The organism is Streptomyces sp. NPDC001714 (genome assembly GCF_042892755.1).
In the GTDB taxonomy this organism is placed as follows: Bacteria; Actinomycetota; Actinomycetes; order Streptomycetales; family Streptomycetaceae; genus Streptomyces.
Genome location: NZ_JBIAUL010000023.1, coordinates 57,672 through 156,229, shown reverse-complemented (window position 1 = coordinate 156,229; position 98,558 = coordinate 57,672). Strand labels below are relative to the sequence as shown.

General features: G+C 70.2%; 93 protein-coding genes, 1 tRNA gene and 1 pseudogene. 55 read left to right on the top strand and 40 right to left on the bottom strand.

The features are described 5' to 3' along the window. Positions 1-132: 132 nt before the first annotated feature. Positions 133-1,731, bottom strand: a complete 1,599-nt coding sequence (locus ACFY0P_RS43140; protein WP_388926739.1) for an MDR family MFS transporter — start codon at positions 1,729-1,731, stop codon at positions 133-135. Positions 1,732-1,855: 124 nt separating this feature from the next. Between ACFY0P_RS43140 and ACFY0P_RS43135 the strand changes: the two genes are divergently transcribed. Continuing rightward, positions 1,856-2,452 carry a TetR/AcrR family transcriptional regulator gene (locus ACFY0P_RS43135; protein WP_388926737.1) on the top strand — a complete coding sequence of 199 codons (597 nt, stop codon included), beginning with the start codon at positions 1,856-1,858 and terminating at the stop codon, positions 2,450-2,452. Between the two features lie 24 nt (positions 2,453-2,476). Here ACFY0P_RS43135 and ACFY0P_RS43130 read toward each other — a convergent pair whose 3' ends face one another. Further along, positions 2,477-3,028 carry a M23 family metallopeptidase gene (locus ACFY0P_RS43130; RefSeq protein ID WP_388926734.1) on the bottom strand — a complete coding sequence of 184 codons (552 nt, stop codon included), beginning with the start codon at positions 3,026-3,028 and terminating at the stop codon, positions 2,477-2,479. Between the two features lie 464 nt (positions 3,029-3,492). Between ACFY0P_RS43130 and ACFY0P_RS43125 the strand changes: the two genes are divergently transcribed. Together ACFY0P_RS43125 and ACFY0P_RS43120 are read left to right on the top strand one after the other, a co-directional pair. Continuing rightward, positions 3,493-4,095, top strand: a complete 603-nt coding sequence (locus tag ACFY0P_RS43125; protein WP_388926731.1) for an HAD family acid phosphatase — start codon at positions 3,493-3,495, stop codon at positions 4,093-4,095. 46 nt (positions 4,096-4,141) lie between these two features. Further along, a complete protein-coding gene (locus ACFY0P_RS43120) occupies positions 4,142-7,171 on the top strand; it encodes an NACHT domain-containing protein (protein WP_388926728.1) in 3,030 nt (1,009 codons plus the stop codon). A gap of 60 nt (positions 7,172-7,231) precedes the next feature. Here ACFY0P_RS43120 and ACFY0P_RS43115 read toward each other — a convergent pair whose 3' ends face one another. Continuing rightward, positions 7,232-9,757 (bottom strand): ATP-dependent Clp protease ATP-binding subunit, encoded by a 2,526-nt coding sequence (locus tag ACFY0P_RS43115; protein ID WP_351496923.1) that lies wholly within the window; start codon positions 9,755-9,757, stop codon positions 7,232-7,234. Between the two features lie 431 nt (positions 9,758-10,188). Between ACFY0P_RS43115 and ACFY0P_RS43110 the strand changes: the two genes are divergently transcribed. Continuing rightward, a complete protein-coding gene (locus ACFY0P_RS43110; RefSeq protein WP_388926725.1) occupies positions 10,189-10,920 on the top strand; it encodes an SCO3374 family protein in 732 nt (243 codons plus the stop codon). On the opposite strand, the gene ACFY0P_RS43105 is transcribed toward ACFY0P_RS43110, so the two are convergent. From ACFY0P_RS43105 to ACFY0P_RS43060, 10 genes are all read right to left on the bottom strand, one after another. Further along, positions 10,899-11,234, bottom strand: coding sequence for an Lsr2 family protein (locus tag ACFY0P_RS43105; protein ID WP_046730878.1), 336 nt, complete (start codon positions 11,232-11,234; stop codon positions 10,899-10,901). The genes ACFY0P_RS43110 and ACFY0P_RS43105 overlap by 22 nt on opposite strands. 289 nt (positions 11,235-11,523) lie before the next feature. Continuing rightward, positions 11,524-12,057 (bottom strand): amino-acid N-acetyltransferase, encoded by a 534-nt coding sequence (locus tag ACFY0P_RS43100; protein ID WP_388926721.1) that lies wholly within the window; start codon positions 12,055-12,057, stop codon positions 11,524-11,526. A gap of 9 nt (positions 12,058-12,066) precedes the next feature. Beyond that, entirely contained in the window at positions 12,067-12,465 is a 399-nt protein-coding gene (locus ACFY0P_RS43095; protein WP_388926758.1) for a BlaI/MecI/CopY family transcriptional regulator, read from the bottom strand. Between the two features lie 191 nt (positions 12,466-12,656). Continuing rightward, on the bottom strand, positions 12,657-12,836 hold the full coding sequence (locus tag ACFY0P_RS43090; protein WP_388926718.1) for a hypothetical protein: 180 nt from the start codon (positions 12,834-12,836) through the stop codon (positions 12,657-12,659). 83 nt (positions 12,837-12,919) lie between these two features. Continuing rightward, positions 12,920-13,537, bottom strand: coding sequence for a hypothetical protein (locus ACFY0P_RS43085; protein WP_388926755.1), 618 nt, complete (start codon positions 13,535-13,537; stop codon positions 12,920-12,922). Between the two features lie 345 nt (positions 13,538-13,882). Further along, complete coding sequence (locus tag ACFY0P_RS43080; RefSeq protein WP_089099902.1) at positions 13,883-14,680, bottom strand: type III pantothenate kinase; 798 nt, start codon at positions 14,678-14,680, stop codon at positions 13,883-13,885. A gap of 4 nt (positions 14,681-14,684) precedes the next feature. Further along, the gene (gene nadC / locus ACFY0P_RS43075; protein ID WP_388926715.1) at positions 14,685-15,662 is read right to left on the bottom strand and encodes a carboxylating nicotinate-nucleotide diphosphorylase; all 978 of its coding nucleotides are present in this window, start codon (positions 15,660-15,662) and stop codon (positions 14,685-14,687) included. A 5-nt stretch (positions 15,663-15,667) separates the two neighbouring features. Further along, the gene (locus tag ACFY0P_RS43070; protein ID WP_388926712.1) at positions 15,668-17,416 is read right to left on the bottom strand and encodes an L-aspartate oxidase; all 1,749 of its coding nucleotides are present in this window, start codon (positions 17,414-17,416) and stop codon (positions 15,668-15,670) included. Further along, on the bottom strand, positions 17,413-18,414 hold the full coding sequence (gene panC / locus ACFY0P_RS43065) for a pantoate--beta-alanine ligase (protein ID WP_388926709.1): 1,002 nt from the start codon (positions 18,412-18,414) through the stop codon (positions 17,413-17,415). Before panC ends, ACFY0P_RS43070 begins: the two co-directional genes overlap by 4 nt. Beyond that, positions 18,411-19,370, bottom strand: coding sequence for a Rossmann-like and DUF2520 domain-containing protein (locus ACFY0P_RS43060; protein WP_388926707.1), 960 nt, complete (start codon positions 19,368-19,370; stop codon positions 18,411-18,413). The genes panC and ACFY0P_RS43060 overlap by 4 nt, the downstream gene beginning before the upstream one ends. A gap of 175 nt (positions 19,371-19,545) precedes the next feature. Here ACFY0P_RS43060 and ACFY0P_RS43055 point away from each other — a divergent pair, with 175 nt between their 5' ends. Then, a complete protein-coding gene (locus tag ACFY0P_RS43055) occupies positions 19,546-20,751 on the top strand; it encodes a threonine aldolase family protein (protein WP_388926704.1) in 1,206 nt (401 codons plus the stop codon). A 125-nt stretch (positions 20,752-20,876) separates the two neighbouring features. Next, on the top strand, positions 20,877-21,977 hold the full coding sequence (locus tag ACFY0P_RS43050; RefSeq protein ID WP_388926701.1) for a DUF5937 family protein: 1,101 nt from the start codon (positions 20,877-20,879) through the stop codon (positions 21,975-21,977). Between the two features lie 12 nt (positions 21,978-21,989). On the opposite strand, the gene ACFY0P_RS43045 is transcribed toward ACFY0P_RS43050, so the two are convergent. After that, a complete protein-coding gene (locus ACFY0P_RS43045) occupies positions 21,990-22,664 on the bottom strand; it encodes a response regulator (RefSeq protein WP_388926698.1) in 675 nt (224 codons plus the stop codon). A 76-nt stretch (positions 22,665-22,740) separates the two neighbouring features. Continuing rightward, complete coding sequence (locus ACFY0P_RS43040; protein WP_388926695.1) at positions 22,741-23,946, bottom strand: sensor histidine kinase; 1,206 nt, start codon at positions 23,944-23,946, stop codon at positions 22,741-22,743. A 118-nt stretch (positions 23,947-24,064) separates the two neighbouring features. Between ACFY0P_RS43040 and ACFY0P_RS43035 the strand changes: the two genes are divergently transcribed. After that, entirely contained in the window at positions 24,065-25,087 is a 1,023-nt protein-coding gene (locus ACFY0P_RS43035) for an SAM-dependent methyltransferase (RefSeq protein ID WP_388926692.1), read from the top strand. Positions 25,088-25,131: 44 nt separating this feature from the next. On the opposite strand, the gene ACFY0P_RS43030 is transcribed toward ACFY0P_RS43035, so the two are convergent. Continuing rightward, a complete protein-coding gene (locus ACFY0P_RS43030; protein WP_388926689.1) occupies positions 25,132-26,283 on the bottom strand; it encodes an NADH-quinone oxidoreductase subunit D in 1,152 nt (383 codons plus the stop codon). 31 nt (positions 26,284-26,314) lie between these two features. Here ACFY0P_RS43030 and ACFY0P_RS43025 point away from each other — a divergent pair, with 31 nt between their 5' ends. After that, complete coding sequence (locus ACFY0P_RS43025; RefSeq protein ID WP_388926686.1) at positions 26,315-26,818, top strand: PH domain-containing protein; 504 nt, start codon at positions 26,315-26,317, stop codon at positions 26,816-26,818. Next, positions 26,815-28,143 (top strand): PH domain-containing protein, encoded by a 1,329-nt coding sequence (locus tag ACFY0P_RS43020; protein WP_388926683.1) that lies wholly within the window; start codon positions 26,815-26,817, stop codon positions 28,141-28,143. The genes ACFY0P_RS43025 and ACFY0P_RS43020 overlap by 4 nt, the downstream gene beginning before the upstream one ends. Before the next feature lie 206 nt (positions 28,144-28,349). On the opposite strand, the gene ACFY0P_RS43015 is transcribed toward ACFY0P_RS43020, so the two are convergent. Continuing rightward, a complete protein-coding gene (locus ACFY0P_RS43015) occupies positions 28,350-29,540 on the bottom strand; it encodes a hypothetical protein (protein WP_388926680.1) in 1,191 nt (396 codons plus the stop codon). A 97-nt stretch (positions 29,541-29,637) separates the two neighbouring features. Then, a complete protein-coding gene (locus ACFY0P_RS43010) occupies positions 29,638-30,750 on the bottom strand; it encodes an alpha/beta hydrolase (protein WP_388926677.1) in 1,113 nt (370 codons plus the stop codon). Positions 30,751-30,974: 224 nt separating this feature from the next. Between ACFY0P_RS43010 and ACFY0P_RS43005 the strand changes: the two genes are divergently transcribed. The 6 genes from ACFY0P_RS43005 (at position 30,975) to ACFY0P_RS42980 (ending at position 36,108) form a co-directional block, all read left to right on the top strand. Beyond that, positions 30,975-32,786, top strand: a complete 1,812-nt coding sequence (locus tag ACFY0P_RS43005) for a phosphatidylglycerol lysyltransferase domain-containing protein (protein ID WP_388926674.1) — start codon at positions 30,975-30,977, stop codon at positions 32,784-32,786. A 100-nt stretch (positions 32,787-32,886) separates the two neighbouring features. Then, positions 32,887-33,822: a dihydropteroate synthase gene (folP, locus tag ACFY0P_RS43000; protein WP_388926671.1), complete on the top strand. Its 936-nt coding sequence runs from the start codon at positions 32,887-32,889 to the stop codon at positions 33,820-33,822. After that, positions 33,819-34,322 carry a nuclear transport factor 2 family protein gene (locus ACFY0P_RS42995; protein WP_089099919.1) on the top strand — a complete coding sequence of 168 codons (504 nt, stop codon included), beginning with the start codon at positions 33,819-33,821 and terminating at the stop codon, positions 34,320-34,322. The genes folP and ACFY0P_RS42995 overlap by 4 nt, the downstream gene beginning before the upstream one ends. A 279-nt stretch (positions 34,323-34,601) precedes the next feature. Beyond that, positions 34,602-34,961 (top strand): dihydroneopterin aldolase, encoded by a 360-nt coding sequence (gene folB / locus ACFY0P_RS42990; RefSeq protein ID WP_388926668.1) that lies wholly within the window; start codon positions 34,602-34,604, stop codon positions 34,959-34,961. Further along, entirely contained in the window at positions 34,958-35,569 is a 612-nt protein-coding gene (gene folK / locus ACFY0P_RS42985; RefSeq protein WP_388926665.1) for a 2-amino-4-hydroxy-6-hydroxymethyldihydropteridine diphosphokinase, read from the top strand. Before folB ends, folK begins: the two co-directional genes overlap by 4 nt. 50 nt (positions 35,570-35,619) lie before the next feature. After that, positions 35,620-36,108: a DUF3180 domain-containing protein gene (locus tag ACFY0P_RS42980; RefSeq protein WP_388926662.1), complete on the top strand. Its 489-nt coding sequence runs from the start codon at positions 35,620-35,622 to the stop codon at positions 36,106-36,108. Between the two features lie 21 nt (positions 36,109-36,129). Here ACFY0P_RS42980 and folE read toward each other — a convergent pair whose 3' ends face one another. The 6 genes from folE to dacB all read right to left on the bottom strand — a co-directional run bounded on the left by folE (position 36,130) and on the right by dacB (position 43,985). Beyond that, entirely contained in the window at positions 36,130-36,735 is a 606-nt protein-coding gene (gene folE, locus ACFY0P_RS42975; RefSeq protein ID WP_384048903.1) for a GTP cyclohydrolase I FolE, read from the bottom strand. Positions 36,736-36,872: 137 nt separating this feature from the next. Beyond that, positions 36,873-38,912, bottom strand: a complete 2,040-nt coding sequence (ftsH, locus tag ACFY0P_RS42970; RefSeq protein ID WP_388926658.1) for an ATP-dependent zinc metalloprotease FtsH — start codon at positions 38,910-38,912, stop codon at positions 36,873-36,875. A gap of 209 nt (positions 38,913-39,121) precedes the next feature. After that, positions 39,122-39,682, bottom strand: a complete 561-nt coding sequence (hpt, locus tag ACFY0P_RS42965) for a hypoxanthine phosphoribosyltransferase (protein WP_388926752.1) — start codon at positions 39,680-39,682, stop codon at positions 39,122-39,124. A 66-nt stretch (positions 39,683-39,748) separates the two neighbouring features. After that, positions 39,749-40,861: a tRNA lysidine(34) synthetase TilS gene (gene tilS / locus ACFY0P_RS42960; protein ID WP_388926655.1), complete on the bottom strand. Its 1,113-nt coding sequence runs from the start codon at positions 40,859-40,861 to the stop codon at positions 39,749-39,751. Positions 40,862-41,052: 191 nt separating this feature from the next. Continuing rightward, positions 41,053-42,186 (bottom strand): zinc-dependent metalloprotease, encoded by a 1,134-nt coding sequence (locus tag ACFY0P_RS42955; protein ID WP_388926652.1) that lies wholly within the window; start codon positions 42,184-42,186, stop codon positions 41,053-41,055. A gap of 182 nt (positions 42,187-42,368) precedes the next feature. Further along, a complete protein-coding gene (dacB, locus tag ACFY0P_RS42950) occupies positions 42,369-43,985 on the bottom strand; it encodes a D-alanyl-D-alanine carboxypeptidase/D-alanyl-D-alanine-endopeptidase (RefSeq protein WP_388926649.1) in 1,617 nt (538 codons plus the stop codon). A gap of 124 nt (positions 43,986-44,109) precedes the next feature. On the opposite strand from dacB, the gene ACFY0P_RS42945 reads away from it, so the two are divergent. Both ACFY0P_RS42945 and ACFY0P_RS42940 read left to right on the top strand, forming a co-directional pair. Then, complete coding sequence (locus ACFY0P_RS42945) at positions 44,110-44,601, top strand: inorganic diphosphatase (protein ID WP_018547987.1); 492 nt, start codon at positions 44,110-44,112, stop codon at positions 44,599-44,601. A gap of 254 nt (positions 44,602-44,855) precedes the next feature. Then, positions 44,856-46,514: a threonine/serine exporter ThrE family protein gene (locus ACFY0P_RS42940; RefSeq protein WP_388926646.1), complete on the top strand. Its 1,659-nt coding sequence runs from the start codon at positions 44,856-44,858 to the stop codon at positions 46,512-46,514. Positions 46,515-46,619: 105 nt separating this feature from the next. Here ACFY0P_RS42940 and ACFY0P_RS42935 read toward each other — a convergent pair whose 3' ends face one another. After that, a complete protein-coding gene (locus ACFY0P_RS42935) occupies positions 46,620-47,534 on the bottom strand; it encodes a DedA family protein (RefSeq protein WP_388926643.1) in 915 nt (304 codons plus the stop codon). A gap of 138 nt (positions 47,535-47,672) precedes the next feature. Here ACFY0P_RS42935 and ACFY0P_RS42930 point away from each other — a divergent pair, with 138 nt between their 5' ends. Continuing rightward, positions 47,673-48,038, top strand: a complete 366-nt coding sequence (locus tag ACFY0P_RS42930) for a YbjQ family protein (protein ID WP_388926640.1) — start codon at positions 47,673-47,675, stop codon at positions 48,036-48,038. A 12-nt stretch (positions 48,039-48,050) separates the two neighbouring features. On the opposite strand, the gene ACFY0P_RS42925 is transcribed toward ACFY0P_RS42930, so the two are convergent. Then, positions 48,051-48,812, bottom strand: a complete 762-nt coding sequence (locus ACFY0P_RS42925; RefSeq protein WP_388926637.1) for a MerR family transcriptional regulator — start codon at positions 48,810-48,812, stop codon at positions 48,051-48,053. 134 nt (positions 48,813-48,946) lie between these two features. Between ACFY0P_RS42925 and ACFY0P_RS42920 the strand changes: the two genes are divergently transcribed. Both ACFY0P_RS42920 and ACFY0P_RS42915 read left to right on the top strand, forming a co-directional pair. Continuing rightward, positions 48,947-50,233 carry an ion channel protein gene (locus ACFY0P_RS42920; RefSeq protein WP_388926634.1) on the top strand — a complete coding sequence of 429 codons (1,287 nt, stop codon included), beginning with the start codon at positions 48,947-48,949 and terminating at the stop codon, positions 50,231-50,233. Between the two features lie 58 nt (positions 50,234-50,291). After that, complete coding sequence (locus ACFY0P_RS42915) at positions 50,292-51,701, top strand: glutamate decarboxylase (protein WP_388926631.1); 1,410 nt, start codon at positions 50,292-50,294, stop codon at positions 51,699-51,701. Positions 51,702-51,708: 7 nt separating this feature from the next. Here the strand turns inward: ACFY0P_RS42915 and ACFY0P_RS42910 are convergent, their stop codons facing one another. From ACFY0P_RS42910 to ACFY0P_RS42900, 3 genes are all read right to left on the bottom strand, one after another. Continuing rightward, positions 51,709-52,248: a DinB family protein gene (locus tag ACFY0P_RS42910; RefSeq protein ID WP_388926628.1), complete on the bottom strand. Its 540-nt coding sequence runs from the start codon at positions 52,246-52,248 to the stop codon at positions 51,709-51,711. Between the two features lie 108 nt (positions 52,249-52,356). Continuing rightward, a complete protein-coding gene (locus ACFY0P_RS42905; protein WP_388926624.1) occupies positions 52,357-53,817 on the bottom strand; it encodes an aldehyde dehydrogenase family protein in 1,461 nt (486 codons plus the stop codon). A 154-nt stretch (positions 53,818-53,971) separates the two neighbouring features. Continuing rightward, positions 53,972-54,796: a helix-turn-helix transcriptional regulator gene (locus ACFY0P_RS42900; protein ID WP_351960964.1), complete on the bottom strand. Its 825-nt coding sequence runs from the start codon at positions 54,794-54,796 to the stop codon at positions 53,972-53,974. 333 nt (positions 54,797-55,129) lie between these two features. On the opposite strand from ACFY0P_RS42900, the gene ACFY0P_RS42895 reads away from it, so the two are divergent. Then, positions 55,130-55,630, top strand: coding sequence for an ATP-binding protein (locus ACFY0P_RS42895; protein WP_388926621.1), 501 nt, complete (start codon positions 55,130-55,132; stop codon positions 55,628-55,630). A 91-nt stretch (positions 55,631-55,721) separates the two neighbouring features. Here the strand turns inward: ACFY0P_RS42895 and ACFY0P_RS42890 are convergent, their stop codons facing one another. Next, on the bottom strand, positions 55,722-55,991 hold the full coding sequence (locus tag ACFY0P_RS42890; RefSeq protein ID WP_388926618.1) for a DUF397 domain-containing protein: 270 nt from the start codon (positions 55,989-55,991) through the stop codon (positions 55,722-55,724). 534 nt (positions 55,992-56,525) lie between these two features. Between ACFY0P_RS42890 and ACFY0P_RS42885 the strand changes: the two are divergent. The 3 genes and pseudogenes from ACFY0P_RS42885 to ACFY0P_RS42875 all read left to right on the top strand — a co-directional run. Further along, positions 56,526-56,660: pseudogene (locus ACFY0P_RS42885) on the top strand (30S ribosomal protein S14); the annotation flags it as partial. A gap of 168 nt (positions 56,661-56,828) precedes the next feature. Further along, positions 56,829-57,302, top strand: a complete 474-nt coding sequence (locus ACFY0P_RS42880; protein WP_388926749.1) for a hypothetical protein — start codon at positions 56,829-56,831, stop codon at positions 57,300-57,302. A gap of 155 nt (positions 57,303-57,457) precedes the next feature. Next, on the top strand, positions 57,458-57,973 hold the full coding sequence (locus ACFY0P_RS42875) for a DUF4232 domain-containing protein (RefSeq protein ID WP_388926615.1): 516 nt from the start codon (positions 57,458-57,460) through the stop codon (positions 57,971-57,973). Between the two features lie 216 nt (positions 57,974-58,189). On the opposite strand, the gene ACFY0P_RS42870 is transcribed toward ACFY0P_RS42875, so the two are convergent. Continuing rightward, positions 58,190-59,323 carry a DUF2786 domain-containing protein gene (locus tag ACFY0P_RS42870; protein WP_388926612.1) on the bottom strand — a complete coding sequence of 378 codons (1,134 nt, stop codon included), beginning with the start codon at positions 59,321-59,323 and terminating at the stop codon, positions 58,190-58,192. Between the two features lie 147 nt (positions 59,324-59,470). On the opposite strand from ACFY0P_RS42870, the gene ACFY0P_RS42865 reads away from it, so the two are divergent. Together ACFY0P_RS42865 and ACFY0P_RS42860 are read left to right on the top strand one after the other, a co-directional pair. Beyond that, a complete protein-coding gene (locus tag ACFY0P_RS42865) occupies positions 59,471-60,259 on the top strand; it encodes a Clp protease N-terminal domain-containing protein (RefSeq protein ID WP_388926609.1) in 789 nt (262 codons plus the stop codon). 66 nt (positions 60,260-60,325) lie between these two features. Beyond that, complete coding sequence (locus ACFY0P_RS42860; protein WP_388926606.1) at positions 60,326-62,014, top strand: bifunctional 3'-5' exonuclease/DNA polymerase; 1,689 nt, start codon at positions 60,326-60,328, stop codon at positions 62,012-62,014. Here ACFY0P_RS42860 and ACFY0P_RS42855 read toward each other — a convergent pair whose 3' ends face one another. The 3 genes from ACFY0P_RS42855 to ACFY0P_RS42845 form a co-directional block, all read right to left on the bottom strand. Continuing rightward, positions 62,015-65,311, bottom strand: coding sequence for a BTAD domain-containing putative transcriptional regulator (locus ACFY0P_RS42855; RefSeq protein WP_388926603.1), 3,297 nt, complete (start codon positions 65,309-65,311; stop codon positions 62,015-62,017). Between the two features lie 424 nt (positions 65,312-65,735). Continuing rightward, positions 65,736-66,629 (bottom strand): glycosyltransferase family 2 protein, encoded by an 894-nt coding sequence (locus ACFY0P_RS42850; protein ID WP_388926600.1) that lies wholly within the window; start codon positions 66,627-66,629, stop codon positions 65,736-65,738. Between the two features lie 329 nt (positions 66,630-66,958). After that, a tRNA-Thr gene (locus tag ACFY0P_RS42845) sits at positions 66,959-67,059 on the bottom strand. 378 nt (positions 67,060-67,437) lie between these two features. Here ACFY0P_RS42845 and ACFY0P_RS42840 point away from each other — a divergent pair. The 3 genes from ACFY0P_RS42840 to ACFY0P_RS42830 are packed head-to-tail and all read left to right on the top strand — an operon-like array spanning position 67,438 to position 68,866. Beyond that, positions 67,438-67,746, top strand: a complete 309-nt coding sequence (locus ACFY0P_RS42840) for a helix-turn-helix transcriptional regulator (protein ID WP_388926597.1) — start codon at positions 67,438-67,440, stop codon at positions 67,744-67,746. Continuing rightward, on the top strand, positions 67,743-68,636 hold the full coding sequence (locus tag ACFY0P_RS42835) for a hypothetical protein (RefSeq protein WP_388926594.1): 894 nt from the start codon (positions 67,743-67,745) through the stop codon (positions 68,634-68,636). The genes ACFY0P_RS42840 and ACFY0P_RS42835 overlap by 4 nt, the downstream gene beginning before the upstream one ends. After that, positions 68,633-68,866 carry a hypothetical protein gene (locus ACFY0P_RS42830; RefSeq protein WP_388926591.1) on the top strand — a complete coding sequence of 78 codons (234 nt, stop codon included), beginning with the start codon at positions 68,633-68,635 and terminating at the stop codon, positions 68,864-68,866. The genes ACFY0P_RS42835 and ACFY0P_RS42830 overlap by 4 nt, the downstream gene beginning before the upstream one ends. Before the next feature lie 612 nt (positions 68,867-69,478). Here the strand turns inward: ACFY0P_RS42830 and ACFY0P_RS42825 are convergent. Both ACFY0P_RS42825 and ACFY0P_RS42820 read right to left on the bottom strand, forming a co-directional pair. Beyond that, positions 69,479-69,982, bottom strand: coding sequence for a hypothetical protein (locus ACFY0P_RS42825; protein ID WP_388926588.1), 504 nt, complete (start codon positions 69,980-69,982; stop codon positions 69,479-69,481). A gap of 985 nt (positions 69,983-70,967) precedes the next feature. Further along, positions 70,968-71,381, bottom strand: coding sequence for a DUF6233 domain-containing protein (locus tag ACFY0P_RS42820; protein ID WP_388926585.1), 414 nt, complete (start codon positions 71,379-71,381; stop codon positions 70,968-70,970). Positions 71,382-71,705: 324 nt separating this feature from the next. Here ACFY0P_RS42820 and ACFY0P_RS42815 point away from each other — a divergent pair, with 324 nt between their 5' ends. The 4 genes from ACFY0P_RS42815 (at position 71,706) to ACFY0P_RS42800 (ending at position 78,024) form a co-directional block, all read left to right on the top strand. Further along, complete coding sequence (locus ACFY0P_RS42815) at positions 71,706-74,918, top strand: tetratricopeptide repeat protein (protein ID WP_388926582.1); 3,213 nt, start codon at positions 71,706-71,708, stop codon at positions 74,916-74,918. Between the two features lie 404 nt (positions 74,919-75,322). Further along, positions 75,323-75,544 (top strand): hypothetical protein, encoded by a 222-nt coding sequence (locus ACFY0P_RS42810; protein WP_388926580.1) that lies wholly within the window; start codon positions 75,323-75,325, stop codon positions 75,542-75,544. A gap of 1,450 nt (positions 75,545-76,994) precedes the next feature. Beyond that, on the top strand, positions 76,995-77,456 hold the full coding sequence (locus tag ACFY0P_RS42805) for a GntR family transcriptional regulator (RefSeq protein ID WP_388926577.1): 462 nt from the start codon (positions 76,995-76,997) through the stop codon (positions 77,454-77,456). Between the two features lies 1 nt (position 77,457). After that, positions 77,458-78,024: an HD domain-containing protein gene (locus ACFY0P_RS42800; protein WP_388926574.1), complete on the top strand. Its 567-nt coding sequence runs from the start codon at positions 77,458-77,460 to the stop codon at positions 78,022-78,024. Here the strand turns inward: ACFY0P_RS42800 and ACFY0P_RS42795 are convergent. Together ACFY0P_RS42795 and ACFY0P_RS42790 are read right to left on the bottom strand one after the other, a co-directional pair. Next, entirely contained in the window at positions 78,012-78,485 is a 474-nt protein-coding gene (locus ACFY0P_RS42795; protein WP_388926571.1) for an NUDIX domain-containing protein, read from the bottom strand. The two genes, ACFY0P_RS42800 and ACFY0P_RS42795, sit on opposite strands and share 13 nt — an antisense overlap. A 2-nt stretch (positions 78,486-78,487) precedes the next feature. Beyond that, on the bottom strand, positions 78,488-79,204 hold the full coding sequence (locus tag ACFY0P_RS42790; RefSeq protein ID WP_388926746.1) for an XRE family transcriptional regulator: 717 nt from the start codon (positions 79,202-79,204) through the stop codon (positions 78,488-78,490). Positions 79,205-80,106: 902 nt separating this feature from the next. Here ACFY0P_RS42790 and ACFY0P_RS42785 point away from each other — a divergent pair. From ACFY0P_RS42785 to ACFY0P_RS42730, 12 genes are all read left to right on the top strand, one after another. Further along, positions 80,107-80,301, top strand: a complete 195-nt coding sequence (locus tag ACFY0P_RS42785; protein ID WP_388926568.1) for a hypothetical protein — start codon at positions 80,107-80,109, stop codon at positions 80,299-80,301. A gap of 109 nt (positions 80,302-80,410) precedes the next feature. Then, a complete protein-coding gene (locus tag ACFY0P_RS42780; protein WP_388926565.1) occupies positions 80,411-80,602 on the top strand; it encodes a hypothetical protein in 192 nt (63 codons plus the stop codon). 150 nt (positions 80,603-80,752) lie between these two features. After that, positions 80,753-81,046, top strand: coding sequence for a hypothetical protein (locus tag ACFY0P_RS42775; RefSeq protein WP_388926562.1), 294 nt, complete (start codon positions 80,753-80,755; stop codon positions 81,044-81,046). Continuing rightward, positions 81,043-81,369, top strand: a complete 327-nt coding sequence (locus ACFY0P_RS42770; protein WP_388926559.1) for a hypothetical protein — start codon at positions 81,043-81,045, stop codon at positions 81,367-81,369. Before ACFY0P_RS42775 ends, ACFY0P_RS42770 begins: the two co-directional genes overlap by 4 nt. Further along, positions 81,369-81,737, top strand: a complete 369-nt coding sequence (locus tag ACFY0P_RS42765) for an RRQRL motif-containing zinc-binding protein (RefSeq protein WP_388926556.1) — start codon at positions 81,369-81,371, stop codon at positions 81,735-81,737. The genes ACFY0P_RS42770 and ACFY0P_RS42765 overlap by 1 nt, the downstream gene beginning before the upstream one ends. A gap of 16 nt (positions 81,738-81,753) precedes the next feature. Next, the gene (locus tag ACFY0P_RS42760; RefSeq protein WP_388926553.1) at positions 81,754-82,764 is read left to right on the top strand and encodes a hypothetical protein; all 1,011 of its coding nucleotides are present in this window, start codon (positions 81,754-81,756) and stop codon (positions 82,762-82,764) included. A 195-nt stretch (positions 82,765-82,959) separates the two neighbouring features. Continuing rightward, positions 82,960-83,460 carry a hypothetical protein gene (locus tag ACFY0P_RS42755; RefSeq protein ID WP_388926550.1) on the top strand — a complete coding sequence of 167 codons (501 nt, stop codon included), beginning with the start codon at positions 82,960-82,962 and terminating at the stop codon, positions 83,458-83,460. Positions 83,461-83,462: 2 nt separating this feature from the next. Next, positions 83,463-83,657 (top strand): hypothetical protein, encoded by a 195-nt coding sequence (locus ACFY0P_RS42750; protein ID WP_388926547.1) that lies wholly within the window; start codon positions 83,463-83,465, stop codon positions 83,655-83,657. A 1,580-nt stretch (positions 83,658-85,237) separates the two neighbouring features. Next, positions 85,238-85,642, top strand: a complete 405-nt coding sequence (locus ACFY0P_RS42745) for a hypothetical protein (RefSeq protein WP_388926545.1) — start codon at positions 85,238-85,240, stop codon at positions 85,640-85,642. Between the two features lie 5 nt (positions 85,643-85,647). Further along, on the top strand, positions 85,648-86,076 hold the full coding sequence (locus ACFY0P_RS42740) for a hypothetical protein (protein ID WP_388926542.1): 429 nt from the start codon (positions 85,648-85,650) through the stop codon (positions 86,074-86,076). 79 nt (positions 86,077-86,155) lie between these two features. Next, entirely contained in the window at positions 86,156-86,944 is a 789-nt protein-coding gene (locus ACFY0P_RS42735; RefSeq protein ID WP_388926539.1) for a hypothetical protein, read from the top strand. Then, positions 86,944-88,338 (top strand): transfer protein, encoded by a 1,395-nt coding sequence (locus tag ACFY0P_RS42730; RefSeq protein ID WP_388926536.1) that lies wholly within the window; start codon positions 86,944-86,946, stop codon positions 88,336-88,338. The genes ACFY0P_RS42735 and ACFY0P_RS42730 overlap by 1 nt, the downstream gene beginning before the upstream one ends. Here ACFY0P_RS42730 and ACFY0P_RS42725 read toward each other — a convergent pair. After that, positions 88,335-88,478 carry a hypothetical protein gene (locus tag ACFY0P_RS42725; protein ID WP_388926533.1) on the bottom strand — a complete coding sequence of 48 codons (144 nt, stop codon included), beginning with the start codon at positions 88,476-88,478 and terminating at the stop codon, positions 88,335-88,337. The two genes, ACFY0P_RS42730 and ACFY0P_RS42725, sit on opposite strands and share 4 nt — an antisense overlap. Before the next feature lie 93 nt (positions 88,479-88,571). On the opposite strand from ACFY0P_RS42725, the gene ACFY0P_RS42720 reads away from it, so the two are divergent. The 8 genes from ACFY0P_RS42720 to ACFY0P_RS42685 all read left to right on the top strand — a co-directional run bounded on the left by ACFY0P_RS42720 (position 88,572) and on the right by ACFY0P_RS42685 (position 95,205). Further along, positions 88,572-88,880, top strand: a complete 309-nt coding sequence (locus tag ACFY0P_RS42720) for a hypothetical protein (protein WP_388926531.1) — start codon at positions 88,572-88,574, stop codon at positions 88,878-88,880. A 23-nt stretch (positions 88,881-88,903) separates the two neighbouring features. Further along, entirely contained in the window at positions 88,904-89,356 is a 453-nt protein-coding gene (gene ssb, locus ACFY0P_RS42715; protein WP_388926528.1) for a single-stranded DNA-binding protein, read from the top strand. A gap of 88 nt (positions 89,357-89,444) precedes the next feature. Beyond that, positions 89,445-90,722, top strand: a complete 1,278-nt coding sequence (locus ACFY0P_RS42710) for a DNA cytosine methyltransferase (protein ID WP_388926525.1) — start codon at positions 89,445-89,447, stop codon at positions 90,720-90,722. 142 nt (positions 90,723-90,864) lie between these two features. Beyond that, positions 90,865-91,776: a bifunctional DNA primase/polymerase gene (locus ACFY0P_RS42705; RefSeq protein WP_388926743.1), complete on the top strand. Its 912-nt coding sequence runs from the start codon at positions 90,865-90,867 to the stop codon at positions 91,774-91,776. A 68-nt stretch (positions 91,777-91,844) separates the two neighbouring features. After that, a complete protein-coding gene (locus ACFY0P_RS42700; RefSeq protein ID WP_388926522.1) occupies positions 91,845-92,189 on the top strand; it encodes a hypothetical protein in 345 nt (114 codons plus the stop codon). After that, a complete protein-coding gene (locus ACFY0P_RS42695) occupies positions 92,186-93,427 on the top strand; it encodes a DUF3631 domain-containing protein (RefSeq protein ID WP_388926520.1) in 1,242 nt (413 codons plus the stop codon). Before ACFY0P_RS42700 ends, ACFY0P_RS42695 begins: the two co-directional genes overlap by 4 nt. Before the next feature lie 137 nt (positions 93,428-93,564). Then, positions 93,565-93,768: a helix-turn-helix domain-containing protein gene (locus tag ACFY0P_RS42690; protein WP_388926517.1), complete on the top strand. Its 204-nt coding sequence runs from the start codon at positions 93,565-93,567 to the stop codon at positions 93,766-93,768. 63 nt (positions 93,769-93,831) lie between these two features. Further along, positions 93,832-95,205: a tyrosine-type recombinase/integrase gene (locus tag ACFY0P_RS42685; protein WP_388926514.1), complete on the top strand. Its 1,374-nt coding sequence runs from the start codon at positions 93,832-93,834 to the stop codon at positions 95,203-95,205. Between the two features lie 81 nt (positions 95,206-95,286). Here the strand turns inward: ACFY0P_RS42685 and ACFY0P_RS42680 are convergent, their stop codons facing one another. Further along, positions 95,287-96,144: an inositol monophosphatase family protein gene (locus ACFY0P_RS42680; RefSeq protein ID WP_388926511.1), complete on the bottom strand. Its 858-nt coding sequence runs from the start codon at positions 96,142-96,144 to the stop codon at positions 95,287-95,289. Positions 96,145-96,221: 77 nt separating this feature from the next. Between ACFY0P_RS42680 and ACFY0P_RS42675 the strand changes: the two genes are divergently transcribed. Continuing rightward, positions 96,222-96,989 (top strand): transposase, encoded by a 768-nt coding sequence (locus ACFY0P_RS42675; RefSeq protein WP_388926508.1) that lies wholly within the window; start codon positions 96,222-96,224, stop codon positions 96,987-96,989. A gap of 272 nt (positions 96,990-97,261) precedes the next feature. Beyond that, positions 97,262-98,536, top strand: a complete 1,275-nt coding sequence (locus ACFY0P_RS42670) for a hypothetical protein (RefSeq protein ID WP_388926505.1) — start codon at positions 97,262-97,264, stop codon at positions 98,534-98,536. Positions 98,537-98,558 lie beyond the last annotated feature (22 nt).

The following is a 98,558-nucleotide window of genomic DNA, read 5'->3' as shown; positions in this document are numbered from 1 at the left end:
CGGGGGGGGGGCGCGCGCGGGGCGGGGCGGGGGGGGGGGGGGGGGGGGGGGGGGGGGGCTGGGGGGGGCGGGGGGGGGCGGGGGGGGGGGGGGGGGGGGGGGCCCCCCCCCCCCCCGCCCCCGCACCCAGTCTCAGATGGCCTCGACGGCCGGCATCGGCGCCGCCTCGTCCGCCTTCTGCGGCCCGCCCCGCAGCGGGACCTCCTTCACGAAGACCGCCGCCACCAGCACCAGCACGGCGATCACGGCACCGAGCAGGAACGCCGAGTGGGTACCGGCCGACACGGCGTGCTGGTACGCCTCGCGCGCCGCGGCCGGCAGCTTCGCCAGGCTCTTCGCGTCCAGCTGCGCCGACTGCTCGGTGATCTTGGAGCCCAGCGAGCCGGCCCGCTGGGCCATGACGTTCTTGACCCGGTCGTTGAAGAGCGCGCCCATGATGGCGACGCCGAAGGACGAGCCGAGCGTACGGAAAAGCGTGGTGGACGAGGACGCGACGCCCATGTCCTTCATCTCCACGCTGTTCTGCGCGACCAGCATGGTGATCTGCATCAGGCAGCCCATGCCGAGGCCGACGACGGCCATGTACACCCCGGAGGTGAAGCGGGTGGTGTCCGTGTCCATGGTGGACAGCAGGTACAGGCCGACGGTCAGCAGCACACCGCCCGCGAGGGGGAAGATCTTGTAGCGGCCGGTGTTGGTGGTGACCCGCCCGGCGACCATGGAGGTCACCAGCATCGCGCCGAGCATCGGGAGCAGCAGCAGACCGGAGTTGGTCGCGGACGCGCCCTGCACGGACTGCTGGTACAGCGGCAGGAACAGCGTGGCGCCGAACATCACGAAGCCCACGATGAAGCCGATGATCGACATCAGGGTGAAGTTGCGGCTGCGGAAGATGTGCAGCGGCAGGACCGGCTCGGCGGCCTTGGTCTGCCAGAAGACGAAGCCGACCAACGCGACGACGCCGATGGCGATCAGTTCCATGATCCGCGCGGACGTCCAGGCGTACTGCGAGCCGCCCCAGGTGGTGACCAGCACGATCGAGGTGATGCCGAGGGTCAGCAGAGCGGCGCCGAGGTAGTCGATGCGCGTCTTGTTCCGCTTCTTCGGCAGGTGCAGTACGGCGCTGATCGCGGCCAGCGCGACCACGCCGAGCGGCAGGTTGATGTAGAAGGCCCAGCGCCAGCCCCAGTTGTCGGTGATGGTGCCGCCGACCAGCGGACCGCCGATCATGGCGAGCGCCATGACGCCGGCCATCATGCCCTGGTACTTGCCGCGCTCGCGGGGCGGCACGAGGTCGCCGATGATCGCCATGACGCCGACCATCAGACCACCGGCGCCGAGGCCCTGGACGGCCCGGAACCCGATCAGCTGGCCCATGTCCTGGGCCATGCCGCTGAGCGCGGAGCCGACCAGGAAGATGACTATGGAGGTCATGAAGGCGCCCTTGCGCCCGTACATGTCACCGAGCTTGCCCCAGAGCGGGGTGGCCGCCGCGGTCGCGAGGGTGTAGGCGGTCACGACCCACGACAGGTGCTCCAGACCGCCGAGCTCGCCCACGATCGTCGGCATCGCGGTGCCCACGATCATGTTGTCGAGCATCGCGAGCATCATCGCGACCATGAGCGCGAGCATCACGACCCGTACGCTCCTGGGCTCCTTCTCCGGCACCTCGGCCGCTGCCGGTGCCCCCGGTGTTTGCTGGACGGTCTCGGCCGCCTGGGTGTCCGCCATCTCTCCCACTCCCCCTGGCGACAGCTACTTACTTGCCGCCCGGCTAGTTCAGTACACTCGGAAGTTAGACCCGTTGCTAGCCGGGCGTCAAGTAAGTTTTCGCGGGAGTGCGAGGAGTAAGAGGATGAGCGTCACCATGGACGGCACCAAGCAGCAGCGCCGCGGAAACACCCGCCAGCGCATCCAGGACGTGGCGCTCGAGCTCTTCGCCGAGCAGGGCTACGAGAAGACCTCCCTGCGGGAGATCGCCGAGCACCTCGACGTGACCAAGGCGGCCCTGTACTACCACTTCAAGACCAAGGAAGAGATCCTGGTCAGCGTCTTCGAGGACCTGACACAGCCGATCGAGGACCTCATCGAGTGGGGCAGGGGCCAGCCGCACACCCTGGAGACCAAGCAGGAGATCGTCCGGCGCTACCACCAGGCGCTCTCCGACGCCGAACCGCTGTTCCGGTTCATGCAGGAGAACCAGGCGACGGTCCGGGAACTGCGGATCGGCGACACCTTCAAGGACCGGATGCGCGGCCTGCGGAACATCATCATCGACCCGGACGCGGCCCTGACCGACCAGATCCGCTGCATCAGCGCGCTCTTCACCCTGCACGCCGGCATGTTCGTGATGCAGGACATCGAAGGCGACCCCCGGGAGAAGCGCGAGGCCGTCCTGGAGGTCGCCGTGGACCTGGTGACCCAGGCCCACCGGGGTTCACACCCGTCCTGAGGAGTCCGGCGGGTGTGCAGCGGGTCAGACGATCAGGCCCTTGGCGCGCAGGAAGGCGACGGGGTCGATCGCGGAGCCGTAGTTCGGGGTCGTACGGATCTCGAAGTGCAGGTGCGGGCCGGAGGAGTTGCCGGTGTTGCCGGAGCGGGCGATGTGCTGACCCGTCTTGACGATCTGGCCGACCCTGACGTCGATGCGGGACAGGTGGGCGTACTGCGAGTACTGGCCGTTGCCGTGCTTGACGACGATGGCGTTGCCGTACGCGGGACCGTCACCGGCGCCGTTGCCGCCGGCCTTGACGACCGTGCCGCCGTGCGCCGCGACGACCTCGGTGCCGCTCGGCACCGCGAAGTCCTGACCGCTGTGCCGGGCGGCCCACATGCCGCCGGCCTGGTTGAAGGTCGCGGAGAGTGTGTACTTCTTCACCGGGTCGACCCAGACGGCGGCACCGGAGGTGGCGGCCGACGCGACCCCCGACCCCACCACGGCCGTGACCCCGACACCGGCGGCCAGAACGGCGGCCCGCTTGCGGAGCGAGGACGTACGGGGGGAACGGAGAGCGGCGCGCAGGGACATCGGAACCTCGTGGAGTAGACGACAGGGACCCCTCCGGGGCGCCGGCCCACAGGGGGCGGCCACCGAACGGGGCATCCCTTGGTAACCCGAAGCCCGAAAACCGCTCAAACCGCTCTTCTACGACGCTTCCTAGTAACCTGGCCCGAAATTGGCCTTTTCTTGACACGCGCCATACCGGCCGGGCAAACCCGCCCCGACGCGGGTGCCCCCGCCCGGAGCGCAGGAAAGAAGGCCTCTTTCGCCCCGGGTGAGCGAATCCACTATCTCCGCTAGTAACGGACATTTCACCCGTGCGGTATGTCACCCACGGCCGCTCGAACGGCATGTACCGATGTGACGCACACCTCTAGCGCCCTACCGGCCAGTAACCCTACGGTTCCCCACACGCCACCTGCCCCACTCATCATGCCCCTGACACCACTGGCCATGACGTGAGCCATGACGTGAGAGGACACCCCGCCCCGATGACCACAGGCACCTGGATCCGCCGCATATCCGTCACCGCCGTCTCCGTGGCCGCGCTCGCCGGGATGGCCGCGCCGGCCCAGGCCGCGACGGAGAGCAGCTCCGCCACGGTCGACTACGCCACCTGGCAGCAGGACTGCCAGTCCGTCATGGACCAGGCCCTGCCCTACCTGAAGCAGCGCATCGCCGCCGCCCGGCCGGGCGAGAAGCAGGCGATCGTCTTCGACATCGACAACACCACGCTGGAGACCGACTTCGGCTTCAGCTACCCCCAGCCGGCAAACAAGCCGGTCCTGAACGTCGCCAAGTACGCCCAGGAGCACGGCGTCTCGCTGTTCTTCGTCACGGCCCGCCCCGGCATCATCTACCTGCCGACCGAGTACAACCTCCAACACGACGGCTACCAGGTCTCCGGCCTCTACGTCCGCGGCTTCCTCGACCTCTTCAAGGACGTCGCCGCCTACAAGACCGCCCAGCGCGTCGACATCGAGAACAAGGGCTACGACATCATCGCGAACATCGGCAACAGCGCCACCGACCTCTCGGGCGGCCACGCCGACAACACGTTCAAGCTGCCCGACTACAACGGCCAGTTGTCGTAGGTCGCCGATAGGCTCCATCCGCTGACGGGACTCACGGGGGTGGCGGGTGGAGCCGACGGTACTGGGCGGGAAGCTGGCGTCGAGCCTGATGGGCCCGCTGCTGAAGAAGCTCTTCGTGGCGGACGGCCCGGGCGCGGGGCTGGTGGACAGGCCGGTGCGGCTGAAGAGTCTGGTGTCCTTCCGCGGCGAGAAGCGCGCCCTGGTCGAGAAGGACGTGCACAAGCTCGCCGAGCACCTGGTCCGGCAGGCGGTCGACTCACCCGGCGAGCCGCCCTTCCCGGCCAGGGAACAGATCGCGGTCGCCGACGCGCTGGCCCGCAGACTGCTCGCCCTCGGCGATCTCGACATGGACGACGTCCAGGCGGTGAAACTGGGCCACCGCGAACTGGCCGCGCAGCTGAAGCACGCGGCGCCCGCGCCCGACGGCCTCTCCTCCGACGCCTGCTACTTCCTCGACTCCGCGACGGAGTGGGCCGGTCTGCAGATCCTGGAGTTCTTCACCCGCCGCTCCACCTTTGTCACCCGCACCCTCGTGGAACAGGCCCGGGTTCATGCCGAACTCATCGCGAAGATCGACGAGTTGCTTGCCCGCACCCCACGCCCCGGCACCCGCGACACCGCCTTCGAGCGCCACTACCGCTCCTACGTCGCCGAACGCCACAACCACATCACCATCTACGGCGTCGATCTGCGGGAATCCCCCGACCGCTGGCCGCTCGAAGTGGCCTATCTGAGTCTGGAGGCGACCGACGAACAGACCCTGCCCGACGACCGCTCGGGCCCCGCCTCCGTCACCCGCCAGCTCCCCGCCGAGGAAGCCCTGCTCACCCACGACCGCGTCCTGCTGCGCGGCGACGCGGGCTCCGGCAAGACGACGCTCGTCCAGTGGCTGGCGGTGACGGCGGCCAGGGACGGCACCCGGGTCCCGTACGTCCTGCCCCTGCGCACCCTGATCCGCACCGGCCCCCTGCCCGCCCCCGCCGCCTTCCTCACGGCGGTGAGCTGCCCGCTCGCCGCACCCGAGGGCTGGACGGAACGCGTCCTGTCCGCGGGTCGCGCCCTGATCCTCGTCGACGGCCTGGACGAGATCCCCGCCGCAGACCGCCACCGCACCCGCGACTGGCTGCTCTCGCTCATCCAGGCCTTCCCCGCCAACCGCTGGCTGCTGACCTCCCGCCCCACCGCCGTGAGCCCCGACTGGCTGACGCCGGCCGGCTTCCGTGAGCTGACCCTGGCCCCCATGCGCCGCACGGACGTGGCGACCTTCGTCCATCGCTGGCACACGGCGGCCCGGGCCCCGGAGTACGAGAGCCGGCTCCTGGACTCCCTGCGCACCAAACGCGACCTCGCCCGCCTCGCCACCAACCCCCTCATGTGCGGCCTCATCTGCGCCCTGCACCGCGAGCGCCGCGGCTATCTCCCGACCAGCCGTAAGGAGTTGTACGACGCGGCCCTCACCATGCTCCTCACGCGCCGCGACCGGGAGCGGGGCATGGGGGCGGTGGACGAGGTGGAGCTGGGCCACGAAGCCCGGCTGGAGCTGCTGCAACGCCTCGCCTACAACCTGGTGCTGAGCGGCCGCACCGAAATGGACCTGGAGAGGGCCGAGGGAATCGTGGCAGGGTGCCTGCCGTCGATCGGCCTCTCGGACACCGCCCCGACCGTACTGCGGTCCCTTCTGCTGCGCAGCGGACTGCTCCGGCAACCCGCCGACGGCGTCCTGGACTTCGTCCACCGCACGTTCCAGGACTATCTCGGCGCCCGGTACGCCGTGGCGGAGGGCCATCTGGACGTCCTCGCGAGCCGCGCACGCGACACTCAGTGGGAGGACGTGATCCGTATGGCGGCGGCGCACGCCCGGCCCGGGGAACGGGCCTGGCTGCTGCGACAGTTGCTGGCCGGTGACGAGCCCCGGCTGACCGTGCTGGCGCTGGCGTGCCTGGAACAGGCGACCGCGTTGGCCCCCGAGGTACGGCTGGAGGTCGACTCGCAGGCAGCGGAGCTGATCCCTCCGTTGTCGGCCGAGGAAGCGCAGACGCTGGCGGGAGCGGGCCCGTTGGCCCTGGAGCTGCTGCCGGGGCCCGCCGGGCTCACGGACCAGGAGGCCAAGGGAGTCACGGTCACCGCGTCTCTGCTCGGCGCGGAGGAACCCGATGGGGCGATCGCGGTGCTGCGGCGGTTCCGGAACCATCCGAGCCTGGACGTCCGGCGCCAGCTGGTGGGCACCTGGCACCGGTTCGACACCGGAGAGTACGCGGCCGAGATCCTCGACCACCTGGAGCGAGCCGACCTCTTCCTCACCTGCCGGTCAGCGGAGGAGCTCTCCGCCCTCGCCACCATGAGGCCGTGGCCTGCCCTGTCCTTCCACGGCCCGCACCGGCCGGAGGAGATCCTCACCGCGGTGCCGGCCGTGGAAGCCGTCACCGCGCTCGAGCTGCAGGACAACCCGCAGGTGGCGGATACGGACGCCCTGTTGTCCTTCGGATCCCTCCGTGAGCTGTGGCTGGCGGACTGCCCGGTGACAGGGCTGGACCGGCTCCGCGGGCTTCCGCTCGTCCGTCTCGGCTGCACCCGGACGGCTGACCTCACCGGCCTGCGCGTGCTGCGGTCCCTTCGGCGGCTCTCCCTCAGCCAGGAGCTGCCGGGCACGGATCTCACCGAGGTCCTGCCGGTCGACGCACCGCTGGAAACTCTCTACCTGGGCAGTCACAGCACGGACACCACGGGCCTGCGCGGGCTTCAGCACTGGGCCGGGCTCCGCTCGCTCAGCCTCGGGCATCTGACCGCCGAGCTGACGGACACCGACTGGCAGGCGGTCGCCGCGCTGCCCGAGCTGACGGAACTCCATCTCCACGCGGGAACCGTCCGGGAGTTCCCCCACTCCTTCGCCGTCATGCCCGAGCTCCCCGGCATCGAGGTGCTGCGCATCACCTCGGTCTACGGCGACGAGGACCTGTCCAAGCTGGCACTCCGGCTTCCGGGCCTGCGGTCGGTGAGCCTGCTCCCCGCCGCCCCGCACCTCGCCCGGTACGCCCGTCTCTTCCCGGGCGTCGAGATCAATTCGGACCGCCGCTGAGCAGCACCAAGGGGCCGGTGCTCCGAAGAGCACCGGCCCCTTCAGGGCACAGCGTGAGGCTTACGCCTCCTTGCTCAGGTTCGGCCCGGCACCGCCGGCCGCCTGCTCGATCGGCGGGACGTCGGGCAGGGCCGACTTCTCCTCGCCGCGGAAGGTGAAGGTCTTGGTCTCGCCCTCGCCCTCCGTGTCGACGACCACGATGTGACCGGGGCGCAGCTCGCCGAAGAGGATCTTCTCCGAGAGCGTGTCCTCGATCTCGCGCTGGATCGTGCGGCGCAGCGGACGCGCGCCCAGCACCGGGTCGTAGCCCTTCTTGGACAGCAGCTCCTTGGCGGACTGGGAGAGCTCGATGCCCATGTCCCGGTCCTTGAGGCGCTCGTCCACCTTGCTGATCATCAGGTCGACGATCCGCAGGATGTCCTCCTGCGTCAGCTGCGGGAAGACGACCACGTCGTCGACGCGGTTGAGGAACTCGGGCCGGAAGTGCTGCTTGAGCTCGTCCTGGACCTTGTTCTTCATGCGCTCGTAGTTGGACTTCGTGTCACCCGTGGCCGCGAAGCCCAGGTTGAAGCCCTTGGAGATGTCCCTGGTGCCGAGGTTGGTCGTCATGATGATGACCGTGTTCTTGAAGTCCACGACCCGGCCCTGGGAGTCGGTCAGGCGACCGTCCTCCAGGATCTGCAGCAGGCTGTTGAAGATGTCCGGGTGGGCCTTCTCCACCTCGTCGAAGAGGACGACGGAGAACGGCTTGCGGCGGACCTTCTCGGTCAGCTGGCCGCCCTCTTCGTAGCCCACGTAGCCGGGGGGCGAACCGAAGAGACGCGACACCGTGTGCTTCTCGCTGAACTCCGACATGTCGAGGGAGATCAGCGCGTCCTCGTCACCGAAGAGGAACTCGGCGAGGGCCTTGGAGAGCTCGGTCTTACCGACACCGGACGGGCCGGCGAAGATGAACGAGCCACCGGGGCGCTTCGGGTCCTTCAGACCGGCACGCGTACGGCGGATCGCCTTCGACAGCGCCTTGACGGCGTCGACCTGGCCGATGACCCGCTTGTGGAGCTCGTCCTCCATGCGCAGGAGCCGGCTGGACTCCTCCTCGGTCAGCTTGAAGACCGGGATGCCGGTGGCCGTGGCGAGGACCTCGGCGATCAGCTCGCCGTCGACCTCGGCGACGACGTCCATGTCGCCGGCCTTCCACTCCTTCTCCCGCTTGGCCTTGGCAGCCAGGAGCTGCTTCTCCTTGTCGCGCAGGGAGGCGGCCTTCTCGAAGTCCTGCGAGTCGATCGCGGATTCCTTGTCCCGGCGGACGGCGGCGATCTTCTCGTCGAACTCGCGCAGGTCCGGCGGAGCGGTCATCCGGCGGATGCGCATCCGGGAACCGGCCTCGTCGATCAGGTCGATCGCCTTGTCCGGCAGGAAGCGGTCGGAGATGTAGCGGTCGGCCAGGGTGGCCGCCTGGACCAGCGCCTCGTCCGTGATGGAGACCCGGTGGTGGGCCTCGTACCGGTCACGCAGACCCTTGAGGATCTCGATCGTGTGCGGCAGGGACGGCTCGGCGACCTGGATGGGCTGGAAGCGGCGCTCCAGGGCCGCGTCCTTCTCCAGGTGCTTGCGGTACTCGTCCAGGGTGGTGGCACCGATGGTCTGCAGCTCACCACGGGCCAGCATCGGCTTCAGGATGGAAGCCGCGTCGATGGCGCCCTCGGCGGCACCCGCACCGACCAGCGTGTGCAGCTCGTCGATGAACAGGATGATGTCGCCGCGGGTGCGGATCTCCTTGAGCACCTTCTTCAGGCGCTCCTCGAAGTCACCGCGGTAGCGGGAGCCGGCGACCAGGGCGCCGAGGTCCAGGGTGTAGAGGTGCTTGTCCTTGAGGGTCTCGGGCACCTCGCCCTTGACGATGGCCTGGGCCAGGCCCTCGACGACGGCGGTCTTGCCGACGCCGGGCTCACCGATCAGGACCGGGTTGTTCTTGGTACGGCGGGACAGCACCTGCATGACCCGCTCGATCTCCTTCTCGCGCCCGATGACCGGGTCGAGCTTGGACTCACGAGCGGCCTGGGTGAGGTTCCGGCCGAACTGGTCGAGGACCAGGGACGTCGAGGGGGTGCCCTCGGCAGGCCCGCCGGCGGTGGCGGTCTCCTTGCCCTGGTAACCGGAGAGCAGCTGGATCACCTGCTGCCGCACCCGGTTGAGATCAGCGCCCAGCTTGACCAGGACCTGGGCGGCGACACCCTCACCCTCACGGATCAGGCCGAGCAGGATGTGCTCCGTGCCGATGTAGTTGTGGCCCAGCTGAAGGGCCTCGCGGAGCGACAGCTCCAGGACCTTCTTGGCACGGGGGGTGAAGGGGATGTGCCCGGACGGGGCCTGCTGGCCCTGGCCGATGATCTCCTCCACCTGCTGGCGGACCGCCTCGAGCGAAATCCCGAGGCTCTCAAGGGCCTTGGCGGCGACACCCTCACCCTCGTGGATCAGGCCCAGGAGGATGTGCTCGGTGCCGATGTAGTTGTGGTTGAGCATCCGGGCTTCTTCCTGAGCCAGGACGACAACCCGCCGCGCGCGGTCGGTGAACCTCTCGAACATCGTTAATCGCTCCTCAGAGCGGTCAGGCAGTGGGGGGAACTTCCCCTCTCTGTCCTTCCGCAGCTTAGTCCCGCAAGCGGGGACCGCTCATTCCAACTGCCGACACCGTCGATGGCCTCCTGACCCCGAACGCCGACATCTGCTCCAACCCGATGGTGCGAGACGATGTTCCCGCAGGCCAGGCAGTTACCCTTTCCTTCAGTACGCCGATGGCGAACGTGAGACGGCCTCGCCTGCGTGTCGCCCCCCTCCCACTAGGGATGTCTTACCCGCAGCGACGGACAGTCCATGCCGTGGGCCCCCGGTCCCTCAGCTACGGGCGAACAACCTTGCGTCTCTCCGGACCCCCGCACAGCCCCCGTTCCGGGACTCCACGCAGTCACGCGCACACCCAGCGTAACTCGGGTGGCTTCGCGACGGTTGCACTCGGCATGGCTGGCACAGCGCCTCTGGCCGCTTCCACGTTCCCTCACCCCCGCCCTCCGTTCGATTCCGCCTCCGGTTCCGAGTGTGACCCCGGTTCCGGTTGCGTTCCAGGCGGCGGCGGGGTCGCCGGGCCGGACGCCCGGCAGCCGGGCCGGCTCCGGCACTGGTACGAGAACGAACTGGGATGGGCAACGGTGCCCGCGGCGCCCGGAGAGCCGCTACGGCTGGTCACGGGCGTGCGTTTCGACGTGCTGGAGGTGCCGGCGCGGGCGGGCGTGCGGGCGCTCAGGCACCTGGCGCCGGGCTCTCCGGTGGCCCTTCAGGGCGGCCGGATGCGGCTGCTGGTGGCCGCGGGCAGCGCGGAGGAGCTGCCGGGGCTGCTGGCCTGGCTGGAGTGGGGCGCACCGGCCCTCGACCTCGACCTGCGGGCGCTGGGCGCCGGGGGTGCGATGGACGCTCCGGCACGGCCCGAGCAGGCGGTCACCGGGATCCGGCCGTCTGCCGGCTCCGCCGAGGGCCCGGCCGGGCCCGTGCAGGGGGCCGCGGTCTGGTTGCGGCCCCCCGAGTCGGGGTGCGAGGTCGAGGCCTCGCTGCCGATGCTGTCGGCCATGGGGGGCGTCGAGGGCGCCCCCGATCTCGTACGACTGGTGGACACGGTGGCCACGGAGTGCCATCGCATCCGACTGCGGCGCGCGGGCCACGGGCCGGAGGCCAGTCAGGCGTTGGCGTCCTCGTAGGCCTGGCGAATCGTCGCCGGAACACGGCCGCGGTCATTGACCTCGTAGCCGTTCTCCTTGGCCCAGGCGCGAATCTGCGCGGTGTCCTGGCTGCCGCCGGAAGCCGCACGGGCCTTTCCACGTCCACCCGAGGCACGGCCACCGGTACGCCGGCCGCCCTTGACATAGGGGTCGAGAAGGCCGCGCAGCTTGTCCGCATTGGCGGTCGTGAGGTCGATCTCGTACGTCTTGCCGTCCAACGCGAACGTCACGGTCTCGTCCGCCTCGCCGCCGTCGAGGTCGTCGACAAGAAGGACCTGAACCTTCTGTGCCACCGGATTTCCTTTCATCGATAACTTCAGGGCCGGGGGTCTGCGGCGTCCGCCGTTTCGCCGCCCCCTGTTATATGCAGTACTGCAGTACGTCGGAAAGCAAACCGCTTTTGCGGGAAAAACACAAACCCCTGGGAGAGACCGAGGGGCCCGCTCCCACCCGGAAACATGCGCGTTTCGGACATAGGGCACCGAGGGAAGGCGGGTTGCCCGGAATAGCGGGCCGATCTACCGCCCATCTCTGCCCCGATGACCCTTGTCGAACCTTGTCCGCCGCGATCCCTCTCGGCGATCACAGATGCAGAAGCATCCGGCTGTTGCCCAAGGTGTTCGGTTTCACTCGTTCGAGTCCGAGGAACTCCGCGACACCCTCGTCATAGGAACGCAGCAGCTCCGTGTAGACATCGGTGTCCACAGGTGTCTCGCCGATCTCCACGAAGCCGTGCTTCCCGAAGAACTCGACTTCGAAGGTCAGACAGAAAACGCGGCGAACACCGAGCCAACGCGCGGTCTCCAGCAACTTCTCCAGCAACTGATGACCGACACCGGCGCCCTTGAGGCTCCGGTTCACCGCGAGAGTGCGCACTTCCGCGAGGTCTTCCCACATCACGTGCAGCGCGCCGCAGCCGACCACCTCGGCGTTGTCGTCGCGTTCCGCGACCCAGAACTCCTGGATGTCCTCGTAAAGCGTCACGGTGGCTTTGTCGAGCAGGATGCGGTCGCGAACGTACACGTCGAGGAGGCGGCGCACGGCCGGGACATCGCTGGTCCGGGCCCGCCGGACGGTGATGGCTTTTGCGGTGACTTCGGGGCGCGTCGCTGACATGAGCGGACGCTATCGCCCGCCGGCGTCCGCCACGGAGCCGGGGTTCTCCTCTTGCGGACCTTCCCGGTCTTCCCTCTGGCTATCCGGTCCCTGCACGATGCGTACGGCGTCCCGCAGTGCCTGCCGCTGTTCGTCGCTCATCATCCCGAAGAAGGCGACGAGTGCGGCGGCCGGGTTGTCACTCTGCGACCAGGCCTCGTTCATCAGGGCGGCGGCGTAGGCGGCCCGGGTGGAGACGGCCTCATATCGATAGGCGCGCCCTTCGGCCTCCCGCCGGACCCAGCCCTTCTGATGGAGATTGTCCAAAACGGTCATCACCGTGGTGTACGCGATGGACCGTTCCTGCTGAAGGTCTTCCAGGACTTCTCGAACGGTCACCGGGCGGTTCCACTTCCACACCCGCGTCATGACCGCGTCTTCGAGTTCTCCCAATGGGCGAGGCACAGCTCAGACAATAGTGGGAGATCCCGCCCATGGCCTGCCAGACGTGCACTTTCAACAACAAAAGCGAACAAAAAGGGCGTATGACTCGGAAAGTGCGGTACGGGGCGGGGGCACCCGGCGCAGGTCGTACGCCGTGGTGGGGGCGGGCCGGGCTCTCAGACGCCGTCGGTCTTCGAGACGGCGGCCCTACGGGCGCTCTCCGCGAAGGCGGCGTCGACGGCCGCGTCCTCCTTGGCCTTGGCGGCCCCGCCCTGGGTCTTCACGATCACCCGGACCAGACCGATGAAGAAGATGGCCATGACGACCGGGGGCACAAGCGCGGAGACGTAGTCCATGGATCCAGGGTAGCCACGGAGTATCGGGCGAAAGGGGCGGGGTGGGCGAACCGCTCCGCAACCCCCCGCCAGCTGGCGTTTCCTCAGCCGGCGGCGAGTTGCTGCGGGGGTCCGGCCGGCGGGGCCGCGGGCCGGCGTCGGGGAAAGACCTCGCCCGGCGTGGGAATGGGCCGCTTCGGCACGGGGGGTTCGGGAGCCGCGGGCTGCGGGGCGGGCCGCTCGGCGGGCTTCTCCTTGGGCTTCTTCTCCGGCTCCTTGGCCACCCCGCCCGGCAGCGCCGTCAGCCGGACCCTGGAAGCCGGAACGGCGGGTGCCGGTACCTTCCTGCCCCCCTGGGCGAGCCGGGCCCTCACATCGCGCTCGGCGAGGTCCTGGCAGCGGCCGAGCAGAGCGGCGGCGCCGGCGTTCCCCCGCAGCGCCCGCAGCGCGGCGAGGTCGTCCGGGGTGGGCCGGTGCCCGGCCCCCAGCGCCTCCTCCAGGAGGGCGAGATAACCGGCGACGGTCCCCGGCAGGGCGGCACGGTACCGGGCCAGATCGGCCACCAGGAAGGCACGCAGCCTGGCCCCCTCGCACATCGCCTCGTCGAGCGACTCGGCGAGCCGATGACAGTCCTTGACGTCCTCGGCGGAGACGGGACCGGGGTGAAGGGCGAGGGCGAGAGCACGGCGGAGCACACGCAGCTCCTCCGCACCGAACGCCATGCCGCCGCGGGATCCGTATGGCGTGGGCATGGACCGAAGATACGCGTAAATCAGACAAACTCGACATAGCGCCCGGGTGTGGCGCGACAGGGCCACCCACCTGGCCGCCGCCAACCGATGCCACCCGTCCGGCGTCCGAGGCCGAAGGCCGAACCGCACCACCCCCAGCCCGTCCGGCGTTTGAGGGCGAGGCCGTTCGGGCCGAAGCGGGGGTCCGGGGGCGGCAGCCCCCGAAACGCGCGGACGGGCGTGACCGGGGGGTCGAAGGGGGCCCACCCCCTGGAGGACGGGACGGGTAGGGGCGGCGGGGGCGAGAACCCGCCCACGCCCGCCCCCGCCGGCCGCTCACATCCGCGACACGTTCCGCTCGTACACCAGCCGCAGCCCCACCAGCGTCAGCCACGGCTCATGCTCGTCGATCACCGACGACTCCCCCAGCACCATCGGCGCCAACCCACCCGTCGCGATCACCGTCACATCGTCCGGATCGTCCGCCAGCTCCCGCGCCATCCGCCCGACCACCCCGTCGACCTGCCCGGCGAACCCGTACACGATGCCCGCCTGCATGGCCTCCACCGTGTTCTTCCCGATCACACTCCGCGGCCGCGCCACCTCGATCTTCCGCAGCTGCGCGCCCTTGACGCCCAGCGCCTCCACGGAGATCTCGATACCGGGCGCGATCACACCCCCGACGTACTCCCCACGCGCGGACACCGCGTCGAAGGTCGTGGCCGTACCGAAGTCGACGACGATCGCCGGCCCCCCGAACAGCTCGACGGCGGCGACCGCGTTGATGATGCGGTCGGCGCCGACCTCCTTGGGGTTGTCGGTGAGGATCGGCACCCCGGTCTTCACCCCGGGCTCCACCAGCACCGCCGGCACATCGCCGTAGTACCGCCGCGTGACCTCGCGCAACTCGTGCAGCACGCTCGGCACGGTCGCGCAGATCGCGATCCCGTCGATGCCGTCGCCGAGCTCGTCGCCGAGCAGCGGGTGCATGCCCATCAGGCCCTGGAGGAGCACCGCCAGCTCGTCCGCGGTACGGCGCGCGTCCGTGGAGATGCGCCAGTGCTCGACGATGTCCTCGCCGTCGAAGAGCCCGAGGACGGTGTGCGTGTTGCCGACGTCGATCGTGAGGAGCATGAGGTCACTCCGCCTCGCGCAGGTCCAGGCCGATGTCCAGGACCGGCGAGGAGTGGGTGAGGGCGCCGACGGCCAGGAAGTCCACGCCCGTCTCGGCGTACGCCCGCGCGTTGTCCAGCGTGAGCCGCCCGGACGCCTCCAGGAGCGCGCGCCCGTCGACGATCGCGACGGCCTCCTCGCACTCCATCGGCGTGAAGTTGTCCAGCAGGATCAGGTCGGCGCCCGCGTCGACGACCTCGCGCAGCTGGTGCAGGGTGTCGACCTCGACCTCGATCGGCAGCTCCGGGAACGCCTCCCGCACCGCCTTGAAGGCCTGGCCGACGCCGCCTGCGGCGACCACGTGGTTGTCCTTGACCAGGGCCGCGTCGGAGAGCGACATCCGATGGTTGACGCCGCCGCCGCTGCGCACCGCGAACTTCTCCAGGGAACGCAGCCCCGGAGTGGTCTTCCGGGTGTCACGCACGCGTGCCTGCGTGCCGTCCAGGGCGTCCGCCCACGCGCGCGTGGCGGTCGCGATGCCGGACAGCCGGCACAGGATGTTCAGCGCGCTGCGCTCGGCGGTGAGCAGGTCGCGGGTGCGGGTGGTGATCGACAGCAGCGGCTGCCCGGCCTCGACCCGGTCGCCGTCCTCGACGTGCCGCTCGACCTCGAACTCGTCGGTGCAGACCACGGAGACCACGGCCTCGGCGACCCTGAGGCCCGCGACGACACCGGCCTCGCGGGCGACGAAGTCGCCGGTCGCCACCGCCTCCTCGGGGATGGTCGCGACGGTCGTCACGTCCAGGCCGCCCGCCAGGTCCTCCTGGATGGCCACGTTCGCGACGTCCTCGACCTCGATGGGGTCGAGCCCGGCGGCGGCCAGCAGTTCGGCGAGCGCGGGGTCGAGCCCGCACTCCAGGTACTCCTCGTCGCCCTCGGCGCCACAGGCACAGCCGTCGCCGCAGCCGCCGCCGTCGGCGAGGGGAAGGTCGTTGGTGCTCACGTCTGTCACTGCTCCTGGTGTGGCTGGTGCGGCCGGGTAGGGGGGAAGTCTGCGGTGTCGGTGGTGTCCACGGCCAGCGTCCGGTCGGGATTCAGCCGTACGACGATGTGCCGCCCCCAGCGGGCGTCGTCGCGGTCGGCGTGGTCCTCGCGCCAGTGGCAGCCGCGGGTCTCCTCGCGGCGGCGGGCCGCCTCGACGAGCACGCGCGCGACGCACAGGAGGTTGGTGGCCTCCCAGGTGTCGACGCCGGGCTCGGCGGTCTTGCCGTTCTCGTCCAGGGCGTCGCGGGCGTCCGTGTGCAGCCGCTGGAGCTGTGCGGCGGCCCTGGCCAGGGACTCCTCGGAGCGCAGCACGCCGGCGCCCTCGGTCATGATCCGCTGGATGGCGAAGCGGGTCTCGGGGGCGAGCAGCGGGTGCGCGGGCTTCTCGGGGTGCGCGACCGGTGCGGGCACGCGCGCGTGCAGGCCGTTCTCCGCGCGGGCCGCCGTGATGTCGGCGGCGATGCGCTCGGCGTAGACGAGGCCTTCGAGGAGGGAGTTGGAGGCGAGCCGGTTCGCGCCGTGCACGCCGGTGCACGCGACCTCGCCGCACGCGTAGAGCCCGGGGACGGTCGTGCGCCCGCGCGCGTCGGTGCGCACGCCCCCGGAGGCGTAGTGGGCGGCCGGCGCTATCGGGATGGGCTCGGTGACCGGGTCGATGCCGTGGGCCCGGCAGGCGGCCAGGATGGTCGGGAAGCGGTGCTCCCACATGTCGGCGCCGAAGTGCCGGGCGTCGAGGTACATGTGCTCGGCGCCCTGGGCCAGCATCCGGCGCAGGATGCCCTTGGCGACGATGTCCCTGGGCGCCAGCTCGGCGAGTTCGTGCTGCCCCACCATGAAGCGCACGCCGTCGGCGTCGACCAGGTGGGCGCCCTCGCCGCGCACCGCCTCGGAGACCAGCGGCTGCTGGCCCTCGGCGTCGGGGCCCAGGAAGAGCACGGTCGGGTGGAACTGGACGAATTCGAGGTCGCTGACCTCCGCGCCGGCGCGCAGGGCCAGCGCCACGCCGTCGCCGGTCGACACCGACGGGTTGGTGGTCGCGGAGAACACCTGGCCCATGCCACCGGTGGCGAGGACGACCGCGGGGGCGTGCACGGCGCCCACGCCGTCGTGCTGGCCCTCGCCCATGACATGCAGGGTGACACCGGCCGTACGGCCCTCGGCGTCGGTCAGCAGGTCCAGGACGAGCGCGTTCTCGAAGGTGCGCAGCCCACGCGCGCGTACCGCTTCCACGAGGGCCCGGGAGACCTCCGCGCCGGTGGCGTCGCCGCCCGCGTGCGCGATCCGGCGCCGGTGGTGGCCGCCCTCGCGGGTGAGGTCGAGGCCGCCCTCGGAGGACTCGTCGAAGATGGCGCCGGTGTCGATGAGCCGGCGTACCGCGCCGGGGCCCTCGGTGACGAGGATCCGTACGGCGTCCTCGTCGCAGAGACCGGCGCCGGCCACCAGGGTGTCCGCGAGGTGCTGTTCGGGGGTGTCGCCCTCACCGAGGGCCGCGGCGATGCCGCCCTGCGCCCAGCGGGTGGAGCCGTCGTCCAGGCTGGCCTTGGTGACGACCACCGTGGTGAGCCCGGCGGCCTGGCAGCGCAGGGCCGCGGTCAGGCCGGCCACCCCGGACCCGACGACGACCACGTCCGCCGAGATGCTCCACCCGGGGGCGGGCGCGTGCAGCCGTATGCCGGTGCTGGTGCCTGTGCTGCTGGTGCCTGTGCGGGTCACGAGGCGGCTCCGAGGGTTCCGAAGGTGAGAGGAAGGTTGTCGATCAGCCGGGTCGTCCCGACCCGGGCGGCGACGGCGAGGACGGCCTCTCCGGTGAAGTCGTCGTCGATCTCGGTGAAGTCGGACGGGTCGACCAGGGCGAGGTAGTCCAGTTCGAGCGGCGGGTCGTAGTGCACCGCCTCGTCCAGGACCTGGCGGGCGGCCGCGCGGACCGCCGCGGCGGCGTTCGGCACGGCCTTGGCGACGGCGTGCGCGTCGGCTGCCGCGCGGGACTCCCCTATGGCGCTGAGCGCCTCGGCACGCGCCCGCGTGGACGGCACCTCGAGCGCCCGCGCGCGCAGCGCCTCCTGTGCCGCGTGCCGGTCGCGGCCGGCGAACAGCGCGCGGGACAGCGTGAGCGCCGTGCGCCGCTCGTCGGCGGACAGGTAGCGGTTGCGGCTGGACAGCGCGAGCCCGTCGGACTCGCGCACGGTCGGTACGCCGACGATCTCGATGCCGAAGTTCAGGTCGCGCACCATGCGCCGGATCACGGCCAGCTGCTGGGCGTCCTTCTGCCCGAACAGGGCCGCGTCGGGCCGGGTGAGGTGGAGCAGCTTGGCGACGACGGTGAGGACGCCGTCGAAGTGGCCGGGGCGGGAGGCGCCCTCCAGGCGCGTCCCCATGGGGCCGGCGGTGACCCGCACCTGGGGCTCCCCGCCCGGGTAGACCTCGTCGACGGAGGGGGCGAACACCACGTCCGCCCCGGCCTGTTCGGCGATCTTCAGGTCGGCGTCCAGGGTGCGCGGGTAGCGGTCGAGGTCCTCGCCGGCACCGAACTGGAGCGGGTTGACGAAGACCGTGACGACGACCTCGCCGTCCCTGCCCGCGATCTCGCGCGCGGCACGGATCAGGGTGGCGTGGCCCTCGTGCAGGGCGCCCATGGTCATCACGACGGCACGGCGGCCGTGCCGCACGCGCGCGTGCAGTTCCTCGGCGGTGCGCAGCAGGGCGGTGCTCATCGGGGGTTCCCCTCGGTGCCGTCGGTACCGGTCGTGCCGTTGCCGCCGCCGTCGGCGCCGTTCGCGAGGACGCCGAGCAGGTCCTCGGCGAGTTCCGGCTTCAGCAGGCCGTGCGCGAGCGCCCGGTCGGCCGTCGCGCGGGCCATCGCAAGGTAGCCGTCGACGGCCTGCGGGGCGTGCCTGCGCAACTCCGTGACGTGCGCGGCGACGGTGCCCGCGTCCCCGCGCGCGACCGGCCCGGTCAGCGCCGCGTCGCCGGAGCGCAGGGCGTTGTCCAGGGCGGCGCCGAGCAGCGGGCCGAGCATCCGGTCGGGGGCCTCCACGCCGGCGGTGCGCAGCAGCTCCATGGCCTGGGCGACCAGGGTGACCAGGTGGTTGGCGCCGAGGGCGAGGGCCGCGTGGTAGAGCGGGCGGTTCTCCTCGAAGATCCACTCCGGCTCGCCGCCCATCTCGATGACCAGGGCCTCGGCGGCCAGCCGCAGCTCCTCGGGTGCGGTCACCCCGAACGAGCAGCCGGCCAGCCGCTGCACGTCCACCGGCGTCCCGGTGAAGGTCATCGCCGGGTGCAGGGCCAGCGGCAGCGCGCCCGCGCGCAGGGCCGGGTCGAGGACCTTCGCGCCGTACCGCCCGGAGGTGTGCACGAGCAGCTGGCCGGGCCGTACGGCGCCGGTCTCGGCGAGGCCGGTGACCAGGCCGGGCAGGGCGTCGTCGGGGACGGTCAGCAGGACCAGGTCGGCGCGCTGGAGGACCTCGGCGGGGGGTACCAGCGGGACGTCGGGCAGCATCGCCTCGGCGCGCCGCCGGGAGGCGTCGGAGACCCCGGAGACGGCCACCGGACGGTGCCCGGCGAGTTGCAGGGACGCGGCCAGCGCGGGGCCCACCCGGCCGGCGCCGACAACGCCGACGGTGAGCCGCGCGGGGCGGTCACTGGGGTCTGGCTGTTGGACTGTACTCACGCGAGGGTGGCCTTCCCGTTCCAGTCCGCTCTGGGTACCGGACGATTTCTCGTCATGTTAACGCTATCCGGTCCGGGGCCGATCGGTCGTCCACAGGCTGTGGGTGACGGGTCACACCCGGGGGGGACGGAAAATGACAGGCCCCCGGTCGACGTGCCACGGCATCATCCACGGCATGAGTGATACGGCCACGGCCCCTGACGAGCAGCCGAAGGAATCCCTGTCGGCGGAGGACCGGATGCGGGAGCGGCGCTCCGCCGCCTTCCGGGGGGCCACCCGCGTCCTCGCGCGCACGGGCATGCGGTCCTCGCTCCGCGAACGGCTCGCGCGGCTCCAGGAGGCCGCCCCCGAGGTGTACGACCTGGACGAACCGTCGGACGTCTACGGCAACGGCGTCGTCGAGGCCCTGGAGCGGCGGGTCGCGGCCCTGCTGGGCACCGAGGCGGCCGCGTTCTTCCCGACCGGCACGATGGCCCAGCAGGTCGCCCTGCGCTGCTGGGCGGCCCGCACCGGCAACCCCACGGTCGCCCTGCACGCCCTCGCCCACCCCGAGGTGCACGAGCGCAACGCCTTCCGCGAGGTGGCCGGCCTGCGCACCGTGCGCGTCACCGGCGAGCCCCGGCTCCCCACCGCCCAGGAGATACGTGACTTCGCGGAGCCCTTCGGGGCGCTGATGCTGGAGCTGCCCCTGCGGGACGCCGGTTTCGTGCTGCCCTCCTGGGAGGAGCTCACGGAACTGGTGGAGGCGGCGCGGGAGCGCGACGCGGTGGTGCACTTCGACGGCGCGCGCCTGTGGGAGTCCACCGTCCACTTCGGGCGCCCCCTGCCCGAGATCGCGGACCTGGCGGACAGCGTCTACGTGTCCTTCTACAAGTCCCTCGACGGCTTCGGCGGCGCCGCGCTGGCCGGCCCGAAGCCCCTGGTCGAGGAGGCGAAGACCTGGCGCCACCGCTACGGCGGCATGGTCTTCCAGCAGTTCCCGACGGCGTTGGCGGCCCTGGCCGGCCTGGAGCGCGAGCTGCCCCGCCTCCCGGACTACGTGCGGCACGCGCGCGTGGTCGCCACGGCCCTGCGCGAGGGCTTCGCCGGGTCGGGCGTCCCCTGGTTCCGCATCCACCCCGAGGAACCGCACACCCACCAGTTCCAGGTCTGGCTGCCGTACGGCCCCGACGCGCTGATGGAGGCGGCGGTACGCCAGGCCGAGGAGACCGGCACCTACCTCTTCCCCGGCTTCTGGGACCCGAAGGGCCCGGGCCTGTCGATGACCGAGGTCACGGTGACGGCCGAGGGCCTGGACTGGACACGGGACGACGTCAGGGCGGCGGTCGCGGACTTCGCCGGGCGGCTGCCTGCGGCGCGCCCTTCTGCAGCGCCCCGATAGGCGCGCCGGGGGTACCCCCGGCCGAAGGCGAGCAACCCCACACCACCCGCACCCGCCATCGCACCTACCGGGCACCCCGGTAGGTGCCCGGCCACCCACGCGGTGGCAACGTGCACGATGGGCATATGAGCGTACGTATCGACATAGCCGGGCTGCGGCCGGAGCGCGTCACCGCCGTGCCCTCGCCGCTCGCAGAGCTCGGCATGGCGCTGCACGCCCTGTCCGAGCCGGCGCACCACCCCGGCCTCCGGGGCTGGGCGACCGGCGTGACCGCCCGCATGGAGCCGCATCTGGCCGACCGGATGTGCGAGGCGGACTTCCTGTGGCGGACGACGTTCTCGGACCTGTTCCTGCCCTACGCGGCCGTGCCGGACGCCCTCCCGGCCGGCACGCTCGTGGCGGAGCTCGACCAGCTGGACAGGCTGACGGACGAACAGTTCGTGGACGCGGCCCTGGAGTTCACGTGCGTGCTCACGTACGCCACGCAGGCGCCGGCCCTGCTGTCGGATCCCGCCGCGCGCCGCAGGGCGCTGGACGTGGCCGCCTCCCGGGGCCCGCAGCAGGTCCGGTTCGCCCAACGGCTGCTCGACGATCCGCCGAGCGTGCGCGCGTGGCTGCGCCGGTTCCTGGAGGACTGCGCCGGGGCGTTCTTCGACGAGGCCTGGGCCCGGCTGCGCCACCAGCTGGCGGCCGACGCCCGGCACAAGACCGAGCTGCTGCACCGCAGAGGGCTGGCCGAGGCACTGGCGTCGGTCTCGCCCGCCGTGACGCTCGACGAGACGGGCGCGCGGATCACCGTGGACAAGCTCACCGACGGCCACGCGCGCGTGGCGGCCGACGGCCTGCTGCTGGTGCCCACGAGCCTGGGCCGGCCGCATCTGATGGTGCTCCACCGGTACGGCTGGCAGCCGGTGCTGCACTACCCGGTCGGCTCGCCGGAGCTCGCCGCGCCCGCGTCCGTGGAGGAACTGACGCTGCGGATGGCGGCGCTGTCCCATCCCGTGCGGATGCGGCTGTGCCGGCATCTGGCGCGCAGCGCGTACACCACCAGCGAGCTGGCACAGGTGCACGGCCTGTCGGCGCCGGAGGTGTCCCGGCACCTGGGCGTGCTCAAGAAGGCGGGTCTGGTCACGACGCGCCGCCGCGGGCGGTACGTCCTGCACCAGCTGGACGTCACGGTCGTCGCCCGGCTCGGCAGCGACTTCCTGGAGGGGATGCTGCGTTAGCCGTGGGGCACGCTAGACGTGTCCGCCGCCCGCCCGCACCAGCCCGGTCTCGTAGGCCAGCACGACCACCTGCACGCGGTCACGGAGCCCGAGCTTGGTCAGGATGCGGCCCACGTGGGTCTTCACGGTGGCCTCGGACAGCACCAGCCGGCTCGCGATCTCGCCGTTCGACAGGCCCTGCGCGACCAGCACCATCACCTCGCGCTCACGCTCGGTGAGCCGTTCCAGTTCCTGGTGCCGGGGCTCCTTGCCGGCGGAGGGCAGCATGGGCGCGAAGCGGTCGAGGAGGCGCCGGGTGGTGGAGGGCGCGACGACGGCGTCGCCGCTGTGCACGGAGCGGATGGCGGCCAGCAGCTCGCCCGGGGGCACGTCCTTGAGCATGAAGCCGGAGGCGCCCGCCTTCAGCCCCGAGAAGGCGTACTCGTCGAGGTCGAACGTGGTCAGTATGAGCACCTTGGGCGCGTCGGGCTGCTCGCAGATGCGGCGGGTGGCCTCCACGCCGTCCAGCTTGGGCATGCGCACATCCATCAGGACGACGTCCACCGCGGTGGACTTCAGCACCTGGAGGGCCTCGACGCCGTCGCCCGCCTCCGCGACGACCTCCATGTCCGGCTGGGCCGCGAGCACCATCCGGAACCCGGTGCGCAGCAGCACCTGGTCGTCGACGAGCATCACGCGGATCGTCATCGGGTCCTCTTCCGTATCTTGTCCGGCCGTTCGGCCTGGGGGCGTGACAGGTGTCAACCGGGGGCGTGCGTCTGTGTCAGTGCGCCGGTTTGAGCGGCAGCAGGGCGCTGATGCGGAATCCTCCGCCAGGGCGGGGGCCCGCGTCGAGGGTGCCGCCCACCATCCCGACGCGTTCCCGCATGCCGATCAGGCCGTGTCCCTGGCCGTCGGCGCCGCCCTCCTCGTACATCTCGTGCGGGGCGCCCTTGCCGTCGTCCTCCACCAGCAGGCCCAGTCCGTCGTCGAAGTAGACCAGCCGCACGCTGGCGCCCGTGTTGGGGCCGCCGTGCTTGCGGGTGTTGGTGAGCGCCTCCTGCACGATCCGGTACGCCGTGAGCTCGACGCCGCTGGGCAGCGGGCGCGGGGTGCCCTCGACCTTGAAGTCGACGGGCAGGCCGGAGGTGCGGCACTGCTCGATGAGGTCGTCGATCTGCTCGACGTCGGGCTGCGGGACGTACTCGCCGACCTCCTTGTGCTCGCCGGTGCGCAGCACGCCCAGCAGGCGGCGCATCTCGGCGAGGGCCTGGCGGCCGGTGGAGGAGATCGTCTCCAGCGCCTTCTTCGCCTGGTCGGGGGCGGCGTCGAGGACGTAGGCGGCGCCGTCGGCCTGGACCACCATCACCGACACGTTGTGCGCGACCACGTCGTGCAGCTCGCGTGCGATCCGGGCGCGCTCGGCGGCGACCGCGACCTTGGCCTGCGCCTCGCGCTCCTTCTCCAGCCGGGCGGCGCGCTCCTCCAGTTGCGCGAAGTAGGCGCGCCGAGTGCGCATGGAGTCGCCGAGCACCCAGGCGAGCACGAACGGCACCGTCTGGAACAGCACGATCGCGACGTGCCCCGGGAAGCTCGCCTCCTGCTGCGGCCACCGGATCTCCGCCAGGGGCGCGGCGCACAGCCCGGCGTAGAGGCCGAACCGGGACGCCCAGCGCGCGCCGACGGCGGCGTTCGTGCACACGATCACCAGCATGGCGAAGTTGGCGACGGTCGTCTCCACGTCCAGCACCAGCTGGGCCAGGCCGGTGACCGCGGCCAGCACCAGCATCGGCTCCGGGAAACGGCGGCGCAGCGCGACGACGACGCTCATCACGACGGACACGGCCAGCATGGCGGCCCTGGGTCCGTGGTGCCCCTGATCCCCACCGACCTTCCAGATGCTCGCGCCGGAAACCCCGAGCAGGACGGCAGCCCAGAAGCTGTCGACCCATGTCGGGTGCCTGCGGAGGAAGTCATAGAGGCGTTGCACGTAACCCAGAGTAGGGAAGCGTGATAGGTGCAGGGGTCAACCGGAGGGCCGATCCCTGTTCCGCACGCGTACTCCGCAAGGTGGAGAAGGTGATCACCTGTGCGCCTAGTCTGGCCCGGTGACGGATGAGGCGACGCGAGAGACGGCCGACGACGCCCGTGGCTGGCGTGCGGCCACCGAGGCGGCCCTGTACGGCCCCGGCGGCTTCTACCGCCGCCCGGAGGGCCCGGCCGGGCACTTCCGTACGTCGGTGCACGCCTCTCGGCTGTTCGCCGGGGCCGTGGCCGAACTGCTGTGCCGGGTCGACGAGGCCCTGGGCCGCCCCGAGGCGCTGGACTTCGTGGACATGGGCGCCGGCCGGGGCGAACTGGTCACGGGCGTGCTGGCGGCCCTGCCCGCGGACGTGGCGGCACGCGTGCGTGCGTACGCCGTCGAGCTCGCCGACCGCCCGCCGGGCCTTGCCGACCGGATCACCTGGCTGACGGAACTCCCCCGGACGGTCAGAGGCCTGCTCTTCGCCAACGAGTGGCTGGACAACGTGCCGGTCGAGGTCGCCGAGGTGGACGCGGCCGGGGTGGCCCGCCTGGTGCACGTCCGGCGGGACGGCACCGAACTGCTCGGCGAGCGCGTGTCGGGCGCGGAGGCGCAGTGGCTCGCGCGGTGGTGGCCGCTGGCCGCCGAGCCGGGGCTGCGCGCGGAGATCGGGCTGCCCCGGGACCGGGCGTGGGCGTCCGCCGTCACCAGCCTCCAGCGGGGGCTCGCGGTGGCCGTGGACTACGCGCACACCGTGGACACGCGGCCCCCGTTCGGGACGCTCACCGGCTTCCGCGAAGGCCGCGCGACGGCACCCGTGCCGGACGGGGCGTGCGACATCACGGCGCATGTCGCGCTGGACGCGTGCACGGCGCTCGACCCGGCGCTCAGGCTGCCCGAGGCGCTCCTGTGCACGCAACGCGACGCCCTTCGCGCCCTCGGCCTGGTCGGCGCACGCCCCCCGCTCACCCTCGCCTCCACGAACCCCGCCGGATACGTGCGCGCCCTCGCGGCCGCGGGAGAGGCCGCCGAACTCACCGCCCCCGGCGGCCTCGGCGACTTCCTCTGGCTGCTCCAGCCGGTGGGCATCGAGGACGCGCTGCTCTAGCCCGGCGCACGCGCGGCATACGCCCTGCTCGCCCCCGCTCGCCCCTACTTGTCGATGTCCCCCACCACGAAGAACAGCGACCCCAGGATCGCGACCATGTCCGCGACCAGCGTTCCCGGCAGCAGTTCGGTCAGGGCCTGGATGTTGTTGTACGACGCGGAACGCAGCTTCAGCCGGTACGGGGTCTTCTCGCCCTTGCTGACGAGGTAGTAGCCGTTGATGCCGAGGGGGTTCTCGGTCCAGGCGTAGGTGTGGCCCTCGGGCGCCTTGAGGACCTTGGGGAGCCGCTGGTTGATCGGTCCCGGCGGCAGGCCGGCGAGCCGGTCCAGGCAGGCGTCGGCCAGGTCCAGGGCGTTGTGCGTCTGCTCCAGGAGGCACTCGAAGCGGGCCAGGCAGTCGCCCTCGGTCCGGGTGACGACCTTCAGGGTGTCCTGGAGCTCGCCGTAGGCCAGGTAGGGCTCGTCGCGGCGCAGGTCGAAGTCGACGCCCGAGGCGCGCGCGATCGGCCCGCTCACGCCGTACGCGTGCACCGCCTCCGCCGACAGGACGCCCACGCCCCGGGTCCGGCCGCGGAAGATCTCGTTGCCGAGGACCAGGTCGTCGAAGACGTCCGTGCGGGAGCGCACGGCGGCCACGGCCGCACGCGCGCGTGCCGTCCAGCCGGCCGGCAGGTCCTCCTTGAGGCCGCCGACGCGGTTGAACATGTAGTGCATGCGCCCGCCGGAGACCTCCTCCATGACGTTCTGCAGCTCCTCGCGCTCGCGGAACGCGTAGAAGACCGGAGTGATCCCGCCCAGTTCCAGGGGGTAGGAGCCGAGGAACATCAGGTGGTTGAGGACCCGGTTCAGCTCGGCGAGCAGGGTGCGGGTCCACACCGCGCGGACGGGCACCTCCATGCCGAGCATGCGCTCGACGGCGAGGACCACGCCCAGCTCGTTGGAGAAGGCCGACAGCCAGTCGTGGCGGTTGGCGAGCATGATGATCTGCCGGTAGTCGCGGGCCTCGAAGAGCTTCTCCGCGCCCCGGTGCATGTAGCCGATCACCGGCTCCGCGGAGACGATCCGCTCGCCGTCCAGCACCAGCCGCAGCCGCAGCACGCCGTGCGTGGAGGGGTGCTGGGGGCCGATGTTGAGCACCATGTCGGTACTCTCCGCGGCGCCGCCGATCCCGACCGTGGTCTCCGTCGTAGGCGTCATGGACCCAGTCTCCCCTACGTACGCTGGCCCTATGGAGACGGGGAGCGCCACCGGCGCCGAGACCACGGGGACCGAGCCGGTGTGGACGGGGCTGCCGCCCGGCCTGCTGCGGATGCGCCGGCTGCTGCTGGTGGTGTGGCTGGGGCTGCTCGCCCTGGCCCTGGGACTGTTGCTGGGCCTGCTCGCGGGCCCGGTGTGGGCGGCCTTCGCGCTGCTGCCGCTGGCCTTCCTGGCCTGGGGCTGGGTGCTGCTGGGCCGCAACTGGCGCTCCTGGCGCTACGCCGAGCGCGCCGACGACCTGCTGATCACCCGCGGGGTGCTGTGGCGCGAGGAGACCGTGGTGCCGTACGGGCGGATGCAGCTGGTGGAGGTGACCTCGGGGCCCGTCGAACGGCACTTCGGGCTCGCCAGCGTGCAGCTGCACACCGCGGCCGCGGCCACCGACGCGACGATCCCCGGGCTCGACCCGGCCGAGGCGGAACGGCTGCGCGACCGGCTCACCGAGCTCGGCGAGGCCCGATCGGCGGGGCTGTGACCGCGCCGGGCGTCGAGGGCGCCATAGGCGCGGGCAAGGCCGTGGGTGAGCGGCGGCTGCACCCGGTGACGCCGTTCCGGCGGGCGTGGGCGCCGGTCGCGGTGCTCACCGGCTGGGCGGTGCACGACCCGAACCAGGCCCAGGAGCAGCTGACGAAGCTGACCACGACCATGGTCCTCGGCGGACTGGCCGCGCTGGTCACGGCAGGGGCCCTCTACGGCTTCCTCACCTGGTGGTTCACCTACTTCTCGGTGACCGACAGCGAACTGCGCATACGCACCGGCCTGTTGTTCCGGCGCACCGCGCACATACGGCTGGAGCGGATCCAGGCCGTGGACGTCACCCAGCCGCTCCTCGCGCGCGTGGCGGGCGTCGCCAAGCTGCGGATAGACGTCGTCGGCACGGACAAGAAGGACGAACTCGCCTTTCTCGGCCAGGGCGAGGCGCGTGCGCTCCGCGCGGAGCTGCTCGCGCGCGCCGCCGGGTTCGCGCCCGAGACGGCGCACGAGGTCGGCGAGGCTCCGGCGCACGAGCTGATGCGGGTGCCCCCGGCCAAGCTCGCGCTCTCGATCGTGCTGACGGGCGCCACCTGGGGCTCCCTGGCCGCCGCCCTGGTGGCCCCGCCGTTCCTCTGGCTGACCACCCACAGCGTGTGGACGGTCCTCGCGACCGCCGTGCCGCTGCTCGGCGCGGCGGCCACGACGAGTGTGGGGCGGTTCGTCGGGGAGTACGACTGGACGGTCGGGGAGTCCCCGGACGGGCTGCGCATCGACCATGGGCTCCTCGACCGCACGCACGAGACGGTGCCGCCGGGGCGGGTGCAGACCGTGCGGATCGTGGAGCCGCTGATGTGGCGGCCGCTGCGCTGGGTGCGGGTGGAGCTGGACGTGGCCGGGTCGGCGAACTCCGTGCTGGTCCCGGTCGCCCCGCGCGCGGTCGCCGAGTCGGTCGTCGCGCGCGTGCTGCCCGGTGTGACCGTGCCCGGTGAGCTGCCGCGGCCGCCGGGGCGGGCCCGGTGGTGCGTGCCGCTGTGGTGGCGCGGCTACGGGCTCGCGGTCACGGACTCGGTGTTCGCGGCGCGGCACGGGCTGCTGCGCCGGCACCTCGCGCTCGTGCCGCACGCCAAGGTCCAGAGCGTACGGCTGACCCAGGGGCCCTGGGAGCGGCTGTGGCGGGTCGCGGACGTGCATGTGGACACGGGGGCCGACAAGACCGTCACGGCCCGTCTACGCGCGGCTGACGAGGCCGAGGTGCTGCTACGGGAGCAGGCCGAGCGCTCCCGCACGGGACGCCGGGCGGCGCGCCCTGACCGCTGGATGACCTGACGGTCGGCTCGGTCGGTGGTCGGGTGCGGCACCATCGTGGCTGGTCGCGCAGTTCCTCCCCCAGCCTTCGGCCGGGGGTACCCCCAGCGCCACTGAAGGGGCGCTCACCGCGCCGAGCTGCTTCAGGGGCGCGGGGAACTGCGCGATCAGCCCCCACGCACCCGCACCCGGCCACCGGCCGTCCCCGGCTCGGAACCGCCGCGTGTTCAGGACGCGGCGCTGCGCAGGCCGCCGAGGTTGATCTGCTCCGTCTCGTCGTGCGCGGTCAGGTCGATGACCTGGCCGACGCCCCGCGCCTGCGCGTCGGCGGGCTTGAACTCCGCCTCGGACTCGGCCTTGTGGAGCGCGAGCGCCTCCTGACCGACTACGTCCGCGAGGTCCTCGTTGTGCACGGCGTCCAGGCCGCCCGCCGGGGAGCCCTTCTGGGTGCCGAAGAAGTCGAAGCCGCCGGTGACCAGCGGGCGCGGGATCGGCGCGGCCGGCAGGACCGCCACCGCGGTGGGCACCGTGAAGTGGCCCGAGGGCTTCACGGCGTTGACGGACGGTGCCGTCGTGGGGTGGACGTCCTGCTCCGTCGGCGCCGGGGTGATGTCCTCGGGCCCGTCCGTGATGGCGGCGGCCGCGCGCGCGTGCCCGTCGGCCGCCTCGGGCTGCCCCTGCGCCTCGTCCTCCGGCGCGGTCTCGCCCTTCGGGGCGGCCTCGGGCTCGGCGGCCGTCTCCGGCGCGCCCTCGGTGCCGGCTTCGGTCTCGCCCTTCGGGGCGTCCTTCTCGTCGAACCGGGCCAATGCCACCTTGGCCCGCAGGAACAGCTTGGAACCCTCCGGCGAGAAGATCGCGGGAGCCGTCTCCTCGACCGTCAGCTCCTCCGCCTTCTCCTCGACGGCGGCCAGGTCCTCCGCCTCTTCCGCCTTCCGGGCGGCCGGCAGCGCGTTCGACGGCTCGGCGGCCTCGATCTCGAGCAGACGGCGGCCCTCCAGGGCGCTCGCGCGCTCGGTCTCGGCCGTGGCGTAGCGGCGCAGCAGGGACGCGTGCTCGTTGCGCAGTCCCGCCAGCTCCGACCGCTTCGCGCGCAGCCGCTGCTCCAGCTTGGCGCGCAGCTCCCGCGACTCCTCGAGGTCGGTCTCCAGCTCGGCGATCCGCTCCTCGTGGCGCCACTCGTCACTCGCACGCGCGCGTGACAGGTCCGCCACCTGCTTGCCCGCCTCGCTGTCCCAGCGCCGCATGACGGCGGCACCGACGGCCGCGGTGGCCGCGGCTATCGCGGCCAGGGTGCGCAGCACAGTCGGTTGGGAGAACAACCAGGGGCCCAGGGCGCAGACGAGGGAGACACCGGCGATCGCCGAAGGAGGCAACAGCCTGTGCAAAGGCGGGGAATGACGGTGGCGTCCACGTGGCATGGCCAGAAACTTACCGCGCGTAGGCGAATCGTGGTGCCCCGGGCCGTAAAAACACAGCGACAAGGAAGTCTTCACACGGTCCCGGCAGGGCCGGGACTCAGCGGTCGCTCAACCGGCCGCTGATCCACTGGAGCGTCGCGGGGATCTCGCGGCGCCAGGTGTTGAAGTTGTGGCCGCCGCTGTCGAGGATGATCGACGAGATCCGGGTCAGCTTCGTGGCCTCCACGCTCGCGATGAATTTCAGCGTGGCCTTGTAGTTGGTTTCTCCGACTTTGCTGCTGGTGACCAGCAGGGAGGTGTCCGGGGCGGGCTCGTGCTTCAGGAACCACCAGAGGTCCGCGCGGTTCTTGAGATCCCGGTCGCCCTGGAAGAGGTCGCCGGTCGTGGCGTCGATGGGCGCCTTGTACGACGGGGAGAGCCCGGCTCCGGCCGCGTACACGTCGGGGTGGTGCATCGCGAGCTTGAGCGCGCAGTACCCGCCCGTCGAGTCGCCGACGATCCCCCAGCCGCCCGGCTTCCAGGCGGCCCGGTAGTGCGCGCGCACGGCGTCGGGCAGGTCCCTGGCGAAGAAGGTCTCGGTCCGCGGGCCGCGCGGGACGTCCACGCACTCGGTGTCCCGGGGCGGTGCGACCGTGGGCCGCAGCATCACCAGGATCGTCGGCCGCATCTTCCCGTCCCGGACCAGGTGCTGGACCGTGCGCGGGTAGTGCAGCTTGTCGACCAGCGCCCGCGCGGTGCCGGGATAGCCGCTGAGGACGACCACGACCGGGAACGTACGCGTGCGGTACTGCGGCTGGAAGTACTCCGGCGGCAGGTACACGTACGCGGGCGTGGCGATGTGGGTGGTACGGCCGACTATGCCGACCTGCTGGATCTGACCGGCCGTCCGGGGGAGCGAGCCGCCCATGCCGTGCACCTCCGACGTGGACACCACCTGGACCGGGCCGGACGCATGGTTGACGACGACGCCCTGGTCGGTTTCCGTGCCGAGCAGGTCCGCCCAGCTCGCATAGAAACCGAAAGCCTGGTTGACGGCTATCCCGACGCAGGCGAAGAGCGCCAACTGGGTGGCCAGCAGAAGACCGACGCGGCCGCTGACGGCCCGCCAGTTCCGACGGCCCAGCCTGGGCCACAGCCACACCGTGCCTACGAACAGCAGTACGGCGGACAAGATCGTCAATGCCAGCAATTTATTGCTCGTGAGACCCATGAGGTGCTTCCTGCCTGCGCTTTCCCCCGCGGCCTTCGCTGCTTTCAGCGAGGCTTGCCCCGGGCTTTCCCTGGCCTTTGAACCGGCTTTCCGGTGAGGAGTGAACCTCTCCCCCCGAGACACCGTCCTAGAGGGCGCAATGTCGCCGGATGCCCGAATCGGGCCCGGATTCAAGGTCTCTCGCAGAACTACGGGATGCGATGTCTGTCAGGATAGATGGGGAAATGTCGGGCGAGGTTCCGAGCCGATCAAGCCGGGCGCGGCGCATAGTCCGTGGCCCGCGCCCCGAGGCCGTCCCCGCTCTGGTCGGCAGGGCGTGCGCTGTCGTGGGCGTCCTGGACATCGCGGCGGGCGTGTTCCCGCGCTTCCGTCACAGCCGTATGCACGCCATGGCCGAGGTACTGCCCGGCTCGATGGGTCCGTTCGCCGCCGCGCTCTCGCTCAGCGTCGGCGTGCTGTTGCTGCTGCTCGCGCACGGGCTCAAGCGGCGCAAGCGCCGGGCGTGGCGGGCCGCGGTCGCACTGCTGCCGGCCGGCGCGGTGTCGCAGTTCGTGTACCGGCACTCGGTCATCGGCGTGCTGATCTCCCTGGCACTGTTCGTGCCGCTCGTGATCCACCGCGACGAGTTCAAGGCGCTGCCCGACCCGCGCAGCAGATGGCGCGCGCTCGCCAACTTCGTGCTCATGAGCGCCGGTTCGCTCGCGCTCGGCCTGGTCATCGTCAGCGCCCACCCCAAGCGCACGATCGGCGACCCCAGCCTGGCCGACCGCATCACCCACGTGCTGTACGGCCTGTTCGGCTTCGAGGGCCCCGTCGACTACGAGGGCTCCACCTCCTGGACGGTCGCCTTCTCCCTCGGCGCCCTCGGCCTGATCACCGCGGTCACCACCATCTACCTCGCCTTCCGCCCCGAACACCCCGCCGCCCACCTCACCGAGGAGGACGAGACCCAGTTGCGCGCCCTGCTCGAGAAGCACGGCGCCCGCGACTCCCTCGGCCACTTCGCGCTCCGCCGCGACAAAGCGGTCGTCTTCTCCCCCAGCGGCAAGGCGGCGGTCACCTACCGCGTCGTCTCCGGCGTGATGCTCGCCAGCGGCGACCCGATCGGCGACGTCGAGGCCTGGCCCGGCGCCATCGAACGCTTCATGGACGAGGCCAAGGCCCACTCCTGGACCCCCGCCGTCATGGGCTGCTCGGAGACGGGCGGCGAGGTGTGGACCCGTGAGACCGGCCTGGACGCCCTCGAACTGGGCGACGAGGCGGTGGTGGACGTGGCGGATTTCTCGCTCGCCGGACGCGCGATGCGCAACGTGCGCCAGATGGTCAAGCGCATCGAGCGGGCCGGCTACGAAACCCGGGTACGGCGCATCCGTGACGTCGGCGAGGCCGAACTGGACCGCATCCGCCGGGCCGCCGAGGACTGGCGCGGCACCGACACCGAGCGCGGCTTCTCGATGGCGCTCGGCCGCATCGGCGACCCCGCCGACGGCGACTGCCTGATCGCCACCGCCCACAAGGCCGACGAGTCGCCCGGCCAGTACGGCGACCTCAAGGCGATCCTGCACTTCGTGCCCTGGGGCACCGACGGCGTCTCCCTCGACCTGATGCGCCGCGACCGCTCCGCCGACCCCGGGATGAACGAACTGCTCATCGTGGCCGCCCTCCAGGCGGCCCCGAAGCTCGGCATCACCAGGATCTCGCTCAACTTCGCGATGTTCCGCTCGGCACTCGCCCGCGGCGAGAAGATCGGCGCCGGGCCGGTACTGCGCGCCTGGCGCGGCCTGCTGGTGTTCCTCTCCCGCTGGTTCCAGATCGAGTCGCTGTACAAGTTCAACGCGAAGTTCCAGCCCCGCTGGGAGCCGCGCTTCGTGGTCTACCGGGCCTCCGGCGACCTCCCGCGCATCGGGCTCGCCGCCATGCAGGCCGAGGGCTTCGTCAGCCTCGCCCTGCCGCTGCCGCGCTTCCTGCGCCGTCAGACACCCGCCCCCCGGCCGTGCGCCCACAGCATCGCCGAACAGGGCGTACGGGCGGCCTGACCCCCATGACCGGCCCGGGCGGACGCTCCTCCCCTCCAGCCCTGGGGGCGCCGCTCGGGCCACGGGGCTGGCCACGGGGCCCTGGGCCTACGCTGAACGTATGAGCAACCACAGCGGACGTGGCCAGGTGACAGGGCTTCCGGCATGGGACCGGTGCGCGGTCATGGGGGTCGTGAACGTCACCCCCGACTCCTTCTCCGACGGCGGCCGCTGGTTCGACACGACGGCCGCCGTCAAGCACGGGCTCGACCTCGGCGCCCAGGGCGCCGACCTGGTCGACGTCGGTGGCGAGTCCACCCGCCCGGGCGCCACCCGCGTCGACGAGGACGAGGAACTGCGCCGGGTCATCCCCGTCGTCCGCGGCCTGGCCTCGGAAGGCGTCGTCGTCTCCGTCGACACCATGCGCGCCTCCGTCGCCCGGCAGGCCCTCGCGGCCGGCGCCGCCCTCGTCAACGACGTCAGCGGCGGCCTCGCTGACCCCGACATGATCCCCGTCGTCGCCGACTCCGGCGCCCCCTTCGTCGTCATGCACTGGCGCGGCTTCCTGGCGGGCGACACCGTCAAGGGCGTGTACGACGACGTCGTCGGCGAGGTCCTCGACGAACTGCACGCGCGCGTGGACGCCGTGCTGGCCGGCGGCATCTCCCCCGACCGGGTCGTCGTCGACCCCGGCCTCGGCTTCTCCAAGAACTCCGAGCACGACCTGACCCTGCTCGCCCACCTCGACCGGTTGCACGCCCTGGGCCACCCGCTGCTCGTCGCCGCCTCCCGCAAGCGGTTCCTCGGCCGGGTCCTGGCCGGGCCCGAGGGAGCGCCCCCGCCGGCCCGGGAGCGCGACGCGGCGACGGCGGCCGTCTCGGCACTCGCGGCGCACGCCGGCGCGTGGGCGGTGCGCGTGCACGAGGTACGCGCCACCGCGGACGCGGTACGGGTCGCGCGCGCCATAGAAGGGGCGCGCGCCGGAACCGACGCGCCGGGCGCGCGGGCCACCGAGGCCGCGCAGAACCCTCCCCACCCCGCAGAGGGAGCCCGGTGAGCGCCCCCCACACCGACGTCGAGCAGGTTGAGGCCGCCAACACCGCCTTCTACGAGGCACTGGAGAACGGCGACTTCGAGACCGTCTCCTCTCTCTGGCTCACCCCCGCCGACCTGGGCGTCGACGAGGAGTACCACGACCCCGCCGACAGCGGCGTGATCTCCTGCGTGCACCCGGGCTGGCCGGTGCTGACCGGCCGCGGCGAGGTCCTGCGGTCGTACGCGCTGATCATGGCGAACACCGACTACATCCAGTTCTTCCTCACCGACGTGCACGTCTCCGTGACCGGCGACACCGCCCTGGTGACCTGCACGGAGAACATCCTCAGCGGCGGCCCGGCCCCCGAGGGCAGCCAGGAACTCGGCCCGCTGGTGGGACAACTGGTCGTCGCCACGAACGTGTTCCGGCGCACCCGGGACGGCTGGAAGCTCTGGTCCCACCACGCCTCCCCGGTACTGTCCGAGACCGACGAGGACGAGGAGGACGACACACCCTCCTGACCGCGAGGACACCCTTCCGGGCTCTTCCGGGCCCCTCCTGGCCCCTGGCGGCCCAAGAAGTGGCTGGAATCACGAACTCGCGGGTAGCCACGGCTACCGGCCCATGAGCCGCCGGGTTCTCCAGGGAAAACACCCGATGAACCCTGCCGCACCCGGGCGAACCCCACGCCTCGTACCCCGGCTCTGTCAGTGCCCGCAGGTAGATTCGTGTGTGGCCGGTGCATCGCCCGCACCCGGTGCGGCCCGGCCGCCACACCGACGATTGCAGGAGTGATTCGCGTGGATCGTGTCGCGCTGCGCGGCCTCAGGGCCCGCGGGCACCACGGTGTCTTCCCCAAGGAGCGCGAGGAGGGCCAGACCTTCATCGTGGACCTCGTCCTTGGCCTGGACACCCGGCCCGCGGCGGCCGACGACGACCTGACGAAGACCGTGCACTACGGCGTCGTGGCCGAGGAGGTCGTCGCCGTGGTCGAGGGGGAGCCGGTGAACCTGATCGAGACGCTCGCCGAGCGGATCGCCCAGGTCTGCCTCAAGCACGAGGGGGTAAGAGAGGTCGAGGTCCAGGTCCACAAGCCGGACGCGCCCATCACGGTCCCCTTCGACGACGTCACCGTCACCATCACCCGGAGCCGAGTATGACCGCATCCTCCCTGCGGGGTCCCAGCGACCCGACCGTCCAGCCGGTGCCCGCCTCCGTCGTCGAACAGGTCGACGCCGCCGACACCACCCTGTCCAACCCCAAACGAGCCGTGGTCGCCCTCGGCTCCAACCTCGGCAACCGCCTGGAGACCCTCCAGGGCGCCGTCGACGCCCTGGAGGACACCCCGGGCGTCCGCATCAAGGCCGTGTCGCCGGTGTACGAGACGGAGCCGTGGGGCGTCGAGCCCGGCAGCCAGCCGACGTACTACAACGCGATCGTGGTGCTGAAGACCACCCTCCCGCCGTCCTCCCTGCTGGAGCGGGCACACGCGGTCGAGGAGGCGTTCAACCGGGTGCGGGACGAGCACTGGGGCCCGCGCACCCTCGACGTCGACATCGTCGCGTACGCCGACGTCGTCTCCGACGACCCGCACCTCACCCTCCCGCACCCACGCGCCCACGAGCGCGCCTTCGTACTGGCCCCCTGGTACGACATCGACCCCGAGGCCCTGCTGCCCGGCCGCGGCACGGTCGCGGAGCTGCTGGCCGCCGTCACCCGGCACGGTGTGGAAGCGCGCGGGGACCTGGAACTCCGACTGCCCGAGTAGTCGTTAAGGTCGAGACGACCACATCGCTGCGGGGGAGCTGAAGGAAAACAGTGAAAGAGCTGCGGATCAGGGTGCTGGCCGGTGTCTTCGTCGTGGCCGGAGTGCTGTCCTGGGCGGCCGCCCGCCTGTGGAACGCGGTGGGGACCCTGCCCAGCGTGCCGGTGGCCGCCCCGATCGTCCTCGCGCTGATCGCCGTGGTCCTGCTCTCCACCGCGCTGTCCCTGCGCGCCCGTCTCAAGGCCCAGCGCGAGCGCCGCCCCGGCGCCAAGGGCGTCGACCCCCTGATGGCGGCCCGCGCGGTCGTCTTCGGCCAGGCGAGCGCCCTCGTCGCCGCCCTCGTCGCCGGCATGTACGGCGGCACCGGCGTCGTCCTCCTGGAGCTCCTCGACCTCCCCACCCGCCGCGACCAGGCCCTCTACGCCGCCTTCTCGGTCGTCGCCGGCATCGGCGTGATAGCGGCGGCCCTCTTCCTGGAACGGGTGTGCAAGCTCCCGGAGGACGACGACAACAACCACAGCGGGGCCGAGCCGGTCGCCTGAGCCGCGCCTAGCCCGGCCAGGTCAGCGCGCCAGTATCAGGCTCATCGCCTCGGCGCGGGTCGTGGCGTCCCTGAGCTGACCACGCACCGCCGACGTCGTCGTCTTGGCTCCCGGCTTGCGGATCCCGCGTACCGACATGCACATGTGCTCGGCCTCGACCACGACGATCACGCCCCGTGCCTCCAGGATCCGCATGAGCGAGTCCGCGACCTGCGTGGTGAGTCGCTCCTGCACCTGGAGACGGCGGGCGAACACCTCGACCAGACGCGCCAGCTTCGACAGACCCGTGATCTTGCCGGTCTCCGCCGGGATGTAACCGACATGGGCCACGCCGTGGAACGGCAGCATGTGATGCTCGCACAGGCTGACGATCTCGATGTCCTTGACCAGGACCATCTCGTCGTGGCCGAGATCGAACGTCGTCGTCAGGACCTCTTCGGGTTCCTGGTGGTTCCCGGCAAGAAGCTCGCGGTACGCCCGTGCCACCCGCGCCGGAGTCTCCCGCAATCCCTCGCGGTCCGGGTCCTCGCCGACCGCGATGAGGAGTTCGCGTACGGCGTTCTCGGCGCGCTTCTCGTCGAACTCGCCGATGGTGCCTTCGCCGTCCAGGGTCACGGGGTCGGTCATCTGGGGTGCCTCGTTCCTCGGGGTGGGCACATGTGGATCACGCGCCTCATGTACAGGCATTACGGAAATGCCGCGCCCCCCAGGCTAGGTCCTGGGGGGCGCGGCATCCATTCCGAGCCAGATGAGACCGGTGTGAGTCAGCTCTCGGGGCGGTCCTCGGGAGCCCTCTCGACCGCGGGGGCGGATTCGGCCGCCGTGGCCTTGGCGGTGCTGATCGCCGCGGTGGCGCCGTTGGTCCCGTTGGTCAGTGCGAGCTCCTTCGGGGAGAGCACCGGCGGGCGGGTGGACGGCGTACGGCGGGAGGATCCGGTCCAGGCGGGCCGGGCCGGGCGCTTGACGATGGCGGAGAAGATCTCGGCGATCTCCTCCTTGCCCAGGGTCTCCTTCTCCAGGAGCTGGAGCACCAGGTTGTCGAGGACGTCGCGGTTCTCGACCAGGATCTCCCAGGCTTCGTTATGAGCGTTCTCGATGAGCTTCTTGACTTCCTCGTCCACCAGGGCGGCGACCTCTTCCGAGTAGTCGCGCTGGTGGGACATCTCACGGCCGAGGAAGGGCTCGGTGTTGTCGCCGCCGAACTTGATCGCGCCGAGACGCTCGGTCATGCCGTACTGCGTGACCATCGCACGGGCGGTGGCCGTGGCCTTCTCGATGTCGTTGGCGGCGCCGGTGGTCGGGTCGTGGAAGACCAGTTCCTCGGCCGCGCGGCCGCCCAGCATGTAGGCGAGCTGGTCGAGCATCTCGTTGCGCGTGGTCGAGTACTTGTCCTCGTCCGGCAGGACCATCGTGTAGCCGAGAGCGCGGCCGCGGGACAGGATCGTGATCTTGTGGACCGGGTCGGAGTTCGGGGAAGCCGCCGCGACCAGGGCGTGGCCGCCCTCGTGGTACGCGGTGATCTTCTTCTCCTTGTCCGACATGATCCGGGTCCGCTTCTGCGGGCCCGCGACCACGCGGTCGATCGCCTCGTCGAGCATCTGGTTGTCGATGAGCTTGCGGTCGCTGCGGGCCGTGAGCAGCGCCGCCTCGTTCAGCACGTTCGACAGGTCCGCGCCGGTGAAGCCCGGGGTGCGGCGGGCGACCGCCGCGAGGTCGACGTCGGGCGCGACCGGCTTGCCCTTCTGGTGGACCTTGAGGATCTCCAGACGGCCCTGCAGGTCCGGCGGGTCGACCGCGATCTGGCGGTCGAAGCGGCCGGGGCGCAGCAGCGCCGGGTCGAGGATGTCGGGCCGGTTCGTCGCGGCGATGAGAATCACACCGCCCTTGACGTCGAAGCCGTCCATCTCGACGAGCAGCTGGTTCAGCGTCTGCTCGCGCTCGTCGTGACCACCGCCGAGGCCGGCGCCGCGGTGCCGGCCGACCGCGTCGATCTCGTCGACGAAGACGATCGCCGGGGCGTTCGCCTTGGCCTGCTCGAAGAGGTCGCGGACTCGTGAGGCACCGACACCGACGAACATCTCGACGAAGTCGGAACCGGAGATCGAGTAGAAGGGGACGCCCGCCTCGCCGGCGACGGCGCGCGCGAGGAGCGTCTTGCCAGTGCCGGGACGGCCGTAGAGGAGCACGCCCTTGGGGATCTTGGCGCCGACGGCCTGGAACTTGGCCGGCTCCTGCAGGAACTCCTTGATCTCGTGGAGTTCCTCGACGGCCTCGTCGCAGCCCGCGACGTCCGAGAAGGTCGTCTTCGGGGTGTCCTTGGTGATGAGCTTCGCCTTGGACTTGCCGAAGTTCATGACCCGGGAGCCGCCACCCTGCATCTGGTTCATCAGGAACAGGAAGACGACCACGATGAGGACGAAGGGCAGCAGGGAGAGCAGGACGCTGACGAAGGCGTTCTGCTTGGTCGGCGCGACGGTGTAGCCGTCGGGGATCTGCTTGTCCTGGTACTTGGTCTGCAGCGTGTTGGCGAGGGTGACGCCCTGGTCGCCGATGTAGCTCGCCTGGATCTTCGAGCTGCCCTCGACCTTTTCGCCGTTCTTGAGCGTGACCTTGATGGTCTGCTCGTCACCGGTGGTCAGCTTCGCCGATTCCACCTTGTTGTCATTGATCGCCGCCACGACCTGGCCGGTGTCCACCGTCTTGTAGCCGCCGGACGAGCCGACGACCTGCATCAACACGACCACGGCAAGGACGGCCAGCACGATCCACATGACCGGCCCACGGAAGTATCGCTTCACGTCCATCCATACGGAGCGGTGTCGCCCCGTCCCTCCTGCCATAGTGAGTTTGATAAGACAGTTCTTCTGACGGTACCCCAGCATTGTGGCCCGAAGCCGCACGAAGCTGCGCGGACGACTGGTGAAACCCGTCTCTGCATGCTCCAACGGCGCGAAACCCGCTGGGGTTCCCGATCGTCTTACGTAAGTGGACCCTGCGGCGTATCAGCCGGGGTTCAGCCGCCGTAGACGTGGGGCGCGAGCGTACCGACGAACGGAAGATTGCGGTACTTCTCGGCGTAGTCGAGGCCGTAGCCGACGACGAACTCGTTGGGGATGTCGAAGCCGACCCACTCGACGTCGATGGCCACCTTGGCCGCGTCCGGCTTGCGCAGCAGGGTGCAGATCTTCAGACTCTCGGGCTCGCGGGAACCGAGGTTGTTGATCAGCCACGACAGGGTCAGGCCCGAGTCGATGATGTCCTCGACGATCAGGACGTGCCGGCCCTTGATGTCGGTGTCGAGGTCCTTGAGGATCCGCACCACACCGGAGGACTGGGTGCCCGCGCCGTACGAGGACACGGCCATCCAGTCCATGGTGACGGGGGTGGACAGCGCCCGGGCGAGGTCCGCCATGACCATCACGGCGCCCTTGAGGACGCCGACGATGAGCAGGTCCTTGCCCGCGTACTCCGCGTCGATCTTCGCGGCCAGCTCGGCCAGCTTCGCGTCGATCTCTTCCTTGGTGATGAGCACCGCCTGGAGGTCGGCACCCATGTCTTTCGCGTCCACCCGCATCACTTTCGGTCGGTCGTCCCACCGGCCTACCCACCTCTTCGGAGGAGCCCTCCGGGAGGTCGGGATTCAGCCTTGCCGAATCACCAGTCTGCCACCCTGGCGCTGGGCGACGACTTTGCCGGGGAGATTGATGGCCCCCTGGCCTCGCCAGCCGGTGATGAGGCGGTCGACTTCCTCGATGTGCCGGGCGAACAGGGAACCGGCCGGTGCGCCCGCCGCGATGGCGGCGCGGCGCAGGATCCGGCGGCGTACCGCCGGGGGCAGGGCGTAGAGCTTGGCGCACTCCAGCAGGCCCGCGGCGTCCCGTACGGAGGCCTCGGCCTGGCTGGCCCAGGTGTCCAGGGCGTCGGCGTCGTCGCGGGAGAGCTGGGCGGTGCGGGCGAGCGCCTCGACGACGCCCTTGCCGAGGGCCTTCTCCAGGGCGGGCAGGCCCTCGTGGCGGAGCCGGGAGCGGGTGTAGGCCGGGTCCGCGTTGTGAGGATCGTCCCAGACGGGGAGGGCCTGGACCATGCAGGCCTTGCGGGCGGTCTGCCGGTCCAGCTGGAGGAAGGGGCGGCGGTAACGGCCGCCGGCCCCCGAGACCGCGGCCATTCCTGACAGGGAGCGGATGCCGGAGCCGCGGGCGAGGCCGAGCAGGACGGTTTCGGCCTGGTCGTCTCTGGTGTGGCCGAGCAGGATCGCGGCGCCGCCGTGCCTCTCCAGCGACGCGTCCAGGGCGGCGTAGCGGGCGTCGCGGGCGGCGGCCTCGGGTCCGCCGTCCCGGCCGACGGTCACGGTGATGGACTCGACCGGGTCGAGGCCGAGTTCGCGCAGCCGCAGGACGACCTCCTCGGCGCGCAGGTCGGAACCGGGCTGCAGGCCGTGGTCGACGGTGATGCCACCCGCGCGGATGCCGAGCTTGGGGGCCTCGAAGGCGAGGGCGGAGGCGAGCGCCATGGAGTCGGCGCCGCCGGAGCACGCGACGAGGACGAGCGGGGAGGGGGGCCGCTCGTTCGGTGTCTGCTCCGGGATCTCGGCGATCTCCGGGACGCCGCCGGCAGGGCGCGCGAGGCGCACGCCGATGCGCCCACCGGCACGCTCACCGGCGGTACGGCTGTGGCGGCTGTCGTCGGTGAGGATGTCGTGGAGGACGCGGCGGACCGCCAGGCGTATCGCCGCGACCGCAGGATGGGGACCCATGTCCGGTTCCCTTCATGAAGTTTTCGGGGGGTGAGCCCGAGATCGGTCACTCAGAGTATGTAGATGGTGACAGAAACGGGCCGTTCCCCGAGCATCGCACGCCTACCCATCGCTCACGGTCCCTCGGACGGGTGATTGGAGGGGCGTTCGCCTGCCGTCGGCCGGTCTCCGTTCACCACACATCCGCTGGTTCACGACTCGGCCTTGCGGTGCACCCGCGCGACCCAGTCCGCCGGTTTGGCGATCTCCGTCTTGGTCGGCAGGGTGTTCGGGGAGGTCCACACCCGGTTGAAGCCGTCCATGCCGACCTGCTCGACGACGGCCCGCACGAAGCGTTCGCCGTCCCGGTACTGACGGAGTTTGGCATCCAGGCCGAGCAGCTTGCGCAGGGTCGTGTCGAGGCGGGAGGCGCCCTTGGCGCGCCGCTGCTGGAACTTCTCGCGGATTTCGGCGACGGTCGGCACGACCGCGGGTCCGACGCCGTCCATGACGAAGTCGGCGTGGCCCTCCAGGAGGGACATGACGGCGGTGAGCCGGCCGAGGATCTCGCGCTGGGCCGGGGTCTGCACGAGTTCGACGAACGACCGTCCGCCGTCGTCCTCCTCGGCCTCGGGGCGGCTCCCGGCGAGGGACTGGGCGGCGTCCCGGATGCGTTCGAGGACGGTCATCGGGTCGACGTCGGTCTCCGAGAGGAACGACTGGATCTCGCCCTCCAGATGGGCGCGCAGCCAGGGCACCGCCGTGAACTGGGTGCGGTGCGTCTCCTCGTGGAGGCACACCCACAGACGGAAGTCGTGGGGCTGGACGTCGAGTTCGCGCTCCACGTGGACGATGTTCGGGGCGACGAGCAGCAGCCGGCCGCCGCCGTTCTCGTCCGCAGGCAGGTCGCGGGAGGAGGGGGCGAAGGTCTCGTACTGGCCGAGGACCCGGGACGACAGGAACGACAGCAGCATGCCGAGTTCCACGCCGGTGACCTTGCCGCCGACCGCGCCGAGGACCGCCCCGCCGGGGCTGCCGGCGCGCCGCTCCTGCATCTTCTCGAGCAGCGGCTTGAGGAGTTCACGGAACCCGGCGACGTTCGCCTTGACCCAGCCGGGCCTGTCCACCACCAGAACGGGTGTGTCGTGGACGTCGTCGGTCCCCATACGAGTGAAGCCCCGGACGTGTTCCTCCGAGGCCTTCGCGTGCCGCCGCAGTTCCGCGACGATGCTCCGGGCCTCGTCGCGGCTCACCTCGGGTCCCGGCCGCACGAGCCGGGTCGCGGTCGCCACCGCGAGATTCCAGTCGACCATCCCAGAAGAAGCAGCGCCACCGATGCTCGTCATGCGTCAACCGTACGTTAGCGCTACCGCTTGGGGCAGGCCGTGGGGGTTGGTGAGGTTGGCGTGACTTGTGTGGTGGGGTCGGGTCGGGGGGCTTGCGTGGGCAGGGGCGGTCCTGGTTCCGCGGCGCCCGGCGCTGCCGGCCGTGCCCACCCCCACGGTGGTTGAGACGATGCGGTCGGCGGTTACAGGCCCGCCAGCGCCGTCGCCGTCTTGTCCAGGGCCGCCTGGGCCGCTGCCGGGTTGGTCGTGTTCGAGGTGAGGAAGGCGAAGGCCAGGAGGCGGCCGTCCTTGTCGACGACGGTGCCCGCGAGGGTGTTGACGCCGGTGAGGGTGCCGGTCTTCGCGCGTACGACGCCGGCTGCGCCGTCCGTGTAGCGGCCGGCGAGGGTGCCCGTGAAGTGGGCGACGGGGAGGCCGGTGAGGACCGCGCGCAGGCCCGGCCGGTCCACGTCGGCGGCCTTGACGAGGAGGGCGGTGAGCAGGTTCGCGGTCAGCCGGTCGTCGCGGTCCAGTCCGCTGCCGTCGTGGAAGGAGGCGCCGGCCATCGGCAGGCCCAGCTTGGTCAGCTGGGCCTCGATCGCGGCCGCTCCCCCGTCGAAGCCGGCCGCCTTGCCGCTCGCGAGCGCCGTCTGGCGGGCCAGGGCCTCGGCGATGTCGTTGTCGCTGTTGGTCAGCATCCGCTCGACGATCGAGGAGAGCGGCGGCGAGGACACGGTGGCGAGGGTCTCGGCCCGGCTGCTCGCCTTGGAGGTGCCGGGGGACGAGGTCTTGATGCCGGCGTCCGCCAGGAAGCCCGCGAACTTCCGTGCCGCGTCGGCCGCCGGGTCGCTCACCCGGAGCACCGGTCCCTCGACGGAGTCGTTGGTCCGGCCCTCGTCGGCCATCAGGGGGCTCACGCGCGCGAGGTTGTCGTTGACGCCGATGGCGTGCAGGTCGGGGCCGGAGTAGAGCGTGGTGTCGTACGAGAGCGTGATCTGTTTGATGCCCCGCGCGGTCAGCGATCTCGCCGTCTCGGTGGCGAGCGTGCGCAGGCTGGCCCAGCCGGCCGCGTCCTTGCGGGCGGTCAGGGTGGGGTCGCCGCCGCCGATCAGGACGACTTCCCTGGTGCCGGGTTCGAGGGCCACGCGCGTGGTGATGCGGTGGTCGGGGCCGAGGGCGGAGAGGGCGGCCACGGCGGTGGCGATCTTGGTGGTGGAGGCGGGGGTGAGGGCGGTGTCGGCGCCGGAGCCGTACAGGCGGCTGCCGGTGGCCACGTCGACGACCACGGCGGCGCGGGTGCTGCCGAGTGCCGGGTCCTTCAGCAGGGGCCCCAGGAGGTGCGTGACGGCCGTTCCGGAGATTCCGACGGACTTTCCGGCGGGCGCCGACTTCACGGTGTTCGTGGCGCCGTCCAGGCCCGTCAGGACGGCGCCGGCGCTGGGCGCCGGGCTGGGCTCGCCGTCGGCTGTGACGGAGTCCGCACCGGAGCCGTGATCTGTGCCACCCGTCCGTTCCAGGGCGGCGGCCCGGTCCCGCTCGGCCGTACGCTGACCGTTGGCGTCCCAGGGGCCCGCCGCGGTCACCACACCGGCGGCCAGCGCGAGCCCGGCCGTGGCGGCGCCCGCGGTGTACTGCCAGGTCCTGAGGGTCCGGGACCGAGGTCGAGGGGGGCGGACCAGGGTGGCCAGCCGGGGTCCCGTCGCGCGCGTGACGCGTGCGAGCTGCGGTCCCACCGCTCGCCGCAACCGCGCGACCTGCGGTTTCGTGGCGGTCACCAGATGTGCCAGATGCGGTCGTACGGCGCCCGCGATCTTCCGCACACGCGGTTTCGCGGACTGCCAAGGCCTCAGCTCTGGCACGACCACCAGCCCCTTTCGCGATCACACACCTGCGTGGGGGACACTTAACCATCAGAACTATGTGTTGATCATGGAGGAGCCACCGGTGGAGTTCGACGTCACGATCGAGATCCCGAAGGGTTCGCGGAACAAGTACGAGGTGGACCACGAGACCGGTCGGATCCGCCTCGACCGTCGTCTCTTCACCTCGACCGCCTACCCGACCGACTACGGCTTCGTCGAGAACACCCTCGGCGAGGACGGCGACCCGCTGGACGCGCTGGTCATCCTGGACGAGCCGACCTTCCCGGGTTGCCTGATCAAGTGCCGCGCGATCGGCATGTTCCGGATGACGGACGAGGCCGGCGGCGACGACAAGCTGCTGTGCGTTCCGGCCACCGACCCGCGCGTGGAGCACCTGCGGGACATCCACCACGTGTCGGAGTTCGACCGCTTGGAGATCCAGCACTTCTTCGAGGTCTACAAGGACCTGGAGCCCGGCAAGTCCGTCGAGGGCGCCAACTGGGTCGGCCGCACCGACGCCGAGGCGGAGATCGAGCGGTCCTACAAGCGCTTCAAGGAGACCGGCGGTCACTGAGACCACCCCGGCAAGCCGTAACCGGGAAGCGGGCCGCACGCACGCGTGGGGCCCGCTTTTCGTGCCCGCGTTCTCCCCCGCGGCCGTTTTTCGTGCCCGCGTTCTCCCCCGCGGCCGTTTTTCGTGCCCGCGTTCTCCCCCGCGGCCGTTTTTCGTGCCCGTGTTCCTCCGAGCGGCCGGTTTTCGTGTCCGCTGTGGGGTCACGCGCATACTGAGGCTGTCGTGAAAGGTGTCGTTCAGGGAGCGTTACGACGGTGACGGAGGCGGAGGACCGCAAGCCCAGGTCGGACGAGGCCCGGTACGACCCGGAACTCACGTCCGAGTTCGCCGTCCCCCGGGGCGTCGAGGTCCCCGAGGGCGGCGGTGGTGAGCCGGAGACGACGTCCGAGTTCGCGGTGCCGGAGGGACTCGCAGCGCCCCAGTCGGTGAGTGCCGAGCCGGAGGGGTCGGCGTTCAGCCTGCCGAGCACCTACAGCGCCCATGACGCCCCGCCCGTCTTCACGCCCGCCTCCGGGTTCCCCGCGGTCAGCCTCGTCAAGGACGCGCCCTGGCAGGACCGGATGCGCACGATGCTGCGCATGCCGGTGGCCGAGCGGCCGGCCGTGGAGCCGGTGCAGAAGGTCGAGGAGGGCGCTCCCGCCGTCCCGCGCGTGCTCGACCTGACCCTGCGTATCGGGGAGTTGCTGCTGGCGGGCGGCGAGGGCGCGGAGGACGTGGAGGCCGCGATGTTCGCGGTCTGCCGGTCGTACGGGCTCGACCGCTGCGAGCCGGGCGTCACCTTCACGCTGCTGGCGATCTCGTACCAGCCCTCGCTCGTCGACGACCCCGTGACCGCGTCCCGGACGGTACGGCGGCGCGGGACCGACTACACGCGCCTGGCCGCCGTCTTCCGGCTCGTGGACGACCTCACCGACCCCGAGACCCATGTCTCCCTGGAGGAGGCCTACCGGCGGCTCGCGGAGATCCGCCGCAACCGGCACCCGTACCCCGGCTGGGCGCTGACCGCCGCGAGCGGGCTGCTCGCCGGGGCCGCCTCCGTGCTGGTCGGCGGTGACCTGCTGGTGTTCGTGGCGGCCGCGATCGGCGCGATGCTCGGCGACCGGCTGGCGTGGCTGTGCGCGGGGCGGGGGCTGCCGGAGTTCTACCAGTTCATGATCGCCGCGATGCCGCCGGCCGCGATCGGGGTCGCCTTCTCGCTCGCCCACGTGGACGTCGCGGCGTCCGCCGTCGTCACCGGTGGACTCTTCGCGCTGCTGCCCGGACGGGCCCTCGTCGCGGGCGTCCAGGACGGGCTCACCGGCTTCTACATCACCGCCTCCGCGCGTCTGCTGGAGGTCATGTACTTCTTCGTCGGCATCGTCATCGGGGTGCTGACCGTCCTGTACTTCGGTGTGAAGCTGGGCGGCCGGCTCAATCCCGACGCGGCGCTGGTCGGCTCCGAACGGCCGCTGCTGCAGATCGCCGCGTCGATGGTGCTGTCGCTGACCTTCGCCGTCCTGCTCCAGCAGGAACGATCCACCGTGCTGGCGGTGACCCTCAACGGCGGTGTGGCGTGGTGCGTCTACGGTGCGATGCACTACGCCGGGGGGATCTCGCCGGTCGCCTCCACGGCGGTGGCCGCTGGGCTGGTGGGGTTGTTCGGGCAGTTGCTGTCGCGGTACCGGTTCGCCTCCGCGCTGCCGTACACGACGGCGGCGATCGGGCCGCTGCTGCCGGGGTCGGCGACCTATTTCGGGCTGCTGTCGATGGCTCAGAACGAGGTCGACAGGGGGCTGGTGTCGCTGGCCAAGGCGGCGTCGCTCGCCATGGCCATCGCCATCGGGGTCAACCTGGGGTCGGAGATCTCCCGGCTGACCCTTCGGGTGGGGTCGGCGGGGAAGCGGAGGGCCGCGAAGCGGACGAGGGGGTTCTGAGCGCCTGAGGGAGAGCCGGTGGGGGTGCGTCGGCGGCTGCGGGTGCGTGGGGGTTGATCGCGCAGTTCCTCCCCCAGCCTTCGGCCGGGGGGACCCCAGCGCCCCTCAGGGGCGGTACTGCTGGTCCTCGCTGTAGGGGTACGGGTACTGCTGCTGGCCGTAGCCGCCCTGGTCGTAGTGCGGCTGCTGCTGGCCGCCGTACCCGTAGTCCTGCTGGGGCTGGGGCTGCTGGCCGCCGTACCCGTAGTGCTGCTGGGGCTGGGGCTGCTGGCCGTACTGCTGCTGGGGCTGCTGCGGGGTGTACGTCGGCTCGATCCTGCGCAGCTGGGTCGTCGCGTCGTCCATCACCGGGGGTGCCGGGTGCTGCTGGACCGGCTCCGGCTGCTGTGCCGTCGCCTTCTTGTCCTTCGCGCGGGCCCGCAGGAACTCGATGATGATCGGGACCACCGAGATCAGGACGATCAGGATCAGGATCGCCTCGATGTTGTTCTTGACGACGTCGATCTTGCCGAGCCAGGAGCCGAGGAGGGTGACGCCCGCGCCCCACAGGACGCCGCCGATGACGTTGAACGTCAGGAACGAGCGGTACGCCATGCCGCTGACGCCGGCGATGATCGGCGTGAACGTGCGGATCACCGGCACGAAGCGGGCCAGGATCAGGGACTTCGGGCCGTGCTTCTCGAAGAACTCGTGCGCCTTCGCCACGTTCTCCTGCTTGAAGAGGCGGGAGTCCTGGCGGTTGAAGAGCGTCGGGCCGACCTTCTTGCCGAACATGTAGCCCGCCTGGTCGCCGAGGATCGCGGCGAGGCAGATCAGGGCGATGGCGCCCCAGAGCGGGAAGTCCAGCTGGTTCGAGGTGATCAGCAGGCCGCAGGTGAAGAGGAGCGAGTCGCCCGGGAGGAAGAAGCCGATCAGGAGGCCGGACTCGGCGAAGACGACCAGGAGCAGCCCCCAGATGCCGAACGAGTCGAGAAGTTGGTTCGGATCCAGCCAGCTCGGGCCGAGGGCGAGCGTCATCACGGTTCCGGGCTCCTGAAGGGGGAAGGCACGTCGGGTTCCTTGTGCGGGCGCACAAAGCTATCAACGTAATGTGTCCGCCCCAGGTTCCACCGGTGGAACCTGGATGGACTGTGCCCGGCCTGGGGAAGGGCTGTGGACATGGGTATCGAAGAGTACGGCGGCGGTCAGGGACCGCAGGCCGATGTGCTGGTCGTCACCACGAACGACGTTCCCGGGTACCGGGTGCGGGAGGTCGTCGGCGAGGTCTTCGGGCTGACCGTGCGCTCCCGGCACCTGGGCAGTCAGATCGGCGCGGGTCTGAAGTCGATGATCGGCGGGGAGCTGAAAGGGCTGACGAAAACGCTCGTCCAGACCCGCAACCAGGCCATGGAGCGACTGATCGAGCAGGCACGCGCGCGTGGGGCCAACGCGGTGCTGGCCTTCCGGTTCGACGTGACCGAGGCGGCGGACGTGGGGACCGAGGTGTGTGCGTACGGCACGGCCGTCGTCCTCGACAAGGAGTAGCCGGCCGGCCCGTCACGCCGTGTGCCGGGCCGCGTTCGCCTCGATCGCCTCCTTCAGGTGCTCGGCCAGGCCCGGGGCCATCGAGTCGTAGAAGGCCTTGAAGCGCTCGTCGGACACGTACATCGCGGCGAGGGAGCGGTGCATCTCGTGCGGGCAGTCGTAGAACCAGGCCGAGATGTGCCGCCGGTGCTCCTCCGCCATGTCCATGGCCCGCTCGCCGGCCGGCGGCTCGGCGGCGGTCACCAGGGCGGCGTAACGCGCGCTCCAGTCGTCGACCTCGGCCTTCATGCGCTGCCAGTCGGCCTTGGTGTAGCGGGCGGCTCGGCGCTGCGACTCGGCGTAGGCCTCGGTGCCGCCCCAGCGCTGCTCGGCCTCCTCGGCGTACTGCTCGGGGTCCTTGTCGCCGAAGACCTCGAAGCGTTCCTCGGGGGTGAGGTTGATGCCCATCCTGCGTGCCTCCATGGCGTGCTCCACGGCCGCGGCCATCTTCTGCAGCTTCTCGATCCGGGCGGTCAGCAGTTCGTGCTGCCGGCGCAGGTGCGCGCGCGGGTCCGCCTCCGGGTCGTCGAGCAGGGCCGCGACCTCGTCGAGCGGGAAGCCGAGCTCCCGGTAGAACAGGATCTTCTGCAGCCGGTCGAGGTCGGCGTCGCCGTAGCGGCGGTGTCCCGCGCCGCTGCGCTCGCCCGGCACCAGCAGGCCGATCTCGTCGTAGTGGTGCAGGGTGCGCACGGTGACGCCGGCGAACCCGGCGACCTGTCCCACGGAGTAGCTCACTTCCGCTCCTTTCCGTGCTCCACCCTGGGCCCTCACGTCACGTGAGGTGCAAGCCCGTTCCCACGGACCCCTTCGGGCCCCTACGGCACGTAGTTCGGGATGTTGTGTCGGTTTTGCCCGCTTATCGTGAGCCCGTGGCCCAGGACACCGCGCAGCAGGCGCTCCCCATCCCGCCCTCGGCCCCCGCGCGCGCCCTGCTGCCGATGATCCTGCCCGCTCTGGTCGTCGGTGTCGGCAGCAGTCTGCTGTTCCTGCTGGTGAGCTCGCTGGCCGAGCGGTTGCAGCACGTACTGTGGAACAACCTGCCGGACGCGCTCGGCATCGGGCGGTACTCGGTGCTGTGGATGCTGGTGATGCTGACCGCGACCGGGATCGCGGTGGGGCTGGTGGTGTGGAAGGCGCCTGGCCACGCGGGGCCGGATCCGGCCGCTTTGGGCCTCGAGGCGGTGGCGATGCCGCCGGCCGTGCTGCCGGGGCTGGCACTGGCGACCGTGCTGATGCTGGCGGGCGGGCCGAGCCTCGGTCCGGAGAGCCCCCTCATCGCCGTCAACGTCGGGCTCGCACTGTGGCTCGGGCGGCTCACGGTGCCCCGGCTGCCGGGCTCGCTGTGGCCCGCGCTGGCCGACGCGGCCACACTCGGCGCGCTGTTCGGGACACCGGTGGCGGCGGCCCTGGTGATCTCCGAGGCACTGGCCGGGAAGCCGCTGAAAGGAGCGCTGTGGGACAACCTCTTCGGGCCGCTGATGGCCGCGGGCGCGGGTTCGATGACGACCGCCCTGGTGGCCCGTCCGACCCTGGACCTCGGTCTGCCCGCGCTCGGCCACCCGCACTGGCCCGATCTGCTGGCGGTCCTGGTGATCGCCCCCGCGGCCGCGCTGCTCGGTATGTGCGCGGTCCACGCCTTCCCGTACGTCCACGGCGCCTTCCGGCGCCTCGGGCACCCCATGGTGACCCTTCCGGTCGGCGGGCTGGCGCTGGGCCTCCTGGGGGCGCTGGGCGGCCGTCTGACGCTCTTCAAGGGGCTGGACGAGGTCGCGGAGCTCGCGAAGGATCCGTCGGGCTGGTCGGCGGGCCAGTACGCCGTGATGACGGTCGTCAAGCTGGCGGCGCTGACGGTGGCCTCCGCCTGCGGTTTCCGCGGTGGCCGGATCTTTCCGTCGGTGTTCATCGGCGCGGCCTTCGGGCTGTGCGCCCACGCCCTGGTGCCCGCGGTCCAGCCCTCGGTGGGCGTGGCGGCGGGTGTGCTGGGCATGCTGTTGGCGATCACCCGGCAGGGCTGGGTGAGCCTGTTCACGGCCGCGGTGCTGGTGGCCTCGCCGAGCATCATCGCGTTGCTGTGCATGGCGTCGCTGCCCGCGTGGCTGCTGGTGACCGGGCGGCCGAGAATGCAGTTGCGGGCGGACGGTACGGCCCTGCGCTGATTCTTGTGAATTCCCTCACGTCGTTCACGTCGTTCATGTCGTTCAGGAGGCACTCCTCATGCCGCTGCACAAAGGTCCCCAGAAGCACCAAGAGCGACCCATGTCCGTCAACCCGTTCTTCGGCGAGGCGAACCCGGTCGCCGGCATGACAGAGGCACCGCCCACGCACCGGCTGCCGGACGGCCCGCTGCCGCCCTCGACCGCCTACCAGCTGGTGCACGACGAGCTGATGCTGGACGGCAACGCCCGGCTGAATCTGGCCACGTTCGTCACCACCTGGATGGAGCCGCAGGCCGGCGTCCTGATGGCGGAGTGCGACGACAAGAACATGATCGACAAGGACGAGTATCCGCGCACCGCCGAGCTGGAGCGGCGCTGTGTGGCGATGCTCGCCGACCTGTGGAACGCGCCGGATCCGGCGAACACCGTCGGCTGCTCGACGACCGGCTCCAGCGAGGCCTGCATGCTGGCCGGGATGGCGCTCAAGCGGCGCTGGATGCAGCGCAACAGCGACCGCTATCCGGGCACCGCCCGCCCGAACCTGATCATGGGCATCAACGTCCAGGTCTGCTGGGAGAAGTTCTGCAACTTCTGGGAGGTGGAGCCCCGGTTCGTGCCCATGGAGGGCGACCGCTACCACCTGGACGCGCAGGCCGCCGCCGACCTCTGCGACGAGAACACCATCGGGGTGGTCGCCATCCTCGGCTCCACCTTCGACGGCTCCTACGAGCCGGTCGCCGACCTCTGCGCGGCCCTGGACGCCCTCCAGGAGCGCACCGGCATCGACGTCCCGGTCCACGTGGACGGCGCGTCCGGCGGGATGATCGCGCCCTTCCTCGACGAGGACCTGGTGTGGGACTTCCGGCTCCCGCGCGTGGCGTCGATCAACACCTCGGGGCACAAGTACGGGCTGGTCTACCCGGGCGTCGGCTGGGCGCTGTGGCGGGACAAGGAGGCGCTGCCCGAGGAACTCGTCTTCCGGGTCAACTACCTGGGCGGCGACATGCCCACCTTCGCCCTCAACTTCTCCCGCCCCGGTGCCCAGGTGGTCGCGCAGTACTACACGTTCCTGCGCCTCGGCAGGGACGGCTACCGCGCGGTGCAGCAGGCGTCCCGGGACGTGGCGACCGGGCTCGCCGAACGCATCGAGGCGCTCGGCGACTTCCGGCTCCTCACCCGCGGCGACGAACTGCCCGTGTTCGCCTTCACCACCGCCGACCACGTGACCGCGTACGACGTCTTCGACGTGTCCCGGCGGCTGCGCGAGAACGGCTGGCTGGTGCCCGCGTACACCTTCCCGGCGAACCGGGAGGACCTTTCCGTACTGCGGGTGGTGTGCCGCAACGGCTTCTCGAAGGACCTGGCGGACCTGTTCGTCGAGGACCTGTCCCGGCTGCTGCCCGGCCTGCGCCGGCAGCCGCATCCACTGACCCACGACAAGGACGCGGCCACCAGCTTCCACCACTGAGCGGGACCTAGGAGCCCTGTTCCAGCGCCACGAGTTCGAAGGCCGTCTTGCCGTCCAGCGACTCGCGGACGATGTCGGCGTGGCCCGCGTGCCGGGCGGTCTCGCGGATCAGGTGGAGGCAGACCCAGCGCATGGAGACCCGGCCCTCCGGCGGGAACCAGGGCTGCGGCGGGAGCGGGAAGGTGTCGTCGAGGCTGGGGACGGAGCGGATGAACTTCTCCGTCTCGGCGGCGACCTGCTCCCAGTACGCGAGCTGGGAGGCCACCGTCTCGTCGCCGACCAGCTGGAAGGTCTCGTGCCAGTTCGACTGGTCGCGCTGGATCGCCGGCGGCTCCTGCTTGGCCCGCGCGATCCAGCTCTGCTCGACCTCGGCGGCGTGCTTGAGCAGGCCCGCCAGGGACAGTTCGCTCGCGCTCGGCCGACTCGCCGCCTGCTCGTCGGTCAGGCCGAGCAGCGCCCGGCGGATGCCGCCGCGCTGCTCCTCGATGAAGGAGAGCAGCGCTCCGCGCTCGTCGCCCTGTGCTTCCGCGGGAACGTGAGTGACCATGACCGGCCCTTTCCTCGGGTGGTGTCTCCCTGACCCGACAGAAGCTACGGGCCCTTTAGGACAGTTCGCGTCCTAAAGGGCCCGGGGCCTGGCTGTTTCAGCGGGCTCCTAGAACGGGAAGCCGCTCCGTCCGTGCTGCACCGAGATCCACTTCAGGGTGGTGAAGGACTCCACGGTCGTCTCGCCGTTCAGGCGGCCGATCCCGGAGTGCTTCTCGCCGCCGAAGGGGACGACGGGCTCGTCGTGGACGGTGCCGTCGTTGACGTGGAACATCCCGGTGTCGATCTGCTTGGCGAAGGCCACGCCCCGCTCGACGTCCCCGGTGTGGACCGCGCCACTGAGGCCGTAGGGGGTGTCGTTGACGAGGCGTACGGCCTCCTCCTCGCCGTCGAACGGGATGAGGAAGGCGACCGGGCCGAAGACCTCCTGGCGGAGCAGGTCGGAATCGGCCGGAACGCCGGTGAGGACCGAGGGTTCGACCAGGTTGTCGGTGGTCGTGCCGCGCAACAGGGCGGTGGCGCCCTCGGCGACGGCCTGCTCGACGGTGGCCGAAATCGACTCCGCCTGCTGGGAGTTGATCAGCGGGCCGATGACGGTCTGCGGGTCGTTCGGGTCGCCGGCCTTGAGGGTCTTCACCTTGGCGACGAACTTCTCGGTGAACTCGTCCGCGATCGAGCGGTCGACCAGGACGCGGTTGGCGGCCATGCAGACCTGGCCCTGGTGGACGTACCGGCTGAAGACCGCGGCGTCGACCGCGTAGTCGATGTCGGCGTCGTCGAGGACCACGATCGCGCTGTTGCCGCCCAGTTCGAGCACCGAGCGCTTGAAGAGCGAGGCGCAGACGGTGGCCACGTGCCGGCCGACCTTGTCGGAGCCGGTGAAGGAGATGACCTTGGGGACCGGGTGCTCGATGAAGGCGTCGCCGATCTCCGCGATGTCCGTGACGACGACGTTGAGCAGGCCACCGGGCAGGCCCGCGTCCTCGAAGATCTTCGCGACCAGGGTGCCGCCGACGATCGGGGTGTTCTGGTGCGGCTTGAGGACCACGGCGTTGCCGAGCGCGAGCGCCGGGGCGACCGACTTGATCGACAGCAGGAAGGGGAAGTTGAAGGGGCTGATCACGCCCACCACACCGACCGGCACCCGGTAGACGCGGTTCTCCTTGCCGTCCACCGGGGAGGGCAGGATTCTGCCCTCGGGACGCAGCGCCCACTGGATCGACTCGCGCAGGAACTCCTTGGCGAGGTGCAGTTCGAAGGCGGCCTTCAGACGCGTGCCGCCGAGCTCGGCGATGATCGCCTCGGTGATCTCCGCGTCCCGCTCCTCGATGAGGCGCAGGGCCTTCTCGAAGACGGCACGGCGGGCGTAGGGATTGGTGGCGGCCCACTGCTTCTGGGCGCGCGCGGCGGCCTGGTAGGCCTGATCTATCTCCTCGACCGCGGCTATGGTGATCGACGCGAGCTTCTCACCGTCGTACGGGTTGAAGTCGATGATGTCCCAGGAACCGGTCCCCGGGCGCCATTCACCGTCGATGTACTGCTGGGCCAGGTCGGTGAAATAGGACGACATGTGATCCCTCGATCCCCTGCTGCGACGGCAGTCGATGCGGACACCCGGTCCACATCCACATCACGGTCTGATCACGCGTCATCGTACTTGCGTCACAAGGCAGTTGGGGCATCAGTTCGATGATCTAGGGGAATCCCCAGGTGCGTCGATATATCTACGACAGCTGGAGCAGCCCGCGCAGCAGGTCCCGGCTCTCGTCCGGTCCCGGGCTGTCCTGCTGGAGCTCCTTGAGCGCCTGCTCGTACTGGGCGACGTCCTCGCGCTTGTCGAGGTAGAGGGCGCTGGTGAGCTGCTCCAGGTAGACCACGTCGGACAGGTCCGACTCGGGGAAGCTCAGGATGGTGAACGAGCCGCCCTCCCCGGAGTGCCCGCCGAAGCTGAACGGCATGATCTGCAGCCGTACGTTGGGCCGCTCGGAGATCTCGACGAGGTGCTGGAGCTGGCCGCGCATCACCTCGCGGTCGCCGTAGGGGCGGCGCAGGGCGGCCTCGTCCAGGACGATGTGGAAGTCGGGTGCATTCTCGGCCACCAGGTACTTCTGCCGCTCCAGGCGCAGCGTGACCCGTCGTTCGACGTCGGCCTCGCTGGCCCCCCGCATACCGCGTCGCACCACCGCGCGCGCGTACTCCTCGGTCTGCAGCAGGCCGTGGATGAACTGCACCTCGTAGGCGCGGATCAGATGCGCCGCACCCTCCAGGCCGACGTAGGTGGGGAACCAGGTCGGCAGCACGTCGGAGTAACTGTGCCACCAGCCGGCCACGTTGGCCTCCCGGGCGAGGGAGAGGAGCTGCTCGCGCTCGGCCTCGTCGGTGATGCCGTACAGCGTCAGCAGGTCTTCCACGTCCCTGGTCTTGAAGCTCACCCGGCCCAGCTCCATGCGACTGATCTTCGACTCGGAGGCACGGATCGAGTACCCCGCGGCTTCCCGGGTGATCCCCCGTGCCTCGCGCAGCCGCCTGAGTTGCGAGCCGAGCAGCATTCGCCGCACCACCGATCCGGGCTCTCCCGCGCTCACGTTCGCCAGCCTCCCCAACCGTCTTCAGGGCCCGCAGTCTGCCACTAAAACACTTCGAGCAGTACTCGTCCGGTTACGGAAACGGCAAGCGGCCAAAGTTTAAGCACAGGAAGTTGCAAGCAGGTAGTAAGCCAAGGGCGGCAAGTTGGCGGAAAAAATGGCCAACAAGCGGTACGGGAGGGTCCAATTCGGTCGCGTGCACGTGCATCTGCCCTTGCATCTGCTGTGCGCATCCGAAACCATGGTCCCGCGCCACCGCTGCATCGCAACGACCGCGAATTCCCGGGAGTGCCTCGCATGGGGACGAATGGATCGACCATGCTCAAGCCATTACGGCAGGGCCTTCCGCCGCTTGATCCCGCGGCCGTGTCCAACGCCGCCTCCTGTGCCCTGCCCGCCCGCTACGAAGCGGTGCGCGAGGCCCGCCTGTTCACCCGGAGAACGCTCGGCCAGTGGGACGTCGGCGACCGCTTCGACGACATCTGTCTCGTCGTCTCGGAGCTCGTCACCAACGCCCTGCGGCACGCGGTGCCCGGCGAGACCGACTGCCTCGCGGCGCCGCAGGCGTCGGCGGTGCGGCTGCACCTGATGCGGTGGACCGGACGGCTGGTGTGCGCGGTGCGCGACCCCAGCCACGAGACGCCCGTCCCCCGCGACTCCGACGACTTCTCGGCGGAGTCGGGCCGCGGGCTGTTCCTGGTCGACTCGTTCAGCGACGGCTGGGGCTGGCACCCGCTGGCGGGCACCCTCAGCGGCAAGGTCGTGTGGGCGCTCTTCCGCCTGCAGGCCACCGAGTGACGGACCCGGCGTCTTCGGACGCCGGGTTTCTACGCGCGTTACCCGCGCATTGTGCGCCGAACGCACCGGATTGCCCCGGATCCGGCCGCCGTCAGCTCGCGATCAGGTGGTCGAACTCTCCGTCCTTGACGCCGAGCAGCATCGCCTCGATCTCGGCGCGCGTGTAGACGAGCGCCGGCCCGTCCGGGAAGCGCGAGTTGCGGACCGCCACGTCGCCGCCCGGCAGCCGTGCGAACTCCACGCAGGATCCCTGCGAGTTGCTGTGCCTGCTCTTCTGCCAGGCCACTCCGTCCAGCTGCGTGGCAGCCATGCCGTTGTACACGTCAAACCCCCCGTACCCGCCGTCAACGTCGAGGTCCACAGGTCGCTCCCCGGTGGTGCACTAACTGGCTGATGTGACCATTGATGCAGCAGTCAACTGACCCGGATCATAACCTTGTTCCCGTGCAGATGCATGAGCAGATGCACGTGCACGCGGGGTGTTCCTGCGGTTACAGCTTTGACGTCCGCTTTACTCAACCCGTTCCAGCGTCTGCCCCAGACTCCGCAGGACATGCGACCGCCAGCCCCCGTTCATGATCGCGCGCCGTCATCCGCGCGGGATCGTCCGGATCGATTCCTTCATGCACAAAGGAAAGACGCACACCCCGGCCCTGGTGTTCCAGTGCGCATGTGACGGTCCGGTGAGCGAGATTGGCCGGATCCGGATCGGACCACCGGACGGACGGCATCCGCTCCCTGCCGTAGGCGAGAACCTGCACGTCGACGACGCCGGAGGGTCCGGTGCACGGTCATGCGACGCCCCGCACACCGGCCTCTGCACCGTTTCGTCGAGCTACGCACGGTCGGACCATGACGACTGAGCCATGACGACTGAATTATGACGACGAACGCCACGCGCGTACGCAACCGCGACCGGGTGGACGGCCGCCCGCGCGGTGACTTCCGTACGTTCGGCCTCTCCCGGGTGAATCCGCGGGACCAGGCCCACAGCGGATCCCTACCTCGCGTACGCAAGTCCTCCTGGTGAGTCCTGGTAGCTTGCCGCTGTCGTCCGGGCGGCCGGGCGGCCGACCCCCTAGAGCTTGGGAGCGTTGCGGTGACCACGGCTACGGCGAGTACGGCTACGACGCGCAGGGAGACGGCGTCGGCGGAGACCGCTTCGGCGGGGACGGCTGCGGCGCGCACGCGGCCGGCTCTGCGGATCGCGGCCGCCGCCGCGGGGCTGGTGGGCGCGCTGGCGCTGACCGCGTGCAGCGGCGGCGACTCCGGCAACGACTCCTCGGCCACCCCGTCGGGCACGACGTCCGCCGACGCCACGGCCACGGCCGGTACGGCGGGCTCCACGGCCTCCTCCGACGCGCTGCAGGGCAGTTGGATCACCACGAGCGGCGGCAAGATCGTCGCGCTGGTCGTCACCGGCAAGGAGGCCGGGCTCTTCGAGACCGGCGGCGCCGTGTGCAGCGGGACCGCCGGTGAGGAGGCCGGGATGCGGATGATCCATCTCACCTGCACGGACGGCAGCAAGGACCGGGTCACCGGAATGGTGGACTCGGTCAGCAAGAGCGGCATGAAGGTCACCTGGTCCGGAAAATCGGGCGAGGAGACCTACACCAAGGCCGCCGGCGGCAAGCTGCCCTCGGGGCTGCCGACCGCGAGCCTTGGGCAGTAGGGCCGTGTCCGACCGCCGTGCGGCGTGTTCCGGCGGCCTGCGCGGGGCGGCGTGAACGCGCCGGAAAGCGGTCGGAAGCGGGGGCGGGCGCGCGGGGCCCGGGCCGGGGCGTGATGATGCTGGGACACCGTCACGACCTCGATGGGGATCTGCACATGCGCGCCATTCCGCTCACCGTCACCGCCGTCGCCGCCGCCCTCGCCCTTGCCGCCTGCGATGGCGGCGGCTCGGGCTCCAGCGGCAAGAACAGCTCGGCCTGCGAGATCGGCAAGGTCTCCGTCCAGGTCGGCTCCGCGAGCGTCGCGCCGGCCGCGGGGGACACCGGCGAGGTGCCGGTGTCCCTCACCAACCAGAGCGCGCCGTGCACGCTGGACGGCTTCGCCGGCGTCACGCTGAAGGCGGGCGGTACGTCGGCGGCGGTCGCCGCGCAGTCGGGTGCGAAGGGCCAGAAGATCAAGCTCGCCAAGGGCGACTCCGCGACGTTCTCGATCAGCTACGTGCGTGGCAAGGACGGCGACAAGGCGAGCCTCGCGGCCACGTCGCTGACGGTGTCCCTGCCGGGGAGCGACGCGACGGAGAGCTTCCCCTGGAAGTACGGGGCGGTGGCGGGCCAGGGGACGGCGGACAAGCCGAATGCCGCGGTGGGGGCGTTTCAGCAGGCGGGGGACTGATTCGGGGGCGGCGCGATCGCGTTCCGGCCCACCGTCGGTGGGGACTTCTCGCGCAGTTCCCCGCGCCCCTGACGGGACACTCACGGTCGCGTTCCGGCCCACCGCCCGTGGGGACTTCCCGCGCAGTTCCCCGCGCCCCTGACGGGACACTCACGGTCGCGTTCCGGCCCACCGTCGGTGCGAGTTCCTCGTGTCCCTGACGGGGCGCGTTGCGGGTCAGGGGAGTTGGGTGTGTGAGCGGACCTGGGCCCGGTCGGCTGCTCTTGTGCCCTCTGTCCAGCCCGCCTCGTCGGTCACTCCGCGCAGGCGGGTCGTGGTGGTCTCCGGGAACATCTGCTCCACGCGGTCGGTCACGGCCAGCTCTCTCGTGGCCAGGACCGGGAGCAGGTCCCGGGGGGCCTCGGTCTCGGCCACGGCCGACTGCGCGGCTGCTCTGAGTCGGTCGCCGACCCGGTGGGCGTAGGCCGCCAGGAAGGACTGGCGGAAGGTCTTCGTACGCTTGCGCCCGCTCGCCCGCTGCGCCGCCTCCGCCTTCGTCATCGCGTGCGTGGCCTGCACCAGCAGCGAGGTGTGGAGCAGCTCGACCACCTCCAGGTCCGCCTCGAAGCCGACGACCGTGGTGAAGGCCAGCGGCTCGTTCCACACCGCGCGGCAGTGGTTGGCCGAGGCGACCGCGTCCAGCAGCACCGCCTTGGCCTGCTCGTACGGCGGCTCGACGCCGATCCGGCAGGCCCCCGGCGCGTCCGGCGCGGGCGCACCCGCGGCGAGCAGCGCCTCGTCCACGCTGTGCCGGGCCATGAGTTCCTGTGCCTTGGCGCTGAGCGCCTCCGCCTCCTCCGGAAAGCCGGTCGCCTCGGCCTTGGCGAGCAGCGCGCGGATCCGGGTGAGCATGCGGGACTCCGGCCGGTGCGCGGTCGCAGCGGGTCGGGGCTCGTCGAGCGGCTCCAGGGCGGGCAGCCGCAGCAGCAGGCGGTAGAGCTCCAGGACGGCGGTGGCGTGCGAGAAACGGTCGCCCACGCGTGCCTGGCCGGCCTCCGGCAACACGTCGAGCTGCGCCTGCCAACGGGGGCCGCGCGGCCGGTCGTCCGGTACCTGCGCCCGGATCAGCCCGGCGGCGAGCCGGACGTGCGGCTCGTCCAGCTCACGCCGCACCAGCCGTACGACGTCGGCGGGCTGCCAGCCACGCCGCCAGGCCGCCGCGACGAACTCCCGGCCCCGGTGCGCGAGTTCCGCGTCCGCGCCGGAGTCGGCCGCGAGGAGGGACGCGCCCGTGTCGAGGCCGGAGTCGGTGTTGTCGTACAGGGCGCTCTGGAAGGCTCGGTCGACGGTGCTGGGCTGGCTGCTGGTCACGTGTCGATCGTGCCACGCCGCACCGACAGCGGCGGGCGGCCGTCCACACCCTGTGGACAACCCCCACCCTCCCGCCGCCGGGGCGACCCGCCGACAGGCTGTCAACCCGTGGTTGACAGTGAAGGGGTGTCAACCTATGGTTGACACATGGCTACCGACCCGAACATCACGGCATCCGTACGCCTCGACGACCTCATCGCGGCGATCAAGAAGGTGCACCCCGAACCCCTCGACCAGCTCCAGGACGCGGTGATCGCCGCCGACCACCTGGGCGACGTGGCCGACCACCTGATCGGCCACTTCGTCGACCAGGCCCGGCGCTCGGGCGCGTCCTGGACCGAGATCGGCAAGAGCATGGGCGTGACCCGGCAGGCGGCGCAGAAGCGCTTCGTACCGAAGGAGTCCGCCGACCTCGACCCGAGCCAGGGCTTCGACCGCTACACCCCGCGCGCGAGGAACGTGGTGATGGCGGCCCACAACGAAGCGCTCGCGGCCCGCAACCCCGAGGGCCGCCCCGAGCACCTGGTCCTCGGCCTGCTGGCCGAACCGGACGGCGTCGCGGCGAAGGCGATCCTCGCGCAGGGCGTCCTGCTCGACACCGTGCGCCAGGCGGCCACGGCCGCGCTGCCGCCGGCCTCGGACGACATCCCCGACCTCGTCCCCTACGGCCCGGAGGCCAAGAAGGCCCTCGAGCTCACCTTCCGCGAGGCCCTCCGCCTCGGCCACAACTACATCGGCACCGAACACCTGCTGCTGGCCCTCCTGGAACACGAGAACGGCGACGGCGTCCTCAGCGGGCTGGGCATCACCAAGCCGGCGACCGAGGAGTACGTGGCCAAGGTGCTCTCGCTGCTGCTGGAGCAGAAGAAGGCGGCGTCCGAGGCGGCGGGATCGGCGGTGGCGGCGGGCGGCGCGGAAGAGGACGGAGTCGGCTGAAAGGCCCACCGAAGGCTGAATGGCCAGGTCAGAGTCATTGTCAGTGGTGGGTGCCACACTCGCAGCATGACCGACCGGTGGGCTCTCGCTCCGGCCGAGGACGGTGGCGTGGACGTCGCCCCCCTCGGTCCGGACGGGCTGCCCGCCGGGCCGGTGCGGCGGGAGCCCGATCTCGCCGGGGCGGTCAGGGGCCGCCCGGAGGTGACGCGCTGGGTGTGGCGGTCGACCGCCGAGGTCTACCCGCGTCTGCTCGCCACGGGGGTGCGAGTGGAGCGGTGCTACGACATCGAGGACGCCGAGACCCTGCTGCTGGGCCACGAGGGACGGTCCGGCGAGCCGCGCTCGGCCGCCGCCGCCCTGGCCCGCCTCCGCGGCGGCCCCGTACCGCCCGACCCGCCGCAGCGCGCGGCGGAACCGGGCGCCCAGTCCCCGCTGTTCGAGCCTCAGGGCACCGCCCGCCTGACGCTCGACGAACTTCTCGCGGTCTACGCGGAGCAGCAGCGCCGGCACGACCGGGCCGCACACCCGGACCGGATGCGGCTGCTGACCGCCGCCGAGTCGGCGGGGATGCTGATCGCCGCCGAGATGAACGGCGCGGGTGTGCCCTGGAGCGCCGAGGTCCACCGCGAGGTGCTGCGCGAACTGCTCGGCGAGCGGTACGCGGGCGGCGGCGAGCCGCGCCGGCTGGCCGAGCTGGCCGACGAGGTGTCGGCCGCCTTCGGCAGGCGGGTGCGCCCGGATCTGCCGGCCGATGTGATCAAGGCCTTCGCCCAGGCCGGGATCAAGGTGAAGTCCACCCGTCGCTGGGAGCTCTCGACCGTCGACCACCCGGCGGTGAAACCGCTCCTGGAGTACAAGAAGCTGTACCGGATCTGGGTGGCACACGGCTGGACCTGGCTCCAGGACTGGGTGCGCGACGGCCGTTTCCGGCCCGAGTTCCACGCGGGCGGTACGGTCACCGGGCGCTGGGTGACCAACGGCGGGGGCGCGCTGCAGATCCCCAAGGTGATCCGGCGGGCCGCGGTCGCCGACCCCGGGTGGCGGCTGGTCGTGGCCGACGCCGACCAGATGGAACCGCGCGTGCTGGCGGCGATCTCCCGCGACCCCGGGCTGATGGAGGTCGCCGGACGCGAGACCGACCTCTACCAGTCCGTCTCTGACCGCGCCTTCTCAGGCGACCGCCAGCAGGCCAAGATCGCCGTCCTCGGCGCGGTCTACGGCCAGACCTCCGGCGACGGACTGAAGAACCTGGCCGCGCTCAGACGCCGTTTCCCCAAGGCGGTGGCCTACGTCGACGAGGCCGCGCGGGCGGGCGAGGAGGGCCGGCTGGTGCGCACCTGGCTGGGCCGGACCTGCCCGCCGGCGACCGGCGCGGGCGATGGCACCGAGGAGGCGGGGATGCCCCAGGAGGAGCCGGAGGAGCAGGCCGCCGAGGGCTGGGTGCCGGGCTACGCCTCCACCAACTCCCGTGCCAGAGGCCGCTTCGCGCGCAACTTCGTGGTCCAGGGCAGCGCCGCCGACTGGGCCCTGCTGATGCTCGCGGCGCTGCGCCGGACCTGCGCGGACCTCGCCGCCGAGCTGGTCTTCTTCCAGCACGACGAGGTGATCGTGCACTGCCCCGAGGAGGAGACCGAGACGGTCGTGGCGGCGATCCGGGACGCCGCCGACCTGGCCGGACGGCTCACCTTCGGGCAGACGCCGGTGCGGTTCCCCTTCACCACGGCTGTGGTGGAGTGCTATGCCGACGCGAAGTGATCAGTCGCCGGGTGCCAGCAGGCCACGCAGCTCCGCGAGGACGTCCGGCTCGTCCGTGCCGTCCAGGGCCGTGAGGGCCTCGCGCCAGACGCCGTACGCCTCGTCGGCGCGCCCCTGCTCGCGCAGGAGCAGACCGAGTTGGTGGCGGGCGAGACCGCCGCTGTAGCGGTCGGCGCGGGCGTCGGCGCGGCGCAGGAGTTCGGCGCACTCGCGGTGCGCGCGGTCGGCCCGGCCGAGGGCACGCAGCGCGCGGACCAGACCGAGCCGGGTCTGGGACTCGCCGTGCCAGTCACCGTGGCCGCCGAGGATGCGCAGGCTCTCCTCGAAGTGCGCGGCGGCGGCCCCCGGTTCACCGAGGCGGAGCTGGGCGTAGCCGATGTTGCAGTGCGCCGAGTGCTGCAGGATGACGGCGCCGATCGCGTCCCCGATCGCGAGGGAGCGCCGGTGCTGCTCGATGGCGGCGCGCGGGTCGGTGTGCTCGTAGAGGTTGCCGAGGTGGCTGTGGGTGACGGCCTCGCCGTAGGGGTCGTTCAGCTGCCGGGAGTAGTCCAGGCTCTGCCGCAGCGCCTCGCCCGACTCGTCGTACCGGCCGAGCCCCTCCAGCAACAGCCCACGGTTGTTCAGGCCGCGCCGGATCCAGGAGACCATCCCCAGCCGCCGCCACAGGGCCAGCGCCCCGTCCGTCAGGGCGAGGGCCTCCCGCTGCCGGCCGGTGAGGAAGCGCAGGCCGGCCAGGTCGCCCAGGGCGTAGGCCTCGGCGGGCTCGTCGCCGAGACGCCGGGCTGCGGCCAGCGCGGCGGTGCCGAGCACCTCCATCTCGGCGACCCGGCCGCTGCGCAGGACGTAGGGATAGAGGAGGCGGACGAGCGTGGAGAGGTAGGCGCTGATCTGCGCGTCGGCGGTGTCGGCGTACCGCTCCACCAGGGCGACGATGTTCTCCAGTTCCATGTCGCCCCAGGCGAAGGCGTGCTCGGCGCACTCGAAGGGCGGCATGGCGGCGGCGTACGGCTGGTGCTCGGGGGGCTGGGCGGTGGTGGGCCGGCGGCGGTCGCCCTGGTCGCGTCCGGGTTCGACGATCGCGAGGAGGGCGCGTTCGGCGACGGCGGCGAACCAGCGCAGGGCGGCGAGAGCGGCCTCGGTGCGGTCGGTGCCGCTTGTGCGGTCGGTGCCGCTTGTGCGGTCGGTGCCGTTCGTGCCTTCAGTGCCGTCCGTGGCGTCAGCGCCGTTCGTGTGACGGCCGGTTCCGTCGGGTTCTTCGGCCAGCTCGCGGGCGAAGTCCCGCACCAGGTCGTGCAGGGTGTAACGGCCGTACGCGGTCTCCTCCAGGAGGGCGACGTCGACCAGGCGGTCCAGGGCGGCCTCGGCGCGGCGCTCGTCGGTGCCGGTGAGCCGGGCCACCAGGGGGGCTCCGTAGGTGGGCAGGTCCAGGGCGCCGAGGTGGCGCAGGACGAGGGCGGCGTCGCGATCGGGGGCGTGGTCGGAGCCGCCGAGGGCGTCATGGGCGACGGCAAGGGAGCGCCGGACGCTCAGGTCGTCGTATTCGAGGTGGTGCAACCTGTCCTCGGTGGCGGCCAGCTGACCGGCCAGCACCTCGGGGGTGAGCGCACGACGGGCGGCCAGCCGGGCGGCCACGACCCGCAGGGCGAGCGGGAGCCGGCCGGTGAGACGGACGAGCGGGTGACCGGCGTCGATCTCCGCGCGCCCGCTGACCGCCCGCAGCAGCGCCGCGCTGTCCTCGCCGGTCAGCGGCCCGAGCGGGAACCGGCGGGCGCCGTCGAGCGCGGTGAGCGGCGAACGGCTGGTGACGATCACCACGCAGCCGGGGCTGCCGGGGAGCAGCGGCCGCACCTGGGCGGCGTTCGCGGCGTCGTCGAGCAACAGCAGGGTGCGGGTCGGCGCGAGCAGGGAGCGCAGCAACGCGGCGGCCGCGTCCGGGTGTTCGGGGATGTGCCGGGGATCGGCACCGAGGTCCCGCAGCAGCGCGGCGAGCGCCTGGCCGGGGGTGAGCGGCGGCATGCCGGGAGTGGCACCGTGCAGGTTGATGTAGAGCTGGCCGTCGGGGAAACGTTCCCGCAGCTGATACGCCACATGCAGCGCGAGCGCGCTCTTGCCGACGCCGGCCATGCCGCTGAGGACGACGAGGGCGGGGGCGGGGGCGGGGGCGGCTTCGCCTTCGGCCCTCGTGTGCCCACCCGCACTACCCGTGGCGGTTTCGTGGTCGGGTGCGGGTGGCCCCTGTGGGGCGGAATCGCCGTCGGCGACCGCGGGCTGATGGGTGAGAGCGTGGGTCAGTTCCTCGCATGTGGCGGTGCGACCCGTGAAGTGGGCCGGGGGCGGGGGAAGTTGGGCGGGGCGGAGGGACGGGGAGCCGTCGCGCGCAGAACCTGGGGCAAGGGGCTGGTCGGGACCAGCGCCTTCGGCTTTCGGCTGACGGTCAGGTGACGCGCCCCCCAGGGGCGCGGGGAACTGCGCGACCGGCCACAACGCGCCCCCACCCGACCCACCCCCCGAGGCACCCTCGTGCGTCAGTGCTCCCCCCACCGCGCCACTCCCCCGCAGCACCTCCACATGGGCCCGGCGTACCGCAGGGCCGGGCTCGACGCCGAGTTCCTCTCTCAGACGGTTGCGCAGATCGCGGTGGACGGCGAGGGCCTCGGCCTGTCGGCCGCTGCGGTGGAGGGCGAGCATCAGCTGGCGGTGATAGGCCTCGCGGAGCGGGTACTCCGCGACGAGCGCGGCCAACTCCGGTACGACGCCGCCCAGCCGGGGTCCGCCGAGGGCGAGCTCCGCGTCGTAGCGCCACTCCAGGAGCAGCAGCCGGGCCTCCTCCAGGCGCTGCACGAAGGCGAGGCCGCCGAGTTCGGCGGGGAGGCCGCCGAGCGGGCTGCCGCGCCAGAGATCGAGCGCGTCGGCGCAGGCGCGCAGTACCGGCGCCCACTCCCGCCGCGCGTGCGCCGCGCGCGCCTGGGCCACTCGGGCGTCGAACACGTCGACGTCCAGTTCACCGTCGTCGACACGCAGCAGATATCCGGGCGGTACGGCCCGCAGCCGCTCCGGATCGTCGAGGAGCCGGCGCAGCCGGGTGACGTGGTTGTGCAGCGAGGCGCGCGCCGACACCGGGGGCGCCCCGCCCCACAGCGCCTCCCTCAGCGACTCGACGGAGACGACCCGCCCGGCCTCCAGGAGCAGCGCGGCGAGCAGTGCGCGCACCTTGGGGCTGCCGATGGGGCGTACGTCGGCCGCGTCGTAGAGAACCGGAGGTCCCAGCAGTCCGAACCGCAGCTCGTACCGCCGCATCACTCCGCCCCTCGCCTCCCCGCACGGCGGAGGTGCCCGCCGGTTCTGGATCCTGGCGGAATTGCATCCCGTAGGGGATGAGTTCCCGCCACCTTCGCTGTGCCGGTCGGAGCCGGAATCCGCTGGGTTCCCGGCCTGTTCCCGGACTCGTACGGCGGCTTCTCGCCAACCGGTTCGCCACCTCCGAGAAGGCCGCTGGCCACATGTTAGCGATCCGTTGGCGAGCCCTGATGTGATCTTCGCATCGGATCGGGTCCAACGGCGCACGCGTAGATCGCGTAACTCGGGGGAGTGTCGCCGCAGACCAGGGTCCGGGGACGCGAGAGGGTTCCGGTCGTCGGAGGTGAACGACCGGGGCCCTCGTCCCGTTTCCCGAACGGATTACGAGCTCCCCAGACCCAGCCCCGGCCCCGGCTCCCCGGCTTCAGACGACGGGCGGGCGACCTAGACGGGTGAGCCGCCAGACCGTGCGCCAGCGCATGGGGCGGCGCTCCCCGGCCGGCTCGCGCAACCCCTCGGCGAAGCCCGCGAACCAGGCCCGCAGGCCGCCCGTCGAACGGGTGCGCAGGAGCGTGATCAGTATCCAGACGCCGAGGTGGATCGGGATGAGCGGCAGGGGCAGCCGACGGCGGGTCAGCCAGACGCGGTTGCGGGCGGTGACCCGGAAGTAGACGGCGTGCCGGGCGGGCGAGGTCCGGGGGTGCTGGAGGAGCAGCTGGGGCGCGTAGAGGATCCGCCAGCCGGCGTCGGCGGCCCGCCAGGCGAGGTCGGTCTCCTCGTGCGCGAAGAAGAACTCGGCGGGCCAGTCGCCGGTCTCGGCGAGCATGGCCATGCTCAGGGCGTGGCCACCGCCGAGGAAACCGGTGACGTACCCCCCGCGCATGGGGTCGGCGTTGCCGACGCGCGGCACGTGCCGCCGCTGGGTCACGCCGCGCTCGTCCGCGATACGGAAGCCGACGATGCCGAGCCGGGGATCGGCGGCGAACAGATCCCGTACCTGCCGGAACACCTCCACGTCGACGAGCAGGCCGTCGTCGTCCAGTTCGACGACGACATCCACATCGCCGAACGCGCGCAGGGCGGCGAGGGCGACGTTGCGGCCGCCGGGGCAGCCGAGGTTGTCCTCGACGTCGACGGTGGTGACCTCGCCGGGCAGGTCGAGCCGGTCGGCGAACTCGGGCAGCCGGCAGCCGTTGCCGACGATCACGATGCGGTCGGGGGCCAGGTCCTGCTTGGCGACGGACCTGAGCAGGGCGTCGACTTCGTCGGGCCGGTTCCCCATGGTCACCACGGCGACCCCCAGCCTCGGCTCCGCCATGCCCCTCACCCCATCCGGCCGACGGCGGTGCCCGCTCCCTGACCGAGCAACACTCGCCGTTAACCAAGATGTTGCCTCACGTGCGGCCGTGGTCCTGGCTTCGGTTTAGTTTGCAGGCCTTTTACGGTGTTTTTCCCTGGGGAGGGCGAACCCCGGGTCCGGCGATGCGGTGAGGCAGCCCCCGCGTCCTGGCGTGCGCCACCAGATCCGGTCCGGCACCCGCACGACCGGGTCCGACCGACCCGGCACCCATGCGGCGAGCGGACACCCCCGACCACGGGCCGAACGAGAAAACCCCAGGCCGGAAGAGGTCCGGCCTGGGGTTCCAATGGAGCCGCTTTCGGGATTCGAACCCGAGACCTACGCATTACGAGTTGTCGGATCTTGGTCCGGAGGCGTCCGAGGACGTCTGTCGGATCGGCAAAGCCGCTGGCCGTACGCCCTCGTGGACTTGAGTGGACGACTGCGGAGCATGGTGGAGCGGAGCACAAACGAGACCGTGACTGAGACCCCAGCCGCCACGGGTGACACCGGCTGCCACGGATTTAAAGACCGATCGCATGTCGAGCGCCGGTAGTTGGCCGCTAGATCGTTGCGACGAATCGCGGTGTCCGGCAGGAGGGGCGACATAGCTTTGTCTACCTAGGTAGACGCAGGTCGCCTACCTAGGTAGATTGGCGGCATGCCAGAGGTGAGGATGACACCGCACACCCAAACGGTGCTGCGTGCGCTCCTTGGACAGGGGGCGGACGGCGAACGACGCTCAGTGGTGCTGAGTGAGGGACTGTACGGACTCAAGCTGTCGGAGATGACGAGGCTGCCGAACGGCACCCTCTTCCCACTCCTCGAACGCCTCCGGCAGGCTGGCTGGGTAGAGCGGTACTGGGAGCAGGACCAGGCCGCTGAAACCGAAGGCCGCCCCCGCCGCCGCTACTACCGCATCACCCCCAAGGGCGCCGAACGCGCCCCTCACGCCCTCGCCGCAGCCACCGCCGCCGGGTTGGCCAGCGGCCGTCCCATCGCTCCCGCACCAGCCAGCGACCGTCCCACGGCCCCCGCACCAGCCAGCGACCGTCCCACCGCCGCCCGACCCGGCCTCGCGGGAGGAGCCGGGTGAACGGCTACGGTACCGGCGAGGAAGAGCCGGAACACTACCCCCGGCTCGATCGGGGGCCCCGGTGGAGGCGGCTGCGCAAGCCCGTTCGGCCGACCGAAGGCGCAGAAGTCGGTTGCACCTGCATCACTGTGCTTCGGCTTGTGGCCCGCCTCCTACCCAGGGACGAGCAGACCGAGTGGCTGGAGGAGCAGCACGGCTACCTGACGGACCTGCCTGGCCTCTGGTCCCGATGGTCGTGGATCGTTAAGCAGTTCCTCGCAATGCCGCGGTACGTGTACACGGTGCGTACCGGCCGCTCCGACTCGCTGCGGCGCGAGCCAGCCGATATGGATGCGCCGCCCGACGCCCTACGCGAGCTGATCGATATTGATGCGGTGCCGGGAGGAATGTCAGCCGCCTCACCTGTTTCGGGCCTGGCGAACCGGGTGGATCAGCTGGGCGCCCCCGCAGTGCGGCTGGCCTGGGCTGTGGCCGTCCTCGGTTCTGAGGCGACGCCGGCCCTGGCTGCGTCCGTGGCGGCGCTCTGCCCGGCCGAGGCTGTGACGGCAACAGACCTGCTGCGGTCCGCGCGGATTGTCATCGATGGCCCGATGCCGAAGTTCGTGCACCCGCTCATTGCCACAACGGTCTATCAGAGCATCCCATGCGCCCTGCGCTACGCGATGCACGACAAAGCCGCCTGGGACTTGGCGGATGCGGGGCACGGTCCAATGGTGACGGCGCGGCATCTGTTGGAAACCCCGCCCGAAGGTGACCGCTGGGTCGCTCGGCAGCTGTATGACGCGGCCCGGGAGTACCAGCACCGCGGTGCTCCCGAAGCCGCGCGGCGCTACCTGAGACGCGCGCTGAGCGAACTCGGTTTGCCAGCACTGGAGAAGGAGTCGGAATGACAACTCCACACTCGTCGGCTCCCCCGCCCGCGCCGGACTCGTCGAGTCCGGATGCCGAGCCGCTACTGAGCCAGCGCGCGGTCGTGGTGTTCCTCGCTGCCGCATTCATCGGTGCCGTCGTCGGCGTTCTGACTTTCTTCAGCGCGGGCCACGTTGCAGCTGCCTTGCTCGCTGGCCTCACAGGCTTCGGCACCAGCACTCTCGGCCTGCACAAACTGATCGGCAACTGACCACGTTCGGAGGTTCCGTGACTCAAGTTGCCCCTACTTTCCCAACCGACCCTGGAAAACACTCAGGGGCCTGACCTGGTGTGACGCTCTCGGGGTGGCGGGATTTGAACCCACGACCGCTTCGTCCCGAATGATGTGCGGAGAGGTCGCTGGGCAGGGGCGTTTGGCTCCTGCGCAGGCCAGGGCGTTGGGACGATTTGGTTTCAGCGAGTGGCGATCCGTACGACTTCCTTGAGCCACTCCCTGCTCACTCCCCGGAGTTGGTCCGTCAGGGCAACGAGTCAACCGGCACCCACTTTAGGAGCGAGGTTGGGCGATCATGCGTGCGACCCGCGGATTCCCTGTCGTGGGCGGAGTCTGGCCGGGCGCACCGCTGTGTACCTCGATTCCCCGTGAGTCCCCGTCCGTTCTGGCACGAGAGTGGCACAGCCTGTGGCACCGACGGATGGATCACCTCGAACCTGCCGCCCAGGCAGCGTGAACGATCGGGCATCACCCAGCGGTCAGCGAGCCGCCTCTCAGCTGGGTCGAGGGTGAGCGTCACGCCTGTGGCCCCCGTGCACGCTGCACGAGGGCCACAAAGTGCTCGGCTTAACGTGTGGCTGAAGCCGGTCAACCAGAAGTGGTCAGCGTCATCTCCCGTACTGCACGGGTCGCCCGGTCGACAACGTCGCGCCTGCCTGGGGGAAGCCCCTGAGCTTGCGCAATGACGAGGGCTTCGAGCAGGAATTGCAGCAGGTCAAGGCGCACATCTTCGGCTGCGTGACCACTAGGCAAGAGCCACTCGCGCTCGAAAACGAGGCGATTGTCCTCAGCAATGCCAACGGTCACATAGCGTGACGAGCGAGCGTTGAAGACTAGGCCGTCCAGGAGGTCAGCCGACTCGCACTCTTCCAAGTGATCGGCATCGTCGCTGTCGATTGGGGCGTAGACCCAGATAGAGAATCTGTCGGGGACGTAACCAACGGCACGCCAAAACAGATGATCTGCATCCGGCTGCTTCAGAACGCCCAGCGTGGGCACGCCGTTGAATCTGTCCAGGATCTCGACTCGTTCGGTGGCGGCGTGAGGGATCCATGCCAGGTTCCCCAAGACGGGCATAAGGGCCTTATCCATCGCAATCACCTCCCGCTTTGTCTTCCTCAGTGAAGCACGCATTGAACGCCTCAGCCATGACTTCATCCCACTCCGCCGGCTCTCCTGATGTCACATCCGGCGGGAAGGCACTCACATGAAGAGGGTTCCCCCTGGTAGGCGAATGTACGACTCGGAAGTTACGTTCCCGTAACCGCCCAGCCGTGGTCACCCTCCGGTCTGCGCCAGCCTGGAACATCTTCGTGACCAGCAGAGAGGCCGCTGCAGCATCGACTTCGCCGATGATGAGCGACATCTCGGTCTCACCGATCTCAGGCCGAAGCTTGTCTCGAAAGCCTTCCCCAACTGGCGGTTTCTCGCCGTACTGGGTGAGGTTCATGTCATCCGGAATCTCGCGAACCGGTATTCGGCTGCCCCCCAACAGGCATCCCCCTCATGCCGCGCAAGCTTGCTGACGACTACTAACTGTGCACAGAGAACCACACCCGGGTAGTCGTAGTGACAAGTGTCACTCCATCGGCTGACCATCACAAGGGTGATTCCTCGATTGATCGGTCTTGTCGTTGTTAGACGTTGCAGGACCAGGGCTCCTCACCTAACCCCGCTCCTAGCTCCCATCCCGTCTGCCGTCGGCCCACCCTGAGCGCCCCTGCCGGAGGTCGTTCTGACCGTGACAGCTTCTCTACGGTGATCGACTCATACCCCGGCTAGCCTCGTGGGCGCGCGTCGGCGCAGCGCGGGCGGAGCGGGCCGAAGGCAGGAGCGTCGCCCGCGGCGGATCCGGGAGCGCGCCCGGCGGAGCGGAGCGCAGCCAGCTTGATGAAGTGGGGAAATTTGTACGGCGCTGGGAGCGCAGCGGCTTCCAAGCGGCCAGACGTTGCCAGCGACTAAGGCCGTGATCTGGCCATTCACCTTCGTCCTGGACCCAACAAATAGCGCTTTGGCCGCAGGTTGGCCGCACGCCCCCTCCGGCGCCCCATCCTGAGGGAGCTGGACCATGCGCCTTCTAGGCAATGTCGATGCCCAGTGCCATGTCCGGTCGGCAGGCCGGACACGCCTGGGCACCGACCGCCTGTTGGCTGAGCGCCAGTTCCGCCTGCCGGAGCGTGCACTCAGACGCTGGCCGTTCGACCGCCGTGCAGCCACCGATGTGGACATACGCCGGCCTCGGATGGTCAGGCCGGATCTTGGGCTCCAGCATGTACGTCCCGAGCCTCAGCTTCATCCGCCTCGGACCCTGCTGGGGCGGCTGCGCTGCATGAGGCTTCCGCCGTGTCTCGGCTTCGGCGATCGCCGCCTGGACGGCATCGCGCTGGAGACGCAGATAGGTACCGACGGTCTCGTGGTCGGCCATCTGCTTGTCGAGGTGCGCGAGGATCACGCGCAGGCGCGCGGGGTCCGGAGGCAGCATCTCGCTCATACGTTCGATTCTAGAGTTAGAATCCTGCTCCAGCCCCCCACGGGACAAACCCGGCAGGCGACACCTTGACGACATCGCCGGACGCCCCCCGCGCCTCTGCCAACCTGAGGATCATGGCTCACCGCCCGTAGCCGTTCCATGCAACTCTCGCCGGCGCCCAGCCGAATACTGACCCGACATGGGGACGCGTACGCTCCGTGCTGGAGAGCGAGACATCCAGCCGGTCTGCAGAGGGGACTGAACTGAGGTGGGGGCACGCAGTAGGACATCGGGCAGAGAAAGGTCGACGGTCACCATTCGCCACGAGAGTCGGCAGGCCCTGCGGTGACGGACTACACCTTCCAGGCGATAGGAGCCGGATCCGTCGCCGCCCATCGCATCGGGACAGCGATCACCGGCCCGGTCAACGTTCTGACGACCGAGTTGCTGAACTCGGCGCGCGATGTCCAGGCACCTGTCGGACTCACGAACCTGCCGCCGCTCCCCCTGTGTTTCGGCCGAACGAGCGAGCTGGGCTGGCTGCGCGGCACGCTCGGGCAGCCGTCCGCCGGGACTGCCGTCGTCCAAGGCCTCGGTGGCGTCGGAAAGAGCACCCTCGCGCTTGCGTATGCCCACAGACACCGTCGCGACTACACCGTCATGTGGTGGGTTGCCGCCGCATCACCCGACCACATCGAGCAATCCCTGGCCGACCTCGCTCTGCGACTGATCCCCGTGTGGGCTGGCAGCGCGTCTACCGAAGAACGCGCCGCCTGGGCGATGTCGTGGCTGCAGTGGCATCCGGGGTGGCTGCTGATCTTCGACAACGTTGAGGATCCGGCCGATCTGCAGCCCTACGTCAGCACGTCTAACGGCCACGTCATCGCCACCAGCCGACGATCAGCTAGCTGGCCGACATCCGTCGCAACGCTGGCCCTCGACGTACTCGACCTGGCTGCAGCGAGTGAACTCCTCTGCAGCCAGGTACTGGGCACGACTTCGCCGACCCACCGTCAGATACAGGAGACCCGGGCCCTCTCAGCTGATCTGGGGCAGCTTCCCATCGCCCTGAAGCAGGCCGGCGCCTACCTCGCGCAGAATCCGACGATCAGCATCGAACGTTACCGCCGAAGGCTGATAGGCGCGTTGGACAAGGCTCCCGAAGGTATAGACCCAGAACGCACCGTCGCCCGGATCTGGCGCCAGACGATTAGCACCCTCACGGAGCGCAACCCCCTGGCAGTCCGCGTCCTGTCCACACTGGCGTGGCTGGCCCCCGACGACATCCCAGTTGGACTGCTGATCCCTACAACCGACGACAGCGACGACGTTCACGAAGCCCTAGGGGTGCTTGCTGTCTACTGCATGGTCTCCCTCACTCAGGACTCGGTGAGCATCCACCGCCTCGTCCAGACCACACTCCGGAACCAGCAGCCCAAGGGTGACAGCGGGCCAACCGGCAGGCTAGAGGCCGAACGGCTGCTGAGCGCTGCGGTCGCCCCCCTGGGAGAACCGCCCGACTCTGGCCGGTCCCCCGCCTGGGATCGGCTGCTCCCGCACCTCGTCGCGCTTGCCACCAGCACTCCTGACGGACACGCTGACACCTTTCTCGCCGGACGGTACGTGAGCGCTGCGGACTATCTCCATGGCCTCGGTCACGACGCCCGCGCCGTCCCGCTGCTCAAGGCGGCCCTCGCCCGCTTGGAAGCGATCGTCAGCGCCGAGCACGAACTCACTATGAAGGTCCGTGCGAACCTGGCCAACGCGTATTACGGAGCAGGGGACTTCGGCCGCTCCATCGCGATCCTCGAACCGATGGTCGCGCAGTGCGCGCAGGTATTTGGCGACTCACATCCGGGAACGCTGACCGTCGCCTCCAACCTTGCCAACTCCTACCTTGAATCCGGCGATCTGGCCCGTGCCGTAGCACTCCACGCGGAAACGTTGGCCCGGCGTAGGAAAGCACTCGGCAACGATCACCCCGACACTCTCGTCAGCTGCGAGGAACTGGCCCGCGCCTACCATGCGTCCGGCGACTTGGATCGTGCTGTCTCTCTGCATGAGGCCACACTCACGCAGTACCAGCGACTCCTTGGACCAACCCACCCTGCAACGCTGTCCAGCCAGCACGGTCTAGCGGCGGTCTACCTCGCTTCAGGCGACCTGTCCCGCGCCATTCCGATGTACACCGCCGTCTTCGCACAACGGCAGCAGGCGCTCGGCGACAGCGATCCCGAAACCATCACCAGCCGGAACAACCTTGCCTACGCCTATCTGGCCGCCGGACGCCCTGACCAGGCAGCGCAGCACCTCAAGACGGCGCTGGCCCGGTGCGAGGAGGTGTACGGCGAGGCGCACCCAGAGACCATTGCCGTCCGTGCGAACCTCGGCTGCGCCTACCGGGACGCTGGAGACTCCACCCGTTCGCTTCCATTGCTGGAGACCGCGGCCGCGCAGAGCGCCCACCTCCTCGGCGATGCCCATCCCCAGACCCTGACCACCAGGAACGGGCTGGCGCGGGCATACCAGGCCGCCGGCCACAATGGACGGGCGATCGCCCAGTACGACACCATCCTCAAGCACCGTGCTGCGCTGCTCGGCGAGACCCACCCCCATACCCTCGCCACCCGAAGCGGCCTCGCGAATGCACACCTCGCGGCGGGCGACCCAGATCGCGCCGTCCCGCTGTTCGAAACCGTCGTCGCCCAGTGCGAGCAGGTCTTCGGCGAGTCCCACCCGGACACCCTGTCCAACTACATCGGCTTAGCCGACGCACTGCGCCAGACGGACGATCCGGCACGGGCCGTGTCCCTCTCGGAGGCAACGCTGGAACGGTGCATCCGTTCGCTTGGTGAGGAGCATCCGCACACCATGGTGTGTCGGAGCAACCTGGCCATCGCACACCTCGCAGCCGGTGACGCTCCACGCGCCGTTCAGGTCCTCGAAGCCGCCGTGCGCAACGCCAGTCTTATCTTCGGCGAAACGCACCCACACACGGTCACTAGCCGGACGAACCTGGCCGCCGCCCACTTTGAGTCCGACAACGCGGCACAGGCAGTCGCCGTCCTGGAGGACGTCCGCGCCCAGCTGGAGACCGAACGAGGCCGCGTCAACTCGCAAACACTTCACTGCACCGCCATGCTGGCCCGCGTCCTCGGTGGGTCCGGGGACCTCGCCCGGGCGACCGAACTGCTGGAGCACAGCGTTGCGCTCACTGAGAAGGAACTCGGCGTTACCCACCCGGACACAGTCAAGCAACGGCAGTACTTGGCCGAGACCTACCGGGCCGACGACCGACCCGATCTGGCTGTGCCGCTGTACGAAGCCATCCTCACCCACTGGCAGCGGACCCTCGGCGACCACCCGAATGTCCTGAGCACCCAGCTCACCTTGGCGGACACCCACCAGGAAGCCGGTGCACACCAAAAGGCGATCGCTGTCTATCGCATCACCCTCGGCCGGATCGAGCCCACCCTGGGCCCGGAGAACCCTCTCGTCGCACGGATCCGCGCAAGGATCGACGCAGCCGAATACGCCGCTTCGAAGTCTGACGGTTAGTTCTCCATTGAAGCTCTCCGTGTCCCTGGTCAGCGATCTGCCAGTCGGGAGCGTAGCCAGGCGGCGCCAGGGGCGGGAAGGTGCTCGCTGGCTCGCTTGGGGTAAGACCGGTCAGGTCCCGCGAATGCAGAGTTGGCGCGTACACGCTGGCTGGGCGGCTTAATCTGATGTCCTGGCGTCAGTCATTGACAGGATTTCGGTGGTGGGTAGTGGGAGCGGAGATCGTGCAGTTTGTGGAGCAGGCAGGGCCGTATCTAAGCGCGGCTCTGGGTGCCTATGGTGCGGGGGTAATGGCCCGAGCTGAGGACGCTGCGGTGGGAGCCACGGCGAATGCAGGGCGCAGCATCTTGCACGCGGTCTGGCGGCGCCGGAGCCCGGCCGGACGGCCCGAGCTGGAGGCGGCGGTGCGTGAGGCGGCCGAGGAGCCGGAGGACGCCGATGCTGCAGCCGCGCTACGCCAGCAGATCAAGCGGACGCTAAGAGAGAATCCGCAGTTGCTTGCCGAATTGGCCGCCCAGCTTCCCCCGACCGGCGCGGTGACGATCACCGCGTCCGGTGAACGGTCTATCGCCGCACAGACGATCGGCACGGCCGTCACTGGAGACAACACAACGATCCGTCCATGACCCACCCCCATCCCGAACGCGGCGCCGGTCCCACCGCCTCGGATCACCAGCCCGTGGCAGCGAACCGAATCGAAGCTGCCACCTGCTACTGAACTGTCGCGGCGTCGACGTTGGTCATCGGTTGAGCGCCCTTCCGCTGTCTGGGAGGGCGCTCGTGCGTGAACACCGCACAATGAGTTGTCCGATCTTGGTCCGGAGGCGTCCGCGAGTATCCGCAACACACCCATCCCTGCTACTCAAGGGCCATTTCCGTCTCCCAAGGACGGTGGCGGACATGCACGGACCGAGCAGCTACAGAGACCATGGTTGAGACCGTGCCCGGCATCTGGGCGGCCCTTCATGCGCCGCATCACCGACGCCGGGACCGCCTTGGATGGTCTGCCTCGCCAAGAAGGCGGTCCAACACATTAAGCGCCGCCGCCTTGCGCTCTGGACACCGTGACCAAATCGCCGGGCAGACGACAAGGAAGAAGATAAGCAAGACCAGAACCAGGGTCGGGGCAACAGCGACTACGGCGGCCAGATAGTCCGGCCGCATGGCGCTAACCATGGCCCCGGAGCCGAGCCCACCGCTCAGCGCGATAACCCCAGCCATGCGGCGTGACAACTGGCGAGCCGAGCGATCGGGAGTTTCCGGCAGGAGCGGGTTGCCCGTAGGCTCAGACATGAGCGTGCCTTCCTCGATATTGGGTGATGCTCAGACGGCTTCCTGGCTGCTACCAGGGAGCCGTCGCTCTTTAGCGGGGCGACGACTCAGACCGCATGCTGAAATGTGGCACGCCCGCCCGGTGCTGCGGCGACACCCAAGCCGCTCCGTACGGTGCTGATTTGCTAAATAAAAGCCCCCACCCTAACGCATCCATAGATGCGTTGACCTGCTAGTGTAGAGAAAAGCATTGCATTGCGATGTGCAATGGCAACACTGGACCGGCCAGCGCATACACCCCACGGCAGTACCGGACGGGGAGCTGGCGGAGCCCAGGAGGCAGTGTCGGCGCTGCACGTGCATTGATGACCACAACGGGCGGCAGCCTCCCCGGCATTGCGGGTGTGACGCAATCGCGGTTTTACCGTCTTTTTGCTATTGGAGGGCGTCTGGCCATCCTGTGCACCCACTACAACGAGGTCCCCTCGGTCAAAACTCTCTTGCATGGATGCAGGTTTGGCAGCCGCGCTGGGGGCATTGACGGGGGCAGTTGCGACCACTGGGGCGGCATTCGCCACGGGATGGGCGGCGCGGGAACAGGCGAAGATTGCGGCGCGGGGCGAGCACCGACGACAGCGCCGGGACTCACGACAAGAGGCCGATGGTGGCGCCGATGATCGCCGCGGTCATCCAAACATTGAGCTTGGTATCAAGGGTCGGTATCCACTGCACGGCAGCGTCCTGCCGTAGCAGCAGGCATGGGAAGCTTGAACCGGACGGCGAACAGAGTGCGAGGGAGAGCGCGTGTCGCAGCATGTCAGCCCCCGGGGAACCTTCCTGAAGGTCGCGGACGCGGTGAAGGCCCGTATCGAGGCAGAACCCGCGATGACAGAGCTGCCGTCTGCTGCTGATCTCATGCGCGACTACAAGGTCTCGCGTGGGGTCGCGCTCCGGGCGTTCGGAGCTCTTCAGAAGGACGGAATCGCCGAGCCGGTACCGGGTGGGCGGTGGCGCGTCGTACGAGGGGGAGAGCACACCGACCGACGCCCGTTGGAAGAGCGCATCGCGAACATTGTCACGGATGAGGGACTCGAAGTCGGGGCAGCCTTCCCCAGCGCTTCCGTCCTGGCAGAGCGGTTCGGGGTCTCACGTCCCACGGTGACCAAGGCACTGGAGAAGCTGGAGGCCGCCGGCGTGCTGGCGGGAGGAGGACAGGGCAAGGTACGGACAGTCCGTGCCGTGCCGACGCGAGAGGAGCGTTCGTAGCTTGTCGAGGTTGACGGAGTGGGCCTATCCCCTGGCTGAGTCGCTACTCGCTGAGCCGTTGCCGCGCCGGTGGAAGCACTGCCTCGGGGTTGCCGAGAGGGCGCGCACGATCGCACTCATCCTGGGCCAGGATGCGGAACTGTTGGAGGCGGCGGCTGTCCTGCACGACGTTGGGTACGCGCCGGACCTGGCCAAGACAGGCTTTCACCCGTTGGACGGTGCCCGCTATCTCAGGGACGTCGCCAACGCCGACCACCGGGTCATCAACCTGGTCGCTCATCACTCCTGCTCGTGGCTGGAGGCGGAAGCGCGCGGCATGCGCGAAGAACTAGAAGGCGAGTTCCCCCGCGAGCACGAGCACCTGAACGACGCGCTCTGCTACTGCGACATGAACACCACACCCGACGGCACGCCCACGAACCCGATTGATCGAATCAACGAGATCACCGGCCGGTACGGGCCCGACAGCCTGATCGGAAAGTTCATCCGCCGGGCTGAACCCGAAATTCTCGGCTGCACGGCACGCGTGCTCGAACGCGTCGCCGCCTCCAAGCGTCAGCCGATGTAGGGGGCTTTGCGCGTCCGGTCCATGGCGTGCTCGATACGGAGCCGCATCGTGGGGTGCACATCCAGCGCACTCAGGTCGGCTGGAGCTACCCAGCGGACCTGAGTCGTCTCGTTGCTCGTACGGAGCTCCCCGCCGACCGGGCGGGCGCGAAAGCAGATGCTGAACTGCTGGCGGACTTCGCCATCGTCGTACTGCATGACGTGCCCAGGGTCCGTGTAGAGCCCGGACACGTCGACGACTTCCGCCTTGATCCCGGTCTCTTCCCAGACTTCGCGTACGACAGTGTCGCTGATCGACTCGCCTACGTCGTGGCCCCCACCGGGGAGTGCCCAACGTCCGTTGTCGGATCGCTGAATCATGAGCACGTGCCCCGCATCGTTCTGAACGAACGCCACTACCGACGGTACGACCGAGTTGGCCGGCGGGGCGTCCGGGTCGTGCAAGTAGTCGATGCGTCCCATGGTCAAGCTCCCGTGATGTCGTGTTCGGTCACTGGCCTGGCGCCTTCCCAGGTCTGCTGAACGCTATTGGCGAAGGTGTCGAACAGGCCACCGCCAGGGAGTCGCCGCAGATGGAGCACGGGTGCCATGTAGGCCCCGATGCCGTACACGTGCGTGTTGGCCAACATCTCGTCATCGGCAAGATAGATCGAGTTGTAGAGCACTGTGTCGTGCAGGCGGAAGGCAATCTCAGGGTGGCTGGTGAACAGTGGGCGGTAGTTGACCAGCGCGTTGCGGATCTTGCCATCCATGATGCGATGACCTTCGTCGATGCCGCGTCGGATGACGGCTTCGCACTCCGGATCGCCCATGAGTACTCGGATACGTACGCCGCTCTTGGCCTTCGCCGTCAGCGTCGACAGGAAGAGCGGGTCTTCCGCCAGGTAGATGCCGGCATAGACGAGGATGTCGATGCGCTCTGTGGCGCGCTCACACATCTCGCGCCAGAGGCCTGACGGCACGACATGCCTATGGGGGTAGGCGGTCACGATCTCTGCTTTGCTCAGGTCAGTTGCGGATTCCTGAGTCCGGGAGTCGTCCCACAGCATTGTTACGTCAACCTGGAGCGCTGCTGCCGTTGCGTACTGGTGGCGCCGGTACGGCACCTTCCCCTGCGTGATCCAGCGCTCGATGGTCTTTGGGATCACTCCGATCTCATCGGCCAGATCCTGGATCGTCATGCCGCGGGCTAACAGGGCTGACCTCAACCGCTCGTTGGACACGATTCCCCCCGTGCGGACTTCTAGGGACTTCTTGACAGTAGCCAGTTGGTTCTGAGCTGTCCACGTACGGGGTGACCAACTCCCCTGACCTGGGGCGATTCTGAGTGTGCGCCAAGAAGTCCCGGCGCGAAGCCAAGGGGTTCCGTCGACAGACTTGACGAACCACCATGCAGTACCTGTAAAACAGGTACTGCTTCTAGACAACTCAGCGGAAGCGGCTCATGCCGCACGCGCAAAAGGCGGGGACGCTGCAATCCCGCTGAAGGCCAGGGGACAGGGCTTCGGCCCGACTGGCGAGGTGGCCCGGTGACCGCGAGCAACGGCCGGCGAGTGGGGACAAGGTCCCCTTTGCAGTGCGTTTCCCCTGTTCAGCGGTCCGAAGGAGCGGCAGTGAGTCGACGAAAGCGATGGGCGCGGCCGTGATCGACCGGCACGGCGGCGCCGTTCCATCACCGGTCCGCGAGCACCTCGCAGTGCCGCGGACGACCGGTCACCCTCCACCGAATCGCGGCGGTTAGCGCCGCGGCCGGTTGCCTCTTCCCGCCCGTGCGGAGCGCGCTTGGTGCGCAGGTCCGTCCGGGCGGGGCGGGGGGAGCCGGAAGTCACGGCCCCACCACACAAGAGCGGTCCCCGGGTCGCACCCCGGGGACCGCGTACAGGCACCTGATTGGAGGCACCTGTGATCACCAGTCTGACAGACGCGGAGCGAGACGAACTGTCCCGGAAGAACGCCGACGCAAACAAGCAGAGCCAGGACAACGCCCGTGTCCGGGGCGGCCGTTGATGGCTGGGGACGAGCACGAGAAGACGAAGCCGCCGCTTCCCGTTCGTCCGCCTCGCCCGCACCCGTACCCCGCCGCATGCACCACGTGCGCGGCGGCGTGCTGATGGCGACCGATCCGGCGGCCTGGCACATGGAGGCCCGCGCGGACGCGTGGGCCGCCGACCTCGGCCGGCAGGACCCCGCTCCGGCTCCGGCTGAGCGGGCCTGGCAGCAGCAGGAGATTCGCACGGCCTACGAGGACGCGGCTCACCTGACCGAACAGCCCCGGTAACACCCGCCACCACCTCTACAGCCCCGGTGACCTGCCGTGATGGGCGCCGGATCGGATCCGGCCCGGGGCACGCACGGCCACCTGTTCGCAGACCTGCGAGGAACCCGACATGGGCATGATCACCGACCGGATGCGGCGCCAGGCCGACGACAACCGGCAGGCCGCCGTCTGGGCCCGCGACCACGGCAACGAGCAGCGGGCCAGACAGTTGGAGGACCGCACCGACGAACTGGAATCCGGCAACGTCACCGACGTCACCGACCAGCTCTCCGCGCTCATCCGGTGGGCCTTCCGCCGCTGACCTGCTTTAACCGCCCCGATGGTCGCAAGGCTGGGTTCGCCTCCCGGCCGGGGCACTGTGGCCCGCCGCGCTCGCGGTGGTGGCCGCCTACGCCGGGCCGCCTGTTCTGCGGCCTCTGGCCTCTTCCTTCCCTTCGAGCTGGGAGCTCCCATGCGTTCTTTCGTGTCTGGCCACCGGGCCGACAGTCCACAGGACTTCCTCGAACTCGCCCTCGGCACGCCCGTCGAACTCTGGCTCGGAGTCGAGGGCGAGAGCGAGATGGAGCGTGCGGCGCGTCTGGACGCGGCCCGCGACATCCTGACCGACCCCGAGTTCGCGAGCGGGCCGGACGATCTGATCCGACTGGCCGCGCAGGTGGTCGACGACCACCCGGAGCTGTTCAACGTGGTCCCCCTCGCCCGCCCCGCCCGCCGCCGTCCGGTACGCCGGGGGACCGCGGCATGAGCCAGGACCTGACGCTGGACGGCATGGCCGTGCCGCTGCGGGTGCTGCGCCTGCTCGCCGTGGACTTCGGGCACCTGCCCGCCCCGGACGTCGACGTGTCTCCCGTGTACCCGGGCCGGTTGCGGCTGAGCTTCCATGACGGCCTGGCCGACTTCGAGACCTGGCGGACCGCGCTGGGCATCACCCCGGACGACGTCACCTACCGCGAGCAGAGTGGCGACACCAGCGTGCTGCACGCGTCCGTCGACTACGCGGGCGCCGTGCTGGAGCTGACCGGCTTCGGTGACTTACCCGCCCCCGCGCCGGTCGGGACCGCGGCCTGATGGCGTCGTGGGGCAAGTGCTTCGACCCCAACGGCGCCCGGCACGGCATCCCCACCTACCCCTGGCGCTGCGCTCCGGACGGGCTGGCGACCAGACGGCAGTTACGGGCCCGCGGCCTGCGCCCGGGTGGGCAGCCGGTCGCCGGGCAGATCCTGCGCCCGCGCTACCGGCGCGGCCCGCTGGTCGCTTACCTGTACCGGCTCGACAAGGCCTTGCCGGTCCGGCCGATGACGCCGGCCAGGCGCCGCGCGCTGGAGTGCGCGATGCGCGCCCGCCGGACCTGCCCGAAGTGCCGCACCGACGCCGGCTACGTCATCCCCGCCTCCCTGGGGGTCTGCGTGCCCTGCGCCTACCCCGATGACCAGTAGAAACGGAGTGAAGGACATGGAAGCCAAGCACGTACTACGGCGGGCGGCTCACTGGAGCCTGCCGGTCGCCCTGACCGGCATGTCGCTCGGGTGGACCGTCTACGCCGTGGGGGAGATCCTCTCTCGCCAGGCGCCGCCGGCGCTCGCCATGACGGTTGCCGGTATCTACGACGCGGTGTGGCTGTACGCGCTGGCCATGGAGACCGCGCACCGCCGCCAGGGCTCAAAGGGCACCCTGCCCGCGGTTCTCGGCTGGGTGTTCCTGGTGACCTCGGTCGGCGTGCTGTTCGCCCACGGCCTGATGTACGCCACCCCGGCCGTCGCCGTCATCGGCGCGGTCGTCCCGGCCGCCGCCAAGGCCACGCTCATCATGGCCGTTGAACGGGAGTCCACCCGAATCTCTGCCGCAGCGCAGCAGCAGATCGACGCGGTCCGCAGCGCCACCCGGGACCAGGTCGCCATCGGCCGCGCAGTCACCCGCGCCAAGACCGACCGGCACACTACCGCGGCCGTCCTGGAGCGCGAGGAGCGCAAAGCCCGCGGCAAGGCACAGAAAGTCCGCCACGAAGCAGCCGAGGAACTCGCCAAACTCACCACCGAGCACCCCGTCGACGACGACGTGCCCGCGGTCCCGGCGCTGTTCTCGGACGACGACCTGGCACAGGTGCTGGGGCAGTGGACACAGGAGGGTGTGTCCCCGGGTGTGTCCCCCGTGTCCCCGCAGGTCGGCCCCGTGTCCCCGACGCCACAACTCCCCGCCCCGCACGGTGCGGGACACACCCCGCTCGACTGGGCGGGGCTGGCCGGCGTGGCGGCCGTGGCGGGTGTCGCAACCCCGGAGCCGGGCGAGCCGCTGACCGAGGAACAGCTCACGGTCGTCCTGCGGTGGCTGCGGCACTCCGAGAACCCCCCGCTCAGCTACCGCAAGGCCCTGGCCGCGTACCGCGCGGCGGGTTTCTCCGCGAAGGAGGAGCGGGTGCGCAAGGCGTACGCCGCACTGATCGACGCGGAGGACACACAGCCGTAAGGCGTCCGGCACACACCAATGAGGGCCAGCCCACGGCAATTGGGCTGGCCCTCGTTGCGACTGCCGGAAGCAGTCGACCGCACCAGTGAAGCAGACCCGGTGAGCCCCGGCGAGCGGCACTCTCGCAGACCCGGTGAGCAGACCCGGTGAGCCTGCTCTGGTGCCCTGGCCTGGCACGAATCAAGGAGGATCCCCGTGGGGACCAACAGCAACGCGTGGACGCCGGAGATGCTCCGCACTGCCGAGGGGCGCCGGATCCACCTTCAGCAGCGGCGGCAGCAGATTCAGCCGGTCGTCGACGACCTGCGCCGCCTGGCCCGTGAGCTTCAGGCGGACCTGGCGGAGGACGGGCGCCTGTTCGGCGATCTGCCGTATCAGGACCGGATCCGGGCGTGGTCGACGGTCCGGCCCATCTTCCAGGCGGTTGACGACCTGGAAAGCGCCCTGACGTCCCTGGTCGCCGTGAACAAGCGGTACGAGAAGAACTACGAGGCCCTGCCCGCGAAGCGCGAGGCAAAGGCCCTGGAGAAGAAGCGCGCGAAGGAACTGAAGACGCAGGGCCGCAATACGGCCGTGAATTCCACCGACAACATCCATCACCTGACACCGGGAATGGCCCCGAATTCGGCTCCGGCGGTCCGCAATGGCGACGGCGACGGGCCGTCGTTCATGGACTACCTGTCGAGGGAGGCCTGAACGTGGCAACAGGCTCGCTGCGCAGTCGGCAGCTGAAGGCGGAGCGCTGGAAGCAGCGGCAGGAAGAGGCGAAGACGAACCGTCAGCGGGCCATCGTCCTGATGGACATGGCCCGCGCCTACGCCGACGACGACGACCCGCTGTGGGCCGACGTGGTCCGCCTGCTGCACGACCGGCTGTCGTCGGTCGTGCAGTAACGCTCCGCGCTCATCATCCTCATCACTCCCCTGGGTTCGTCCGGGGGCCACAGGCGCGCGTCACGCGCGCGTAAGGCATCGACCCCCGTCACGTCAAGTAGTCAGAGAGAGGAGGGGACATGGCCGACGATGACGGCCCGGGGAGGGTCATCGACCTGCCCCTGATCCGCCTGGCCGACCCCCCGTCGCCGCCCCCGCCGGATCCCGGCGACAGCCCCCCGCAGGGCGCAGGATCCTTCCCCGCCCTTCCGCCCGCTCCGGACGCCGCCCCGCCGTCGCACAACTTCCTGCCCGATCCGGTAATTCCGGGCGGAGAGGACGGCGACGGGGACGATGCGGAGCCGGATCACGCGGCGATGGTAAATTCCGCCGTCCACCCGTCCGGCGGCCCGGTGCGGAATGTGGCCGCCATGACGATGGTGATGGCCGCAGGGATTGCGGTGGCCGCCCTGCGGGGCGCATTCCACGTCGCCGAATACCTGAAGGCACGCGCGGAACACCACAAGGCCATCGCCGCGAAGGCGCGGCCGGCCGCTGACGGGGGAAACCGGCGGGCCCGCATACCGTCCGGCCCCGAATTCGGTCGGTCGGCCCGGAGCAACAGCGGGCGCCCACCCGCCCCGACGCGGGGCCCGGCTTCCCGGGGCATACCGGCGGCCCTGCGGCGGTCCGGCGCACCGGACCGCCGCTCAACCCGCAGGGGCGCGGATGCTCCCTCCGGAGCCCGTCGGAGCGCTGCCGGTACTCCGGAGCACCGCAGGGCCCGCGACGCTCGCAGGGACGCCCTGAGGGCTTCCGGGCACCGCCCGGACGGGACGGCGCCCGCGCACCGTCGGGGGTCTGGCATCCGTGCGGCGGCCCGTGACCGCGTGGCCGACCGGATCCGCAACGGCCCGGCCCGCCGGCCCGATTCGGCGGGCCGCAGTCCTGCGGGTTCGAGTGGTTCCCGACCTGGTGCGGGCCGCCGGACGCTGCCGCAGGCCATCGCGAAGGAGGCGCGGCGCCGGCTCAAGAAGCGGCGCGGGAACCTTGCTCCGCCGGTCCTCAGCGCCGTCAAACCGTCCAAGGGGAAGACCGGTGCGGGCGCGACGGTGCCGGTCAAGCCGGGCCTCGCGAAGGTCAGTCTGTCCAAGGGGCCCGGCAAGGCGAAAGCGCCCGGTGTGTCGTCCGTCCGCACGCCGGGCGGGGCGCCGGGCTCGCGTCCCTGGCGGGGCCGCAGCGCCCCCACGACAGGCCCGACCGGGACCGGCACCAGGAGCTGGCGGACGCGCAAGGGAGGCCGCACGCGGCCCGGCCCGCGGACCAGGACGCAGCGCACCAGGACCCGGCGCCCGGGGCAGCAACAGCCAACCGCAGGCCCCTACGACGTGCCGCGCACGGATGGCGAGTGGTTGAAGCCGCCGCCGGGGTGGGTTGTGGGCTACACGGTGACCGTCGAACAGGCGGACCGGCCGGCTCCGGGGCGCGCCCCCGCCGCGGTGACGACCGGTCGGCGAGCCCTCGTGGCGGCTCCCGCTTCGTTTCCCCGGCGGCCGGGGACCTCGGCTCCGGCGCCGCGTCCAGCACCGACGGGAGGCCCTGTGAACGCACCGGTCAAGAGCACGCAGTACACCGACAGCGACCTGACGGTCTATGACGTCATCGACGCCGACGCCGACATGGCAGAGGAGATCCTGGCCGGCGCCGACCACGCGCGGGCCGTCGCCGAGAAGTGCGAGGCGATGTCGGAACGCCTGGAAGTCCTTTACGCCAAGATCCTTGACCTGAAGGTACCCGGCGTTCTGGCGGGCATGGTCGTGCGGCTCATGGACAAGGCCGAGACGGTCAAGAACCGCGCCCTGGCCGTCGCCGCGACCCTGCCCCGTGCCTCCGAGGCCATCGCCGCCGCAGGGCACAAGGCCGCGGCGGAGGACAAGCACGTGGCCGACGCCGTGAAGGACGCCGGGCACGTCGCCCCTGCCGAGCGCGAATACCACGAGGAGTAGGGACCATGTCTGATCTCGTCCCCCGCCCCAAGGGCGTCCTGGCCATCACGGCAGAGGTCATCGGCGAAGGGGTGCGCTACGGCATCCTGCTCGTCCAACTCACCGCCGCCGGAGTGGCGTTGGGCTACCTGTCGGAAGCCGTACGGTCGGCCTACCGATACGTGGAAGGGTGCGCCGCCTCCGTCGACCGGCTCGCCGACAAAGCCGCGTCCCTGCACGTGGACGGCGACGTGGTGGCCGCTCACCGCGACGCAGCCGCCGTCATGCGCTCGGTCCTGGAAGAGGCCGACGCGATGGCGGAAGCCGCCTCCGACCTGTCGGTGATGTTCCAGGAGACGGCCGACGCGCACCGCGCCGACTACGGCCCGGTGGCCGACGCCATGAACTCCAAGGAAGGCCAGGTGGCCGACCGCGAGTACTACAGCAACCGCTAGACCAACCAGCACACACGGAGGGCGGCCCGCACCGATCGGGCCGCCCTCCGTGTGTCCCCAGCCTGTGGAAGGACCGCCCATGCTGCCCCTGCGTACGTACATCGCCGTCGTCCGTGACCGCGCGGGCCGCGTCGCCACCCTGGCCGGATCCGCGGCCCTGACCTGCGGCCTGTTCACCGGAGAGTTCACCGGACCGACCACGCTCGCCACCCTCACCGCGACCGGCACAGGTCTCGTGTTCGCCACCGCCTTCAGCCTGGCGCACCGGTTCGTGAAGGTCACGGCACGGGCCCTGTACGTGGCCCCCGGCACCTCGCTGCTGGCCACGCTCGCGGCTGAACGGATCATCCCCGGCGCCCACTGGGGCGAGGCCTTGGCGGTCGCCGCGTGGACGGCCGGCGTGTGGTTCCTACGGCCCGCGCGCCTGGCCCGCACCCTGCTCGGCAGGGAACCGGCACCCGTGACGGCAGTGCCCGCCGTCGTCGACGCCGTCGACGCGCATCCGCTGTCCCAGTGGTGGGCGCAGCGCGTGGCCGTCCAGGGCGGCATCGCCCCCGGCACCCGCCTCATGGCCGCAGAGAAGACCGGCCCCGCCTCGCTGCAAGCGGTCATCGCTGCTCCCGAGGGGCATCCGGTCCCGCCCATCTCGCTCGCGCACCTGTCCGCCCTGATGGACGTTCCCGAGGACCTGATCGCCATCACGGCCGTGGCGGGCCGCGGGGCGGGCCTGCGGCGGCTGACCGTCGGCCACGCTCCCTCGGCCGGCGACCCGCAGACGGCATGGGCCGAGCACATCGCCGCGCAGGTGCTGCCCGGCACCCAGTTGCTCAAGGTCACCGCCATCGACATGGACAAGGAACTGACCTGATGGGCCAGATCGTCGAGATCGAAATCACCACCCCTTACGGCGGGTTGGGCCGCTACGACCACATGGCCCTGTGCGCGGCCCTGCGGGTGGACGACCCCTCGCGCGTCGTCGTCGAACAGGACGGCATGAGCCGCGCACTGGTCACCGTCTACCCCTCCAACCCGCTCGCCGCCACGCCCGTGCCGACCGAGCGTGACCTGACGATGGACCGCAAGGGCCGGATCATCATCGGCCGCTATCACAACGGCCGCCCGGTATACCTGCGGCTGTACGACATGCTCACGGGCAGCGCCCAGCGCATCGCCCTGTTCGGCACGACCGGCGCCGGCAAGAGCCGCAGCCTTCAGCTCATCCTCGCGGCCCTCAAACGCAACGGCGCCGTCACGTGGCTGGCCGACCTGAAGTCAGGCCAGTCCGTACCTGAGGCCAAAGGTCAGGTTGACTGGCACGCCACCACGCAGGAAGAGGCCATCCACATGCTCCGGGCGGCCGTCGCGGTCGCTGAGGAGCGGATGCGCCGCTACGCAGCCCTGGGACGCACGGCGTTCCTGAAGGACGACCCCGACCCGCTGCTGTTCGTCTGGATCGACGAGGCCAACCGGCTGTTGGAGAAGGGCGCCCCGTACCGGGAAGAGGCCACGGGCCTGGTCAAGGAGCTGGGGCGTACGGGCCGCTCGGTCGGCGTCGGTGTCGGTCTGGCCGCGCAGGCCTCTCACCTGGAAGAGATGGGCGGCTCCGACACGCTGCGCGGCATGCTCAAGGAGGGCGAAGTCATCCTGTTGCGCTGGTCGTCGGGCATGATGCGGCAACTCGTCTCCGATGGTCTGCTGCCGACCGGCGAACAGCTCCAGCCGATCCCGAAGTACCTGGGAGTGCGCACCCTGCGCTCGCGGCTGGACGCGGACGACGATGACGACCGACCCGGCACCCAGGGCATGGCCTACCACCTCACCGGCGAACACCCCACGGCCATGCTGCGCTTCTCCCGCGTCGGCTCCATCGCCCCCACACCGGGCCTTGACCCGGAGATCGTGGCCTTGTACGGCGACGGCCCCGTGCCGGGCCTGGAAACGGCCTCTGTGGACCTGGCCGGCGAACAGTACGCCGTGCGCGGCACGGGCGTCGTCCTGCCGCTCTACGACGACGAGAGCGACGGCGGAGCACCGTCGCGGGCGTCCTCCGGGGCCTCCTCGCAGGGCCGTGGGCTGCGTCTGCCCGACCGGATCATCCGCGCTCTGCAGAACGGCCCGCTGGACACCTACGGCGTCCTGGAAGCCGTGAAGACGGACGGCGGCAAGGCCGTCAAGCCCGGATCCGTCCGCAACGCGCTCGGAGACCTGAAGGCCGACGGCCTGATCACCTCCGACGGCGGCACCCACAGGCTCACCGACTAGTCCGGAGTGGCGTTCGCCGCGCCGCAGCTCCAGCAGTCCCACTCAGCCGGGACTTCGACCAGATCGCAGCAGTCGCAGCCTTCGCCGTGGACGACGTTCTCCTCGCCGCAGCGCCAGCAGTCGAAGTGCAGGTGAGCCACCGCATCCCCTTCCCACAGCACTCCACTTAACCATCGCGCCCGGCGGAAGGAAGCCTCAACGGCCCTTTCCCGCCAGGCAGAAGGGAGCACGTCATGCAGCCGACGGACCCGCCCGGGATCCTCGCTCCGCACATACCCGCCGATCTCTACCGCCGTGCCGAAGCCACCGGTCAACCGGTCGTCATCGTCGTCCAGAACACCCCGCACACCGGCGCCGCCGCCTGGCAGCGGCTGCTGCTCCCCTTCGCCATCGCCGCCGCAGTCGCCGCGGGGGCCTGGGGAGTCGTCGCCGCCCTGTGCTGGCTCATGGACGTCGCCTCCCACACCGCAACCGTCATCGCCAGCGCCGCCGGGCCAGTCGGCGCCGGCGGCATCACGCTCAAGCTCTTTTCCAAGAAGTAGCCCACCCCGAAGGAGAGTTCAGCATGTCGTTCGGAGAGACCCCGATCACCCTCGTCGGCAACCTGACCGACGACCCCGAGCTGAAGTTCACCGAAGGCGGCGCCGCGCTCGCCAAGTTCACGATCGCCGTGACCCCGCGCAGCTTCGACCGCACGTCGAACCAGTGGAAGGACGGCACCACCGCCTTCTACCGCTGCGCCGCCTGGCGCAACCTCGCCGAACACGTCGCCGAATCCCTGAGCAAGGGCTCCCGCGTCGTCGCCACCGGCCGGATGCGCCAGCACGACTGGACCACCGACCAGAACGAGAAGCGGTCCATGCTCGCCGTGGAAATCGACGACATCGGCGCGTCCGTCCGCTTCACCACCGTCCAGATCAACGCCAAGCGCACCGCGCAGAACGGCCCGGCCAGCACCGACCCGTGGGCCACGGCCAACAGTTCCGCCGCCGGACCGGACGCCGAACCCCCGTTCTAGCTGTGCCCGGGGCGACCGCCTCTCTCGCCAAAGACACACGGTCGCCCCGGCAGTCCAGTCCCATCCAAGAGACCTGGAGAACTCCAGCATGACCCATCACCCCGCCCCGCCCGACGGCGGCAACATCAGCCTGTGCACCGGCTCCGCCGCGCTGGACCAAGCCGTGGAAGCCGCAACCGGCCTGCCCACCGTCCTGGTCGGCGAGAAAGACCCGGCAGCCTCCCGGCTGCTGGCCGCCCGCCTGCCCCACGCCCGCAACCTCGGCGACATCACCGCCGTCGACTGGGCCATCCTCGCCGCCGCCATGCCGCGCCCGGCGTCGCTGACCGCCGGGTTTCCCTGCCAGGACATCTCCAACGCCGGACCTCGGGGAGGGATCGCCGGTGACCGCTCCGGACTCTGGAAAACCATCGCCCAAGCCGTTCGCCACCTTCGACCCCGGCTCCTGTTCCTGGAAAACGTCGCCGCCATCCGAAGCCGCGGGCTCGACGTCGTCGCCGCCGACCTGGCCGCGATCGGGTATGACGCGCGGTGGATGTGCCTACGCGCTGGAGATCCCGAAGTCGGAGCCTGCCACCGCCGCGACCGCTGGTTCGCCGTCGCGTATCCCGCTGCTGAAGACCCCCACCTCACAGCTCGGCAGGAACGGTGGGCCGCAGCACCCGGACAAGCGCCGGGCGGGCGGGCACGGTCCCACGCTGGAGGACGAAGTGGTGTTCTTGCTGCCCCCGACCAAGGCCTGAGGCTGCTGCCCACGCCAGCCGCCGCCGACGGAACCGGCGGCCCCGGCACCTCCCCGAAACGCAAGGGCGGCATGAACCTGCGCACCGCCGTCACCTTGCTGCCCACCCCGGCGGCACGCGACTGGAAGTCCGGCGCCTCCAACCTGATCGGCACCAACTCCCGGCCTCTCAACGAGGTGGTGGTCAACCTGCTGCCCACCCCCAAGGCCTCCGACGGACCGCACGGCGGCCCCAACCAGCGCGACACGGCGGGCAACTACTACCTGCCCGGCCAGGCCGTCCGGCTTGACGGCCGGTGGGTGGCCACCAACGGCACGGACTACGGGCCCGCCATCCGCCGCTGGGAAGCCGTGTTGGGGCGTTCCGCGCCGGAGCCGACCGAGGCGGGCACCAAAGGCAACCGCCGGCTGTCCCCGGCGTTCGTGGAATGGATGATGGGCGCCGATCCCGGCTGGGTGACAGACGCGGAGTTGGGACTGTCCCGCTCCGACCAGCTCAAGATCCTCGGCAACGGCGTGGTCATCCACCAGGCCCACTACGCCTATCGCGCCCTGCTCGCCACCCTCGCCCCCGAGGTGGCGGCCCCGGCAGCGCCGTCCCAGCTCGCCCTGGACATTGCCTGAATGTGCCCGGGGCGACCGCCTCTCTCGCCAAAGACACACGGTCGCCCCGGCAGTCCAGTCCCATCCAAGAGACCTGGAGAACTCCAGCATGACCCATCCCGACCCCACGGGCCGCGGTATGCCCCCGAACAGCTTCACCGGCATGCCGGTAACCGACCTGCGCTGCCTGCATCTGCTGGCCGCCGCTTTGTGCGCGGCAGCGCACAACTGGCCCGTCATCTGCCTGCACCCCGGCACCAAACGCCCGGCCGGACACCCCGAACGTTCCTGCCCCGGCGTCGGCCGCTGCGCCGACGGGCACCACACCCCCGAGCAGCGCGCCACCACCGACCCAGACCTGATCCAGGCCGCGTGGGCGCGCACGCCGTACAACGTGGGAATCGCCACCGGCCCGGCCGGACTGCTGGTGATCGATCTGGACGTGTGCAAGCCCGGAGAGGAAGAAGGAGCGCCTGACGGCGCCACTTCATTCACGGCGCTCTGCGAGCGCGCCAGCGAGCCGTATCCGGTCACCTACCAGGTGCGGACCCCGAGCGGGGGCCGCCACCTGTACTTCACCGCCCCGCCCGGCGAGAAGCTGCCCAGCAGCGTCAACCGGCTCGGGCCGCACGTCGACACCCGCGCCTGGGGCGGCTACGTCGTCGCCGCCGACAGCACCACCCCCGAGGGGACCTATGAGGTGGTGGACGACGCGCCCGTGGCCGCGCTGCCGCACTGGCTCACGCCGCTGCTGACCGAGCCGTCCCGGCCCGCCGTGCCGCTCGCGCCGCTGCTCGTGCCGGAGTCGGTCACCCGCCGGGCCCGCACGGCCCTGGAGCGGGAAGCGGCAGCGGTCGCGGGCACCGGTGAAGGCGGCCGCAACACCCGGCTGCTGGAGGGCGCCCGCGCGCTGGGACGGTTCGTCGCCTGGGGCGAGATCCCGCGCGAAGTGGTGGAGGAGGCTTTTCAGGCGGGGGGAGAGGCGGCCGGACTGTCCGCGTCCGAGTGCCGGGCCACCATCCGCAGCGCCCTGGACTGGTCCATCCGCACCTGCCGGCCCAGGGACGCCGCGTGACCCCCCGCCCTGAAAAGCCAACCCGCCCCACCGCACCCGGCTCGTGCCCACCTCAGGGCGGCCCCCCTGTGAGCGGTGGCACGAAGAGCGACGGCCGCCAGGCCGTCCTTTCAGCTCTTCGCTCTGACCCGCACCCGACCGGCCACGCCCGCCACGACAGCGAGGACCCGACGCCGGACCGGCCGGGGATCCGCATCTACGCCCCGCCGGTCTACCGCCACCACTACGACGGCGCCCGCTGGTCCAAGCGCTACGGCGACACTCCCACCGCCGCCTACGCCTGCCCCTGCGGCCAGACCGGCACCGCCAAAGGACTGGACGCCGTGGCCGACCTGGTCACCGAGTACGAGGCACACAAGGACTTCTGCACCGGCACACCCGCCCTCCGCACCGAAAGGAGGAACGCCGCATGACCAGCACCAACCCGCCCGCACCGCCGATCGACGGCGCCGCCCTGCTCGACGATGTCGAAGCGTTCCACCGCCGCTTCAACGTCTTCCCCCGCGAGGCCGCCTACGTCGCCGTCACCCTCTGGGACGCCCACGCCCACCTGATCGACGCCTTCGACGGCACTGCCCGCCTCGCCTTCCTCTCCCCCGAGCCCGGATCGGGCAAGTCCCGCGCGCTGGAGATCGTGGAGACCCTCACCCCGCGCGCGGCCACCACCGTCAACGCGTCCGCCAACGCCCTGTTCCGACTCGTGGAAGCCGACGGCGGAACACCCACGCTCCTCTTCGACGAGATCGACACCGTGTTCGGCCCCAAGGCCGGCGGCAACGAAGAGGTCCGCGGGTTCCTCAACTCCGGCTACCGGCGCGGCGCCAAGTCCCTGCGCTGCGTCGGGGACGGCTCCAACCAGAACACCGAATGGTTCTCCTCGTTCTGCGCCGTCGCCATGGCCGGGCTCGGCTCGCTGCCGGACACGATCCTGACCCGCTCGGTCATCATCCGCATGCGCAAGAAGGCCCCCAACGAGAAAGCCGAACCCTACCGCCGGCGCGTCCACGAGAAGCAGGGCCATGCCCTGCGAGACCGACTCGCCAAGTGGGCCGACACCGTCAAGGAGGACATCGCCGCAGCCTGGCCGGAGATGCCCGAGGGTGTCTCCGACCGGCCCGCCGACGTGTGGGAACCGCTCCTCGCGGTCGCCGACGCGGCTGGCGGCCACTGGCCCGAGCGAGCCCGCGCGGCCTGCCTGGAACTGGTCCGCGCCGCTGGGGAGGGCAGCGGTTCCTCCCTCGGTATCAGGCTGTTGACCGACCTGCGCGACAAGGTGTTCTGCGGCGCCGAACGCATGCCCACGGCTGTGATCCTCGAAGTCCTGCACCGGATCGACGACGCCCCGTGGACCGACATGGACGGCAACGGCAAGCCCCTGAACGCCCGGATGCTGTCGAAGATGCTGGGGGAGTACGTCACCGCGACCAACGAGCCGATCCGGCCCAGGTCCATCCGCACCGCGCAGGGCGTGCCCAAGGGGTACTACGCCGAAGATCTCGCGGACGCGTGGCTGCGCTACTGCCCCCCGGCCCCCGAGAAATCCGCTACATCCGCTACGCCCCAGGTCAGCGGGGGTGAATCCGTAGCGGAAGAGCTTCCCGGCATCCGCTACATCACCCCCCAAGCCGCTACGGCCGACCGCACGGCGTAGCACCGCCCATCCGCTACATCCCGCCCATCCGCTACACGAAACAGACCCCTGACCTGCGCTGTAGCGGATGTAGCGGATGTAGCGGATCTGGGAGCAAGACCAAGCCCAGACAGCCCCCGATCGAGGAGACAACTCGGATGAGCACGGCAATCGCTGCGCCTGTTGACCGACTTCTCTACACGCCGGAAGAGGCCGCCGAAGCTCTCGCCATCGGCCGTTCGACCCTCTACGAACTGATGGCGGACGGAGTTCTGGCGTACATCAAGTTGGGCCGCTCCCGCCGCATACGGCGCAAGGACCTGGAGACCTACGTCGCCGGCCTCGCCCCAGTGCCCAACTGACCCCGCACAGCCCAGGCGCCCCCGGACACAACGTCCGGGGGCGCCTTTTGCATGGAGGAGTGCATGAGCACCCGGAACCCCAACATGGAGTCGTCCGTCTACCAGGGCAACGACGGCTGGTGGCACGGCCGCGTGACCATGGGTGTCAAAGACGACGGCAGTCCGGACCGGCGCCACCGACGCGCCCGGACGGAAGCCGAGGTCAAGCGCAAGGTCCGCGAGCTGGAAGACCTGCGCGACAAGGGACGCGCGCCCAAGGCCGGCCGCAAGCCGACCGTGGAACAGTGGATGACCACCTACCTCACCGACATCGCATCCCTGAAGCTCAAACCGCGCTCGCTTGACGACTACTGGTCCAAGACCAGGAACGACATCGTCCCCGGCATCGGAAAGCACCGGCTCGACAAGCTTCAGCCGGAGCACCTGGAACGGATGTACCGCGCCATGCTCAACGAGGGGCACGCGGCCTCCCACGTGCTCAAAGTGCATCGGATCCTGTCACGCGCGCTGAAAATCGCTCACCGCCGCCGCCTGATCGTTGAGAACGTGGCCACTCTCGTAGATCCGCCGACGGTTGACGAAACCGAGGCGAACCCGTTCACGACGGAAGAGGCCAAGGCATTCCTGGAGGCCGCCGCCAAGCGCCCCACCTTCATGCGGTGGTGTGTCGGCGTCGGCATGGGCTTCCGGCAGGGCGAGACCCTCGGTCTCAGGTGGCCGTACGTCGACTTCGACAACGAGCTGTTCCGCCCCCATTGGCAGCTTCAGCGCCTCACCTGGCGGCACGGCTGCAAGGCCCCTCACACGTGCGGGGCGAAGTTCCACCGGTTCGAGCCGTGCCCGGACGGCTGCACGACCCACAAGGGCTACAAGCGCGGCTGCCCGAAGCCGTGCCCGAAGGACTGCACGGGGCACGCCCGCGCCTGCCCCGACCGAAAAGACGGCGGGCTGGTCTTCACCCGTCCCAAGACCAAGAAAAGCCGGAACGCTGTGCCGATCCCGCCGCCGTTCATCCCCTACCTGCGCGAGCACCAGGCGCATCAGGAAGAGGCTCGCGCCGAGGCAGGGGACGCGTGGGAGGAACACAAGCTGGTCTTTAGCCGGCCGGACGGGCGCCCGCTCGATCCCCGACAGGACTGGGAGGAATTCAAGGAACTGTTGGCGGAAGCCGGGATCGACGACCGCCGCCTGTACGACGGCAGCCGCCACACCGCCGGCACGATCCTGAACGAACTCGGGGTCGACATGCCCACAATCATGGAGATCCTCCGGCACACCCAGATCAGCCAGACACGCCGGTACGTGCAGGGTCGGTCGCATCTCTCGAAAGAAGCGATGCGTCGCATGGGAGAGACCTTCATGCCGCGCCCGAAGGCCGTAACTGAGACCAGAGACACTCGCACGGAACGTAGCCGGCTACGGCGTCGCGTCCGTTAAACGATGAAGGGCCAGCTAGGAACCTTCCTAAGGCTTGTCCCGTAACCCATGAGGCGGGGTAAAAAGGTCCTGGTTTGTGGGTCAGTTGGGGGGTTTGGCCAGGCCCAGGAGCTGCTGGTGGAGGCCGGGTCGGGCGAACAGAGCTGCGCCTGTGTCGGTTCGTCGCTGGCCGGAGAGGTCGCTGAAGGTGCCGCCGGCCTCCTCGACGATGGGGATCACAGCGGCAATGTCCCAGGGGCCGGCGCCCAGCAGCAGGAAGGCGTCGAGTTTTCCTGTCGCGACCAGGAGGGCTCCATGGCAGGTGCCGGATCCGGTGGATGGCTTGCTGGGTGGCAGCGTGGTGGGGTCCGCAGATGCCCAGTTGAGTGCGGGGAGCACGGTTGCGGTTCCTGCTGCCAGCTGGGCTGCGGCGGCGCGTTCGGCTTTGCTTAGCCGCGGTGGTGGAGGCCAGATTCCGATGGCGGCGTCCTTGGCGTTTCCTCCTGCCGTGAGCGTCAGCCGATGCGGCGGTGCTGACGGATCGGAGGGGCAGGGGCCCATCCAGGCCCCGGTGCCTGGCGTTGCCCACCAGCGGCGCCCGAGTGCGGGCGCGGAGACCATGCCCATGGTCACGGTGCCGTGTTCTTCCCGGGCGATGAGAGTGCTCCATTCCGGATCGCCCGCAATGAAGCTTGCCGTGCCGTCAATGGCGTCGATGATCCATCGGCGGCTGCTGCGCCCATGGGCGCCGAACTCTTCGCCCACGAACGCGTCGCCGGGATGCTCCGTACGAATCGACGCGCGCAGGACGCATTCGATCTCGCGGTCCGCGTCGGTGACCGGACTTCCGTCGCCCTTGTCCTCGGCACCCAGGTCGGGCGCGCGGAAGTAGCGCCGGGCGATCTCGTCCGCCTGATCCGCCAGTTGGTGCGCCAGCGTGAGGTCTGCTGAGTCCGTCATACCGCCCACTCTTCTCGCCGATACCCCCGTGATCAAGTCCCGGTCCAGGCGCGCGGGCTCGGTGAGACGATCAGCGCATGGCTGGTGTGATCACGGCGTCCGAGCCGTCCTGGATAACCCCGTTCACCGGCGTGAATCCGCGCCAGTTCCACAAGACAGTGACCGCGCTCCGGCGCGAGGGGGCCGAACTTGTCCGGCGCGGCCGGCCCTGGGGCCTTTCGCTGGAGGACCGGGTGCTGCTCGTCGCGGCCTACTGGCGCACGAACTTGACGATGCGCCAGCTCGCCCTGCTCTTTGGCATCTCCAAGTCCGCAACCGACCGAATCATCAACCAGATCGGCCCACTCCTCGCGTTGAAGCCCCGGCAACGCTTCACGAAGGGCACGGTGCTCATCGTGGACGGCACCCTGGTGCCCACCCGTGACCACACGATCGCCGAGCAGTCCAAGAACTATCGCTATTCCACCAACCACCAGGTTGTCATCGACGCCGACACCCGCCGGATCGTCGTGGTCGGCCAGCCACTTCCGGGCAACCGGAACGACTGCAGGGCATGGGCGGAATCCGGGGCCAAAGCCGCTGTCGGCAAGACGATGACGATCGCCGACGGCGGCTACCCCGGCACCGGACTGGTGATGCCGCACCGCCGCCGGGCCGGCGAAGAACTCCCCGACTGGAAACAGGAGCACAATCGCTCACACAAGCAAGTTCGCGCCCGCGTCGAGCACACCTTCGCCCGTATGAAGACCTGGAAGATCCTCCGCGACTGCCGGCTCAAGGGTGACGGCGTCCACCACGCCATGCTCGGCATCGCCCGGCTGCACAACCTCAACCTCGCCGGATAGGCGCGGCGGCCACCGGCCGAGCAGTCTTGGCTCCGTCGACTCGAAGATCAGTTACGGGACAAGCCTTTAGCTGGCCTTCAGACGCAGCCCCTTACAAGATTTGAATGAGCGCTCCGCCACCGGCCAAGCAGCAGTCAGATGCACACCAGCACTCACCTGACCCCTGTGTGGCGAGCTCCCGAAAACTGTAGGAAACTGGCTATGGATACAGCATCTTAAGTCGCTAACTCCCCTAAAACACCATAGGCTACTTGAGATTGGCGATATCCAAAATGACCACCGAAATGGAGAAGCTAGGCGCATTGCCGGGCTGCAGTGCCGAATGCACCGTGCGCCGCAGCGACGTATTTTGCGAGCACGGGAGTCTCCTGCCAAGGATTAATGGATATCTCCTCACCCTGTGTTCAATCGCCATTTACGGGGCCTACTTGACGTCGGCAGAACTGCGAAAAGCGATTCCCATTTTCCTTGCCTGGATGCTTATTGGTGCGGCTGCCGCATGCCTACCTCTATTCCGGGAGAAGGCATGGCGGGCGATTCTTGTGGGTTGGTGCGCCGTAAGCGGCGTAATTTGGGGCCTACAATACGCAGACGCTCTGGGCCGCCGCAACGCCGCGTTGATACTGGCAATATGCGTTACCGCGGCCTGGCTTTTCCGATTCCTCTCAGAGCTTTCCAATGATGCCCGAGGAGGACAGGTATCACCCAGCCGTCCAAACTTGCTCTGGATGTCGGTACCCTTCGGCGTAGCGTTGATTTTCTTCTCTGGATTCATCGAGGTGAGTTCCAGAGGTTCATCCAGGCTGCTTCCCTCGGACGCACGCGAAGCTGCTCCGTTCCTCCTTGCAATTGGCCTCATAAGCCTAGGCATCAACCTAATAACCCTGGCAGCGACGGCGCTTAGGCAAGCAGGAAGTTCGCCACCCCGCGCCCATGCAAGGACAATATCGGAGATCAAGAGGTCAAAGGCGCCCAGCAATTCCTTTGAACGAGTGCTAGTCACCGTGGAGGCGTGTACAGAGATAGCGATCCAGAAGCTGAGCAACACAATGAGACTCATCGTACACGCCTTCGTGCGGTATGCAGGTGCGCTGGTTGATGCAGCGATAATTTCCTACAATTTTCTCCTTCGTTACGGAATCACGGCCCTTCGCTTCACTGTGGTTCCGATCATCGGGCTCGCGGCGGCTAGCTCGCTTACCCTAAAAGGCACACAGGAAAACTTGCAATATCTTCTCAGTGGCGGCCTCATCAAGCTAGCAATTTCCATTAGCTACGCCCTACTTTCCGCCGCGGCACTGACGTGCGTGTGGGTAGCCATCTATCCGCAGCCGGTCAGGCAGTCGCTCGCATCGGCCGCACAATCAGCACGTAACGCCTCCCCGCCTCTCGCGGCCATTATTCTTCTAGGCGGATGGATAGTCGGATCCTATGGCACTTTCGGCCCGGGCCAAATCCACGTTGGCGAGCTAACCGTATTCCTCACTGTCATCTTTGGGCTCGCTATTGCCGTACACCTAATACTACGGCGTAAAGGAAAGAGGTGACCCAAAAAATCGCCCGGCCAAC

Bases quoted from the DNA above. Each gene is read 5' to 3' on its own strand.
- ACFY0P_RS42830 (WP_388926591.1), top strand. From the start codon at position 68,633: ATGACAACTCCACACTCGTCGGCTCCCCCGCCCGCGCCGGACTCGTCG.
- ACFY0P_RS43125 (WP_388926731.1), top strand. From the start codon at position 3,493: ATGACCACAGGCACCTGGATCCGCCGCATATCCGTCACCGCCGTCTCC.
- hpt (WP_388926752.1), bottom strand. From the start codon at position 39,682: ATGCGGGTGGACGCGAAAGACATGGGTGCCGACCTCCAGGCGGTGCTC.
- ACFY0P_RS43025 (WP_388926686.1), top strand. From the start codon at position 26,315: ATGGAGACGGGGAGCGCCACCGGCGCCGAGACCACGGGGACCGAGCCG.
- ACFY0P_RS42780 (WP_388926565.1), top strand. From the start codon at position 80,411: ATGGGCATGATCACCGACCGGATGCGGCGCCAGGCCGACGACAACCGG.
- folE (WP_384048903.1), bottom strand. From the start codon at position 36,735: ATGACCGACCCCGTGACCCTGGACGGCGAAGGCACCATCGGCGAGTTC.
- ACFY0P_RS43010 (WP_388926677.1), bottom strand. From the start codon at position 30,750: ATGGGTCTCACGAGCAATAAATTGCTGGCATTGACGATCTTGTCCGCC.
- ACFY0P_RS42735 (WP_388926539.1), top strand. From the start codon at position 86,156: ATGCTGCCCCTGCGTACGTACATCGCCGTCGTCCGTGACCGCGCGGGC.
- ACFY0P_RS43100 (WP_388926721.1), bottom strand. From the start codon at position 12,057: ATGTCAGCGACGCGCCCCGAAGTCACCGCAAAAGCCATCACCGTCCGG.
- ssb (WP_388926528.1), top strand. From the start codon at position 88,904: ATGTCGTTCGGAGAGACCCCGATCACCCTCGTCGGCAACCTGACCGAC.
- folK (WP_388926665.1), top strand. From the start codon at position 34,958: ATGACCGCATCCTCCCTGCGGGGTCCCAGCGACCCGACCGTCCAGCCG.
- ACFY0P_RS42695 (WP_388926520.1), top strand. From the start codon at position 92,186: ATGACCAGCACCAACCCGCCCGCACCGCCGATCGACGGCGCCGCCCTG.
- ACFY0P_RS42685 (WP_388926514.1), top strand. From the start codon at position 93,832: ATGAGCACCCGGAACCCCAACATGGAGTCGTCCGTCTACCAGGGCAAC.
- ACFY0P_RS43005 (WP_388926674.1), top strand. From the start codon at position 30,975: ATGTCGGGCGAGGTTCCGAGCCGATCAAGCCGGGCGCGGCGCATAGTC.
- ACFY0P_RS42900 (WP_351960964.1), bottom strand. From the start codon at position 54,796: ATGCTGCTCGGCTCGCAACTCAGGCGGCTGCGCGAGGCACGGGGGATC.
- folP (WP_388926671.1), top strand. From the start codon at position 32,887: ATGAGCAACCACAGCGGACGTGGCCAGGTGACAGGGCTTCCGGCATGG.
- ACFY0P_RS42930 (WP_388926640.1), top strand. From the start codon at position 47,673: ATGGGTATCGAAGAGTACGGCGGCGGTCAGGGACCGCAGGCCGATGTG.
- ACFY0P_RS42710 (WP_388926525.1), top strand. From the start codon at position 89,445: ATGACCCATCACCCCGCCCCGCCCGACGGCGGCAACATCAGCCTGTGC.
- ACFY0P_RS42775 (WP_388926562.1), top strand. From the start codon at position 80,753: ATGCGTTCTTTCGTGTCTGGCCACCGGGCCGACAGTCCACAGGACTTC.
- ACFY0P_RS42770 (WP_388926559.1), top strand. From the start codon at position 81,043: ATGAGCCAGGACCTGACGCTGGACGGCATGGCCGTGCCGCTGCGGGTG.
- ACFY0P_RS43130 (WP_388926734.1), bottom strand. From the start codon at position 3,028: ATGTCCCTGCGCGCCGCTCTCCGTTCCCCCCGTACGTCCTCGCTCCGC.
- ACFY0P_RS43015 (WP_388926680.1), bottom strand. From the start codon at position 29,540: ATGCCACGTGGACGCCACCGTCATTCCCCGCCTTTGCACAGGCTGTTG.
- ACFY0P_RS42670 (WP_388926505.1), top strand. From the start codon at position 97,262: ATGACCACCGAAATGGAGAAGCTAGGCGCATTGCCGGGCTGCAGTGCC.
- ACFY0P_RS42905 (WP_388926624.1), bottom strand. From the start codon at position 53,817: ATGTCGTCCTATTTCACCGACCTGGCCCAGCAGTACATCGACGGTGAA.
- ACFY0P_RS43090 (WP_388926718.1), bottom strand. From the start codon at position 12,836: ATGGACTACGTCTCCGCGCTTGTGCCCCCGGTCGTCATGGCCATCTTC.
- ACFY0P_RS42910 (WP_388926628.1), bottom strand. From the start codon at position 52,248: ATGGTCACTCACGTTCCCGCGGAAGCACAGGGCGACGAGCGCGGAGCG.
- ACFY0P_RS42720 (WP_388926531.1), top strand. From the start codon at position 88,572: ATGCAGCCGACGGACCCGCCCGGGATCCTCGCTCCGCACATACCCGCC.
- ACFY0P_RS42765 (WP_388926556.1), top strand. From the start codon at position 81,369: ATGGCGTCGTGGGGCAAGTGCTTCGACCCCAACGGCGCCCGGCACGGC.
- ACFY0P_RS42850 (WP_388926600.1), bottom strand. From the start codon at position 66,629: ATGGCGGAGCCGAGGCTGGGGGTCGCCGTGGTGACCATGGGGAACCGG.
- ACFY0P_RS42855 (WP_388926603.1), bottom strand. From the start codon at position 65,311: ATGCGGCGGTACGAGCTGCGGTTCGGACTGCTGGGACCTCCGGTTCTC.
- ACFY0P_RS43080 (WP_089099902.1), bottom strand. From the start codon at position 14,680: ATGCTCCTCACGATCGACGTCGGCAACACGCACACCGTCCTCGGGCTC.
- ACFY0P_RS42860 (WP_388926606.1), top strand. From the start codon at position 60,326: ATGACCGACCGGTGGGCTCTCGCTCCGGCCGAGGACGGTGGCGTGGAC.
- ACFY0P_RS42840 (WP_388926597.1), top strand. From the start codon at position 67,438: ATGACGAGGCTGCCGAACGGCACCCTCTTCCCACTCCTCGAACGCCTC.
- ACFY0P_RS42955 (WP_388926652.1), bottom strand. From the start codon at position 42,186: ATGACGAGCATCGGTGGCGCTGCTTCTTCTGGGATGGTCGACTGGAAT.
- ACFY0P_RS42795 (WP_388926571.1), bottom strand. From the start codon at position 78,485: ATGGGACGCATCGACTACTTGCACGACCCGGACGCCCCGCCGGCCAAC.
- ACFY0P_RS42740 (WP_388926542.1), top strand. From the start codon at position 85,648: ATGTCTGATCTCGTCCCCCGCCCCAAGGGCGTCCTGGCCATCACGGCA.
- ACFY0P_RS42865 (WP_388926609.1), top strand. From the start codon at position 59,471: ATGGCTACCGACCCGAACATCACGGCATCCGTACGCCTCGACGACCTC.
- ACFY0P_RS43085 (WP_388926755.1), bottom strand. From the start codon at position 13,537: ATGGCGTTCGGTGCGGAGGAGCTGCGTGTGCTCCGCCGTGCTCTCGCC.
- ACFY0P_RS42680 (WP_388926511.1), bottom strand. From the start codon at position 96,144: ATGACGGACTCAGCAGACCTCACGCTGGCGCACCAACTGGCGGATCAG.
- ACFY0P_RS43050 (WP_388926701.1), top strand. From the start codon at position 20,877: ATGAGCGTACGTATCGACATAGCCGGGCTGCGGCCGGAGCGCGTCACC.
- ACFY0P_RS43110 (WP_388926725.1), top strand. From the start codon at position 10,189: ATGGCTGGCACAGCGCCTCTGGCCGCTTCCACGTTCCCTCACCCCCGC.
- ACFY0P_RS42895 (WP_388926621.1), top strand. From the start codon at position 55,130: ATGGGGACGAATGGATCGACCATGCTCAAGCCATTACGGCAGGGCCTT.
- ACFY0P_RS43135 (WP_388926737.1), top strand. From the start codon at position 1,856: ATGAGCGTCACCATGGACGGCACCAAGCAGCAGCGCCGCGGAAACACC.
- ACFY0P_RS43045 (WP_388926698.1), bottom strand. From the start codon at position 22,664: ATGACGATCCGCGTGATGCTCGTCGACGACCAGGTGCTGCTGCGCACC.
- ACFY0P_RS42825 (WP_388926588.1), bottom strand. From the start codon at position 69,982: ATGGATAAGGCCCTTATGCCCGTCTTGGGGAACCTGGCATGGATCCCT.
- ACFY0P_RS42705 (WP_388926743.1), top strand. From the start codon at position 90,865: ATGCCGGTAACCGACCTGCGCTGCCTGCATCTGCTGGCCGCCGCTTTG.
- ACFY0P_RS43115 (WP_351496923.1), bottom strand. From the start codon at position 9,757: ATGTTCGAGAGGTTCACCGACCGCGCGCGGCGGGTTGTCGTCCTGGCT.
- ACFY0P_RS42790 (WP_388926746.1), bottom strand. From the start codon at position 79,204: ATGACGATCCAGGATCTGGCCGATGAGATCGGAGTGATCCCAAAGACC.
- panC (WP_388926709.1), bottom strand. From the start codon at position 18,414: ATGAGCACCGCCCTGCTGCGCACCGCCGAGGAACTGCACGCGCGCGTG.
- ACFY0P_RS42875 (WP_388926615.1), top strand. From the start codon at position 57,458: ATGCGCGCCATTCCGCTCACCGTCACCGCCGTCGCCGCCGCCCTCGCC.
- ACFY0P_RS43140 (WP_388926739.1), bottom strand. From the start codon at position 1,731: ATGGCGGACACCCAGGCGGCCGAGACCGTCCAGCAAACACCGGGGGCA.
- ACFY0P_RS42730 (WP_388926536.1), top strand. From the start codon at position 86,944: ATGGGCCAGATCGTCGAGATCGAAATCACCACCCCTTACGGCGGGTTG.
- ACFY0P_RS42675 (WP_388926508.1), top strand. From the start codon at position 96,222: ATGGCTGGTGTGATCACGGCGTCCGAGCCGTCCTGGATAACCCCGTTC.
- ACFY0P_RS42785 (WP_388926568.1), top strand. From the start codon at position 80,107: ATGCACCACGTGCGCGGCGGCGTGCTGATGGCGACCGATCCGGCGGCC.
- ACFY0P_RS43055 (WP_388926704.1), top strand. From the start codon at position 19,546: ATGAGTGATACGGCCACGGCCCCTGACGAGCAGCCGAAGGAATCCCTG.
- tilS (WP_388926655.1), bottom strand. From the start codon at position 40,861: ATGGGTCCCCATCCTGCGGTCGCGGCGATACGCCTGGCGGTCCGCCGC.
- ftsH (WP_388926658.1), bottom strand. From the start codon at position 38,912: ATGGACGTGAAGCGATACTTCCGTGGGCCGGTCATGTGGATCGTGCTG.
- ACFY0P_RS42820 (WP_388926585.1), bottom strand. From the start codon at position 71,381: ATGAGCGAGATGCTGCCTCCGGACCCCGCGCGCCTGCGCGTGATCCTC.
- ACFY0P_RS42760 (WP_388926553.1), top strand. From the start codon at position 81,754: ATGGAAGCCAAGCACGTACTACGGCGGGCGGCTCACTGGAGCCTGCCG.
- ACFY0P_RS42690 (WP_388926517.1), top strand. From the start codon at position 93,565: ATGAGCACGGCAATCGCTGCGCCTGTTGACCGACTTCTCTACACGCCG.
- ACFY0P_RS43030 (WP_388926689.1), bottom strand. From the start codon at position 26,283: ATGACGCCTACGACGGAGACCACGGTCGGGATCGGCGGCGCCGCGGAG.
- ACFY0P_RS42915 (WP_388926631.1), top strand. From the start codon at position 50,292: ATGCCGCTGCACAAAGGTCCCCAGAAGCACCAAGAGCGACCCATGTCC.
- ACFY0P_RS43095 (WP_388926758.1), bottom strand. From the start codon at position 12,465: ATGACGCGGGTGTGGAAGTGGAACCGCCCGGTGACCGTTCGAGAAGTC.